Source organism: Lentzea tibetensis, from assembly GCF_007845675.1.
GTDB classification, from domain to species: domain Bacteria; phylum Actinomycetota; class Actinomycetes; order Mycobacteriales; family Pseudonocardiaceae; genus Lentzea; species Lentzea tibetensis.
This window is the reverse complement of sequence record NZ_VOBR01000010.1, coordinates 172,993-288,055: the sequence shown is the minus strand read 5'-3', so window position 1 is coordinate 288,055 and position 115,063 is coordinate 172,993. Positions and strand designations below refer to the sequence as shown.

Here is a 115,063-nt window from a genome sequence, read left to right as displayed (position 1 = left end):
CTGACGGAGCTGGCGCGGCGGTTGGACCTGGCCAAGTCCACGGTGGCCAACCTCTGTGCGGCGCTGGAGGCGTGTCGGATGGTGCGTCGGCTCGGTGGGCGGTGGGCCCTCGACCACAAGGTCGTCGAGTTGGGGCAGGGGTTCTTGGCGGGTACGTCGGTGGTCGACGAGTTCTTGAGGCATGCGGCGTGCATGCCGGTCGCGTCGAAGGAAACTGTGCTGCTGTCGGTGTTGGACGAACTGGACGTGGTGTACCTGGCCCGGCACAACGGGAAGCAGGACGTGCACCTCGCGTCCGATGTGGGCAAGCGGGTCCCCGCTGTCATGAGTGCGGCCGGGAAGGCGATGCTGGCCGGGACGCCCGCCGAGCGGTTGAAGGTGGAGCTCGGGGACAGGGAAGAGATTCGGCGGCAGGGGTATGCGGTCGACAACGAGGAGAGCACGGTCGGGGTCACCGCGTACGGGGTTGCTCTGGGTGGAGAACGTGGAGTGTGCGCGGCGGTGAGCGTGGCCATTCTCAGTGCGCGGGCCACGCCCGAGTTGAGGGAGCAGCTGGTCGGTGATCTGCGCAGGTTGGCGGCGCACCTCACCGCTGTTTCCGCGCATTGAGGAAATGTGCGTACTAGCAGAAGTTCTACACGTCCCCGTGGGCGGAAGCTTTCTCAACAGGAAAAAGCTTATGCTGCAAGAAGAAGTATACATCCGTCCATTGTGGAATGGAGTAGGGAACGTGGAGAGCACCGATTGGGAAACCGTGCTGGACCAGGCGGCCAGCGCCGCGCGGGAGTGGGCTGCTACCAAGCCCGCCGACCGCGCCGCGGTGCTGGACCACATCGCCTACACGCTCGAGCGCGACGCCGACGAGCTCATCGCGCTCGCCGGGTGGGAGTGCCGGCTGCCGTTCGACGGGCTGCGGCTCGATCTGCGGCGGTGCACGTTTCAGCTCCGGGAGTACGCGCGGCATCTGAGGGCCGGGCGGTTCCTCGGGGCCATGGTGGACCACGCCGACCCGAACTGGCCCGCTGGGCCGCGGCCCGACCTGCGGCGCATGCTGGTGCCGGTGGGGCCGGTCGCGGTGTTCGGGGCGTCGGCGTTTCCGTTCGCGTTCTCCGTCGCTGGTAGTGACACGGCCGCAGCGCTGGCCGCGGGGTGTCCCGTCGTGTTGAAAGCGCACCACACGCACCCCGAGTTGTCGGATCGCACGGCTGAGCTGGTCGTGCGGGCATTGGCCGAGCGGGGTGCGCCGGAAGGGGTTTTCGCGCTGGTGCACGGGGAGCGCAGTGGGCGCGACCTGGTCTTGGACCCGCGGATCAAGGCCGTGACGTTCATCGGGTCGGCCAAGGTGGGGCGCGAGCTGTACGCGTTGGCTACCGGGCGCGAGGAGCCGATTCCGTTCTACGGCGGCTTCGGCAGTGTGAACCCGGTGTTCGTCACGCGCATCGCGGCCGCGCGGCGCGGGGTTGAGATCGCGCGGCAGTTCGTCGAGGCGTACACGCACTCCGGTGGGCAGATCTGCACCAAGCCCGGTGTGTTCGTGGTGCCGTCGACATCGGTGCTCGCCGAGGCCGCCGCGCAGCAGGCGCGGGACACCAGGGTCGAGCCGCTGTTCAACACCCTCGTCGCCGAGCGCTACGAGGAAGGGCTGTGGGAGCTGCGCGACAAGCTCAAGCCGCTCGTCGACGGTGACGCGACGGCCGACGGGCACACGCCGACGTTGTTGCTCACCACGGCGAAAGACGTTCTCGCGCAACCGGAGGACGCGTTGAGCGAGTGCTTCGGGCCGGTCGCGGTGGTCGTGCACTACGACACCGACGAGGAGCTGCTCGCGCTCGCCAGGGCGCTCCCCGGCCAGCTGACGGCGACCGTGCAGGGTGAGAACGGCGACGCCGTCGTGCCCGAGCTGCTCGCCGAGCTCGCCGGGCGCGCGGGGCGGGTCGTCTGGAACCAGTGGCCCAACGACGTGTCCGTCACGCCCGCCATGCACCACGGCGGCCCGTACCCCGCGACGACCGCGCCGCACCACACGACGGTCGGGGTCGGTGCCATCGCGCGGTTCCAGCGGCCCGTCGTGTTCCAGGGGCTGCCGCGGCACCTGCTGCCCGACGTGCTCCGCGAGGAGAACCCCTTGGGCGTGCCGAGGCTCGAAGACCAGTGACCTCACCCGGCGCAGCGCGCCAGCTGCGCCGGGTCGGTCAGGAAGATGGCTTTGCGCTCGATGCTGATCCACCCGCGCTGCGCGAACTCGGCCAGGGTCTTGTTCACCGTGTCGCGCCGGGAACCGATGTACTGGCCCAGTTCCTCCTGGGTGAGGTCCTCGATCACGAGCACCGCGCCGCCGAACCGGCCTGCCAGCCGCAGCAACGCCTTCGCGAGGCGCGCGGGTGCGTCGACCTGCACCACGTCCATGCGCATCTGGAAGCGCTCCCGCTGCCTGCGCGCGAGCGTGGCGAGCAGGTGCTCGGTGATCTCCGGGCACATCACGAGCCACTTGTGCAGGTCCCGCAAGGAGATCCGGCCCGTGCGCACGTCGGTGACCGCGATCGTCGTCGTCGTGGCGGGGCCCGCGTCGAACAGCGTCGGCTCGGCCAGCACGTCGCCTGCCCCGTGGAAGTCCAGCAGCAGCTCCCTGCCGTCGGCGGACGTGCAGGTCGTCTTCGCCTTGCCGGATCTGATGACGTGCAGCACGTCGGTCCGGGTGCCGAGGCGGAGGATCGTGTCGCCCTTCGCGAACTCGACGGGTTCCAGTGCGCGGGTGAACTGGCTCCACACGCCGGGCCACATCTCGCGCATCGTTGCCGTTGCCGGACGGGGTGCCAGAAGCTGTTGAACCACTACCGACTCCGGTTGTTTCGTCGGGGTGAAGCGGATTCAACGACGACGTTAGGCGGGTGCCCACTTGCATTGCGCTCGAAAGAACTGGTCGTTCTTCCATGCGCCTACCTGCTGAAATGGGGCATGAACTCCTCCACTCCTGACTGCGCGGTTGCGCCGGGCGACCTGGTCGCCCAGCTGCGCGAGGAGTTGCGCCCCGTGTACCGGGAGGCGGCGCAGAACGTCCCGGGGTGGGAGGAGCGGGCCGTCTCGATCGCCACGCGCATCGGTGACCAGCTGGCGTCGCTGCGGATCACGCGGTCGAGCCTCGTGTCCGCGCTGCGCACCGTCGACCGGCTGCTCACGCAGGCCGTCGCGGTCAGCGTCGGCACCGCGCTGCAGGTCGCCGCCGTCGGCACGATCGTGGCGATGGAGGTGCTCAGCGGATTTCACGAGGGGCAGGGCATGCGCGACGAACGCGCGCTCGCGGAGGCACTGCTCGCGGGCCGTTCCGTACCGGCGGACGCGGGCGTCGCCGGGTCGGTCTTCTCGGTGATCTCGGTGCGCGCCAACGGTTCCTCACCATCCGATGTGGAGAACGCGTTCCGCGCGCAGGCCGGTGAGGTGGTGCCGAGCCTGTTCGGCACGGTGTCGTCCGCGACCGGCCACCTGCTGGTGCCGCTGGAGGAGGACGTCGCGGTGGCGCTGTGCGAACGCGTCCGCCACGAGCTGTTCGGCTCGGTGTGGCTGTGCGTGTCCGAACGCCCGGTCGGCGAGATCCCGCTGGCCTGCAAGGAGGTCGACGACCTGCTGGAGCTGGTGACGTCGCTCGGCCGCGCGCCGGGTGTGTACCGGATCACCGACGTGCTGTTCGAGTACGCCGCGGTCGCGACGCCGGAGGTGAGCGCCGAGCTCAGCCGCGTCGTCGCGCCGCTGCTCGCCAACCCGGTGCTCGTGGAGACGCTGACCGCGCTCGTGGAGGCGGACGGCAACCGCGCACTGGCCGTCAAACGGCTGTTCATCCACCGCAGCACGATCGACTACCGGTTGTGGCAGGTGGAGCAGCTGACCGGGTTGTCACCGGTCAACCCGCGCGACCTGGCGGTGCTCAGCACCGCTCTCGCGGTGAGTGGTCGCGCTTCCACGAACTGAGACGTCACGACAGCCCAACGTTAAGACCTACCCAAATCGCCTACACCGTCTCGACAGGTGCTTTGTAGGGTGCCTGGTGAGTCGATCGTGGAGGCTGGCCCTGTGACTTGTACCGAGGACATGTCGATGTCCCGGCCCATCGGCATTTCCGCAGGTGCCAAACCCCCGTTACCCGAGACGACAGCGGCTCGCGCGCTGCTCACGGGTGCCGAGGTCGCATCGGCGCCCGACCTGCCGCCCGCCTACGCCGTCGCCGCGTTCCGCTCGGCGACACCGAGCGGTGCCGCCGAGGTCGCGTCGCTGCTCAGGACCCGTGCCGGTGCGCTCTCGCTGCTGTCACCGCGCGGCGGGTACGTGCTGCTCCCGTGCCCAGTCAGCCGTCACGCGGGTGACATCGTGCGCGACCTGCACTCGCGGATCGGCGACGGCACCTGGATGGGCGTCTCGTGGGGGCGGCGGGCCGACCTGCCGCACGTCCGCGCGACCGCGGCCGACGTGGTGACCGTCGTGCTCGCCAGCGCGCGGGACGACGGCGTCTACGAGCTGCGCGACGTGCTGACCGACGTGGCCGTGCTGCGCCAGCCGTCCGTGTCCGCGCGGCTGGTCAGGATGATCCAGCCGGTGGTCGACCGGCCTCAGCTGCTGGAGGCGCTGCGCGCATTCCTCGACGAGGACGGCAACCGGGCGGGCGCGGCCAGGCGGCTGCTGATCCACCGCAGCACGCTGGACTACCGGCTGCGCGCGATCGAACGCCTCACCGGTGCCCGCCCGACGTCCCCGCTCGGTGTGCTCACCCTGGACGCCGCGCTGACCGCGCACGCACTGGTCCTGGCGCACCCGTTCCTCCCGCCCCTGTAGCTCCGGCGCGTCACCGGCCGGTCAGTGCTGCCTTGCGGCGCAGCAGTTCCGCGCGCCTGCGGCGTCCGGTGACCAGCAGGGCCAGCGCCGCGGTGACGAGCACCAGGCCGGTCGCTGACGCGGTGAGCACGGCGGTGGTGCCACCGCGTGTGGCCGCCACGAGCACCAGGCCCACCGCGGTCGCGCCGGAGAACGTCAGCGCGAGCACTCCCGCGATCACCCGGTCGCGGGCGAACAGCGGCACCCGCCGGGTGAGCGTCCACCCGGCGAAACCGGCCCAGCCGAGCCCGGCCGCGACGATTCCGCCGAACGCCACGTGCGTGCGCAACGGCAGCGAAGGCTCAGTGGCCCACAACGCTCCGACCAGCAGCGCGACCGTCAACCCGGCCAGCCCGACCGCCGCGTACCGCACCCGTCCGGCCAGCGACAGCCCGGCCAGCACCGCGTCCGCGGACAGCGTCGGCTCTTCGAACTCCTTCACCGCCCGTACCCCCTCTCCACCATCGCGTCGCGCAACATCCGGCGCGCGCGGAACAGCCGTGACTTGACGGTGCCCGCGGGCACCCCGACGACCTCGGCGCACTCCTGCAACGACAGGTCGTGCACGTGGAACAGCACCAGCACCTCCCGCTCGAGCAGCGGCAGGTCCGCGAGCCCGGCCAGCAGCTCCACCCGGTCCAGCGGGTCGTCGTGCTCCCCAACCGGCTCCGCGACGGGTTCCGCTCGCGTCGCGTACTGGGCGCGCAAGCGGTTGGCCAGTGTGCGGCGGGCGATCGTGAACAGCCAGGGCGCGAACTTCTCCGGCGTGCGCAGCTTCGGCAGCCCACGCAGCACGGCGACCCACGTCTCCTGGGTGAGCTCGTCCGCGGTCTCGGCGTCGCCCGCCATCCGGCGCGCGTAGTTCCAGAGCTGCGTGTGCCAGGTGCGCACCAGCTCGGCGAGCGCCTCGCGTTCGCCCAGCTGACACCGGACCACGAGCAATGCGGTGGGATCCACGTCACCTCCTCCTCGACATGAGAACAGTCGCCGCACGAGCCCGCGAGGTTCATGCTGGAGGTATGGAGCCTTGGGGTGATCAGCCGACGATTCGCTGGATCCTGGAGAACTGCCACACCTGGGCGATCGTCGGTCTCGCCGACAACCCCAGCCGCGCCGCGCACGGCGTCGCGCGGTTCCTGCAACGGCACGGCAAGCGCATCGTGCCCGTGCACCCGTCCGCGGAGACGGTGTGGGGCGAGCCCGGATACGCGAGCCTGAAGGAGATCCCGTTCGACGTGGACTGCGTGGACGTGTTCCGCCGCTCGTCCGAGGCGGGGGAGTTCGCCGACCAGGCCGTCGACATCGGCGCGAAGGCGGTGTGGTTCCAGCTCGACGTGATCGACGAGGCGGCGTACGAGCGGGCCACGGCGGCCGGCCTGCGGATGGTCATGAACCGCTGCCCCGCGATCGAGTGGGCCTGAAGCCGCATTTCGGGCCTTTCGGAGGCTGACCGCCGGTCGTACCTCTCTGTAGCGTCCTGATCACGGGCCCGAACCCTCCTCCGGTTCGGGCATCCCTGCCGATCAGGAGGTTTGTTCATGCTGCGCTTCATAGCCGCGGTGTCCGCCGCGGCACTCGCGTTCAGCGTCGCCCCAGCGGTCGCCGCACCGGTGGAAGGCGCTTACCTGGTGCGGTTCGACGGAACCCTCACCGACGCGCAACGACTGCAGTTGCGCGCACTGGGGGCGAAGATCGGCACCTTCGTGCCCGACGAGGGCTACGTGGTCCGCACGAAGAACACCGCTCAGCTGACCAAGCTGAGCTACGTCGACCGGGTCACCCCGTACGAGGCGTCCGTCGACGGGCCGATCATGCTCAGCGGCACCGGCTCGTTCCTGGTCACGCTCGTCGAGCAGGACGAGGCGGCCCAGCGCGCGGTCGCCCGCAAGATCACCGCGATCGGCGGCCGCGTCGAGACCATCTCGGCCAGCCGCGAGCACATCGCGGCCGTGCTGGACGCCGGTCAGGCTGCCAAGGTGGCGAAGATGGCCGAGGTGCTGGCCGTCGGCGCGGTCGCGGCACCCGAGACCGACATGGCGATCGCCCGCGAGGCGGGCGGCGCCAACTACATCGAGACGGTCGGCGGCTACCGCGGCCAGGGCGTGCGCGGTGAGGTCATGGACAGCGGCCTGCGCACCACGCACCAGGAGTACCGCGCCCGCCCGGCGATCATCCACAACGGCAACGGCGCGAGCACGTCGCACGGCACGTCCACGTACGGCGAGATCTTCGCGTCCGGCGTGAGCGGCGCGCACCGCGGCCTGCTGCCCGAGGCGCAGGGCATCTTCGGCGTCTACTCGCAGCCCGACCGCTACGCGCACACCAAGCAGCTCGTCGACGCCGCAGGGCCGTACCGCGCGGTGTTCCAGAGCAACAGCTGGGGCAGCGGCCTGACCACGTCGTACACGTCGGTGTCCGCCGAACTGGACCGGATCGTGTTCGACCACGACCTGTTGATCTGCCAGTCGCAGAGCAACGACGGCACGCGCAACTCGCGTCCGCAGGCCTGGTCGAAGAACGTGCTGTCGGTCGGCGGCCAGTACCACTTCAACACGTTGTCCCGCACCGACGACAAGTGGAACGGCGGAGCCAGCATCGGTCCCGCCGCTGACGGCCGCATCAAGCCGGACGTGTCGAACTACTACGACCGCATCGACACCGTCTCGTCCACTTCGGACACCTCGTACACCACCGGGTTCGGCGGCACGTCCGGCGCGACGCCGATCACGTGCGGCAACGCGGGCCTGCTGTTCCAGATGTGGGCGGACGGCGTGTTCGACGGCGCACCGGGCAAGAAGCGCGACGTGTTCGCGTCCCGCCCGCACGCCGCGACCGCGAAGGCGCTGCTGATCAACACCGCCGAGCAGTTCGCGTTCACCGGCACCGGGCACGACATGACCCGCACCCACCAGGGCTGGGGCACCGTGTCCCTGCGCGGCGCGTACGACGTGGCGAAGGCAGGCGGCTTCAAGCTGCCGATCCTGGTGAACGAGACGGACCTGCTCACCAACGGCCAGACCCGCCGCTACACGCTGACCTCCAACGGCAGCAAGCCGTTGAAGGCGACGCTGGCCTACACCGACCCGGCCGGTTCACCGACCGCGCCCGTGGCACGGGTCAACGACCTGACGTTGAAGGTCACCGCTCCGAACGGGACCGTCTACTACGGCAACAACGGTCTCGCCGCGGGCAACTGGTCCACTCCGGGCGGTGCGCCGAACACGGTGGACAACGTGGAGAACGTCCTCATCCAGGCACCGGCGGCGGGCACCTGGACGGTCGAGGTCATCGGCTCGCAGATCAACGTCGACGGCCACCGCGAGACCGCGGCCACAGACGCCGACTACGCGCTCGTGGTGCAGTAAGGGTTACTCGAAGCGTGCGGTGTCACCCGCGCCGACCCGGATGATCTCCGGCTCGCCCTGCGAGAAGTCGATCACCGTGGTCGGCGTGGTGCCGCACTCACCCGAGTCGATGACCGCGTCGAGCACGTGGTCGAGGCGTTCCTTGATCTCCCAGCCCTGGATCAGCGGCTCCTCCTCGTTCGGGAGGAGGAGCGTGCTGGTGAGCAGCGGCTCACCCATGGCCTCGAGCAGCGCCTGCGTGACCACGTGGTCCGGGATGCGCGCGCCGACCGTCTTCTTCTTGGGGTGCATCATGCGGCGCGGCACCTCCTTCGTCGCGGGCAGGATGAACGTGTAGTTGCCCGGCGTGGACGCCTTGATCGCCCGGAACACGTCGTTGTCGACGTGGACGAACTGGCCGAGCTGCGCGAAGTCCTGGCACATCAGGGTGAAGTGGTGCTTGTCGTCCAGCTTGCGGATCTCCCTGATGCGGTCGATGCCGTTCTTGTTGCCGAGACGGCAACCCAGTGCGTAGCAGGAGTCCGTGGGGTACGCGATCAGGCCGTCGTCCTGGAGGATCTTGACGGCCTGGTCGATCGCACGGCGCTGCGGGTTCACCGGGTGCACGTCGAGGTACTTCGCCATGCGGGGCAGCTTAGGCTGGTCAGCGCGGGGCCAGCATGTTGGCCGTCCTGAGCGCGTGGCCGTCGTCAACTAAGGTGTCAACCTAGCAATCCCGAAGTGCTTGGAGACCCGTAGCGATGCTCGACCGTGCCGTTGTCGACGCCCTGTTCCCCTCGGGCCTGCCCGAGCCCGAGCACTGGGAGAAGCAGTACCCGCCGCGGCAGCTGCCGGACGGTGCGAAGGTCACCCGCCTCGGCCCGTCCCCGACCGGCTTCCTGCACATCGGCGGCCTGTACGTGGGCATGATCGACCGCGACATCTCCACCCACTCGGGTGGCGCCTACCTGCTGCGCGTCGAGGACACGGACCAGGCGCGCGAGGTCGAGGGCGCGGTCGAGCAGTTCGGCAGGGCGTTCGCGTACTTCGGCATCCAGCCGGACGAGGAGGGCGAGCGGGGCGACTACGGGCCGTACTTCCAGTCGCAGCGCGAGGCCGTCTACCTCACCTACGTGCGCGAGCTGCTGCGTCAGGACAAGGCGTACCTGTGCTTCGCGACGAAGGACGAGCTCGCGGACATCACGGCACGTCAGCAGGCCACGAAGCTGCCGACCGGGTACTACGGGCGCTGGGCGATCTGGCGTGACAAGTCCGCCGAGGAGGTCCAGGCCAAGCTCGACGCCGGTGAGCCGTACGTCGTGCGCTTCCGCTCGCCGGGCAAGGCGGGGGAGCGGGTCGGCTTCGTCGACGCCATCCGCGGGCAGCTGGAGCACGAGGCCAACCGCAACGACGTCGTCGTTCTCAAGGCGTCGGACTCCGAGCTGCGGCTGCCCACGTACCACTTCGCGCACGCGGTCGACGACCACCTGATGCGGGTCAACCTCGTCATCCGCGGCGAGGAGTGGATCTCGTCGGTGCCGACGCACCTGCAGCTGTTCGACGCGCTCGGTTTCGAGCGGGTCGAGTACGCGCACATCGCGCCGCTGATGAAGCAGCAGGGCGGCTCGCGCCGCAAGCTGTCGAAGCGCAAGGACCCCGAGGCGTCCGTCGACTTCTACATCGAGGCCGGCTTCCCGGCGCCCGCCGTGCAGTACTACCTGCGCGGGCTCGCGAACGGCAGGCTCGCCGAGCTGCCGCTCGACGAGGCGCTGGCCACGCCGCTCAGCCTCGGCGACTGCGGTGTCGCCGGGCCGCTCGTCGACCTGGTCAAGCTGGAGGACATCGCGGCGGACTACGTGGCGAACCTGTCCGGTGAGGACATCCTCGCGCTGGTGCAGGAGTGGGCGGCCACGCACGACGCGACGCTGGTGGACGTGCTGACGGCCGAGCGGGACCTCGCGTTGCGCGCGCTGACCGTCGAGCGCGGCCCCGAGGTCGCGAACCCGCGCAAGGACCTGCGCAAGTGGTCGGACTTCCGGCCCGCGTACGGGTTCTTCTTCGCGCAGCTCTTCGAGCTCGTGGACAACGGCGACGAGCGGCTCGGTGGCGTCGACCCGAAGGTCGTGTCGGCGTTCGCGGCCGACTTCGCGGACAACTACGCCGACCTCGAGGACGGCGGTGAGTGGTTCAACCAGATCCGCGGGCTGCTCGAGAAGCACGGGTTCGCGCCGAACCCCAAGGAGTACAAGAAGAACCCGGACGCGTTCCACGGTTCGGTGCGCGAGGCCGCGCAGCTGATCCGCGTCGCGCTCACCGGGTCGACCAAGAGCCCCGACCTGCACGCCGTCGCCCGCACGCTCGGCCAGGACGAGGTGCTGCGCCGGGTCCGCTCCCTGGTCTGAGAACGTCAGGAGGGGCGGAGCGATCCGGCCCCTCCTGCTTCACTCGTGCGGCAGGTTCGCCGTCTGGATCACCGTGCGGGTGGTGGGAGTGCTGAGCACGCCGCGGCCCGGCGGGTAGGGCGCGGGCTGCAGGCCGCTCAGCGGTTCGGTGCCGCCGCCCGTGCCGCTCAGCATCAGCACGGACGTCTCGTCCGCGCGGAACGCGTTGAGGAACCGGTCCGGCTCGTGCACGTGCCTGCTCGCGACGACGACGTGCAGCCCGATCTGCTTGGCCTGCCCAATCAGCTCGACCAGTTCGGCGAGCGGGTTGTCGTGCGCCGGGACCAGGTCGTAGTCGTCGATCACCAGCCACAGCTGGGGACCGCTCCACTCGCCGTTCAGCCGCACGCGCAACGACTTCAGCACGTCGACCATGAAGTCCTTGAGCTGCTGGGGTTGCACGCCGTACGCGAGCAGGTGATCACCCCAGTTCGCGGACGTGTTGGACTTGCGGTAGTCGATGAGCATGAACAGCGCGTCCTTCGCCTCGCGTGAGGCGATGAGCCCGCGCAGGTACGTGCGGAGGACGGTGCTGCGGCCGGACTCGTAGTCGCCGAACACGAAGAAGTGCTGCGTGTCGCCCGCGAACACGGTCTGAAGCTCGCCTTCACCGACACCCAGCGGGATGCGTTCGTCCGGCTCACCGAGCGACGCGTACGCCACCGAGATCGGCAGCGGCCGCAGTTTCGCGGGTGCCTCGTGCTCCCACGACTCGATGCGGTGCGGAGCGGGGACCACGAACTGCCTGCCCTGGCCGTCGATGCCGTGACCGGGGCCCGCGTGGCGCACGTTCGGGTCGACGTACGACGTCGACGGGTCGGTGAGCGTCAGCTCCAGCCGGGTGCCGAACGCGCCGTGGAACTCCGGCGCCAGCTCGGACCAGCGGTTCGCGGAGACCACGACGTGCACGCCGAAGTCCGGGCCGCGGTTGACGAAGTCGATGACCTGCCAGCGCAGCGTGTCGTACACCGCGGTGCCGGTCCAGCTGTCGATCACGACCACCACGTCACCGGGCTGGTCGTCGACCACGCCGTTCGCGCGGACGTGCTCGCGGTACCCGGCGGCCGACGACACGCCCGCCGCCCGGAACGCCTTCTGCCGCGCCGTCAGCAGCTCGCCGAGCTGGTGGATCAGGTGCCACAGCAGGGAGTTGTCCGCCGACGACACCATCGCGCGGCAGTTCGGCACGTCCGCCAGCGCGTTCAGGCCGCCGCTCGCGAAGTCGACGCCGTAGACCTGGAGCTCGGCGGGGGAGTGCTGCCGCGCGAGTGACATCACGATGGTCTGGAGCACCGTCGTCTTGCCCGAGCCGTGCGCGCCGATCACCACCACGTGACCGTCCAAAGCGGACAGGTCGATCGTCATCGGCTCGTAGCGCCCGTTGTACGGGTCGTCGATCAACCCGATCGGCACGACCAGCGGTGCGTCGCCCGCGGGCAGCTCCGGCACCGGTGGCGCCTCGCGCAGCGGTGGCTTGACGAACTCCAGCGCGGGCACGCCCTGGCCGATCATCCGGGACACCGCGAGGTCCAGCAGCGTCGTGCCCTCGTGCGGCTGCGACACGAACGCGGGCCCGAACTCGGTGCCGCCCAGCGTCGCGGTGCCCGGTCCGGTGAGCGCGACGACGCGTTCCGCCCACGGCGGGGCGTCCGTCGAGCCTGCCGCGATGACGTGGATGCCCAGCTTGCGGCCGTGCTCGGCGTACATCCACAGCGCGTCCAGCCAGTCCTGCGGCAGGTAGTCGAACCCGTCGACCACGATGACCAGGTCCGCGCGCTGCTCACCGGAGGCGCGGCGGTTCAGCTCGCCGCGCAGCGCCTGCTGCAGCCGCGCCGAGCTGAAGAGGTTGTCGCGATCGACGCTGGTCAGCACGTGCGGCGCTGACGTGAGGCCGGCGAACGAGTGGTTGACGGTCCCGTCGACCAGCACGATGTTCAGGCCGGCGGGCGAGTGCGTGAGCATCAGGCCCAGCGCGGCCGCCCGCAGCAGTTCCGTTCGGCCCGTCCCTCGCTGTCCGTGCAGGTACAGCTGCGTTCCGTCGAGGTCGTGCACCACCGGCACGCCGGCCTGCGTCGCCCCGATCGGCACCTTCGACCTGCGCGCAGCGGGCAGCGCCTCCCAGAACGGCGCGGCGTCGAACGCGCCGGGCGCCTCGACTCCCACCAGCGCGAACAGGTTCACCTTCGGCATGTTCGTCCCCCTATTCCGAACAGATCAACTTAGTGCAGCGAGCTTTCCCGGTCCAAACTCGTGAGAGCGTTCCCATTGACTCCGTGTTAACGGGAAGTGAGGATCTGCGGCATGGGATGGAGACCCGTTCTCGCCGCATTGCTCGCGCTGACCGTGGTCAGCGGAACCGCCGCCGCAGCACCGGAGACCGCAGGCAGGCAGCCCGTCATCGGGGAGCCTGAGAAGGACAACGGTTGCGCGCGGATCGAGAAGAACCTGAAGCCGTTGTCGGACTGGCCGAAGGTGCGCAGCCAGGTTGAGCGCAACCCGTCCGACGAGCGGCGGATCGAGAAGATCCTCAAGGACATGACGCTGGCCGAGAAGATCGGCCAGATGACCCAGCCGGAGATCGCCGCGATCACGCCGGCCGAGGTGAAGCAGTACTTCATCGGGTCGGTGCTGAACGGCGGCGGCTCGTGGCCGGGCAGCGACAAGCACGCGACACCGCAGGCGTGGCTGGCGCTCGCGGACGCCTATTGGGACGCGTCCGTCGCCACCCGCACGAAGGTCCCGGTGATCTGGGGCATCGACGCGGTGCACGGCAACAACAACGTGTTCGGCGCGACGCTGTTCCCGCACAACATCGGGCTCGGCGCGGCGCACGACCCGTGCCTGGTGCGCGACATCGGCGCGTCGACCGCCGAGCAGATCCGCGCCACCGGGCAGGACTGGGCGTTCGCGCCGACGCTGGCCGTCGCCCGCGACGACCGGTGGGGCCGCACCTACGAGGGGTTCTCCGAGGACCCGCGGATCACCCGCGCGTACGGCTACGAGGCCGTGAAGGGCTTGCAGGACAACGCGCGCAGGCGCATCAGCTCCGACGGCGTGATCGCGACCGCCAAGCACTTCATCGGTGACGGCGGCACGACGAACGGGCGCGACCAGGGCGTCAACCCGGCCACGCCCGCCGAGATGATCAACGTGCACGGACAGGGTTATTACGGCGCACTGGCCGCTGGTGCGCAGACCGTGATGATCTCGTTCAACAGCTGGACGAACGACCAGGTCAAGGAAGGCAAGCTGCACGGGAGCAAGCTCGCGCAGACCGAGATCCTCAAGGGCAAGATGGGCTTCGACGGCCTGCTCGTCTCGGACTGGAACGGCATCGGCCAGGTCGATGGCTGCTCGAACGCGAGCTGCGCGCAGGCGATCAACGCCGGTCTCGACGTGATCATGGTGCCTGCCGACTGGAAGGCGTTCATCGCCAACACGACCGCGCAGGTCGAGAGCGGCCAGATCCCGATGTCGCGGATCGACGACGCGGTGACCCGCATCCTGCGCGTCAAGCTGCGCGCCGGTGTGCTCGACGGCAAGAAGCCGTCGCAGCGCGAGCACGCGGGTTCGCAGAAGGCCTTGCAGGACAAAGAGCTCGGCCGCGAGGCTGTGCGCGAGTCACTGGTGCTGCTGAAGAACAACAAGCGCGTGCTGCCGCTCGCCAAGCGCAGCAAGGTGCTCGTCGTCGGCAAGAGCGCGGACAGCATGCAGAACCAGACCGGCGGCTGGACGCTCACCTGGCAGGGCACCGGCAACACCAACGCCGACTTCCCCAACGGCACCACGGTTCTCGGTGGCCTGAAGGCAGCGCTCGGCGACGCCAACGTGGTCTTCAGCGAGACCGGTGACGTCGACCCGGCGGGCTTCGACGCGGTGATCGCGGTGATCGGCGAGACCCCGTACGCGGAGGGCGTCGGCGACCTGCGCCGCACGCTCGAGGCGGCGCGGCTCTACCCGAACGACCTGGCCGTGCTGGACAAGGTGTCCGGCAAGGGCACCCCGGTCGTCACCGTGTACATGAGCGGACGCCCGTTGCACGTCAACAAGGAGCTCAACCGCTCCGACGCGTTCGTCGCCGCGTGGCTGCCCGGCACCGAGGGCGGCGGCGTCGCCGACCTGCTGGTCCGCGGCCGGCACAACGGCTTCAGCGGCAAGCTCTCGTACTCGTGGCCGCGCAGCGCGTGCCAGATGCCGCTCAACCCCGGCCAGGAGGGCTACGACCCGCTGTTCAAGCCCGGCTACGGCCTGCGCGACTGGCAGACCGGCAACGTCGGCCAGCTCGACGAGACCGCGCCGCCGAGGTGCGACGACGGTGGCGGCGGCACGGCGACCGAGGACCTGGAGATCTTCAACCGCCAGGACATCGCGCCGTACCGCGGGTACATCGGCTCCCCGGAGAACTGGGGCGGCACCGAGATCGGCCCCGACGGCGCCGCGGCGCACGCCTCGATCAACGTCGTGCAGTCCGATGTGAACGTGCAGCAGGACGGCCTCAAGGTGACGTGGACCGGTTCGGCACCCGGCCAGGCCTACCTCCAGGATCCCGCCGGTGGCACGGATCTGCGCGGCTACCTGAACGCCGACGCCGCGCTGGTGTTCGACGTGATCGTCCACTCCGCACCCGCGAACCGGACCGTGATCAGCACGCACTGCGTGTGGCCGTGCGGGTCGGAGGTCAACGCGACCGAGCTGTTCCGCGGGTTGCCCGCCGGGGCGAAGGTCAAGGTCAAGATTCCGGTGTCGTGCTTCGCGGACGCTGGGCTGGACCTCGAGTCCGTGAACACGCCGTTCCTCGTCTACACCGACGGTGCGTTCCAGGCTTCCTTCGCGGATGTCCGGTGGGTGCCCAAGGCGGCTAAGGATCCTGACGCCAGAACATGTGCGTCTTTGGGCTAGTCGCTGGGGTGAGGGGCCGTACGACCGAGTCGGTTGTGCGGCCCCGCTTCCTCGAGACCGCTAACAAGGCGGCGTGAACGGGATTCCCGGGAAGTGCTCCTTCCACTCGAGCTCGTTGATCCCCGGCCGGGCGAGCCGGCACACGCGCTCAGCCGCACGGGCGACGTCGGTCTCCCACAGCCGCACGGACCGGTCGTTGCTGGCGCTCACCAGGGTGGTGCCGTCGGGCGTGAAGGTCACCGACGGCACGTCCAGACCGTGCCCGGAGTAGGTGGCGACCAGCCGCTCGACGGCGGGGTCGCTGATGTCCCACAACCGCACCAGGCGGTCGCCGTGCGAGGTGGCGAGCCTCCGCCCGTCCGGGCTGAACGACACGGAGTACGGCGGGTCGACGGACTTGCCGACGGTGCCCAGCAGGCGGTAGCCGTTGCGCATGTCGAGGAGTTCGACGCCGTGGTCGCCGCGCATCGTCACGAGGACCGAGCTGTCGCGGCTGATGCCGCCCGCCGGGACGAAACCGTTGCCGGGGAACGCCAGTGGACGGGGCTGGCGCGGGTTCGAGATGTCCCACAGCCGTGCGGGCTGTTCGCCGACGCTCGTCGCGAGGGTCCGGCCGTCGGGGCTGATGACGCCCGCCCACACCATTTCGGTGTAGCCGGGGAGCTCGGCCAGCGGCTGCGGTTTGGAGCGCTCCGAGACGTTCCACAGCTGCGCGGTGCGCAGGCCGGTCAGCACCAGGGTCCTGCCGTCCGGTGTGAACGCCACGGACATCACCTCGCCGGCGACGGGCGGTAGTGCGGTGAGGAAGGACGGCTTGCTCGGGTCCGTCACGTCCCACAGGCGCACGACGGCGTCGTCGCCGCCCGCGGCGAGGGTGCGGCTGTCCGGGCTGAACGCCACGGAGCGCACGAAGTTCGTCGACTCGGTCAGCGTCGCCAGCGGTTCGCGCGTGCGGTCCGGGGTGTTGCGCCACAGGCGCACGGTGCGGTCCCAGCTGCCGCTCGCGATGAGGTTGCCGTCCGGGCTCACCGCGACCGACGCCACCACGTCGCCGTGCCCGACCAGCGGCATCTCGCGGAGGTCCTGCAGGCGCACGAACTTCGTGCCCTCCGAGATCACGAGGGTCCCGCCGTCCGGGGTGTACGCGACCGTGTAGTTGCCGCCGGGCACGGTCGAGACGAGCTTGGTGTGCCACGGGTCGGTGACGTCCCACAGGCGCACCTCCGCACCCCCGTTGGACGCGAGCGTCCTGCCGTCCGGGGAGAAGGCGACGGACCAGGTCAGGCCGCGGTGGCCGGTGAGCACGTCGATCTGCTTCGGTGACTCGATGTCGGAGGTGTCCCAGAGCCGGACGGTGTGGTCCCAGCTCGCGGTGGCGACCACCCGGCCGTCCGGGCTGAACGCCGCTTCCCCACACGACGTTCTTGTGCCCCACCAGCGATCCGGCCCGCCGCGGGTGGGCCGGGTCGGTCAGGTCCACGATCACCGCGGTCGTGCCGCCACCGGCGACCAGCCTGGTGCCGTCGGCGTTGAACGACGTGTTCGTCACGCCGTCGGACAGGTCCGTGATCACGGACAGCTCCTGCGGCCTGGCCGGGTCGTCGAGCTTCAGCAGCCGCACGGTGTTGTTGTCGTAGGTGATGGCGGCGGTGCGGCCGTCCCTGCTCACCGCGATCGCGTTCGGCACCTTCGACGGGAACGAGATCTGCGGCAGCTCGCGCGGGGAGCCGGGATCGGTGATGTCCCACAGCCGCACGGAGTTCGCGCCGGCGACCGCGAGGGTGCGGCCGCCGTTGGCGAACGCGGCGCTCTTCTGCTCGTCGGGCAGCGTCGTCCGCAGCAGCTCGCGCGGCCGGTGCACGTCCGTGATGTCCCACAGGCTGATGTCGTGGTCCTTGCCCGCGGTCGCCATGGTCTTGCCGTCCGGGCTGAGTGCGAGCGTGAAGTCGTTGCGGTGCACCTCGGTCCGCGTCGCGTACGGCTCGGGCAGCGCGCTGAGGAGGTTGTCGCGGGTCTCGCTGTTGTCGACGAACCGGTTGGCGGCCAGGCTCAGCTGCAGCGACAACGACGGGTTCTGGGTGCGCAGCGCCGCCGCGTCGGACACGACCTTGCGCGCGATCGCGATGTTGCGCTCCCTGGTCGTCTGCCGCTCGGCCCTGATCGCGTAACCGATCGCCGTCACGGCCAGGAGCAGCAGCACGGTCAGCAGCGCGACGAGCTGGCGCAGCTTGCGGGCGCGCCTGCGGGTCGCCTCGTGCTCGGCGGCCTCGGCGGTGATGCTCGCGGTGAGGAACTCCTGCTCCCGCGCCGTCAACGAGTCCGGGTCGGCCCACTCGCGGGCGAGCGCGAGCCGCGCGCCCCGGTACAGCCCGCCGTCGTCGCGGTCCAGCGCCTCCCACGCGGCCGTCGCCTCGGTCAGCTGGTGGTGCACGCGCAGACCGTCGCGGTTGTCGTCCAGCCACCGGCGCAGCCGCGGCCAGCTGCGGATCAACGCCTCGTGCGTGAGGTCGACCGCGTTGTCGTCCAACGTCACCAGCCGCGCGGCGGCCAGCTGTTCCAGCACCGTCGCCGTCTGCGGGTCGTCGTCGAGCGTGCTCCGCGCGACCCGGCGCTTGGTGTCCTCGGTGCCGTCGCCGAGCGCGGTGAGCCGCAGCATGATCTTGCGCGCGACGGCCTGCTGCGCGAGGACGAGCGACGTGTAGACGTTCTCGGCGCTCTGCGCGATCGCGTGCCGCACCCCGCCGGTCTCCTCGTAGCCCTCCAGCGTCAGCCGGGTGCCCCGGCGGCGGCGCCACGTCTCCAGCAGCACGTGCGAGACCAGCGGCAACGCGGCCGGTTCGGCGGCGAGCGCCGAGACGAGCGCGCTCTCGACGGTGTACCCGTGGCGGATCGCCGGCTGCGTGATCGCCTCGTACAGCTCGTCCGAGCTCATCGCGCCGACGATGACCTGCGCCTCGTTGAGCGCGTCGACCAGCTCGGGGAACTGCCCGCAGTGCCCGTGGAAGTCCGACCGCACCCCGACGACGACGCGCGCCTCGGTGTGCAGCAGTGCGTGGATGAACGCCGCGCGCTCGTCCGCGTCGCGGCACAGGGTGAAGACCTCCTCGAACTGGTCGACGACGACCAGGTCGGCGCCGTCGGCCGAGCGCCACTCGGCCAGCGGGTGCGCACCGGGCGTGATCAGCTTCGTGACCCCGGAGGCGCGCGCGACCAGCCCGGCGCGCAGCACCGACGACTTGCCGGAACCGGACGCGCCGAACACGCCGACGAACCGGTTCTCGGCGACCTTCGCCTGCAGCCTGCGGACGAGCTTGTCGCGCCCGAAGAAGCGGTCGGCGTCGTCCGGCTGGAACGCGCCGAGCCCGACGTACGGCGAGGACTGTTCGGTCTCCGGGATGGTGACCTCCGCGGCCGCCGCCTGCCATCTTCGGCGCCAGTCCTCCTCGTCACCTCCGCAGGCGCGCACGTACGCGAGCGTCACGGCGAGCGTGGGCAGCCTGCGCCCGCCCGCGGCCTCGGCGAGCACCGTCACCGAGTAGTGCGCGCCGCGGCTCAGCTCCCGGTAGGTCGGTCGGCCCGCGTGCTCGCGGAGCTCCCTCAGCCCCGCCGCGAACGCGGGCAGTGCGCCGTCCTCGTGGTCGAGCGGTCGTTCCGGTCGCGGCATGCGTGTTCTCCCCTGGTTGTGCGCGGGGATTGTCCCGAGGTTGTTTGTCCGGCGTCCAGCGGGCGGGACCGGACAACGCGATTGCCCTAGGAAGTGGGTGCTGACCTGCTGAGGAGGGGACGATGAACGGCGACATCCGCGATTACCTGGTCGACGTCGCGGGCGACAAGAAGCCCGCCAAGACGTGACGGCATCGGCGGCCGCCGAAACGCCCCCTGCTGGCGTTCCGGCAGCCGCCGACACCTCTTTAACGTGCGCGAGCCGGGGTGGGGTTCAGAACGATCCGTGAATCCTTCGTCCACCAGCCCCGGCGCAGGCGTCGTCGAGTCCACCGGATACTGAACCGATGACGACGCGACAGCCACGCCTCGAGATCGAGTACTGCACGCAGTGCCGGTGGCTGATGCGCGCCGGGTGGACGGCGCAGGAGCTGCTGACGACGTTCAGCACCGAGCTCGGCGAGGTCGCGCTGATCCCCGGCACCGGTGGCGTCTTCGACGTCCGGGTCGAGGGCGAGATCGTCTGGTCGCGCAAGGAGCAGGACGGCTTCCCGGACCTCGCCGTGCTGAAGCAGCTGGTGAGGGACCGGATCGCGCCCGATCGCGACCTCGGCCACGTCGACCGCCGCTTGTCGCGCTGACAGCTTCTCCCTACCGCGGAAGGGTGTCCGCCCCGGCCGCACGGTGCTTGTATGGACCGCGAATGCCCCGCCGCCCGCCGCCGACGTTCGAGTCGAGGAGGGCACGCATGAGAATCCGCTCAGGTCTGGTGATCGCGACCGCGGTCGTCGTGGGCCTGTCGGTCGCACCGGGAGTCGCCGTCGGCGTCGAGCGCGACGTGTCGACGAACCTGGTCGTACCCTGGGACATCGCGTTCCTGCCGGACCGCTCGGCGCTGGTCACCGAGCGCAACTCGGCCCGCGTCCTGTCCGTCGCGAACGGCGCGACGCGCGAGGTGGCCCGCATTCCGGGTGTGTCGGCGCAGGGTGAAGGCGGTCTGCTGGGCATCGCCGTCTCACCGGACTACGCCACCGACCGGTACGTGTTCGTCTACTACACGTCCACTGCGGACAACAGGATCGCCAGGTTCCGCATCGGTGAGGTACCGCAGCCGATCGTGACCGGCATCCCGCGCGGCGGGCAGATCCACAACGGCGGTGGCCTGTCGTTCGGCCCGGACGGCCTGCTGTACGCGGGCACCGGAGACGCGGGCAACAGCGCGAACGCGCAGAACCCGCGCTCGCTGGGCGGCAAGATCCTGCGCATGACCAAGGAAGGCAGGCCGGCACCGAACAACCCGACGTCGTCGCTGGTCTACAGCCTGGGCCACCGCAACGTGCAGGGCCTCGCCTGGGACACCCAGGGCCGGATGTTCGCGGCCGAGCTGGGCCAGAACCGGCTCGACGAGCTGAACCGCATCCAGCGCGGCGGCAACTACGGCTGGCCGAACTGCGAGGGCCCGTGTGGCGACCCGAGGTTCGTCGACCCGCTGCTGACCTGGTCCACGGCGCAGGCCTCACCCAGTGGCCTGGCGTTCCACCGGGGCAGCCTCTACATGGCGGCACTGCGCGGGCAGCGGCTGTGGAAGATCCCGGTCAACGCCGACGGTGGCGTCGGCAGGCCGCAGGCGTTGTTCTCCGGCACCTACGGCCGGTTGCGCGCGGCGGCGTCCGCGCCGGACGGCACGCTGTGGTTCTCGACGTCGAACCGCGACGGTCGCGGCACGCCCCAGGCCGGTGACGACCGCATCGTCAGCACGACGAGCTGACTCGTTCGCCGCGGGGCGTCCGGCGGGCGCCCCGCGGCTCGGGGACTCAGTCGGGCACGTCCACGTCGACGCCACCGGTGACGTCCGCGGTCACCGCGCCGCCGGTCTGCGCGGCCAGCCACTCCTGGAACCCGGCCGCGTCCGGCACGTGCACGGTGAACGTCACCGACCAGCCGTAGGCCGTGTCCGCGACGACGTGCCCGGCCGCGTGCAGCGAGTGCTCCAGCCGCCCGGCGAGCGCGTGCGACGCGACGACGGACAGCGAGGCGAACCGGGTGCGCCGCAGCGTGCCCACCTCGTCGACGGCCTCGGACACCGCCCGCCCGTAGGCGCGCACGAGCCCGCCCGCGCCGAGCTTGGTACCGCCGTAGTACCGGGTGACGACCGCGACGACGTCGACGAGGTCGCGCCGCACCAGCACCTCCAGCATCGGCACACCCGCCGTGCCGGCGGGCTCGCCGTCGTCGCTGGAACGCTGCACGTCCGCGACGCGGAACGCGGTGCAGTTGTGCGTGGCCTGCCAGTGCGCCTTGCGCACACCGGCGATGAACTCGAGCGCCTCGGCCTCCGACGACACCCGCGCCAGCGCGCACAGGAACCGTGAACGCTGGATCTCGATCTCGTGCACGCCGCCGCGCGCGATCACCCTCACCCGTCGATTGTCCGCTTGGCGCGGCTGGGGGCCACCCGCGGTGGCTCGCCCGGCATCTTCGGGTAGACCGGCGGCCACGGCGCGTCCATCAACCCGGAGGCCAGGTCGGCGCGGGAGCGTGCCAGCAGCGGTTCCAGCGACTGCGGCGTGCGCGCCGTCCACGGGTCGCCCAGTTCGGCGAGCCGCGCGGGCACCGTCGCGATCGTCAGCGAGTCGGGGTCGACGGACGCCAGCTCGTCCCACGAGATCGGCGTGGAGACCTGCGCGCCCACCCTCGGGCGGGCGCACCAGGCGCCGAACACGGTCTTGTGGGGAGCGTTTTGATTGAAGTCGACGAACACGCGCGCGCCGCGTTCCTCCTTCCACCACTGCGCGGTGATCAGCTCGGGGTGGCGTCGCTCCAGCTCGCGCGCCAGCGCCACGGCCGCCGCGCGCACGGCGTAGCTGTCCCACAACGGTTCCAGCGCCACGTAGACGTGCAGTCCGCGCGACCCGGTCGTCTTGATCCACGACGAGATGCCCTCACCGGCCAGGAACTCGCGCGTGCGTGCCGCCGCCTCGGCGACCTGCGCGAACGTCACGCCGGGCGACGGGTCGAGGTCGACCCGCAGCTCGTCGGTGATCTCCGGCGCCGCCGCGCGGATCGGCCACACGTGGAACCCGAGGCAGCCCTGGTTCACCGCCCACAGGACGTGCGCGAGGTCCGCGGCCACCAGCGCGTCGCTGGTCGTGCCGTTCGGCGTGGACACGACGGTCGTCGTCAGCCACGGCGGCGCGGACTTCGGCACCCGCTTCTGGAAGAACGACTTGCCGGACGCGCCGTCGGGATAGCGCTCCATCAGCAGCGGACGCCCGCCCAACGTGGACAGCAGCGGCTCCGCGACGGCCTGGTAGTAGCGCACGAGGTCGAGCTTGGTCAGACCCTCCCGCGAGAAGAACACCTTCTCCGGGTGCGTGATCTCGACGCCCTCGACGATCACCGTCGGGTCTCCTCGCCGAACAACGCCGCCAGCTCGGCCGGAGGCACTTCCTCCAGCTGCTCGAACGTGCACGACGACGCCACCCGGTCCGGCCGGAACCGCACCAGCCGCGCGGTGTGCCGGAACCGGCCCGCCATCAGGTGCTCGTAGCGCACCTCGGCGACCAGCTCGGGCCGCAACAGCTCCATCGACAGCTCGCGCGTCGGGTTCCACCTGCTCTGCGCACCGGGACCGGCGTAGTCGGCCCACCGGGCCCACGGGTGCACGTCCAGCGCGCCCTCCTTCAGCGGCGCCAGCTCGCCGACGAGCTCGCGCCGGCGTTCGGCGGTGAAGCTGCTCGCGACCCCGACGTGCCGCAGCTCGCCGTCCTCCCCGTACAGCCCGAGCACCAGCGACCCGACCGACTCGCCGTCCTTGTGCACCCGGTACCCGGCGACGACGCAGTCCGCGGTGCGCTCGTGCTTCACCTTCCACATCACCCGCTTGTCCGGCGTGTACGGCAGGTCCGGCTGCTTCGCCACCACGCCGTCGAACCCGGCGCCCTCGAAGCGGGTGAACCAGTCCTGCGCGGTGTCCGGGTCGTCCGTCGCCGGCGTCAGGTAGCAGCCGGGCACCTCGGTCACGACCTGCTCCAGCAACGTCCGCCGCTCGCTGAACGGCTCGTCGACGAGCGCACGGTCACCGAGCGCCAGCAGGTCGAACGCCACGAAGCTCGCCGGCGTCTCGACCGCCAGCTTGTTCACCCGCGACGCGGCCGGGTGCAGGCGCAGCTGCAGCTTGTCGAAGCTCAGCCCGTCCGGGGTGACGAGGACGATCTCGCCGTCCACCACGCACCTCGGCGGCAGCGCCTCGCGCAGCAGCGCCGCGACCTCGGGGAAGTACCGGGTCAGCGGCCGGTCGTTGCGCGAGCCCAGCTCCAGCTCGTCGCCGTCGCGGAAGACGATGCAGCGGAAGCCGTCCCACTTCGGCTCGTACACCAGGCCAGGGGTGCGCGGAACCTCGTGCACGGCCTTGGCCAGCATCGGTTTCACCGGTGGCATCACGGGAAGGTCCACATCGGCACTGTAAGCCGGTACCGGCCGACTGGCTGGCCCACTCGTGAATCAGGCCGTCCTCAGCGCGAAGGACAGCTCCTCCAGCTCCCGCACGTCGGCGTCCAGCCCGTCACCGTCCGGAATGGCGACCGGCACCGGCAGGTGCACGGCGGCACTCCCGGACGCCTGAGCCCGCAGCGCGTCCTTCAACCGGTCGGCGACGGGCCGTTCGTCCTCCTGCGAGAAGTACGGGCTGACCCGCACCAGCCCGTCCCGGCACTCGATGACCCGCCGGTAGTACCGCCGGTGGACCCCGCGCAGGCTCAGCACGTCGCGCAGCGGGTGCACCGGGACGCGGGACAGCGCGTCCTCGGGGAACTGCCTGTTCAATGCGGTCCACAGTGGAGCGAGGCGGCGGTAGGAGCGGAGGTGTCTCGTCCAGACGCGGATCGCCGCGACCCGCATGAGCCCGGCCGGGTAGGCCATGCCGATCACGAAGAGCACGAGGCCGACCACGACCCCGACGGTGCCGAGTTGCAGCACGATGCGCGGGAACGGGGTTCCGGTCAGCCGGGACAGGTTGCCGCCGACGAACGTCACGTCGCCGTACACCAGCAGGGCGAGGCCGATCGACGCGATCAGCAGGCCGCGCCGCAGCCTGGGCTCGGCGTCGCGGGCGTAGCGCCTGGTCCACACGAACATCGTGGCGAACGAGTAACCCAGGTAGGAGTTCGCGGCCGCGTAGAAGAACGTGATGCCGGGAACGCCGACCGGGCCGCCGCCGAACGACTTCGGCACCTGGGCCGCGGCCACCCGCAGCGAGTCCGGCAGCGACCAGACCGACACGGCCATCACCGCGATCGCGATCGCGAGCGGGATCGTCTGCAGCAGTGCGTGCCTGGTGGCCGCCTTGTCGTCCAGCGCGGAGAACACGAAGAAGAGGACCGCGCAGAACGTGCCGATCACCAGTGCGGAGTACTGGACCAGCTGGCACTGCATCGGATCCAGGCCGAGGAACCACACGCCGTCGCCCGCCGCGCGGCTGAACGGGTAGCCGAGCGTCCAGGCCGTGATCATGGCGGTGATGGCGCGCACGCGCGCGTCCTGGGGCCGCCGCACGGTGAGCCAGAGCATGAACGCCAGCACCGACATGAACAGGACGCCCGCCGACTCCAGGAAGTACGTCACAGCCAGCCCAGCCGATCCGCGAGTGCCGCCGCGATCCGCCTCGCGGGTCCGTCCGACGCCCTCGGCGCGACCTTGTCCAGCACCGACGCCCACTCCAGGATGATCGTCGCCACGGTCTCCGCCTCGCGTTCGTGGTCGTTGTCGTACGACGTGCGGCGCAACGCCCTGCGCACCGCGTCCGGTTCGAGATCCGGGTACAGCGAGGCGAGCAGCTGGTCGTCGTTCTCGTCGCTGGTGTGGCCCGCGATGATGTGGCCGAGCTCGTGCAGGATGATGTGGTTCTGGTGTGAGCGCGTGGTTTCCTGCTGGTACAGGATGTAGTCGGCGTTGCCGGTGCTGATCCACACGCCGAACGGGCCGGGCACCGGGATCGGGTGCGCCATCAGCCTGATCGGCTTGCCGCGCTGCTCACCGACCTTGCGGCACAGCTCCGCGACGTCCAGCGGTGGCTGGATGTCCAGCTCGTTCAGCAGGCGACGGCACTGCTTGCGCAGCTCACGTTCCTTCGCCACGTTCCGCCTTTTCCTGTCGGTAGACGACGTCGAGCAGCTCCATGACGAGCCTGCGGCGGTCGGGCGACAGCTCGCCCGCGCGCATCGCCATCAGCTGCGCCTCGCTGCCCTTGGTGAGCTCGTTGAGCCGAACCTGCTCGGAGCGCAGGCGTTCCAGCTGCTCGTTGACGCGGTCGGTGACGGTGTCGTCGAAGAAGTAGCTCACCGGCACGCCGAAGAACCCGGCCAGAGCCTGGAGGTGCTTGAACGTCGGGTTGTCCTTCTTCGCCTTGCGCAGCTGCCAGATGTAACTCTGCGAGATGGTCACGCCGGTGTCCGCGATGGCCACGGCGACCTGCTCGTTGCTGTACTCCTGACCCGATCTGGACGTGTGGAGGGCGAAGAGCTGGTTGAGCTTGTCGGCCAGGCTCCGTTCAGCCATCGCGCCTCCAGTCGCGTTCCGTGAGGTTTTCCACTCACGGAAAGGGCCATTCGGGTGACGGCATTTTCGCCAGTTGAAACCCCGTCAGGTGCCAATTTAGACTCCGAACGTGAACGGTTCAACTGTAGTCGGCTTCTCACCGAAGGACTGCAGACATGGCGTTGGCTGAGCGGCAGAGCGAGTTCCACAGGTCCGTGGTCGAGGTCGTCTACCGGACCATGGATCTGCTCGCGCGGTCCGCCTCACCGTCGGAGGCTTATGAGCTGCGCGAGGAACTGCGCGCGGCGCTCCCGTGGTGGCGCGGTCTGCTGCGAGTGCACGAGCCCAACGGCGCGCACAGATGCCGTTCCTGCCGAACCTGGTACGGGCGCAGCAGACCGTGGCCGTGCCCGGTGTGGCGGGACGCGACGCAGACGCTGAACAACCTCAACGACCTGTACGGGTTCCTGCCGAACGTCAGCGGCGGCGAGGGAACTGTGCCGCAGCAGCACGTCCGGCAGGAACGGGTCACCGTCCAGGTCCGGGATCAGGCCAGCCTGAAGGACTGAGCCGCACCACCGTCGCACGTGCGCTGCTCCAGCTGGACGCCGTCGGCGTTCCCCGGCGCGGTCAGGCACTTCCCGCTGTGCCTGCTCACGATCCGCTGGTACCCGCCTGCGACGGGTTCGAGCCGCCACTGCTGGTTGGCGCCACCGCCGTAGGTCCACAGGTGGATCACGGCACCGTCCGAAGTGGACACGTTGCTGACGTCGAGCACCTTCGTCAGGTCGTTGCGCGTCGCGACCTTGCTGTAGCCGTCGCTGGTCGGCGACACCTGGAACTGCTGCGCCGCGGTGCTGTTGCACGTGTACTGCTGCACCGCGGTGCCGTTGGCCGTGCCCGCCGCGCGCACGTCGACGCACTTGCCGCCCTGCGTGGTGATCGTCTTCGTCTCGATCGGACTGCCTCCGCCGCCGAGCCAGAGCAGCCCGTCGATCAGGAACCGGTTCTGGGTCTCGGACGCGAACGTGGACGACCGCGGCAGGTTGTTCGGGTAGTCCATCGCGTTGTGGCCGAAGTTGGCGTACAGCATCTTGTAGTTCTTGTTCGTCCACATGATCGGGTGGTAGCCGCCGCGCCACGTCTGGTTCGGGTCCGTGCCGAGCGGGTACGCGGCGACGCTCGCCAGCACCTGGATGTTCGGGTTCTGCCGCAGGTCGTTGCTCCAGCCGTACCACTCGCTGACCGACGACGTGTAGCGCTCCGGCAGCCGCACCGTCGACGGGTGCGTGCGGTTCTCCACCCGCAGCTCGGCGGTCGTGGGCTCCCAGGTGTTGTTGACGAAGTTCCCGGTACCGAGGAACTGGTTGTGGTACCACGGCCACTCGCCCGCGTTCTGGGTGAACGCGCTGACGTGGAACCCGAGCCACCCGCCGCCGTTGTTCATGTACTGCTGGAACCCGTTGCGCTGCGCGGTGTTCTGCGGGTGGTCGTCGAGGAAGATCAGCACCTGGTACTGGCTGATGTCAGCGGCGTTCGTCAGCCGGTTCCAGTTGGTCGTGGACTCGTAGGTGAAGCCGTTCTCGGAGGCGGCCCGCCCGAACCACGGGTTCGCCTCCTTGACGAAGCTGATGTGCGCGGGGTCCCAGGTTCCGTTGTAGAACGCCAGAACCTTGAACCCGGCCTGTGGTGAGACCAGTACCGACGCGAGCAAAGCCAGTGCTGCCAACAGTTTCACGGGCAGAACCCTTCTGTGCAGGGTGCGCCCGAGATCAGGTTATTGGAGGCCGCCGCGGAACTGGTACCGGGACGTTCACAGAATTCGGCGGCGGGACAGGTGAATCCCGATCAGCATGGCGGCGAACGCGAGCACCGCGACGCCGATGGACAGCGGCAGCCGGAGGCTGTTGGACGTGCCCGCGGTCTTGGCCGTCGCACCGATGATCACGTCCGTGCACGAGTAGTACGTGTCGACCGTGTCCGAGTTCTGCCACACCGTGTAGATGAGGTGCCGACCGCTCTTGTCCTGCGGCAGCTTCAGGTCGAACGTGTACGCCCCGTTCACCAGCTTGGGGTCCTTGACGACCTGGAACTCGTCGAGGCCCTCCCACTTCAGCGGCTTCGTCGGGTCGTAGCCGTCCTTCGTGACGAAGAACCGGAACGTGCCGCGGTGCGGGATCGTCGAGACGTACCGGAACTGGTTCTTGAGCTGCGTCGTCGGCCAGTCCTCGCGCGGCTGGTCGAGCCCCTGGTAGGCGGGGATGCCCGCGCTGCACAGCTTGCCGTCCGGGATCAGCTGCCGGTCGCGCCCGGCGATGTTGGGCCTGCGGATGTTGTCCCACTGCTTCGCGGGCAGTCCCCACGCGGCGGCCGCCTTGCAGGCGTCCGTCGCCGACGACGGCTGGTCGGGTGCGCACAGGTAGGCCCTGCTGGGCGGGTTGGACGGCGCTCCGTGCGCCTGCGCGGTGGCTGCCGTCGCAAGGATGATCAGAAAGCACGCGACGAACAGCCGCATTTCAGACACCTCCCAGGTCTCCTGTAGGGGTACGGCTGCGACGGTCCGCTCGTTCAGTGGAGAATCACTCCCCATGTTCGAAGATGAGGTGGCTGCCGCGGCCGCCCGGCTGGCCGGCGTGGCCCGAACGACCCCGCTCGAAGTGAACCAGCGCCTGTCCGAGGCGACCGGGGCCCGAGTGTGGCTCAAGCGCGAAGACCTGCAGGTCGGGCGCTCGTACAAGCTCCGAGGCGCCTACAACCTGCTCTCCCAGGTGGAGGCGTCGGCGGGCGCCGTGTGCGCCTCGGCCGGCAACCACGGTCAGGGCATGGCGTACGCGTGCCGCCGCCTCGGCGTCCACGGCCGCGTGCACGTGCCGTCCACGACGCCCCGGCAGAAGCGCGAGCGCATCGCCGCACTCGGCCGCGACATGGTCGAGCTCGTCGTCGACGGCGACACCTACGACGACGCGGCCGCACTCGCCGCCGAGCACGCCGCGTCGACCGGCGCCACCCTCGTGCCCGCGTTCGACGACCCGCGCACCATCGCTGGTCAGGGCACGGTCGGGCTGGAGATCGTGCACCAGCTCGGCGGCGCGCCGGACGTGGTGATCGTGCCCGTCGGCGGCGGTGGCCTGCTGGCCGGTGTCGGCACGTGGTTCGCGTCCCGCTTCCCGTCCGTGCGGCTGATCGGCGTCGAGCCCGCCGGTGCCGCCTCGATGATCGCGGCCGTCAACGCGGGCTCACCGGTGGTGCTGCCGGAGGTGGACACGTTCGTCGACGGCGCGGCCGTGCGCCGGGCCGGCGAGGTGACGTTCCCGATGGTGCGCGACTGCGGCGCCTCGCTGGTCACCGTGCCCGAGGGCCAGGTCTGCACCGAGATGCTCGACCTCTACCAGGTGGACGGCGTGATCGCCGAGCCCGCGGGCGCGCTGGCGTCCGCCGCGCTGCTGTCCGAGATCGTCGTCGCACCGGACTCGACCGTGGTGTGCCTGCTGTCCGGTGGCAACAACGACGTGTCGCGCTACGCGGAGGTCGTCGAGCGCTCGCTCGTGCACCGCGGATTGAAGCACTACTTCCTCGTGGAGTTCCCGCAGGAGCCCGGGGCGCTGCGGCGGTTCCTCGACGACGTGCTCGGCGCGGACGACGACATCGTGCTGTTCGAGTACATCAAGCGGGACAACCGGGAGACCGGCGCCGCGCTGGTCGGCATCGAGATCGGCAGGCGCGAGGACTACGACGCGCTGTGGGGCCGGATGAAGTCGTCGCCGCTGAAGATCCAGCTGGTCGCGCCCGGCACGACGGCGTACCGGTTCCTGATCTGACGCACGGGAAAGCCGCCCCGCGACCGCGGAGCGGCTTCCCTGCCCGAGCACCTGAAGGCGGACCCCCAGTGGTTCCTCAGTGAGCTGACTGCGCACGAGGGCGAGGTGCAGTCAGTCCACTGAGGACCGTGGAGGGATCAGGGCTGGGGAGGCGGAGGACACGTCTTCCACGCGAAGTGGTACGTGGTTTCGACGGACCCGTCGGTGGAGTCCATCGAGATGAAGCTGGTGGTCTTCTTGGGGTCCGAGGTCCCCGCGTTGACCCGCAGCTCCGCGTTGATGTTGAAGTTCCGCTTCTCCCCGCACGGGTGGTAGACGATGGAGGCGACCTCGACCGTGTCGGTCGCCTGCCAGTCGTCGCTCATCGAGCCCTTCCAGTTGTGTTGGGTGTACTCGGTCTGCGACATGCCCTGGAAGTAGTAGTTGGCCCTCTCGAGAGCCGTCGCACCCTTTTCCAGGTGGGCGAAGCCGCGGTAGTCGGTCGACGCGATGCCGTAGGTGAAGCCCGACGGAGCGTTGATCCGCAGGTTCAGCTGGCAGTTCTTGCGGAAGTCAGTGGGTTTCGCTCCCACGCCCACTTGGGCCATGAATTCGCTGTAGGTAACGGTGAACGCCTTGTTGTCCGGAGACACTGCGACGGCTGCGGTTCCTGCTCTGCAGCCCGTACCGTTGACCGTAACCACGTCGATGGTGAAGTGATCCGGCGGGGGAGTGGTGCCTGGAGCTCCGCCCGGAGGAATGATGATGGTCGACATGGCGAAAGCCGCAGCAGCCACGGTATTGAGCATGAGGCACCTTTCCGACTCGTTCTGAAATGGTCGGCGGCGGTATTAAGCGAGAAATTGTCGGGGCGTCAGCACCGCTTCCAGGAGAAGTGGTACTTGGTGCTCACGCTGCTGTCGGTCGAGTCCATCGTCATGAAGCTCGTGGCGTTCTTGGAACCACCGGTGTTGACCCGGAGCTCGGTGTTGATGTTCAGGTTCCTGCGCTCACCGCACGGTGCGTACACGATGGCGGAGACCTCGGACTTGTCCGTGGCCTGCCAGTTGTCGCTGTGCGGGCCGTAGAAGTTGTGCGTCCGGCTCGCTGTCTGCGACGAACCCGAGAAGTAGTAGTTGCCCTTCTCTGTTCCTGTCGCGCCGTGCTGCAGGTGGGCGAACCCTCTGTAGTCGGCCTGGGCGATGCCGTACGTGAAGCCCTGCGGGTAGCTCACTCTGATGTTGAGCTGGCAGTTCTTCCGGAAGTCGGTGGGGCTCGTCCCGGCGCCCGCTTGGGCGAGGTAGTCGCTGTAGGTCACCGTGAAGGCGGTGCGATCGTCGGCGGACGCAACAGCGGCCGTTCCGGCCGGGCAACCCGAGCCGTTCACGGTCACCACGTCGATCGTGATGTAGTCCGGAACGTCGTCGGAAGCCTCGACACTGTTCGAAGGAATGATTGACGCCAGGGCAAGGGCGGCAGCCGCCACCGTATTCAGCATGGCAAGCCTTTCTCTCCGTGTTGGTACACGGCGACGGGAATCAGACGATATCGTAAGGGGTCTTGACGAAGGGCCGCCAAATGGGTGACTTGCTATGTTTCGTAACTAATTCAAGAGGGCGCGACGAATTGGCCGAACGTTACAACAGTCACGGCTCAACCATGGTCGGTTATCACTCGGAGGATTGACCTGACGATTACCTGACGATCCGTTGCGCTAGGCCGTTCGAGTGAAGGGGGCCTGACAGGCAACAAAGTTTCCAGTAGGCAGGTGGGTGCGCCGCCGCCCAGACGCCGCCCTGACGACGAGGGGTTTCATGCAGAACTCGAGGCGCACGCTGTCCATCGCCGCGGCCATGCTGGTCGGGATCTCCGTGTTCACGCCGGGTGCTCAAGCCGAGGGGTGGAGCTTCACGAAGAAGATCGTGCTGGACACGTCGGCCGCCGGCGCGAACGTGGCCGGTGACGTGAAGGCGTTCCCGGTGCCGGTGCAGCTCGACGCGACGAACTTCGACTTCTCCCAGGCCAAGCCGGACGGCAGCGACATCCGCTTCACCGACGCGGCCGGTCAGCAGTTGCCGTACGAGATCGAGAAGTGGGACGCGAAGGCCAAGCAGGCGGCCATCTGGGTCAAAACGGACGTGAAGGGCAACAGCGCAGCTCAGTCCATCAACCTGTTGCACGGCAACCCGGACGCGAAGAGCGAGAGCGACGGCAGCAAGGTGTTCGCCAAGGCGGACGGCTGGGTCACCGCGCACCACCTCGCCGAGTCCGGTGGCGGTCAGTACAAGGACTCGACCGGCAACGGCGCGCACGGCAAGGGCGTCAACATCGCCGGACCGGCCACCGCGCCGGGCCGCGTCGGGCAGGCGCTGAGCCTCAACCGCGCCAAGTCCGAGTACGTCCTGCTGGACGGCAGCGACAAGTCTCCGCTGTTCAACCCGTTGCCCGCCAAGGGGACGTTCTCCATCTGGTCCAACGCGAAGACCCATCCGGCCGCGTACATCGCGATGTTCTCGAAGGGGGAGACGGGCTTCCGGATCCACTACTTCGGCGACGGCCCGCAGACCGAGCCGTGCATCGACGTCGCGAACTACGACTGGTGCCCGCTGCCGGACGGCGCGTTCACCAAGGTGGACAACAACAAGTGGTACCACTTCACTTTCGTGCTCGACAAGCCGAACGCGTACTACTACATCAACGGCAAGCTCGAGGTCACGAAGAAGGACACCAACGCCTGGAAGACCGCGGGCGCGGAGCCGGTGACGATCGGCAACAACGAGAAGACGCCGGGCAGCAACTCCCGCAAGCGTTCCTTCGACGGAATGCTCGACGAAGCGCGCATTCTGAACGCCCCGAAGGACAAGAACTGGGCCAAGCTCGACTTCGAGAGCCAGAAGCAGGGCGGCACTTTCGTGAAGGTGTCCAAGCGATAGTGATGTAGCACTCATCACGGCATGAGCGGGGTCGTCGGCGCGTTGAAGCCGATGACCCCGCTCGGACAAGGAGTGCACGATGGCCGCACCGGCGACCCTCACCGTTTACTCGACCGTGTGGTGCGGATACTGCCGCATCCTCAAGAACCAGCTCGACCGCGAGGGCATCTCCTACGTCGAGGTCGACGTCGACGAGATCCCGAACGCGGCCGACTTCGTGATGAGCGTGAACGGCGGGAACCGCACGGTGCCGACGGTGCACTTCCCGAACGGCGCGGCGCTGACGAACCCGTCGCTCGCTCAGGTCAAGGAGCAGCTGGCGGCCTAGCGGCGGCGATCTCCTCGACGATCGACTCACGGCCTGCCCACGGCCCCGACTCGCGGGGCCAGGGCACGGCGATGTCGGTGAACCCGAGCTCGCCCGCCCGGCCGACGAAGTCGAGGAAGCACTCCACGCTCGACAGCGAGTAGACCGGCGCCTGGTCGGACTGCAGGATCCGCCGCACGCCGGGTGCCTCGAAGCGCGAGCTGATCGCGGCCACCGAGTCCCACCACGCGTCGAGGTCCTCGATGCCCATCTCCCCGGTCGTGACCCACCCGGCGCCGTACCGCGCCGCGAGGTCCATCGCCCCCGGACCGTTCGCCGCGATCACGAACGGAAGCCGCGGCCGCTGCACGCACCCCGGCACGTTCCGCGCGCCGACGGCCTCGTAGTAGGAACCGCGCCACGTCACGTCGTTCTCGCGCAGCAGCAGATCGAGCAGCTCGACGAACTCGGCGAACCGCTTCCCGCGGTTCGCGACCTGTTCGCGTTCGCCGAACACGCGGTAGTCGTAGCCCCGGCTGCCCGATCCCAGACCCGCGGTGAACCGGCCGCCGGAGATGTCGTCCAGCGACGTCAGGTCGCGCATGAACGTGATCGGGTGCCGGAAGTTCGGTGTGGACACCAGGGTGCCGAGCCGGATCGCCGACGTCACCTCCGCGGCCACCGCCAGCGTCGGCACGGCCCCGTACCAGGGCGTGTCGAGCAGCGTGCCCACGCCGAGGTGGTCGAACGTCCAGGCGTCGTCGAACCCCAGCTCTTCCGCGGCCCGCCAGCGCGCACGCGCCTCAGGCCAGCGGTACTCGGGCAGAATGGTGATTCCAACACGCATGCGGTTCATTCGAACAGCATGCGTGTTGGAAGTCAACCGAGCATCAGCAGTACAGGTTGCCGCCCGGCGCGACGCCGAGGAGCGATGTGAACTGCTGGTACTTCGACACCCGGCTCTGGACTTGACCGGGGTTGCCGCCGTTGCACTCGAGCGACCCGTTGATCGACCGGATCGTCTCACCGAAGCCGCGCTGGCCGACCATCGCGTCGTGCGGCGTCATCGTGCCCGGACCGCGTTGCGTGTTCCAGTACCAAAGACCGGTCTTCCACGCGACCGCCGGGTCGTTCTGCACCAGCCACGGGTTCGTCAACAACGGCAGGCCGAGCGCGTCGCCCGCGGCCTTGTAGTTGAAGTTCCAGCTCAGCTGGATCGGACCGCGTCCGTAGTAGGCGGCCTGTCCCGCCGGGCACCCGTAGGACTGGCTCCAGTCGCAGTAGTGCGGGTAGTTGGCCTGGTTCTGCTCGACGACGTGCACGAGGCCGCCGGTCTCGTGGCTGACGTTCGCGAGGAACGCCGCCGCTTCCTGCTTCTTCACCGTGGCGCTGCCGGAGTTGGCGAAACCGGGGTACGCGCTCAGCGCGGCTGTGAGCCCGCTGTAGGTGTAGAAGCTGTTGCGGCCGGGGAACATCTGGTTGAACTGGGCCTCGCTCACCACGAAACCGCCGGGCGGGGTGGGGTCCCCGCCTCCGCCGCCGCAGTTGTACGGGTCCCAGAACCAGGTGCTGACCGTCGGGTCGTAACCGGGGTTGTCGTGCTCGGCGATGTAGTACGAGCCGTTGAAGCGCACGATGTTGCCGGTGTAGTACTGCTTTCCGGCGACCCAGTCGGTGTAGCTGCACGCGGGAGGCGGTGTGCCGCCGCCGCCGTCGCAGCTGGTCGGTTCCCAGAACCAGGTGCTGATCGTCGGGTCGTAGCCCGGGTTGTCGTGCTCGGCGATGTAGTAGAGCCCGTTGGTGTACTTCACGATGTTGCCCGTGTAGTACTGCGTGCCCGCTGTCCACGTGGTGTAGTTGCACGCCGCTGATGCCGGCGCCGCCGATACGACGATCACGAGCGCGCTCATGATCACTGATGCTGCGAGAGATGCGACGATGCGTCTCAATGACACGGGTGTTCACTCCTCTGACTCTGCGCGCCCAAGGATGTGAACACCGACCCAAACACTATTGGTCTGTACCAGTCAAGTGGTCTGGGCCAATTATGTCGGGAGGGGCGCCCCGCCGCCGGAACGCCCCTCCGCGATCAGCAGCTCAGGTTGGATCCGGCGGGGACACCGAGGATGCCGACGAACTGCTTGTACTTGTTCACCCGGCTCTGCACCTGGGCGGGGTTGCGGCCGTTGCACTCGAGCGACCCGTTGATCGACCGGATCGTCTCACCGAAGCCGCGCTGGTTGACCATCGCGTTGTGCGGGGTCATCGTGCCGGGGCCCTTCTGGGTGTTCCAGTACCAGAGCCCGGTCTTCCAGGAGACGGCCGCGTCGGTCTGCACCAGCTTCGGGTTCGTCAGCAGGGGCAGGCCGAGCGCGTCGCCCGCGGCCTTGTAGTTGAAGTTCCAGCTGAGCTGGATCGGTCCGCGACCGTAGTACGCGGCCTGCCCGGCCGGGCAGCCGTACGGCTGACTGCGGTCGCAGTAGTGCGGGTAGTTGGCCTGGTTCTGCTCCACGATGTGGACCAGCCCGCCGGTCTCGTGGTGGACGTTCGCGAGGAACGCCGCCGCTTCCTGCTTCTTCACCGTGGCGCTGCCGCTGTTGGTGAACGCGGGGTACGCGCTCAACGCGGCGGTCAGCCCCTTGTAGGTGTAGAAGCTGTTGCGGCTCGGGAACATCTTGTTGAACTGAGCCTCGGAAACGACGAACGGTGCCGCGTTCGCGGACGGGGTCACCACGGCCAGTGCGCTCATCAGTGCGGCGGCGAGTGTTGCGATCATGCGTGTTCTCGACAAGAGGAACACTCCTTCGTGCTGCGCGCCCGATGGACGTGACGAGATCACCAAAACACAAATGGTCTGGACCGGTCAACCATGTGGTCCAAACCATTAACCGTCAGTGCGGAACACCTTGTCGTCGTCCTTGCGGACGGTGCCCCCGTTGCCGTCGCGGTTGGTCGTGGTGATCCACAGCTTGCCGTCGGGGCCGGCCACCGCCGTGCGCAACCTGCCGTAGGTGCCCTTGAACACCGCGGTGGGCTTGCCGACCGAGCCGTTCGCGTTCAGCGGCACCTTCCACATCCGCTCACCGCGCAACGCCGCGACGTAGATGCTGTTCTTGTAGATCGCGACACCGCTCGGCGACGCCTGGTCGGTCGGCCAGGTCAGCAACGGCTTGGTGTACTTGGGGTTCGAGCACGGACCCTCGCACTCCGGCCAGCCGTAGTTCTTGCCGGACTCGATGCGGTTCAGCTCGTCCAGGTCCTGCTGGCCGAGCTCGGAGGCGTACATCCTCTTCTGCCCGTCCCACGCGAAGCCCTGCACGTTGCGGTGCCCGTAGCTGTAGACGAGGTTGCCGAACGGGTTGCCCGGCGCGGGTTTCCCGTCCTTCGTCATCCGCAGGATCTTGCCGCCCAGCGTCTTCGTGTCCTGTGCGTCGTCGCCGTTGGTCGCGTCACCGGTGCTCGCGTAGAGGAACCCGTCCGGCCCGAACGCGAGCCGACCGCCCACTTGAACCGATGCCAGCGGGATCCCGGTGACGAGCGGCTCAGGCGTGCCGCCGAGCTTCATCCGCGAGATCCGGTTGTCCTCGTCGGTCGAGTGGTAGACGTAGACGTACTTGTCGGTGTTGTAGTTCGGGGAAACCGCTATCCCGAGCAGGCCGCTCTCGCTGCCCGGTTCGACGGCCACCTTGCCGACCTGCGTGACCGTCGTGCCCTTGATGGACAGGATCCGGCCGGAGCGCTCGGTGACGAGTGCGGACTTGTCCGGCAGGAACGAGAGCCCCCACGGGACGTCGAGCTTCTTGGCGGCGGTCGCCACGGCCGCCCCCGCCGGTTGTGCGGCGGTCAGCACCAAAGCGGTGACCGTGACCGCGGCCCAGCACCAACGGACCTTCATGTGCCCTCCCATGTGCCGAAGAACGGCGGCGGGGCGGCAGAGGTCAGCCTAGGGGTGCTGGGCGGCGGCCGTCCACGGTCTAGGACCCGCTGCCGTACGGACGCGTGAGGATCTCCATTCCGTGGCCGCTGGGGTCGTCGAAGTACACACCCCTGCCGCCGTCGTTGCGGTTGATCTCCCCCGGCTGGTTGTGGAACGGGTCCGCCCAGTAGTCGAGCCCGCGCTCGGTGATGCGGCCGAAGATCTCGTCGAACTCCTGCTCGCTCACCAGGAACGCGTAGTGCTGCTGACCGAACTCGTGCGTGCCGGACAGGTAGTCGAGTGAGACGTCGTTCGACACCTGGACGACGTGGAACGGCCCGAACCGGGTCGGCTCGGGCAGCCCCAGAATCTCCACGATGAAGTTCGCGGCCTCTTCCTGATCCTTGGACCAGACGATGGTGTGGTTGAGTTCGATGGCCATGCGTCCAGCTTCACGCGCAGGTGAGAGGCCTGCAACCCTTTTGGCCGGCCCTAGTCCTTGATCGCGAAGATCGGCCACTTCGCGGTGTGGACGTCCTTGCGGGTCTCCTGGTGGATGGTGTTCGCGATGACGCTGATCCCGTTCCTGTTCTCCACGAAGTCCGCGTAGAACGTCGTGTCCGCGCCGGACGCGTAGGGCACCGTCAGGTCGAACTTCGTCGTGGCCGACCCGCCGGGCGTCCACAGCTTGGACACCAGCCGCTTCTTGTCCGCCGTCGCGTACACGAACTCCACGCCGTTGCCGACGACCGCGATGTCCTTGAACAGCGAGGTGGTCGAGTCGATCGTCGTGGACGTCCACGCGCCGTTCGAGAAGTGCGCGAGCACGATCTTGGCGCTGGTCTTGGTGTGCACGCCGTAGCCGAGCACGACGGAGCCGTCCGGCAGCTGCACCGTCACCGGGTTCTCCTCCGGCAGCGCCTTGCCCGACGGCAGGTCGGTCGGGTTCGTCGTGACGACGCGCGTCTGCGCCAGCTCGGCCGCGTCGACGCCCGCGCCGAGCGACGCGCCGCCGACCGTGCGCATGGTCGCGGTCGCGGTGTCGAAGTAGGCCGCGTAGATGTTCTTGCCGCCGCCGTTGTGGCCCTTCGGCCCGCCGTGCATCGACCACGTCAGGTGGACCTTGCCGGCCTTCTCCGTGACGCCGAACGCGTACACCTCGGAGTACTTGTCGCTCGTGCGGCCCGAGTCGATGATCGTCTTGGGCGCGGACCACGTCTTGCCCGAGTCCGTCGACTTGATGAACCGGTAGATCCGGTACGGGTGCGAGAGATCCGTGTTCTGGCTGTAGAACACGTGGATCGTGTTGCCGGTGACGATCGGCTCGGGATAGGTCGTCTTGTCCGAGCTGATCGTGCGCGCGCTCCACGTGCCGGTGATCGAGTGCGCGGTCGGCGCCTGGTACAGGTGCATCGACTTGCCGTGCGTGGCGCGGAAGACCACCAGCGTGCCGTCGGCGAGCTGGGTGAGCACCGGGTAGTCGTGGTAGGCGTTGCTGTGCGTCAGGTTCAGCGTCGCGACCTTCACCGCGGCGCTCCACGTGTTCGCGGTGTGGTCGAACGCCTTGACGTAGATGTCGTGCTTCGTGCCCGACCACGTCACGAACGTCTTCTTCGCGATCGCGTCGTACAGACCGGCGCCGTTGGTGCGCAGGCAGCCGTAGACAGATGTCGGGGTGACGGTGTCGACAGTCGCCGCGTTGGCGGGTGTGGCGCTGAAGACCAGTAGAAGCAACGCGGCAAGAAGTACGCGCATCGCCGACCTCCGGAGGTATCCGCGGCGGCGGCGTGCCCACAATACTGTGTCGATGCGGACACTGCTCGTAGCCGGACTGCTGACCGCCCTCGCCGTGCCCGCGCAGGCGGCGCAGCCGGAAGCTGATCCCATGGCGCTGGTGAACCCGTTCGTCGGGACGCAGAACTTCGGCAACACGTTTCCCGGCGCCGCCGTCCCGTTCGGAATGGTGCAGGTCAGCCCCGATACCGGCGGGCAGGGCGGCTACGACTACCTGCAGAACTCGATCTACGGCTTCAGCCAGACGCACCTGTCCGGCGTCGGCTGCGGCGTCATGGGCGAGCTGCCGATCATGCCGACAGCCGGGTCCGTTGACAACGTTGACATCAACGCCTACAAGTCGCCGTACTCGCACGACGACGAGGACGCCTCGCCCGGTTACTACCGCGTGGGCCTGCAGAAGTACGGGGTGAACGCCGAGCTCACGGCCACCAAGCGCACCAGCTGGCAGCGGTACGCGTTCCCGGCCGGTCAGGCGAACGTCCTGTTCAACACCGGGAAGTCCAACCAGACCGTGCTCGACTCGGAGATCCACGTCGTCGGCGACCGGACCGTCGAGGGACGGGTGCGCGCCGGCCGGTTCTGCGCCGGGCACGACGAGCACACCGTGTTCTTCAGCGCCACGTTCGACCGGCCGTTCAGCGCGTTCGGCTCGTGGCGGGGGAGCGTTCCCACACCCGGCTCGCGCGACGCGGCCGGCACCGGCGGCAACGGCGCGTGGGTGTCGTTCGACGCGGCGGTGGACAAAGACGTCGTGGTGAAACTGGGACTGTCCTACACCGGGGTCGAGGGCGCGCGGGCGAATCTGGCCGCTGAGGCACCGTCCTTCGACTTCGACGCCGTGGTGAAGCAGGCGCAGGACACGTGGCGCGCGCAGCTCGGCGCGATCAAGATCGCCGGTGGGGCGGCGGAGCGGCAGACCGCGTTCTACACCGCGCTGTACCACTCGGTGCTGCACCCGAACCTCGCCGGCGACGTCGACGGCAGGTACACCGGCTTCGACGGTGCCGTCCACCAGGCGGCGAGGTACACGCCGTACCAGAACTTCTCGCTGTGGGACACCTACCGCCCGCAGAACCAGCTGTTGCAGATGCTGGAACCGAAGGTGGCGCGCGACGTCGCGTTGTCGATCGTCGCGAGCGGACGGGACGGCGGCTGGCTGCCGCGCTGGGCGCTGGCGAACAGCGAGACCAACATCATGACCGGTGACCCGGTGACGCCGTTCCTCGTCGAAGCGTGGTCCAAGGGTCTGCTGCACGGCTACGAGCGCGAGACGTACGAGCTGCTGAAGAAGAACGCCACCGCCACGCCACCGGTGTCGTCGCCGTACAACGGGCGGTCGGGCGTGGCGTACTACTCCTCGCGCGGCTACCTCCCGTCCGGGCTGGAGCTGGGGAAGGACTGCGCGCACAAGGGCGGCGACAACGACTGCGTGCACCCGGCGTCCGCCACGCTGGAGTACGCGGCGGCGGACGCGTCGCTGGCGTTGATGGCGTCCCGGCTGGGTTTCCGGGACGACGCGCGCATGTTCGCTGACCGCGGCCAGTGGTACCGCAACCTGTGGGACACCTCGATCGGCCAGTTCCGGCCGCGCACCGCCGAGGGCACGTTCCTGTCGCCGTACAACCCGGTCGACGCGGCGCGGCAGTTCCACGAGGGCGGCGCGTACCAGTACCAGTGGCTGGTGCCGCAGGACCCGGCCGGGCTGGTGTCGCTGATGGGCGGGCGGCGCGCGGTCGAGCAGCGACTGGACTCGTTCTTCGTGCACGACAAGCTGCTGACCGATCCCGCGGGCACCGCGCGCAAGGACTGGATCACCGACCCGTACGACTACTACGGCAAGCCGACCTACAACCCGAACAACGAGCCCGACCTGCACGCGCCGTACCTGTACGCGTGGGCCGGTGCGCCGGCCAAGACGGCGACCGTCGTGCGTGCGGCGATGACGTTGTTCACCACCGGGCCGGACGGCATGACCGGCAACGACGACCTGGGCACGATGTCGGCCTGGTACGTGTTCTCGTCGCTCGGCCTGTACCCGACGACGGCCGGTTCGGACTTCTTCGTGCTGTCGTCGCCGCAGTTCTCGTCCGCGACCGTCCAGATCGGACGGTACGGCAAACAGGGCGGCACATTGACCGTGACTGCCTCCGGCGTCTCGGACTCCCGGCGGTACGTGCAGAAGGCCTGGTTCAACGGGCACGACGTGCGGAAGACGTGGCTGGACTGGTCGGCGTTCTCCCGAGGCGGGAAGCTGGCCTACTCGGTGGGTGACGCGCCGTCGTCGTGGGGGACCGGGCGCGGTGACGCGCCGCCGTCGGTCAACGACGGCCGCGAGGACCGCCGCAGGCACCTCGACGCGTCGCTGCGTCAGACCACGGCCGTGCTGCCGACCTCGGACGCAGCGCAGTCGGTGACGTTGCCGCTGGACGTGCTGGCGCAGACGCCGGGCGCGATGCCCGTGTCGGTCTCCGTGGCCGCACCGCCGTCGTGGACGGTCACCGGCGCGCAGCGGATGGTGATCACCTCGCGCACGCTGCCCACGCAGCGCACAGTTCCTTTGGTGGTCGGCGTTCCGGCCGGTGTCAAGCCGGGCAGGTATCCGATCGAGGTGACCGTGCGCGGCTCGGACGTGGTGACCCGCACGGCGACCGTCGAAGTGCGTCCGGCCGCGGTGTGCATCGCGTCCGCGTGCCCGGTCGACCTGACACCGGAACGCAACCACGACGGCACCGCCTCCGTGGACGCCCCGGCGTCCGGCGACTTCGACGGTGGCGGCTGGAGCTACGACGCGGCGTTGCTGCCACCGGCCGGATCCGTGGTGTGGGGCGGGGTCACGTACGCGACACCCGACCCCACCGGCACGACGCCGACCTTCGTCGAGGCGCGCGGGCAGGGAATGCTGTTGCCCGCCGGGAAGTTCGGCGCGCTGCACGTCGTCGGCTCGTCGCACAACGGGCCGGTCAGCACGGCGCTGACCATCTGGTACACCGACGGCACGTCGTTCGAGGTCCCGGTGACCGTCGCCGACTGGGCCGGTTCCGGCACCGGTGTGGTGCTGGAGATGCCGCACCGGATCAAGGCGGGCAAGGGCGTCGACGCGCCGCCCGTGCGGCTGTTCGGCGCGGCGATCCCGTTGGACAGCAGCAAGACCGTGCGCTCGATGACGTTGCCCAACGATCCCAGGGTGGAGCTCTACGCGATCACACTCGGGTGACCAGGTCTGTGACTACTTCTGCGATCACCTCGGCGCGTCGGATCTGCGGGCAGTGACCGCCGTCGATCTCGACCGGCTCGACGCCGAGCCGGTCGCTCAGCGCTGCCATCATGTTGCCCGCGCCCGAGTTGCCGACGATGACGGGTGCGGTGACGTCCACCTGCTGTGCGACGAAGCCCGAGCTTGCCGGGTGATCAGCTCGTCGCGGGTGCCTGTTCGCCGTCGGAGGACCACGCCGAGAGCGAACGGCTGCTCTCGAAACGCCGGTGTTCCCCCGAGATCGGGTCCACGAACTCGATCGTCTTCGCGAGCAGCTGGAGCGGTGCGCTGAAGTCGTCGAGCGGACGCTCGTGCAGCACCGGGTAGAAGTCGTCGTTGATGATCGGGATGTTCAGGCCGGCCATGTGCAGGCGGAGCTGGTGGGTGCGCCCGGTCAGCGGGTGCAGCCGGTAGCGGCCGAGCCCGTCGCGATGCTCCACGAGGGACACCTCGGTGACGGCGTTCGGTTCGCCCTCGACCTCCTGCGCCGTGATGACGCCTTTTTCCTTGATGATGCGGCTTTCGACCGTGCGGGGGAGCTCGAGGTCCGGGTCGTGCGGCGCGATCGCCTCGTACTCCTTGGAAACGACACGATCCTTGAACATAAGCTGGTACTTGCCGCGGATCTCCGGCCGGACCACGAAGATGATCAGCCCGGCGGTGACCCGGTCGAGCCGGTGCGCTGGCACGAGATCCGGGAGCTCCAGCTGCTTGCGGAGCCGGACCAGCGCGGTCTCGACGACGTGCTTGCCGCGCGGGATGGTCGCGAGGAAGTGCGGCTTGTCGACCACGAGCAGGTCGTCGTCGCGGTGCACGATCTCCACCTCGAACGGCACCGGCACCTCGTCCGGCAGGTCCCGGTGGAACCAGACGTACGACTCCGGCGCGTACGGCGCGTCGGGCTTGAGCGGCCCGTGCTGGTCGTAGATGCGCTCTTCGCGCATCAGCATCTCGATGCGTTCGGGCGCGACGCGCGGCAGCCGTTCGACGAGGTGATCCCTGATCGTGGCCCACGGCCCTTCGGGCAGCCGGAGCCGGGCGGGATCGAGCCCGTGCCGCTGCGGGAGGGGTGAGCTGGGACGACGTCGCACGGCCGGACGATACCGCCCGAAGTCTGGCGTGCCGCGCGTGCGGCTCCTCGCGCCGAACCTCTAGTGCGGGCCCCACCCGTGTTCGGGCCGTTTCCCACCTTCTGGCACAGCGGCTCCCACCATCCGGCTCATCTCGTGCTCAACCGTTCGGAAATCCTGACGACTAATGCTCGGAAACGTCCGCTTTACCGATGTGAAGGCGGAGGCGCACGCTGATCGCATGGCAGTCTTCCTGGTACTCGGCTCGGTCGTGTCCCTGCAGTTCGGGGCCGCTTTCGCAGCTCAGCTCTTCGGGCAGGTCGGCGCTCCCGGCGCCACCGCGCTGCGGCTCGGGCTGGCCGCGGTGCTGCTCGCGCTCGTGCAGCGGCCGAAGTTCAACCAGGGTTCGCTGGTGCTCGGCCTGACGCTGGCCGGCATGAACGGCACGTTCTACCTCGCGCTGGAACGCATCCCGCTGGGCGTCGCCGTGACGATCGAGTTCCTCGGCCCGCTGGGCGTCGCGATCGCGATGTCCCGCAGGCCGCGCGACTTCCTGTGGGCGTTGCTGGCGCTGGCCGGCGTGATCGTGCTGGGCGTCCGGGAGCAGGCGCAGCACCTCGACATGGTCGGCGTCGTGCTCGCGTTGATCGCGGCCGGGTTCTGGGCGTGCTACATCATCGCCGGCTCGCGGGTGGCGCACGAGGGCCAGGGCGGGCTCGTGGCGGCCAGCGCGGTCGCCGCCGCTCTGACGTTGCCCTACGGGTTGGCCAGTGGTGGCGTCGCCTTGTTCTCTCCCAACGTGTTGCTGCTGGGCGTGGTCGTGGCGCTGCTCGCCAGCGTCATCCCGTACAGCCTGGAGCTGCGGGCGCTGAAGACGTTGCCGCCCAAGACGTTCGGTGTGGCCTTGGCGTTGGAACCGGCCGCCGCGGCGTTGGCCGGTGCGTTGCTGCTGGGGCAGCACCTCAGCGGGGCTTCGCTGCTCGCGATCGGGCTGGTGATCACGGCGGGGATCGGGTCGGCGGTCACGGCGGCCCGGCCGACAGCGGTGGAGCCTGAGAGGCCCGTACCGCGGGACGCCGTCCCCGTTCTGCCCGTGCCGTAACGGGTCGCGGCGCCCGGCCGATGCCTCATCGAAGATCACGGATGAGGGGTGTCGATGAGTGAGCTCGAGCGGGAAATGCAGCGACAACGCGAAGAGGTCGCCGCTCGTGGCCGGCGCAACGAGGAGATGGAGCGAGAAGGTCGCGCGAACCTGCGGCAGTTCGCCGACCTGATGCGTACGAACCAGGTCGGCAGAACCACGTTGTACCAGTGCAAGACCGAGTTGGTGACGCCGCCGCCGGTGAAGCGCTTCCTGCGCAAGCCTGTTTCCCAGGAACGCGTCTTCGAAGACACCTTCACCCTGTTGGGTGCTGGCTGGACCGTCGTGTACGACGACTGGGAGAACCACGAGCTCTACCTCGTCATGGAGGATGGCGAGACCTACAGGTGCCGGCGCCCGAAGCCAGCGGTCCCCGGAAAGGCCTACAACGGCCCGTACGACCGTCCAGACCCGTCACACCTTCAGCTTCCCTACCTCGTGACCAACGGGCCGATGACAGGCACCACCGACTACTGGCGCTTCCTCGGTGACCTCGGCTTGGAACTGCTTGCGGGCGCCGCCCGCAAGCACATGGGCGAACGCAAGTGATCACGGTGTGGCCGAGAGCCGCAGCGCCTGACGGAACGCCCGCACCGCGGGATGCTGGCCCCGCCCGGCCCGTGCCGCGGTGAACAGTCTGCGCGACTGGGGTCCGCCGGGCGGGTCGTGCAGCGGCAGCGTGACGTCGCGGTCGTGCCAGATCAGCCGGGGGATCAGCGCGGCCGCCAGCCCGTGCTCGACGAACCGCAGCTTCACCAGCACGTCGGTCGACTCGAACCGGACGTCCGGCTCGAAGCCGTGGTTGCGGCACAGCGCGGTCGCCCACTTGCGCTGCGGGTAGCCCTCCGGCTCCATGATCCACGGCAGTTCGGCGATGGACGTGGTGTCCATTCCCGGTGGCACGGCAAGCTGAATCGGGTCGTGGAACAGCTCCGCGTATTCGAGTTGAGCGAATCTCGGTTCCGGTTGTCCCGGATACTCCTCGCTGAACACCAGGTCGAAGTCGCGCGCGATGAGAGCGGACAGCGCCACTTCCGGATCGGCGACCGTGAATTCGATGCGCAACGACGGGTGTTCGTCGCGCATGCGTGCGAGAGTCGCGGGGATGAGCGCCAGCGTCGCGGTCTGGAACGTCGCGACGCGCAACGTTCCGCTGATCTCGTGCAACGACGCGGCGATGTCCGCCTCGGCCTGCTCCAGCCTGGCCAGCACCGCCTCGGTGTGCGCGACGAGTATCTCGGCCTGCGGGGTCAGCTTCACCCTGCGCCCGACCGGTTCCAGCAGTCGGACGCCGACCTCCTGTTCCAGCTGGGACAGCTGCTGCGAGACCGACGACGGGCTGTACGACAACGCGGACGCGACAGCGGCGAGAGTGCCCCGGTGCTTGAGTTCCCGCAACAAACGCAGGCGATGAAGGTCGAACACCTGTCAAGTATCCGCTACGCTGTGAAAGCCGCCCCCTGAAAGCGCTTGCCAAAGCGCGTAGAGGAGGCTTTTTTCATGGCCAAACAACTCCGTGCTCTAACGGGGTTCGCGCTCGCCACCGGTCTGCTGCTCACGGCCCAACCCGCTCACGCACAGGTGGAAGCGGGCCCGTGGACCAGCGTCTCGCCGACGTTCAGCGTGCAGCAGCGCGGTTGCGGCAAGGTCAGCGACCTGACCTTCACGCTCACCTGCTCCACCGGCAGCGGTGACCAGCGCGCCGAGCGCCGTTACGCCACGTACACCGGTGGCACGCGGCAGTTCGAGGGCAGCTTCCGGATCACGAGTCTCGGCGGTTCCCGAGTCAGTCTCAAGCAGACGTTCAAGGACAACCCCGGTGCGGGCCCGTACTTCATGCTCGCCGTGGAGAAGGGCGGACGGCTCTACGCCGTGCACGGTGGCAACACCATCGCCACCGGCGCCACCGTCGGCACGACCGTGCGCGTGAACACCGTGCACGTCGTCGGCAGCACGCACCGCACGTACATCAACGGATCGCAGAAGCACAGCGTGTCGAGCTCCGGCGGCAGCTTCTACGACAAGTTCGGCGCGTACCGGACCGCCAGCGGCAAGGGACCGGCGACGGTCGAGTGGAGCAACATCCGGTTCTGGCGCAAGTGATCCGAGCACTACTGCTCGTGGTCCTGCTGTTCCTGACGGCCTGTGGGCAGGAACAGCAGGACCAAGCCGGAAACCAGCTCGAGTCCACTTTGACGTCCCCGACGGACGTCAAGCTGGAGTGGCGGCCTCAGGCGGGCGCCGCGGGCCAGATCGTCGAGTACTCGAACGAGAAGGACGGCCAGTACACGATCCTCGGTTTCGTCCCACCCGGACAGACGTCGTTCACGCACCCGGACCTGATCCCGGAGACGAACTTCTTCTACCGGGTCAGGCCGTACACAGGACCGGTGTCGGCGACGGTCGACGTCGCGCTGCCACCGGGCGACGAGGTGTCCGAAACGGACGGTCACGAGTGGGGTCCGCCCAAGGCGGACGGCAAGGGCACGCACTCGTCGTCCAGTCCGGACGCCGCACCGACCGGCCTGAAGGCCGAGGTCAAGCACGCGAACGGGATCCTGTTCACCTGGACGGACAACGCCTCCGACGAGCAGGGCTACCTGCTGGAGATCAAGCCGTCCGGTGCCACCGACTACCGGATCGCCGCGCAGCTCGACCCGAACGTCGTGTCGTTCGGGCTGATCACGCTGCCGGACGAGAAGCAGGCGACCTATCGGGTGCGGGCGTACCGGTTCGGAGATCCGTCGAACCTGGTGCACGAGACGACCGGGAAGTCGGTCTCGTAGCTCTTCGCCCGCACCACACGGCGGCGGCGAACAGTGATAACGACACGGCGTAGGACCACGCGGTGTTCTCGCTGACCCCGATGCTGGCGTTCACGACGGCGAGCAGCGCGAACACGCTGGTCAGCAGCCACCAGGGGCGGGCGGCCTGGTCAAGAGGCGAAGTCATGCCGCCGGGAGTACCCACTCCCGGCGGCATCTAATCGTCGTTGTTCTCGATTTCTTTCGTTTCACCCCTTCGGCGCATGAAGCCGAAGCCGGGGATGCCGAGGATGGCCTGCCGGACGTCGTTCGTGACCTCCAGCAGCTGGTGCACGTCCGGGCCGACCCGGTTGAGCGTCTCGAGTATCGGCAGGATGTCGGTGACCAGCCGGTCGGTGAGCGCGGGCAGCTCGTCGACCAGGCGGATGGCCGCCTCGATCTCGTGCGGCGACAGCTCCTCCACGAACCGCGTCGCGAGCGGGTGCGCGGTCTTCGCGACCGGCTCGTACAACGTGATCAGCTCGTTCGCGGTGCGGGCCGTCCCGTCCGCGATGTGCACGACGCGCGACGCGCCGTCCGCGACCTCACCCGCGGCGGCGGTGAGCGCGCGGACCTCGTCGACGGTCTTCTCCGCGTCGTCCACGATGTGCGCGGTGCGGTTGACCAGCTCGTCGGCGTTGGTGACGACCTTGTTCACGCGCTGCACGAGCGACTCGACCTCGTCCAGCAGCCCGGCGACGCGGCTGGGCACGGAGGCGACGGTGACGGCCGAATCGACGGCCCAGCTGACGGCGGACTTGGCCAGACCCAGCCCAGGGATCTCCATGCGTCCACTCTGCCCTATCTCAATACGCGTTTGTCGTAAGAGGCGATCCGGGAACCGTGCGGCGACCGAATTTGTCATAGGGCCGGGTTAGCATCCCCGCCGGGTGGAGGAGGTTCACGCATGCGGGTGCTCAGACGGTTGATCGGCAACGGGGGCAGGGAGTCGGCCAGCTTCGGCGCCGCTCTGCTCGGTGTCCTGCTGCTCGCGGGCGCCGCATTCGGCAACGGGATCGCGCGCACCTCGGTCGAGGTGTCCGACGGGCTCACCTGGCTCGGTGACGACCAGCGCGGCGAGGTCGTGCAGGTCAACCCCGCTTCGGGGAAGCCGCAGACCCGGTTGCAGATCAGCGGTGCCGACGCGCAGCTGGAGATCGCGCAGGAGGACGGCAGGCTGATCGTGCTCGACCGGCGCACCGGTCAGATCACGGTGATCGACCTGTCGACGCTGCTGGCGTCCGGCCGCCGTCAGGCGCCCGCCGGTCCGTCGTCGAAGGTGCTGGTCGCGAACGGCCACGTGTTCGTCGTCGACCGCGCCGCGGGCACCGTGCACACCGCCGACCCGGTGACGCTGGCAGACGTGGGCACCGCGTGGCAGGCCGGTCAGCCGCTCGCCGACGTCGTCGTGGACGACCGCGGCGTGGTGTGGCTCGTCGACCACGGCGGCACGCTGCGCGCACTCGAGTGGTCCGACGAGGAGGAGCGCTTCGTCGAGCGGTCGCACAAGCCCATCTCCGGGGCCGGTCCGCGCACGGTGCTCGTCCCGCACGACGCGGGCGTGACGCTGATCGGGCTGGACGCGGGTGTCGTGGTGCAGGACGGCACCGGTGCGGACCGCTCGGCCACCACGGTGTCGCTGTCGGGCGAGGTGATCGCAGCGCAGACGTCGCCGGACAACCTCGTGCCCGCGTCGGTGCCTTCCGCGGGAACCGTCGTGCTGGTCGTCGACGGCCAGGTCGTGCGCGTCGACGTGGATGCGCTGGGGTGCCCCAAGCCCGGCCGTCCGGCCGTGTTCAGGGACAAGGTGTACGTGCCGTGCCGCGGGTCAGGCAAGGTGATCGTGCTCGACCGCAGCGGCAAGCGCGGCGGTGACGACGTGCAGACGTCCGGCGGCGGCGACCCCGAGCTCGTGTTCGACGACGGCAGGCTGTTCGTGAACGTGCCCGGCTCGTCGACCGGCGTCCTGGTCGACGCGGACGGCAGCACCCGCACGCTGACCATCCGCAGCCCCGAGCTCCAGGTGACGAACCCGGACCGATCGCCGATCCCGTCGGTGCCCACGCCGCCGCCCCCGCGCCCGAACGAGCCGATCAAGCCGCCGCGCGGTGACACCCCGAGCTCCTCTGTTGGTGTGCCACCGCCTTCTTCGTCGGCTGCGCCTCCCGGTGCGCTGGCAGCACCTTCCGGCATCTCGATCAGGGAGAAGTCGCGGAACGCCTCGGCGTTGACGGTCACCGTCAGCTGGACGGCGCCCGCGGGAACCGTGGTGGGCTACGTCGTGACGGCGTCCGGCGCGTTCACCGGCGGGTCGGTGTCCTCCCAGGTGGCGGGGACGTCGACCGACCTGGCGTTGCCCTGCGGTGGCACCACGTTCTGCACCAACGGCCGGGTGGACGTTTCGGTCGCCGCGTCGTCGGGGTCGGCCACCGGACCGGCGGGTGTCGGGTCGTGGACCGTGACGGGTGGTGCGCCGGTCACGACGACGACCAAGCCGCCGGTCGTGCCGACCACGACCACTCCGCCTCCGGTCGTTCCCACCACCACGACGCCGCCTCCGGTGGTGCCGACGACGACCACACCGCCGCCGCCGCCTCCGCTGCCTCCGGCAGGCGCCGTGGTGATCACGTCGATCACCGGTGTGCAGACGTCGTACACGCGCAAGGTGAACATGGCGCCGCCAGCGGCGTGGGCGAACCACACCGGCCGGTGCGAGGTCGTGAACACCACGATGGGCACGTCGACGGCCATCGCGTGCAACGCGACGCTGGCGAACATCGACGTGGACTTCGGTTCGAACCGGATCGTGGTGCGCGCGTTCGGACCTTCGGGCCAGGTCGACTCGGCGGCCAAGACCGTCATGATGCGCGACCCGGACATGTGCGGCACCAAGCCGTGCCAGATCCCGCGCAGCATCGAGAGCAACACGGCACCGGCCGGCGTCGGCGGCCTCGGCCTGCTGGCGTGCGCGTACCTGTTGCGGATCCGTCGCAGAGAAGAGGAAGAGTGACGACCACGATGGGCGCCGCGATCGGCGAAGGCGACGTCGCGGCGTTCCGCGACCTGCACACGCGCCTGGGTGACGCGGTCGAGATCGCGGTGCGCGGCAAGCGCGACGTGATCGACCTGGTGCTGGTGGCGATGTTCGCGGGCGGCCACGTGCTGCTGGAAGACGTGCCGGGTACGGGAAAGACGACGTTGGCGCGTGCCGTGGCCGGTGCGCTGGGCGGTGTGTCGCGGCGTGTGCAGTTCACGCCGGACCTGCTGCCGTCCGACGTCACCGGCACCTCGGTGTACGACCCGCAGACCGGCCAGATCCGCTTCCGCCCCGGCCCGGTGTTCGCGAACATCGTGCTGGCGGACGAGATCAACCGCGCGGCGGCGAAGACCCAGTCCGCGATGCTCGAGGTGATGGAGGAGCGCACCGTCACCGTCGACGGCGTCGGCCACGCCGTCCCGGACCCGTTCCTGGTCGTGGCGACGCAGAACCCGATCGACCTGGACGGCACGTACCGCCTGCCCGAGGCGCAGCTCGACCGCTTCATGTTGCGCACGTCCATCGGCTATCCCTCGGTGGACGACGAGCTGGACGTCCTGCGTCCGGGTTCCGGCGCCGGGCGGATCAGCGCGGTGCAGACCGTGTCGTCGCCGCGCGAGGTGAGCGAGTACAGCCGCCGCCTGTCGCTGCTGCACGTGGCCGACCCGATCCTGCGCTACGTGAGCGCGCTGGGGGCGGCCACCCGCTCCGACTCGCGCCTGCGGCTCGGCGCGTCGACCCGAGGCCTGCGGACGCTGGTGCGCTGCGTGCAGGTGTACGCCGCCTCTCGCGGACGCCACTTCGCCGTGCCGGGTGACGTGCAGGACCTCGCTCTGCCCGTGCTGGCCCACCGCCTTGTGCTGACGCGCGAGGCCGTGCTGTCCGGCGTGACGACCGAGGAGGTCCTCGCGGACGTCGTGTCGGACGTAGCGGTCCCGAAGCCGGCATGAGACGCGCGCACTGCCCGGCCTCCGCTCGGCCGGTCGCGGCTGGGACAGGTGCTGCTCCGCGAGATCCTGCGGTGCGCGGGACTGCTCGGCGCGGGACTGATCTGTGCGGCGTCGTCCAGTCCGGCGCGGTTTTGTCAGGGGGCGCCGCTAGGCTCGGATTCGGGGGGTTCCCAGTCGTCGGCGTGAGTACGACGCAGTCCCGTTCCGAGCGTACCGACGACCCCCGACAGTTCCGGGGGCTGACGTGAGAGTCCGGCTGACTCTGCGCGGCACCGGATCGCTGGTGCTGGGCCTGGTCTTGGTCGCATTGGGCCTGTGGTGGCGCTATCCGGGCGTGGCGGGCCTCGGCCTCGGGCTGTGCGGCCTGGTGGTCGCGGCGCTGGTGTCGGTGCTGCGCGCCGCGCCGGTGGTCCCGACCCGCACGGTGCGTCCGCGCACCGTGCACCGCCTCGGCCGCTGCGCCGGACGTCTCGAGCTCGCGAGTTCGGGCACCCGCTGGCCGATCGCGCTGGACGCGACGGACCTGGTCGCCGGATCTCCGGTGGCGGTCGACGTTCCCGTGCTGGCGCCGGGGGAGCGGACGTCCGTCGAGTACCCGATCCCGACGGACGTGCGCGGTGTGCTGGACGTCGGCCCGCTCACGTTGCACCGCAAGGGTTTGGCCGGCCTCGCCGTGGCCCGCACCGTGCTGGGCGAGGTCGTGCGGGTGCGCGTCGTGCCGCGCGTCCTGCCGGTGCGCGGCCTCCCGTCCGGCGCCCGCCGGGGCCAGGTCGGCGCGGACGAACGCGTCGAACGCGGCGGCACGGACCTGGTCGGTCTGCGCGAGTACGTCCCCGGCGACGACCTGCGCCGCCTGCACTGGGCGACGTCGGCCCGCACCGGCACGCTGATGATCCGCGAGGACGCGGACCCGGCCCGCCCGCACCTCGCCGTGGTGCTGGACGACGCTTCCGCCCACTACCAGGACGCCGGCGCGTTCGAGCACGCCGTGGAGGTCGCCGCGTCGCTGGTGACGTCCGCGCTCGGCTCCGGCCACCCCGTCCGCCTGCTGACGACGTCGGGTTCGCTCGACCTGGAGAACACCGACTCGGACGTCGCACTGGCCGCGCTGGCCGACCTCAAGTCGGCCGATTCCTCCGCTGTCGCTTCGGTTCCCGTGCGCGACCTGGACGTGGTGTCGGTGGTGACGGGCGGTCGCGCCGAGCTGCCGCCGTTGCTGCTGGAGGCCTCGCGTGCCGCTGTCGGCGTGCTGCTGGCGATCGATGACGCGCGCTCGGTGTCGGCCGCCGGTTCCGTGCTGGTGCTGCGCGGCCCGCGCGCCGAGGACCTGCTCGACGAGTGGAACGCGGTGGTGGCCAGGTGAAACTTCTGTGGTCCGCACTCGTCCTGCTCGTCGCCGCACTGCACTTCGGCCGGGCGTGGGACGGCATGCTGGTCCTCTTCGGACTGTGCGTGCTGCTGGGGTTCGTCGCCGTGCTGTTGAAGCAGAAGATGCCCGCCGGTCTCGCGGTGCTGACGATGCTCATCCTCGGCTTCACCGGCGGCTTCTTCGCCGCGCGTGACGCCGTGCCCGGCCGGACCGATCCGACCCAGGTGCTGCTGGACACCGTGCCGCGCCTGCTCACCGCGGCCCGTCCGGCTCCGGCGACACCGGAGCTGCTGACACCGGGCCTGCTGCTGGTGTTCGGCGTGTCGGTGGTCGTGTCGGTTTCCGTTGCCCGCAAGGGAAACTCCCTCTTCGCTCCGGCCGTGGGCGCGGCGGTGCTGTACATGTCCGGCGCACTGCTGACCGCGGGCCGCATCGACCCGCACGGACTGGTCGCGTTGCTGCTGCTGGGTTTGCTCGCAGGAGGATGGCTTCTCCTGGAGCGGCGCGGCCCCGTCGCACCGCCCGTCGGTGTGGTTCTGGCGTGCCTCGCTCTGCTGGCGGTGGTGCTGCCTTCGGTGGACGCGTTCGAACCGCGCAAGCTGGTCCGCCCGCCGGTCACCGACGTGGAGATCGCGAACCCGTTGCCGCAGCTGGCTTCCTGGGCAGCCATGGGCGACACCGAACTGTTCCGCACCCGAGGCCCCGAGGTGCCGCTCCGCCTGGCGACCCTGTCGGACTACACGGGTGCGTCGTGGGAGGCCGCGTCGACCTACGGCCCGCTGGGCGTCGTCGCACCGCCGGACCTGCCGGTGGGCAACCGGCTCGACGAGACGTCGGTGGACGTCCAGATCGGTGCCCTGTCCGGCGAGTGGGTGCCCGCAGTGGGCAGGCCGCGGGCGGTGAGCCTGAGCGACGCCATGGTCGACCCGAACTCGGGCTCACTGGTGCTGGCGGACGGCGTCCGCACCGGCCTGCGCTACACCGTGCGCGGCGCACTCGAGACCCCGTCCGACGAGGAACTGGCCGTCGCTTCGGTGCCTGCCGACCCGTCGGTCCGCCGCTACCTGGCACTGCCGCGCCTGCCGTTCTCACTGGCCGAGTACGCGCGCCAGATCGTCGTGAACGCCCAGACCCCGTACGAGAAGGCCGTCGCGATCGAACAGGTGGTGCGCCTGGACCGCCGCCCCGACGCCGAAGCGCCTGTCGGCTCTTCCTACGCCCGCCTGGAGACCTTCCTGTTCGGCACCAACGGTGACGCGGGCGCCCAGGCGGGCACCGCGGAGCAGTTCGCCTCCGCCTATGCGGTGCTGGCCCGCGCGGTCGGCCTGCCGTCGCGCGTGGTGGTCGGCTTCCAGCCCGTGCCGGCCGACGCGTCCGGTGACCGCGTGGTCCGCGCCGCCGACGCGACCGCGTGGCCCGAGGTGTACTTCACCGGCTGGGGCTGGGTGCCGTTCGATCCGGTGTCGGGCAACGGAAGCGGCCCGAGCGCCGCCTCGAAGCGCGAGGTGCTGAACCGGCTCGCCTCCACCACCGCGAAGCCGCCGACCACCCAGGCTTCCCTGCCACCGCTCGCTTTGCCTTCCGTGGCCCCTCCGGTAGCCGCTCCTGTTGTCGCATCGGGTTTCAAGCCGTTGTGGTTCCTGGCTGTCCTGTTGGTGCCACTCCTGTTGTGGGGCTTGCGTTTCGGCCGTCGGCTGCGCCTGCGTTTCGGTGGTGCTCCTGGCGCGTGGTCGTACGTGCTCGACGTGCTTCTCTTGGCGGGGCGTTCGCCTTCGGTGCATCAGACAGCTCCGGACGTGGCGCGCGGGCTGGGCTCGGCCGCGGCGCGCCTGGCGGTGCTGGCCGACCGCGCAGCTTTCGCGCCGGATCCCGCACCCGTCGCCGACGCGTGGTCGTTGGCGCGGGAGACGCGCAAGGTCGTGCGGCGCACGGTTCCCTGGTACCGCAAGGTGTTCTGGTCGCTGGACCCGCGCCCACTGTGGCGCCGCTGATCAGTTCTTGACCGCGCACACCTTGGCGGACGAGCCGCGCTGCGTGGTCGGATCGTCGAGGCCGATGGCGAGGATCTGGAAGCACCGCTGCCGCTCACCGGCTTGCTCGATCGTGTGCTTGGTGCCGCCGGCGGCGACCGTCAGCAACGGGTCGGGCTTCGCGCCCGACACGTCCACGACCACGAACTGCGCCTTGCCGCCACTCGGGTCGGTCCACTCGAGCTCGATGGCGCCGCCGTCGAACTCGGCCCGCTTCAACACCGGCGCGAACCGCGGGTCGCTGCCCTGGGGCACGCTCGCGGTGGTCTCCGGTACCGCCAAAGTCGTGGTGGTGGTGGTCGTTGGTTGGGTCACCGGTGGCTGGTCTGGGCGGTTGAACGCCACACCCAGCACGATGCCGATCACCACGGTGGCCAGGGCCAGCAGGGTCAGCACCGGGCCGCGGCGCTTTCGGCGCGCTGGGACTCGGTCGGTTCGGGGCTCGGTGTCGACTGAGCTCACGCCTGACGTTGAGCTGAAACCCGAGGCCGCGCCTGGGCCTGCGGTTGGTGTTGGGCCGAAACTCGAACCCGCGCCTGGTGCTGGGCTGAAGCCTGACCCCGCGCCTGGTGTTGGGCCGAACCCGGACCCTGCGTCTGGCGCCGAGCCGAAACCCGAACCCGCGCTTGGCGCCGGGCCGAAACCCGAAGCAGGCGCGGACCCGGACAGACCCGAAGCCGGTGCGGAACCGGACGAACCCGGAACCGCTGGGGGAGGGGCAACCCCAGGCCCGATCGTCTCCACGACGACCGAGTTCTGCCGCCGAGTGAGGTCGTCGAGCTGCGCCAGCCAGGAGTCGTCCCGCTCCTCCTCCACCGCCTCGACGACGGCGGTGGGCTCCTCGGGCGTGGGCACGGGCCCGAACCCCGGCGCGGAAGTCGGCCCCTCAGGCACGACCTCGGCCCGCGAGCGGAACAGGAACGTGCTGTCCGGATCTACAGTGGACAAAGGACTGTTCAACGGCCCCGCCAAAGCCGAACGCACCGCGGCGCCATCCGCGAACCGGTCACCGCGGTCCTTCTGCAGGCACCGCGCGATCACGGCGGCCAAACCGGGCGGCACGTCGGCACGGGTCAGCGGCCGCGGCGATGACGAGCGGACCCGCCCGACGTACGACAGGAGGGTGTCCTCGTCGGGGTTGTCGGACGCGAACGGTGGCTTGCCCTCGAGCAGGGTGAACAGGGTCGAGCCGAGCGACCACAGGTCGTCGGACGCGGCAGGCCGGTCGCCGTCCAGCATCTGCGGGGCGGCGTGGCGGTAGCTGACCATCTCGAGTGACGCCGAGTGCTCGGCGTCGAAGCCGCGGGCGATGCCGAAGTCGGCCAGCACGTACGAGGTCGGCAGCAGCAGCACGTTCTGCGGCTTCACGTCGCGGTGCAGGATGCCCTGTGCGTGGGCGAAGGCCAGTGCGTCGGCCACGGCGGTGCCTGCGGCGACCACGTCGGCGACCGGCAGGGGACCGGTGGCCCGCAGGAGGTCGTGCAGCGAGCCGCGCTCGTAGTACTCCATGACGATGCACGGGCGGCCGTCGGGCAGGGTGCCGGTGTCCAGGACGGTGACGATGTGCGGGTGCTGGCGGCCCAGCTCCACGGTGATCGCCAGCTCGCGGCGGAAACGGGCGAGCGTGGCGGGATCGTCCCCGCAAGACAGCACCTTGACGGCCACGTCGCGGCCGAGGCCGTCCTGTCGTGCTCGGTAGATCGCCCCCTCTCCGCCGTGCGTGACCAACCGGAAGTCGCTGTAGCCCGGCAGGCGCACCGGTGCGGCCGGCTGGTCGCCGGGTTGCGGCGCCCAGGCCAGTAACTCGTCCTCCACATCCGGATATTAGCCGGGCCGGGAGATCCGGTTCGGGTTCGAGCGTGAACCTGTGGACAACTCGCCGGCCGCCTCCCCGCGCTTCCTTTTTGCGGGACGCACGAGGTTGCTTCCGGTGCCACGACAAGTCGCGTGAACGGGCCGTTGATCACACCAAAACGAAGCCGACCTGGGAAAACGTCCCGGCCATTCCCCTGAACCAGACGAAGCGGTACGTTCGGGACACCGCCGCAGGTAAAGAGTCTTTACAAACCTGCGCTAGGAGATCGAGATGCGTGTGATCCTCTCGGTGGTCCTCCTTCTCACGAGCCTGATCTGCACACCAGCCCAAGCCCAAGAGCCGGCAGGCCCCACGTGGGCGGGTGTGCGGTCGTCGCCGTACGGGCCCGGTGGCGGATTCCCGCAGCCGGGCACCTGGTCGGGCTACATGAACAAGATGAAGGGCTACTTCCCCGGTGCCACCGGCATCGGGCTGTGGAACGTCGGCGCGCTCAACGGGCGCGGCATGAAGGTCGAGTTCCCCAAGCCGGACAACCAGAGCTACCCGAACATCACCTTCCAGAGCTCGGACAAGCACGAGAAGTACCTGAAGCACTTCGACGACACCGGCATGAAGGTGTGGCTCAGCCTCGAACCCGGCTTCGCCAGCGTCGACCAGCTCGTCGACCTCGCGCTGAACCGCTACAAGCGCCACCCGAGCGTCCAGGGGATCCAGGTCGACGTCGAGTGGTACCAGGGCGTCTGCGAGGACTGCGGGCAGCCGGTACCGGATGACGTGGCCCAGCGGTGGGAGCAGAAGATCAAGGGGCACGACCAGAGGCTGAGCCTGATGCTCAAGCACTACGACCCCAAGTGGATGCCGCCCACCTACCGCGGTGACATCAGGTTCACCAACGACAGCCAGTTCTTCGAGACGCTGGAGGGGTTCGTCGCCGAGTTCAAGATCTGGGCGGACACGTTCTACCCGAGCCCGGTGCTCTACCAGTACGGCTACCAGTCGGACAAGAAGTGGTGGGGCAAGCTCGCCAAGCCCTACGCCAAGACCATCGGCGACGCCATGGCGCAGGTGACGCGGCAGACCACCTGGGGCACGGTCTGGGTCGACTTCTCACTCAAAGATCTCTAGAGCAGGCCGTTCTTGTAGTCCAGCAACGCGACCACCCGCGAGGGATCAGCCAGCAGGTCCGGCCACGAGTACACGAGCACACCGTCGGCTTCCGCGCTGCCTCGCAGAGCGGCGCGGAAGTCCTCGTCGGTGATCGAACGCTTCCGCCCGCCAGAAGCGTACGAAGGCTCCAGGTACTCGGCACCACCCTGCAAACAGGCCAGCAGGGTGCGTGAGGTCGAAGCCCGCGCCTCGGCGATCCGGTCGGCGACGTACGAGTACGGCGAGCGCCGCTGGATCTGGAAGTAGAACATCAGCTCGTAGTGGTCGATGTACGGGTCCAGGTCGGCGAACCGCTGGCCCAGCACCTCCTCGACGGCGTTCCCGAAGTCGCCGGAACCCAGGCCGAAACCGTTGAGCACCACCGTGATCGTCGGATCCACCTCGAGAGCGGCCGAACGCAACACCCCGGCAGCGGAAGCGATCAGCGAGCACTTCCACGAGGTCCAAGCATCCCGCAGCTCGTGGAGAATCGTGCGCACGTCACGGGTGTCGTGCCCCGTCTCCACCGCGAACCGGTCCAGGCAGCGAGCGCAGAAGCAGTACTCCGCAACCGACGAACGCGGGGTGTCGGGCATCCACAGCTCCCAGAACCCCGGAAACCTGATGAACGACAGGAAGATCCCGTCCGGCCGCAACGACGACACCACGGACGCGATGAGATCGGCCTTGCGCGCCAGGTAGGACTGGTCCGACGGGCACACGCCGACGTACCACCCGAACGGCTCGAACACCCGCCCGTGCTGGTCCACGGGCCGCAGGTCAGGACGTGAGGCGAACCCGGCGGGGTCGAAGAACACCGACGTCGACTGGAAGACGCGCACACCGCGCGACCCGAGCGCGTCGCGGAAAGCGCTGTCCGTGTACGAACCGGCGGGCGGCAACTGGGAGACGGCGCTACCGGGCAGCGGGTCGATCTGGTTCTGCACCAACGCCCAGTCGATGCCCTGGCGCACCATGGTGTCCGCGGCTTCGGCAACGCTCATCGAGGAACACCAGTCGTAGCCGTACGCCTTGACCCCCAGGAGTTTGCTCACCGGATCAGTCTTCAGTCTTGATCGTCACTTGGAAACCCAGCGCCTGGAGCATTCCGGTGAGCATCGACCGCGTGTTGTCCCGCGCGCGGTCGGTGAGCCCGGACTCGGTGGCCGCCCGCGCGATCCGTTCCTCGGCCGCCACGTAGAACCGGCCCTGGTCCGGTGTCTCGACGACCGCGTTGAGCCGGTCGACCAGACCGCGCTCCTGGCTGAACACGTAGCTGCGCTCGTGGTCGATGTTCGGCTTGTCCAGCCGCGCCGGAGGCAGCCGCACCTCGACGGACTTGCGGTCCGGCGACATCACCAGCCCGTCCTCGGCCAGCGACCCGAAGTCGACGTAGGCGTTGACCGACCCGGCGGCGACGAACAGCGTGCGCGAGCCTGCCAGCGCGGCGGGCACCCACTTCACGTCCTGCTCGATGTCCAGCACGACCTGGTAGTCACCCGCCGCCGCGTGGAACTGGCTGAGGTCGCGCAGCGCCTTCAGCACGGCTGGCTGGCTGCGGTCGACGGTCTCGGTGCCGAACTGGGGAAGTCCGACGGTCAGCTGCAAGGTCCCTGCGAGCAGAACCAGCACAGCGGTGAACACCAACGCGAGCTTGACCCAGCGCCGACTCATGTCGGCGGAATACCCTCGAACCTGAGTTCCGACACCCCGCTCGGAAGGAATCCGGCCCTCATCTGGTTGGCTTGGTACGAAGGCGAACGAAGTAGGAGGCATGGTGCACGATCCGGAGAACCTGTACGAGGTCGACTCCGAGGTCCCTGACCTGACCGGATCGGTGCTGCTGCATCACTTCGACGGGTTCATGGACGCCGGGGCGGCCGGGCGGCTGCTCGCCGAGCACCTGCTCGCGACGCACGAGCACCGGGTGATCGCCCGGTTCGACGTCGACGACCTCATCGACTACCGGTCCCGCAGGCCGCTGATGACCTACGCGACGGACCACTGGGAGGACTACGCGACGCCGCAGCTGGTGGTCCACCTGCTGCACGACACCGCGGGCACCCCGTTCCTGCTGATGACCGGCCCCGAGCCGGACCGGCAGTGGGAGCGGTTCGTGCTGGCGGTCCGGTCGCTGGTCGAACGGTGGGGCGTGCGCCTCACCGTCGGGTTCCACGGCGTGCCGATGGGCGTGCCGCACACGCGGCCGCTCAGCGTCATCGGGCACGCCACGCGCACCGAGCTGGTGGCCGAGTACCAGCCGTTCTTCAACCGGGTGCAGGTGCCGGGCAACATCGCCGGGCTGCTGGAGATGCGGCTCGGCGAGGCCGGCCAGGACGCGATGGGCTTCGCCGCGCAGGTGCCGCACTACCTGGCGCAGTCGAACTACCCGACGGCCGCGGTGACGCTGCTGGACGCGGTGTCGCGGGCGTCCGGGCTGTCGCTCACCGCGGACCCGCTGCTCACCGCCGCGCAGCGCACCGACGCCGAGATCCACCGGCAGGTCGCGGAGTCGGAGGAGGTCGCCCAGGTCGTCGAGGCGCTGGAGCGGCAGTACGACGCGTTCATCCAGACCGTCGGGACGGACATCCCGAGCGCCGACGAGCTGGGCGCCGAGTTCGAGCGGTTCCTCGCCGAGCAGCAGCGCCCGCCGGACCACCTCTGAAAGGTGCCCCATGGCCACCTGGGACGACGTGAGCCGCATCGCGACCGGCCTGCCGGACGTGACGGAGCAGGACGGCAAGTGGGCGGTCAGGAAGAAGTCGCTCGCCTGGGAACGCCCGCTGCGCAAGTCCGACCTGAAGGCGCTCGGGCTGACCGAGCAGGGCGGGCCGGTGCTCGGCCTCTGGGTGCCCGACCTGGGCGCCAAGGAGGCCGCGCTCGCCGAGATCACGGGCTGCTTCACCACGCCGCACTTCGACGGCTACCCGGCGGTGCTGGTGTGGCTGGACGAGATCGCGGTCGGTGACCTGGAGGAGCTGATCATCGAGGCCTGGCTGCACCGCGCGCCGAAGCGGCTGGCTCAGGAGTACCTGACGAACCGGTAGTGCAGGCCGGTCTTCGACTCCAGCCACTCGGACTCGGACTCGACCGGCCGTGAGACAGCGGGCGCGAAGGTGTCGCCCTCGAAGGACTCCTTCAGCTCGGTGACGACGACGGTGTCCGCGAACGGCAGTGCCGCCTCGTACACGGCCGCGCCGCCGATCACCCAGACGTCGCCGGTCACCGACGCCAGCGCCTCGTCCAGCGACGAGAACGCGTCAGCGCCCTCGAACAGGCGCTTCTGCCGGGTCAGCACGATGTTGCGGCGGTCAGGCAGCGGGCGGAAACGAGAAGGCAGCGAGTCCCACGTGCGGCGGCCCATGATCACCGTCGTGCCGCTCGTCAGCGCGCGGAAGTGCTTCATGTCCTCCGGCAGGTGCCACGGCATCGCGCCGTCGCGGCCGATGACGCCGTTCGCGGACTGCGCCCAAATCAGGCCGATCACACCGCCACCGGAGCCTTGATCGCCGGGTGGTGCCGGTAGCCCTCGACCGAGAAGTCCTCGTAGGAGTAGTCGAACAGCGTGGCGGCCTGACGCAGCCTCAGCTGGGGGAACTCGTACGCCGAGCGGCTCAGCTGCTCGCGCACCTGCTCCTGGTGGTTGTCGTAGACGTGGCAGTCGCCGCCGGTCCAGATGAAGTCGCCGACCTCGAGCCCGACCTGCTGGGCGATCATGTGCGTCAGCAGCGCGTACGACGCGATGTTGAACGGCACGCCGAGGAACAGGTCCGCGCTGCGCTGGTACAGCTGGCACGACAGCCGCCCGTCGGCGACGTAGAACTGGAAGAACGCGTGGCACGGCGGCAGCGCCATCTGCGCGATCTCGCCGACGTTCCACGCGGACACGATGATCCGCCGCGAGTCCGGGTTGGTGCGCAACGCGTGCAGCACCTCGCTGATCTGGTCGACGTGCCCGCCGTCGGGGGTGGGCCACGACCGCCACTGCACCCCGTACACCGGGCCGAGCTCACCGGACGGCGACGCCCACTCGTCCCAGATCGTCACGCCCTGGTCCCGCAGCCACTTCACGTTGCTCTCGCCGCGCAGGAACCACAGCAGCTCGTACGCGATCGACTTGAAGTGCACCTTCTTGGTCGTGATCAGCGGAAAACCGTCGGACAACCGGTAGCGCAGCTGGTGGCCGAAGATCGACCGCGTCCCGGTCCCGGTGCGGTCCTCCTTGCGCGTACCCGTGTCCAGCACGTGGCGGAGCAGGTCTTCGTACTGCGTGTCCGGCATGCCCGCGAGCCTAGCTCCACTGGTTCCAACGGGTGACATCCGCGACGTCGCGTCGCTTCGCCACGCCGAAACTGCCGGTCGGATGACCGAGCGGCACCATCGCCGCGACCTCGTAGCCGTCCGGTACGCCGAGCAGTTCGAGCACCTCCGCGTGGTGCGCCCGGATCACCGTGGTCAGCGTCGTCCCGAGGCCCAGCGTCCTGGCGGCCAGGCAGAAGTTCTGCACCGCCGGGTACACCGACGCGGTCAGCGGGCCGATGTCGACGGCGTTGCCCGGCCGGTCGGCGGGCATGAGGAAGAACACCAGCACCGGCACGTCCGCCAGGTGGTCCGCGAGGTGCCGCGCTGACGCCTTGATCCGCGTCCACGTCGCGTCCGTGCTCGTGTCGACGCGCGAGCCCGTGTACGTGTCGTAGGACTTGCGGTAGTACTCGCCGATCTCGCGGCGCAGGTCCGGATCGGTGACGACCAGGTACCTCGTCACCTGGCGGTTGCCACCCGACGGCGCCTGCTGGGCCGCGCGCAGGCACGTCCAGATGTCCTCGTCGGAGACGGGGACGGTGGTGAACCTGCGGATCGCCCGCGTCGTCATGATCGCGTCGAGTGCGTCCATCAGAACCTTCCCAGGATCAGGATCAGAATCGGGCCGTGTCGGGTCCGAAGCCGAACCGGACCTTGGCATAGGTCTCGAACAGCCGGCGCGACACGATGGTGTGCTGCGCCGCGACGGCCGCGTCGCGCAGGCAGCGCTGCAGCCCGGACGACGCGAACACCGCGCTGCCGCCGCCGAGCGCGAACGCCGTTCTGGTGACCTCGGTGGCCTCCGCCGCCGCGTGCGAGCATGCCAGCCGCAGCCTGCCGCGGGGCTCGGCCGGCACTTGCTGTCCCGAAACCGCGAGCTCCCAGCAGCGTTCCAGCTCCTCGCGCAGGAACGCCCGCGCCGACGACAGCCTGGCCTCGGCCAGCGCGACGTCGATCTGCGCGCCGGTTTGTTCGGCGAGGCGGGTGGTCGTGTGCTGAGGGGTCTTCGCGAGCGCGAGCGCCTCGATCTCGTCGACGGCACGGCGGGCGATGCCGAGTCCGACCGACGCGACGCCGACGGCGAGGAAACCGAAGTACGGGAAGGCGGGGATGGGGCCGTCGATGCCCGGCGCGTCGGTGGCGGGCCAGACGGCGCGATGACCGGGGACGAACACGTCGGAGACGGAGAACTCGTGCGAACCCGTCGCGCACAGCCCCGCCGCGTCCCACGTGTCGTGTATCTCGACCTCCGAGCGCCGGTAGACCGCCATCCGGGGGCCGTCGGGGGTGAGCGCGCTGCCGATGATCCACTGGCTGTGCGGCGTCGCGCTGCCCCAGCCCCAGCGGCCGCTGATCACGTAGCCGTCGGGCGCGACCTCGCCGCGGCCGACCGGCGCCGCCGTGCCCGCGATGACCGCACGGGGGTCGGCGAACACCTCGTCCGCGCCCTCCGCGCGCAGGTACCACGCGAGCGCCGCGGAGATGCAGGTCGTCATGACGGTCCACCCGGTGGAACCGTCCGCACGGGACAGTTCCTGGATCGTCCGGCTCCACTCCGGCAGGCCCATCTCCGCGCCGCCGTAGCGCTTCGGGCTGACCAGCCGGTGCAGCCCGCCGTCCACGATCGCGGCGACGACCGGCTCGGTGAGCGCGCGGCGTGCTTCGGCCTCGGGGGCTTCGGCGCGGATGAGGGCGATGAGGTCGGTCACGCGCTGATCATGCTCGGAAGTTCACCGCCCTGAAAGCACCCTCACGAGTGGTGCGAGCTCCGGCAGCGCCGCCGCCTCGTCCAGCGCCTCGCCGAGCACGGCGTCGTGCGTCGGACGCGCCCGCGCGAGCAGGTCGTCGCCCTTGTCGGTGACCTCGGTGTAGATGCCGCGCCGGTCGGTCGGGCACAGGTAGCGCTGCAGCAGTCCCCGGTCTTCCAGTCGCGTGACCAGGCGCGTCGTCGCCGACTGGCTCAGCACCACGGCGGCCGCGAGCTGGTTCATCCGAAGGTGGAAGCCGTCCTGGCGGTTGAGCACGTCGAGAACGGTGTACTCGCTGACGGACAGCTCGTGCTCCCGCTGCAGCGCCTTCTCCAGGCGGTCCTCGATGCGGGCGTGCAGCGCGGCGAGCGTCCGCCACCCCTGGGCACGTGCCTGCACGGCGTCGTCGTCCAGTGACATGGCCAACTCCTAATAGACAGCGTCTGCAACTATTGCATACGCTGGTTATCGTCTTAGGCAAGTCTAGCGGGGAGAGAGATGAACAGCGGACCTGAACGCCGCCTCAGGGGGGTCACGTACTTCGCCGGGCTGTCCGGCCGCACAGCCCTCGTCACCGGGTCCACGTCCGGCATCGGCTTCGCCACCGCGCAGGCACTCGCCGAGGCGGGCGCGACGGTCATCGTGAACGGCCGCTCGCAGGACCGCGTCGACGAGGCCGTCGCCAAGATCGCCGGCGACGTCCGCGGTGTCGCCGCCGACGTGTCCACCGCCGAAGGAGTGGCGGCACTGGTCGCCGCCGAGCCCGACGTCGACGTGCTGGTCAACAACCTGGGGATCTTCGAGGCCGCACCGGTCTTCGAGATCCCCGACACCGAGTGGCTGCGGTTCTTCGAGACCAACGTGATGTCCGGCGTGCGGTTGTCCACGCACCACGCGCCGCGGATGGTCGAGCGCGGCTGGGGCCGGGTGATCTTCGTGTCCAGCGAGTCCGCGGTGTTCGTGCCGACCGAGATGGTGCACTACGGCATGACGAAGACCGCGCAGCTGTCCGTCGCGCGCGGCATGGCCCAGGCGGTCGCGGGCACCGGCGTCACGGTCAACTCCGTGCTGCCCGGCTCGACCTTGACGCCCGGCGTCGAGGAGTTCATCCGCGACCGCGTCGGCGACGGCGGCGAGGCCGAGTTCGTCCGCACCGAACGCCCGACCCTGTTGCTGGGCAGGCTGATCCGCCCGCAGGAGGTCGCGAACCTCATCACCTACGTGTCGTCCGACCTCGCGTCCGCGACCACCGGCGCGGCGCTGCGCGTCGACGGCGGCACCGCACCCACGCTCATCCCCTGAGAGGTATTTCCCTTGAACAGCATCACCCTGAACAACGGCGTCACCATGCCCCAGCTCGGCTTCGGCGTCTGGCAGGTGCCGGACGACGAGTCGGCGAAGGCGGTCGCGACGGCCATCGAGTACGGCTACCGCAGCATCGACACCGCCGCGATCTACGGCAACGAGCGCGGCGTCGGCGAGGCGATCGCGGCGTCCGGCGCCGACGACCTGTTCGTCACCACCAAGCTGTGGAACGCCGACCAGGGCTACGACTCGACGCTCCGCGCGTTCGACGAGTCGCTCAACAAGCTCAAGCTCGACGTGCTCGACCTGTACCTGATCCACTGGCCGACGCCCGCGCGCGACCTCTACGTCGACACCTGGCGCGCGTTCGCGAAGCTGCTCGAAGACGGCCGGGTGCGCGCGATCGGCGTGTCCAACTTCCAGCCCGCGCACCTGGAGCGGGTCATCGACCTCGGCGTCACCCCCGCGATCAACCTCGGGTCTTGTGATGGCTGCACCCGTACCTGCAGCAGGCCGAGCTCCGCGCGTTCCACGAGCGGCACGGCATCCGCACCGAGGCGTGGAGCCCGCTCGGCCAGGGCGGCGAGCTGCTCAGCGACCCCGTGGTCACCGAGCTCGCCGCGCGCCACGGCCGCACGCCCGCGCAGATCGTGCTGCGCTGGCACCTGCAGCTCGGCAACGTCGTGATCCCGAAGTCCGTGACGCCGTCCCGCATCAGGGAGAACATCGCGGTCTTCGACTTCACCCTCACCGACGCCGACGTAGCCGCACTGTCCACCCTGGACCGCAACGGCCGCATCGGCCCCGACCCGGACGAGTTCAACCAGGCCTGACCGGGGTCAGGCGCGCATCACGGTCGCGATCGGGATGCGCGCCGCCCGGACGGCCGGGATCAGGCCACCCAGGATGCCGGCGACGAGACCCGCGATCACCCCTGCCACGCCTGCCTGCCAGGGGAACTCGATGCCCTGCAGCGACGGGTACTTGCCTCCGATGATCTGCGAGCCGACCTTCAGGCCGACCACGCCGACGCCGATCGCGGCACCGGCCGTCAGCAGGCCGGTCAGCAACGTCTCGGACAGCACGATGCCCGCCAGCAGCATCCGCGACGTGCCGACCGCACGCCGCAGCGCGAACTCCTCGACCCGTTCACCGACGGTCGCCAGACCGACGTTGAGGATGCCCGCGACACCGATCAGCAGCACCAGCGCGGCCATCCCGAGGAAGATCCACCGCATGATCGCGAGCTCCTCCAGCATGCGAGCCCGCGAGTTGATCACGTTCGACTGGAGTTGTTCCGCCTTCAGGCCGGTGCCTGCGAGCTTGGCCTTCAGCGTCTGCTCGAGGTCGTCGGTGCCGGGGGACATCATCAGCTGCAGGCCGCCGCCACCGCGGTACGGGTCGGCGGCCTGGGCGGTGCCGCTGGGCAACCACGACCGCAGCTCGTCGATCCGGATGTACGCGGTGGGCTCGTAGCCGCCGTCGTCGATCACGCCGACGATCTGCGGCGTCATGTGCGCGGTGGCGCCCTGGACCGACATCTCGGCGGGCACCTGGTACATCCGGAAACCCTTGGCCGCCTCGCGGTTCAGCACGATCCTCGGCGCGAGCGACGGCGCGGAGCCGAAGTCCAGCCACTGACCGGTCACCGGCCGGAACGGGCGGAACGACCGCACGTCACCGGTCAGCGCCTGCATCCGCACCTCGATCGCCTGGCCCGCCGGCTTCTCCGGCCCCTTCTGCTCCATCGGGTAGCAGCCGCGCTCGTCGCACCACATGTCGCCACCACGCGGCCCGCGGCCGGCGTTCTCGAACGACATCCCGCCCTCGTTCACCGGGCGCACACCGGGTTCGCCGATGATCGCGTTCATGCCCAGTGACGCCACCGCGTCGGTGCGGCCGCGCATCGCGTCCTCGATGATCGACGCGCCGGTGTCCGGCACGTACATCACGCGCGTGCCGTCCTTGCCCTGCTGCAGCTCGACGTCGCTGAGCATCGCGCGCTGGGCGATCTCCGCGCCCGCCTGCACGGTGACGACCGCGAGCACACCCATGAACAGGCTGATCATGGACAGGAACGTGCGCAGCTTGCGGGCCCTGATGCCCTGGCCGCCGATGATCACGGCGGAGCGCAGCCTGCCTGACAGTATTGAATTTCTTGGCGCCATCATCCGAGCCGCCCGTCGTGCAGGGACAGCACGCTGCCCATCTTGGCCGCGTGGTCGTGGTCGTGCGTCACCAGCACGAGCCCGCAGCCGCGGTGGGTCGCCTTCAGCAGCACGTCCACCACGAGGTTGCCGGTCTCGGTGTCGAGCGCACCGGTCGGCTCGTCGGCCAGCAGCACGCGCGGCTGCCGCACCAGTGCGCGGGCGATGGCGACGCGTTGCTGCTCACCGCCGGACAGCCGTGGTGGCTTGTGCTTCGCCAGGTGCGCGATGCCGACCTGGTCCAGCGCCTCCATCACCTGCGTCTTGCGCTTGCGTCGCGGCAGCCAGCCCTGGCCGTTGACCAGCGCCATGGCCACGTTCTGCGCGGCCGAGAGGTGCTTGAGCAGGAAGAACCGCTGGAACACGAACCCGAACTCGGCGCTGCGCAACGCGGCCGCCTTGCGCTCGGGCAGCTTCGTGATGTCCCGCTCGCCGAGCAGGTACTGGCCGCCGTCCGCGCGGTCGAACAGCCCGATGAGCGACAGCAGCGTGCTCTTGCCGGAACCCGAACGGCCGAGGATCGCGATGCTCTGTCCGCTGTGGACGGTCAGGTTCACGCCGTCGAGGATCGTGCGCGGCTCGTCCTGCCCCTTCAACGTCTTCGTGATGCCGGACAAGCGGATGAGCGGTGTCTGGATCGGTGGTGCGGCAATCGGTGCGGCAGACATGGGGATCGTCATCACGGTCCCGTCGGCTTCACGCCGTCCTGGTTCTGCTGCGGGCCGTCCGGCAGGTTCGGGCCGGGGACGGCCAGCTCCTCGTCGCCGTTGAGCCCCGACTTCACCTCGACGACCTTGCCGTCGGTGAGGCCGAGCACGACGTCGGTGGTCGTGCGCGTGCCGTTCTTCAGCACGTCGACCTTGCCCTTGCCCTGCGTGCCGGCGACGGCCTCGACCGGCACGACCAGTGCGTTCGCGGCCTTGCCCGTCACCAGCTCCAGCGTCGCGGCCGCACCGTTGATCAGCTTCACGTCGGCGGGCGCCGTGCACACGACGCGCAGGCCGGTCGGCTCGGTCGGCTTCGGCTGCTCCTGCTGCTGCGTCGGCGGACCGGGCTGCTTCGGCTGGTCCGTGCCGGGCTTGGGCTCGGTCGGCGTCGGCACCTCGGGAACGGTGCCCGCGGGCAGCGCGGCGATCGTGCCGAGCACGGCGCACGGGAACGGGCCGGGCCCGTTCTTGATCTGCGCCTGCACCTCGGCCAGCGCGTCGGTGATCTTGTACGCCTGGTCGCCCGCGACGTCCGCGACGATGCCGTAGGCACCGTGCTTCGCGGAATAGATCGGCATGCCCGCCGACACCGTCGCCTTGTCGTCGACGAGCCGCGCGCCGGGCACCGCGCCCGCGGGCACCTCGACGTACGTCGGCGTGCCGTTCGCCCAGATCGTCGCGACGCGCGTCGGCTTGGTCGGTGTGCCGGAAGGCGCTTTCACGTCGAAGAACCGCACCTGGCCCGCGATCGGCGCGACCAGCCCGAACATCGGGTTCATCGTCACCTTGCCGGTGAGGCTCATCTTGTTCGTGAGGTCCTGCCGCGAGGGCTTCACCGTGGTCATGGTCGTGCCGCGCGGCGCGAGGTCGGGATTGGTCTCCCCAGGCCCCGACGCGCTGCACGCCGTCGCGGCCATCGCCGCGAGCGCGCACAGCAGCGCGAGATGTTTGCTGCTCACCGGGAAAACCCCCAATGTCTTTTCAACCGGTCCGGTCAACCTACAGGTAATGACTCCTGTGGGTGGATCAAGGTTGCTTCGGGTAGCCCCCGAGGATGACCAGGTACGGCATTCACGCTTCACACGAGCAGATCCATCCGTCGGTATTGCTCGCGACCGTGCGCCGCGCCGAGGAAGCCGGGTTCCGGTGCGCCATGTCCTCGGACCACTTCTCGCCGTGGAGCTCCCGGCAGGGCCAGTCCGGCTACGCGTGGTCGTGGCTCGGCGCCGCGCTGGAGGCGACCTCGCTGCCGTTCGGCGTGGTCACCGCACCGGGGCAGCGCTACCACCCGGCGATCACCGCGCAGGCCATCGGCACCCTCGCCGCGATGTACCCAGGCCGGTTCTGGGCCGCGCTCGGCACCGGCGAGGCGAGCAACGAGCACATCACCGGGGGAGGCTGGCCGCGCAAGGACGTCCGGGCGCGCAGGCTGCGCGAGTGCGTCGACGTCATCAAGGCGTTGCTGCGCGGCGAGGAGGTCAGCCACGACGGGCTGGTGACGGTCGACCGGGCCCGGCTGTGGACGTTGCCCGACGAGCCGCCACCGCTGGTGGGCGCCGCGGTGAGCCCCGAGACCGCGGGCTGGTGCGCGGAGTGGGCCGACGGTCTCGTCACCGTCAACGCGCCGCCCGCCCAGCTGCGCCGGGTGACCGACGCGTACCGCGACGCCGGCGGCCGCGGGCCGCTGCACCTGCAGGTGCACCTGAGCTGGGCGCACGACGACGAGACGGCCGGGCGGATCGCGCACGAGCAGTGGCGCGGCAACGTGTTCCCGCCACCGGTGTGCTGGGACCTCGAGCTGCCGCAGCACTTCGACGTCATCGCCGAGCAGGTGTCGCCGGAGCAGGTCGTGAAGGTCGTCAACGTGTCGTCGGACCTGGGGCAGCACACGGCGTGGCTGCACGAGTTCGCCGAGCTCGGCTTCGACGAGATCAACCTGCACCACGTCGGTCAGGAACAGGACGAGTTCGTCGACGCGTTCGGCGAACACGTGCTGCCGCAGCTGAAGGGCGCATCGTGAAACGGACCCGCACCTCCGACCTGTGGTGGAAGACCGCCCTCATCTACTGCCTCGACGTGGAGACGTTCTGCGCCAACGGGTTCGCCGGTCTGGCGCAGAAGGTCGACTACCTCTCCTCGCTCGGCGTCACGTGCGTCTGGCTGATGCCGTACTACCCGTCGCCGGACCGCGACGACGGCTACGACATCACCGACTTCCAGGCCGTCGACCACCGGCTGGGCACGCTCGGCGACTTCGTCGAGTTCGTGCGCACCGCACGCGAGCGGGGCATCCGCGTCATCGCCGACCTCGTCGTCAACCACACGTCGGACCAGCACCCGTGGTTCGTCGAAGCGCGTTCCAGCAGGGACAACCCGTACCGGGACTGGTACGTGTGGCGCGACGAGCCGCCTGCCGACGCCGCCGAGGGCGTGGTGTTCCCCGACAAGGAGAAGTCGGTGTGGGAGCACGACGCCAAGACCGACCAGTACTACCAGCACGTGTTCTACAAGCACCAGCCGGACCTGAACGTCGCCAACCCGGCGGTGCGCGACGAGATCGCCCGCACCATGGGCCTGTGGCTCGAGCTCGGCCTGTCCGGGTACCGCGTGGACGCCGTGCCCTTCCTGCTGGAGACCGAGTCGGCGGCGTTGCCCGACCCGCACGACTTCCTCGCGGACCTGCGCGCGTTCCTCTCCCGCCGGGCCGGATCGGCGGTGCTGCTGGGCGAGGTGAACCTGCCGTACGACCAGACGACGAGGTTCTTCGGCGATCCGGGGGACACCGGCGACGAGCTGACGATGTGCTTCGACTTCATCGGCATGCAGAAGATGTACCTCTCGCTGGCCCGTGAGGACGCCGGACCGCTGGCGGAGGCGTTGCGCGAACGCCCGTACCCGCCGAGGGACGCGCACTGGGCGACGTTCGTGCGCAACCACGACGAGCTGACGCTGGACAAGCTGAGCGAGCCGGAGCGCCAGGAGGTGTTCGCCGCGTTCGGGCCGTCGAAGGACATGCAGCTCTACGGACGCGGGCTGCGGCGGAGGCTGCCCGGGATGCTCGGCCACGACCTGCGGCGCATCAAGATGGTCTACAGCCTGCTGTTCTCGTTGCCCGGTACGCCTGTTCTCTTCTACGGCGAGGAGATCGGCATGGAGGAGGACCTCAGCCGCGAGGGCAGGCTGGCCGTGCGCACGCCGATGGAGTGGGACCGCGTCTCGGACGACAACGAGCTGCTGACCTGGATCAGGTTGCTGGCGCGCCGCTACCGCGAATGCCCCGAGTTCGCGTGGGGCACCTACGAGGTGCTGGACACCGGGGAGCCCGCGGTGCTCGCGCACCGCAGCACGGCCGACGGCGGGTGCGTCGTCGCCGTGCACAACCTCGGTTCCGGGGAGGTGGAGCTGCGGCTCGACGGGATGCGGGAGCCGCGCGACGTGCTGACAGGCGAGACCGAGCCGGTGTCGGCGGACGGTGTGGTGAGCCTGCGGCTGGGGCCTTACGAGTGCCGCTGGCTGCGGGTCGTCGGTGACGACTAGCGGCACGACTCCAACCACGCGAGGACGTCGGTGTCGCCGGTCTCCTCCAGCGCGCCGGTGACGTGCTCGACGAGCTCGCGGAGCAGTTTGGTCGCGGTGACCTGCTGTTCCCGCACGATGTGCACGGCCGCTCCGCCGAGTCCGTGCCGCGCGGCCGACCACAGCGCGGCCGCGCACACGTCGTCGCGGACCTGCGGTGCCTCCAGGCCGTCGGCCAGATCGGTGAGGGCGGTGCGGACGAGTGCCCGCGACAGCGCGGCCTGCACGACCGCGTCCTCGACCGCGGGCACGGCGTCCGCCGCGTGGATCTCGACCACGGGACCGTGCGAGGCCAGCCTGGCGAGCCAGAACGGCGCCTCGTCGACGAGCGTGCCGCACTCGGCCATCCGCTCGACGTGCTCGTCGTAGTCGGCCGCCGACGAGAACCACGGCGGCACACCCGAGCCGGGGAAGCGGGACCGCTGCACGGTGCGCCAGCTCGCGTAGCCGGTGTCGCGGCCCTCGTGGCACGGCGAGTTCGCGGACAGCGCCAGCAGCGTCGGCAGCCACGGCCGCAGGTGGTTGAGGACGGCGACCCCGGTCTCGCGGTCCGGCACGGCGACGTGCACCTGGCAGACGCACGCCTCGTGATCGGCCATCGCGCCCGCGTACGTGCGCAGCAGCTGCTGGAACCGTTCGCCGCGCCCCAGCAGCGGGTGCTCGGAGCTCCAGTAGGGCACGCCGAGCGACAGCACCCCGACCCCGACCGCCCGCGCGGCGTCCCGGACCCGGTGGCGCGCCGCGTCCATGGTCGCGCGCAGATCGCCGAGGCTCGTGCACGGCCCGGTCGTCGCGGTCACCTGCGTGGTGGCCAGCTCACCGCGGAACGAGGTCAGCCCGGTGTCGCGCAGCCGGGCCAGCACGGCACCGGCGCGCCCCGACGGCCGGCCGCTCGTGGGGTCCACGAGCAGGAACTCCTCGGCGACGCTGACGGGTTCAGGGGGTCGCACACCGACCAAGGTGCTCACCTCGCCCTCGAGTCGGGAGCGTCGAGGGGTACCCACCGCCGTCACCCTTCAAACCACCGAAGGCGGGAACGCGTGATCGCGTTCCCGCCTTCGGCCACCGGGTCGGTCAGAAAGCGGCCGTGAGGCACGCCAGCCGGTCGCCAGCGGTGCCGGCCTTGCCGTGCTCGGTGCTGGTGTGCGCGGCGTGCACGATGATCGCGTTCGCGTCGCCCTTGCGGAACTCCCACTTCACCGTCGCGGTGCCGGTCGCGGCACCCTTGTCGTCGGTGGTGAAGTCCAGCCAGATCTCGTTCTCCGTGTTCGCGAACTTCGGGTCGACCGACGGCGACACCGGGTCCTTGGTGTTCTGGTAGTGCGGACCCGCGTCCGCCGGCTTGGCACCGCACGGCTTGGTGTGCACGTGCGAGCCGTACTTGGTGTTCGGCAGCAGGCCGCTGACCGTCAGGTCCACCTTGGTCTGACCGCCATCGGACTTCGACGCCACCGCGAGCTTGGCACCGACCGGGATGCGCTTGGCGTCGTAGGTGATGCCCTTCGGCTGGTCGCCGGACGCGGCGGGCTCGGCGACCGCGGTCTCGGCGATCGGCACGACGGCGGCCGAGGTCGGCGCGGGCGCCGCCTGCTGCTCACCGGACGAGCAGGCGGCCAGTCCACCAGCGAGCAGGACGGTTCCCACGAGGACCGACACAGTCGTACGCATGCTTCTCCTTGGTCACGTGCCACTGGGCACTTCGGCGTTCCAGGTTCCCAGACACGGCACGTGCACGATCGGGCGATGGTTCACCCATGATCACTCCAAATGAGACGCGAGCGCCTCCCGGTAGGCCGATGTGGTCTGGTAGTCCGAATGCCGTTCGATGCGTCCCGAGCCGTTCGACTCGGGCGCCGGGCGGTCGCACGCGTTCGCCGCGTAGCCGTGCACGGGGAAGCCCAGGAAGTCCGTGCGCCGCCACAGGTTCGTCCAGGGGACCATTGTGGACAGACCGCCCTGCGAAGGTTCGGTGGCCGGCCAGCGCCACGGATCGGTCGACCACAGCCTGCCGCCGCGGGTGGGCGGTGTGCCGAGCACCCCGCCGCCCAGCAGCTCGGGGAAGATCCGCCCGAAGTACGGCCGCAGCTGGCTGCCGTAGGTGATCAGCCGCAGCCTCGGCAGGTCCCGCTCGGGCAGCGCGTAGATCGTCGCCGTCGCGAGCACCGAGCCGAGGCTGTGCGCGGAGAGCACCACGCGCCGGTCGGCGCCGCCGTCGAGCCACTCCCGCGTGCGCTGCACCAGCTCCGGCACGGCGCGCTCGGCGTAGCACGGCGGCGCGAACGGGTGGGCGGTGCGCGGCAGGAAGCAGATCAGGTCCCACACCAGGCCGAGCGGGCGGGTCGCCCGGCCGCCCGCGAACGCGGCGACGACCGCGCCGCCGGTGAGGACGGTGAACCACAGGCCGCGGTCGACGACCCACTCGGGCAGGTCGCGTCGTGCGGACAGCGCCGCGTCCACGGCCAGCGCGACCGCGAGGACGCTGAGGATCGACAGCAGCCCTACGGCCTTCTCGGCCCGGTGCGCCAGTGCGGCCAGGTGGCGTGCGCGCACGTTCTTCGACGGTCCCGGTTCGTCGTCCGCGCCGAGCAGCAGGGAGGGCTTGACCAACCGGGTGCCCACGAGCCCACCGAGCACGAGTGCGACGGCGACGAACGCGGCCAGCGCGACCGTGAACGAGCCGCTGAACCACGCGTACACCGGCGGAACGGTGGTGAGACCCAGCAACCAGTTGCCGGTCGCCACGACCGCGATGGTCGACAGCGTCATCGACGACGCCAGCGAGATCCCCAGCAGCACACCGGGTCCCATGCCGGACCACGCCTCCCACTCGCGCGTGTCGTCCTTGCGCGCGTGCCACATCAGCGTCGCCGTGGCGAGCACCGCGACCACCGGACCGGCCCAGTGCGAGTACCCCGCGACGAGCCCCGCCGCGACGAGGAGCCCGAGCAGCAGCGGGATCCGCCTCGGGTTGGCTCGCCACGCGTACGCCGACGCCACGATGCCGAGCAGGCACGCGAGCAGCACCGGCGGCAGCCACGTCGCGACGAGCAACCGGCCGGTGAACGCGGGCCGCACGACGAGCAGGGACACCGTCTCGGCGGCGAACACGGCCATCGCGAACCCCAGGAGGAGCCACGAGTCGCGCGGCCCGTGCGCCTCGGTCGCCACGTCCGGCGCGTCGCCGACCCGCCGCGACGCCAGCGCGCACGCCGCGAGCACCAGCGCCGCCGACACCACGGCGATCACCCGGAACTCCGGCGCGGCGGCCCAGGCGTCCACAGAGGACACCAGCGCGACGACGGCGAAACCGGCGGCGAGGTGCACGCGGGTGAGCTCGCGCAGCATCACGTCACCGCGCCACAGCCCGGGGTCGGCGAGCATCACGGGGCCGCGGTCGGTGCGCCCGGCCTCGGTGGTCTTCTGCTCGTACCGGACGCGCGAGCGGCGGGCGAGCAACCACAGCCCCAGCAACAACAACACGGGCCCGGCCGAGGAGATCGCCATGCGCGTCGCCACGTCCTGACCGCTGAACCAGCCGAACGCGCTCGGCAGCCGCGGGCACGCGTTCGCGGGCGCGCACTGGATCGCGAACAGGTCCAGCGTGATCTCGCACGCCGCCAGCACCAGCAGCACCGTCAGCCCCAACCCGAACAGCCGGGTCGTCGCCGCGCCGCTGCCGCAGCGCCAGTCGGGGCGTTTCGCGCCGGTGGGCAGTTTCCGGCTCCAGTAGGCGACGTTCGCCAGCCCGAACGGCAGCAGCAACGCCCACCCGATGCGGCACAACGCGTTCACGACCGGGTTGCCGCCGGGCAGGCTGACCGACGAGCGCGCCATGCCGCCCCACGAGTAGGCCTCCGTGAGCAGCTCCTCGTTCGGGGCCGTACCGGACCAGAAGCCGCCGAGGTCGTCACCGCGCGTCCGCTGGGTCTCCTCCTTCGGCAGGGCCAGCATCGCGTGCGGTGGTGTGTTGTTGACGCCGTGGATGCGCAATTCCAAGGCCCGTGGACTCATCGCGTTCCCCCTTGGTCTTACCAGGTAGTCGCGCATACGGAGCCACCAGTTAGCGGCCATTCGGGTGAAGTTTGTTGTATCCAGCGGTGTTCTGAGGCCTCTACTGGGAAAGGAGGCCCCGCGATGACCGCAACCATCAACCCCGTCCTGGCCGACTCCGTCGGACTCGCCGAGTTCCGCGCGACCGAGGGCACGCTGACGCTCGCCCAGCGCAAGCTCATCGTCGAGCAGGCGCTCGTGCTGATCGAGCAGAACTACGCGCACCTGCCGCTGAAGATCGCCATGCACGCGGTGAACCCGGTGCAGCGGCTGAGAGTTCTGCGCACCCGGCTGGAGCGCCTCACCGACGAGACCATGGAAGACGAGTGGCTCTTCCACCGCGAGATGTCGACCACCTTCCACTCGGTTCGCGACCTGCACACCAACTACCTGCTGCCCGCGCCGTTCGCGGGCAAGAGCGCGTTCCTGCCGTTCCAGTTCGAGAAGTGCCTCGTCGGCGGCAAGGAGAAGTACCTCGTGGCCCGCCTGGTCGACGGCTTCAAGGCGCCGGGGTTCGAGCCGGGCGCCGAGGTCACGCACTGGAACGGCACGCCCATCGACCGCGCCGTCGCGGTGAACGGCGCGCGGTTCGCGGGCAGCAACAGCGCGGCGAACCTGGCGCGCGGCCTCGAGTCGCTGACGTTGCGGCCGCTGGTCATCCAGCTGCCGCCGGACGAGGACTGGGTGACCGTCACCTACCGCGGTCTGGACGGCAAGAAGCACACGTTGCAGGAGGAGTGGAAGGTCGCGGCGAACCCGCCGCCGCTCACCGACCCGAACGAGCTCACGATGTCGTCGGCCGCGCAGGGCGTGGACATCGACTCGGACGAGAAGGGCCGCGCCAAGATCCTGCTGTACACACCGGTCGTGGCGGAGATGGAGGAAGGCGCCGAGCCGGTGGCCGTCGCCGACGCGGACGTGCCGACGACCATGCCGCGGGTGTTCCGGGCCCGCCCGGTGATCACGCCGCACGGCACGTTCGGGCACCTGCGGATCTTCACGTTCAGCGTCAACGACCCGGACGCGTTCCGCGACGAGTTCGTGCGCCTGGCGGCGTTGCTGCCCCAGAACGGTTTGATCGTCGACGTGCGCGGCAACGGCGGTGGGCACATCTTCGCGAGCGAGATGACGCTGCAGACCATGACACCGCGCCGGATCCAGCCCGAGCCCGTGCAGTTCCTCAGCACACCCCTGAACCTGAAGGTGTGCCAGCGGCACGCGAAGAACCCGACCAAGCAGCTCGACCTCGGCCCGTGGTTCCCGTCGCTCGACGAGTCGACCGAGACCGGCGCGACGTTCTCCTGCGCCCACTCGATCACGCCCGAGGAGGACGCGAACTCGGTGGGGCAGACCTACCACGGCCCGGTCGTCCTGGTCACCGACGCGCGCTGCTACTCGGCGACGGACATCTTCGCGGCGGGCTGGGCGGACCACGAGATCGGTCCGATCCTCGGCGTCGACGACAACACCGGAGCGGGCGGCGCGAACGTGTGGACGCACGGGCTGCTCGCCACGCTGATGAAGATCCCGGCGCCGGATCCGTTGTCCCCGTACAAGGAACTGCCCGCGAAGGCGAACATGCGGGTGTCGATCCGGCGCACGCTGCGCGTCGGCAAGCTGGCGGGCACACCGGTCGAGGACCTCGGCGTCCGGCCGACCGACGTGCACGAGATGACCGGCGACGACGTGCTGCACGGCAACGTCGACCTGCTGAACAAGGCGGGTGAGCTGCTCAAGGCGCTTCCCGTGCGGCGGCTGGGCGTCGCGTGGTCGGGCACCACGGCGTCGCTGGACACCGTGAACCTGGACCGGGTCGACCTGTACGTCGACGGCAGGCCAGTCGCGACCCAGGACGTGACCGACGGCGCGCACACCGTCGAGGTCCGGACCGGTCAAGAACTCCGCGTCGAGGGTTTCTCGAGCGGAAAGCTGGTGGCCGCGCGCAAGGTCACCGGCTGAGGTGGAGGGGAGCCCCCGCGCCGGGCTCCCCTTCGCTGCTGTTGGTCACAACCAGCCGCGGCGCATGGCTTGGACGCCTGCCTGGAAACGCGTCTGCGCGCCGCAGCGGTCCATCAGCTGCCGGACGCGGCGCTGCACGGTGCGCGGCGCGAGCCGGAGCTGACGCGCGATCGCCTCGTCGGTGAGCCCGGCCGCGAGCAGCGCCAGCAGGTGCGGGTCCACGTCTTCGACGGTCGCGTAGATGCCGCCGGGGCTGAACGGGATTCCCTTGTCCCAGTACAGCTCGAACGTCGACAGCAGCACGTCCAGCAGCGGCGACGGCCGGATCAGCAGCACTTTGTCGATCTTGCCGTCGGCCGCGATCGGCAGCACCGCCACGCGCGCGTCGATGACCGCGAGCTTGAACGGCAGGGTCGGCGTGACGCGGGCCCGTTCGCCGGACGCGACGAGCTCGACGATCTCCGCGACCCGGCCGGGCAGGTCGACCGATGACCGGTCGTACACGACCCGCCACTCCACGTCGCGGCTGCGCGTCTCGTCCTCCAGCGCCACGTGCTGCTCCTGCGGCGACAGGTACGGCGGCTGGTCGAGCACGCAGACCTCGCTGCGCGCGCCGGACAGCAGCGTGCGCCACAGGTCCAGCACCGCGTCGACCCCGGTGACGACCTCGACGACGCCGCTCTCCTCCCGGTCCTCGTCGCGGTTGCGCAGGTACAGCTCCATGAGCGGACCGGCCGCGGCGCGGGCCTTCTGGTGCTGCTCCTCGCGCGCCGCGATGAGCATCTCGACGGCGAGGTCCGGTGCGACCGCCTGCCACACGTCGCCCGCGCGCTGCTGCACGAGTCCGCGGTCGTGCAGCGCGGCCAGCGTCTCGGGCGCGAAACCGGACAACTCGTCGGTGGTGCGGCTGCCTCCCGTTACCAGGAGCTCGTAAACGGCGGACTGCTCGGCGGTGACGCCCAGGTGCTCGAACACCGCAACATTCTGGGCCATTCGGCTCAGCGGGCGTGGCGGGAACACGCAACTGTCGCGAAACTGCCGCGTTCAGCTCTGTTAATCACCGTTCACACCTGCCTACTTTCTGCGCACTTCCGCAGCCGGATCAGATCCCTGACGCCCTTGACGGCACCGCGGAGGCCCTGCGTGGAAGGACTGCTCCAGTGAACGCATTGCGACGCACGTGCCTGTGCGCCGCGGCTGTTTCCGCCGCCGTGCTCAGCGTGGTGTTACCCGCCACCGCTACGCCTTCTGGACAACCGGACGCGACCACCTCCGCGGCCCAGTCCGGTACCGCTCGCCCGTTCGAGCGGCTCATCGTCGGCTACAAGCCGGGGACCGCCGAGGCTTCGTCCGATTCCGCTGCCGCGGACGACGCCCGCGCGAAGGGCAAGACCCTGAACCGCCGCATGTCCACCGGCGCTGCGGTCGTCGACCTGGGTGGCAAGACCACCTCGGCCGACTCGGTGATCCAGGCGTTCAAGAACGACCCGGACGTCGCCTACGTCGAGCCGGACCTGCTGATGCAGCCGTTCGCCGACCCGAACGACACCGAGTACTCGCGCCAGTGGGACCTCTTCGAGGCCACCGCCGGCATGAACGTCCCTGGCGCGTGGAGCTCGTCGACCGGCACCGGCGTGACCGTCGCCGTCATCGACACCGGCTACGTCGCGCACTCCGACGTCGCGCCCAACGTGGTGGCGGGCTACGACTTCGTGTCCGACGCCGCGCGGGCTCGTGACGGCGGCGGCCGGGACGACAACCCGGCCGACGCGGGCGACTGGATGAAGCGCGGCGACTGCGGCACCGACCTGCTCGGCAACCCGATCCCGGCGCAGGACCAGGACTCGTCCTGGCACGGCACGCACGTCGCGGGCACGATCGCCGCGGCGACGAACAACTCCAAGGGCATCGCGGGCATCGCGTACAACGCGAAGATCCAGCCGCTGCGCGTGCTCGCGCAGTGCGGTGGCGCGACGTCCGACATCGCCGACGCCATCAACTGGGCGTCCGGCGGCACCGTGTCCGGTGTCCCGGCCAACGCCACCCCGGCGCGCGTGATCAACATGTCGCTGGGCGGTCAGGCGGCCTGCTCGTCCACCTACCAGAACGCCATCAACGCGGCCGTTTCGCGGGGTACGACCGTCGTCGTGGCAGCGGGCAACTCGAACGCGGACGTCGCGAACTTCACGCCTGCCAACTGCAACAACGTGATCACCGTCGCGGCGCTCGGCCGCGAGGGCAACAAGGCGTTCTACTCCAACTACGGCGCCAAGATCGACGTGGCGGCTCCCGGCGGCGAGACCCGCCGCGGCACCGACACGCCCGGCACCATCACGACGCCGCAGAACGGCATCTGGTCCACGCTGAACAACGGCGCGACCACGCCCGGTGCCGAGAACTACGAGCCCTACCAGGGCACCTCGATGGCCGCGCCGCACATCGCCGGTCTCGCCGCACTGGTCAAGGCCAAGGACGCGTCGCTCACGCCGGCCCAGATCGAGACGCTGATCAAGAACAACACGCGCCCGATCCCCGGCACCTGCAACAGCTGCGGCACCGGCCTGGCTGACGCCGCCAAGACCGTCGCGGCCGTGGGCACCACGCCGCCCGGTGGCGCGCTGGAGAACACCGCGGACGTGACGATCGTCGACCGCGGCACGGTGTCGTCGACCATCGCGGTCACCGCGTCCGGCAACGCCTCCGCCGCGCTGAAGGTCGGTGTGGACATCAAGCACACCTACCGCGGCGACCTGGTGATCGACCTCGTGGCGCCGGACGGCACCGCGTACCGGGTGAAGAACTCGTCCACTTCGGACTCGGCGGACGACGTGCTCGCCACGTACACCGTGAACGCCTCCTCGGAGGTCGCCGCGGGCACGTGGACCCTGCGGGTGCAGGACGTCTACTCCGGTGACACCGGGTACATCGACTCCTGGAACCTCACCCTCTAGGAACCTCACGCTGCCGAGCGTGATGTGAGGGGGCTGCCGCCGGCCTGCGACAGCGGCAGCTCCCTCGCTCCCACCACTTCGGCCCCGGCGAGTTCGCGCCCCAGCCCCGACGGGCGCGGACCCGCCGGGGCCGATTTTCTGTCGGTGCTCGGGCGTAACGTCGAACGCATGGCAACTTTGGTCACGTTTCACGCCCACCCGGACGACGAGTGCATCAACACCGGTGGCGTGATGCGCAAGGCGTACGAGGAGGGGCACCGGGTGGTGCTGGTGGTCGCCACGCGGGGTGAGGTCGGCGAGGTGCCGGACGGGTTCCTCGACGAGGGCGAAGAGCTGTGGGAACGCCGGGTCGTGGAGACCCAGAAGGCCGCTGACCTGCTCGGAGTCGCCCGCGTGGAGTACCTGGACTACCTCGACTCGGGGATGATGGGGGAGCCGACGAACTCGCGGGAGGGCTCGTTCTGGACCGCGCCCGTCGACGAGGCGGCCGAGAAGCTGGCCGCGATCCTGCGCGAGGAGAACGCGGCGGCGCTGACCGTCTACGACGACAACGGCGGATACGGGCACCCGGACCACATCCAGGTGCACCGGGTCGGCGTGCGCGCGGCCGAGCTGGCCGGGACGCCCGCCGTGTACCAGGCGACGATGGACCGCGACCGCATGCGCGAGGGCATCCTGCGCTACGCCGAGGAACACGGCGAGGAGGTGCCGGACGACGTCACGGAGTTCGGCAAGCCCGGCGCGGAGATCACGACGGCCGTGGACGTGACGGGGTTCCTCGGCCCGAAGCGCGCGGCGATGCGCGCACACGCCAGCCAGATCGGCGAGGAGTCGATGTTCCTCTCGATGCCCGACGAGGCGTTCACCTTCGCGTTCGGCACCGAATGCTTCATCCGCGTGGGGGCGGTGCCCACCGGCACGAGGGAGACCGAACTGCAGTTGTGAGCTCGTGCCGTGCGTTCCGGACACCCCGGCTCGTGCGCCCAACTGTCGCTGTGACACGCCGGAGGGGGCGTTCCGTTGGCTGGGAACGCCCCCTCCGGGTGCTGCTTCAGTTCAACTGCTGCAGTTCAACTGCGTCCTGCCGCAGATCGACTGCTGCAGATCAACTGCGTCAGGCGCGCTTGCGGCGCACGAGGATCAGCGCCGCAGCACCTGCGCCGACGAGGCCGAGTCCGGCCAGCAGCGTCCACGTGGTGGACGCGCCGGTCGCGGCGAGCGGGGGCTCGGCGCCGGCGGGGGGAGCGGGAACGGTCGTGCTCGGAGCAGTGGTCTCGGACGAGGGCACCGGGACACTGCTGCTGGTCTGCGACGGCGGAGTCGAGACCGTCTGAGGCGGCGTCTTGACGCACTTCTCGGTCTTGACCGTGTTCTTGTAGTCGTACTTGCTGCTGTCGTACGCCTTCACCACGATGGTGAACGTGTGCTCGACGTCGCCCGGCTTCTTGAAGGTCTTGGAGAACTTCTCGCCGAACTTCGCCTCCTCGAGCACCGTCTCCCCGTCCTTGACGAGGATCGTGTTCTGCTCCTTCGGGGCGTAGGCCTTGAAATTGACTGTCAGCACAGCCTCGTCCTTGACGCAGCTGGCCTTCACGTCCGGTGTGTGCGCACTCGCCGGGATGGCGAGCGCCAGGACGGTCAGGCCCGCGGTCGCCGCGACCGCGATGGCGCCGAGAACTCTGCCTGGCATAGGTGATCTCCTGCTCTGGTTGTCGCATGGCGGATCGAGCACAAAGAAACCGAATCACCCGTAAGGGTGAATCGGATCACGGCACGCTAGCAACGCTCAGGTTCCGGAAGGTCACCGTCTGGCAACACTCAGGTCGCGTTCTATGTATGTTGATCAGCGAGGTTCGTCCACTTGCGAACGTCATGATCGAATGCAAACAAACTTGAACCGCACGCTCGGAACAAACGTATGCGAGTAGCGGAACTCAGAACGGCCACGGTCGCATGTGGTCGATCAGGCCTATGGTTCCGGCCACCAGACGCATCTGGTCGACTCCGCGGATGTCGGCGTCCAGCAGTCGCGGTGAGCAGATCATCACCGCGACCGACTGCGCCCGTGAGATCGCGACGTTGAGGCGGTTCCGCGACAGCAGGAAGTCCAGCCCGCGCGGCAGGTCGACGGCGGACGACGAGGTCATGGTCATGATCACGACCGGTGCCTCCTGGCCCTGGAACCGGTCGACGGTGCCGACGCGCACGTCGCCGTACCCGGCCTTCTGCAGCCGTCGCCTGGTCACCCGCACCTGGAGGTTGTAGGGCGCCACGACGAGCACGTCGGCGTCGGTCAGTTCGCGAGTGACCGAACCGTCCGTCCACTCGCGACCCATCAGGGCGCGGACCGTGTCGACCACGGCGTCGGCCTCCTCGGCCGACGACGTGATGTTGTGCTCGTGGTCGACCTCGCGCAGGTAGATCCCCGAGTCGATGCCGGAGACGCCGCGCGTGGACGCGACGGGGTGCGAGTGCAGCAGGCCCTGGTACGACAGCTCGGACACCGGCCCGCACACGGCAGGGTGCATGCGTCTGGTCTCGTCCAGGAAGTAGCCGAGGTGCGGCGGGATGACGTCCGCGTCACCGAGCAGGTGCCCGAGCGCGGACGCGTCCGCACCGGCCGGGTGGGTGCCCTGCACGACCTGCGGCAGCTGCTGCGGATCACCCAGCAGGACCAGGTTGTGCGCGCAGGTCGACACGGCGACGGCGTCCGCCAGCGCGAACTGGCCGGCCTCGTCGATGATCAGCACGTCGAACGGCTCGGCGCGCAGGGTCGCGTTCGCGAACGTCCACGCGGTGCCGCCGACCAGGTGCCCGCCGGGGTGCTCGGCGCGCCAGCGGACCAGCGCGCCGTTGTCCTTCGGCTGTTCCCAGGCGCAGTCCTCGACGGCCTTTCCCTTGGGACGCTTGGCGATCGGGATGCCGGGGTCGACGCTGCCCAGCACGTTCTCGATGGCTTTGTGGCTGTTCGACGTGACGCCGACCGTCTTGCCCCGCGCGACCAGGTGCGTGATCAGCCTGCCCGCGAGGTAGGTCTTGCCCGCGCCGGGCGGTCCCTGCACGGCGAGCGTGCCGCCGTCGAGCTGGTCGACCGCCTTGATCACCGCCTGCACCAGGTCGTCGTCCTGAGGGAGCGCGCGCCTCGGCGGGGTGCGCAGCAGCAGGTCGATGCCGGGGTTCTGGGGGAGCAGCGGCAGCAGCGCGACCGCCTGTTCCGCCAGCTCCGCCACCGCCTCGTCCTTCGGCTGGGGGCGCACCGGCGGACCGGGCAGGACCGCGATCGGCAGTTCGGTGGTGGTCTCACCGGGCTTGACGCTCTCGGTCAGCACGAGCTCGCTCGGGCCGTCGTCGCTGACCTTCGCGGACCTGGTGACGTGACCGGGGTAGAGGAGGCGGATCTCCTCGCCGCTCGTGAACGGGTGCGGGCGGTCCGGGTCGCAGCGCAACGTCAGCGCGCGCTTGGTGGTCCTCGCCCGCCCGGTCGGCTCGACCCACTCGTCGGCCCGCACGGACAGCGGCACCGCGCACGCGCTGTCGGTCTCGAGATCGGACAGCGGCGCGTTGGCCTGTCGGAAGAAGTCCCACCACGCCGGGCTCGTCTCGCGGCGGTGGTAGCCGACGGACGCGGCGAGCAGGTCGTGGCCCGCGTCCATCAGCGGTTCGACCAGCGCGGCGATCTGCTCGGCGCGTTCCAGCGCCTTCTGCTTCGCCACCTCGTCCACCGCGACGTCGGGCACGACGACCACGGGCTCGATGCCTTGCTCGTCCCTGACCCGCAGCAGGAACCGGTACAGCTCCAGGGTGGACACGCAGTCGTACTCGTTGTAGTCCGCGATCTCGTCCAGCACGGCGGGATCGCGCGTCGTGAGGTAGTTCTCGTACGCCTCGATGCTCGACACGGCCGTCTTCACGTCACCCTCGCGCTGGGACGGCATGTACAGCGGTTCGAGGTACTTGATCGAGTACGACCGCTGCGACACGCGCAACGCCTTGCGCACCACCGCGTACAGGTCCACCAGCGCTCCCGCGCGCAGCAGGTCGTCCACTTCGGACTCACGCGTGCCGTGCACGGCCGCGAGGCGCTTCAACGCGCTCAGCTCGTACGGCGCGTAGTGGTAGATGTGCGCGCCGGGGTGCTCGGCGAGCCTGCCGACCGCGAGGTCGACGAACGACTCGAAAGCCTTCTTCTCCTCGGCGTGGTCGTGCGCCCAGAACGGCGTGAACACCCGGTCCGGCGTCAGCGCGCCGAACAGGTACTCCAGCCCGACGTACGGGTCGCCCTCCATGTCGAAGAAGACGTCGCCCTCGCTCGGCGCGGGCAGTTCGGCCAGCGCGTCCGGGCCGATGACCTCGTAGCTGATCTTGTTCGTGCGGTCCTGCTGGACCTGGAGCTTCGCCTGCGCGCGCAACGACTCGAAGCTGCTGGGGGAGAGGTTCTGCGGCCGCGTCTCGGCGACGGCCAGGTCGTCGATCGTCGCGATGCCCGCGGACACCAGCTTGCGCCGCTGGTCGGACCGCATGCCCGCGACCAGGGACAGATCGCGGCCGGTGTCGCGGCCGGTCGCGCAGTGCTGGGCGAACCGGCACGTCGCGCACGCCGGGCGCTCGTCGTCCCACAGCCGGTCCGGCAACCGGGCGGGCTTGGCCAGCCGCTCGTCGAGCCTGCGCCGCAGCCTGGTCAGCAGCGGGCGGAAGTCGTTGACCCGGTAGGTGTGCTGGGTGCCGTCGCCGAGCAGCAGGTGCATGTCCGGGCCCGCGTACTCGCCGAGCGCGCTCGCGTACGCGGTCAGCTGGAGCACGGCCGACGGGCTCGCCCGCCGCGCCAGCTTCGTGTCGTACGGCTCGAACCGGCCGTCGGCGCCCGCGATGAGGAAGTCCGCCCGGCCGTAGAAGCTGCCGTCGAAGAAGACGGCCTGGTAGACGGCCTGTGCGCCGCTGTTCAACGCGTCGAGCGTCTGCTTCGCGGCCGCCCGCAGCGCGTCGGGGTGCGGGGCGGGCTGCCCGATCTCGACGACGTCGTAGGTGGCCTTGAGCTGCTCGAGGACGTTCTGCTCGTGCTGGACGCCGTGCTTGGTCACCACCGCGTCCGGCCTGGAGCCCGGCCGGGGCGCGTCGGGAACGTTGCAGGCCAGCGCATGCGTGAGCGCGCTGCGGTGCTCGCACTCGAGCAGGTCGACGAGGTCCGTCGGGGAGACCACGAGGCCGTCGGAGCTCATGAGCATGCTCAGGTGCTTACACGATGAGCCCCGGCCGGCCGCGCATTGGGCCCGCACCGGGATGTCGCCGGGGGCGCACGACCTATTGTGTCGGGGTGCGGGGTGTGGGGGTGCTCGGTTCGGTCGAGGTGTGGCTCGACGGAGAGCGCCTGCCCATCGGGCCGCCGGTGCGGCGAGGTCTGCTGGCGATGCTCGCGCTCGACGCGGGTGAGGCCGTTCCGGTGGAGCGCCTGGCCGGCGCGCTGCGGGGCGACGCTGGGCCGGATGACGTGCACGAGCACGTCTCGCGGCTGCGCGAGGTGCTGGGGCCGGCCGGGTTCCCGATCAGCCGTCGCTCCGCGGGCTACGCGCTGGACGTCGACCCGTCCGTCGTGGACCTGCACGAGTTCCGCGCGCTGGTGCGCGCCGCGACCGCTCCCGAGGAACTGCGTGACGCGCTCCGGCTGTGGCGCGGGTCCGCTTTGTCCGGTGTCGGCGACTCGGAGGTGCTGTTGCGCATCGGCACCGATGTCGACGCGGAACGGCTGACCGTCGCGGAGAAGTGGGCGGCCGAGTCGCTGGACCTCGGTCGCCACCACGAGGTGCCCGACGAGCTGTCCGCCGTGGTCGCGGAGCACCCGTTGCGGGAGGAACTGGTCGCGCTGGAGGTGCTCGCGCTCCACCGCTGCGGGCGCCAGGCCGACGCGGTGCGCCGCTACGAGGAGACCCGCGCGCTGCTCGCGGACGAGCTGGGCATCGGCCCCGGTCCGCGGCTGCGGGCGCTGCACGAGCGCATCCTGCGCACCGATACTCCTTCGCCGGCAACGACTCCCGCCGAGCGGCCGGTGCGGCCGCGGGTGGCGCTGCCGTTCGACGTGCCGGACTTCACCGGCCGGACCGGCGAGCTGGCGCGGCTGGGTGCGGAGGCCGTCGTCGTCGTGGTCGACGGCATGGCGGGTGTCGGCAAGACCGCGCTGGCCGTGCACGCCGTGCACCGGCTGGGCGATCGCTACCCGGACGCGCGTGTGTTCGTCGACCTGCACGGGTTCACTCCCGGCCGTGGACCGGTGTCGCCGTTCGCCGCGCTGGACACGTTGCTGCGCGCGATCGGCGTGCCGCCCGCCGACGTGCCCGGCGAGCTCGACCAGCGGATCACCGCCTGGCGCGCCGAGATGGCCGCGCGCAGGGCGGTCGTGGTGCTCGACAACGCGGTGGACGCCGAGCAGGTCGTCCCCCTGCTGACCGGCGCGCCCGGCTGCCTGACCGTGGTCACGAGCAGGCGCAGGCTCGTCATCGACGGCGCCGCGCAGCTGTCGCTGGACGTGCTGACCGAGTCCGAGGCGCGCGACCTGGTCGCGGAGATCCTCGGCGCGCGGGCCGCGGAGGAGCCGGACGAGGTGGCGTCGCTCGTCGAGCTGTGCGGACGGCTGCCGCTCGCGCTGCGCATCGCAGCCGCCCGGCTCGCCCACCGTCCACGATGGACGGTCGGTGACCTGGTGGAGCGGCTCGGTGCCCAGCTGCGCAGGCTCGTGGAGCTCAAGGCGGGCGACCGGGACGTGCTGGCCGCGTTCGCGGTGTCGTACGACCACCTGACATCCGAGCAGCAGTCGATGTTCCGGCTGCTCGGGCAGCACCCCGGCGTCGACTTCGACCTCTACGCCGCGGCGGCGCTCGCCGGGACCGCGTTCCACGACGCGCGCGAAGTGCTGGAGGACCTGCTCGACCACCACCTGCTGGTGCGGCGCGTGCGCGACCGCTACTCGTTCCACGACCTGGTGCGCGAGTACGCCCGCTCGCTCGGGCCGGAGCCGGGTGTGCACCGGCTGCTCGACTACTACCTGCACGTCGCGCACCTCGCCGCCGACCTCGTGCAACCGGGCAGGGAGTCCATTCCGCCGGACGTCGACGACGTGCCGGGCGACGTGCCGCCGTTGCCCGACGACGTCACCGCGATGGCGTGGTTCACCGCCGAGCGGGAGAACCTGGTCGCGGCGTCCAGGTACGCCGCCGAGTCGGGGTCGGACCGGCACACCTGCGGGCTCCTGCGCGACATCGGGCACAGCCTGATCATCGGTGAGCACCTCGACGACCTCGTCGAGCTGCAGGAACCCGCGCTCGCGGCGGCCCGCAGGCTCGGCGACCGGGTGGCCGAGATGGCGTGCCTGCACAACATGACGGTGATCGGCTACAGCCGCTGCCGGTACCGGGAGGCGCAGGCGAACGCCCGGCTGGTGCTCGACGTCGCACGGGAGTTGGGTGACGTGCTGCGGGAGAGCACGACGCTCGCCGTGCTGGGCATGGTGGCGCACCGGCTCGGCCGGTTCGGCGACGCGCTGGAGCACTACCGCACAGCGCTGGCGATCCAGCAGCGCATCCACTCCCACCGGTTCGTCGCCATCGGCATCGCCAACGTCGGCAGGGTGCACCTGGCACTCGGCGATCCGGAGGCCGCGCGAGTCGAGCTGGAGACGGCGCTCGTGCGCAGCAGGGAGATCAACGAGCGCGGCGAGGAAGCATCCGTCCTCTGTGGACTGGGAGCGGCGTTCAGCAGGCTCGGTGACCACGACCGGGCGCTGGCGTTGCTGCACGAGGGCGTCGCGCTGGCCGAGTCGATCGGCAACACGCACTACGCGATGCGGGGGCTGATCAAGACCGCCGACGCCTTGCGCAGGGCCGGTGACCTGCCGCGTGCGCGTGACTTCGCGGGCCGTGCGTTCGCCGCGCTCGGCCACGGTGCGAGCCGCGATCACCTGAGCACCGCGCACAACGTGCTCGGTGCGATCGAACGCGCCGACGGCCGCCTCGACGAGGCCGTGGTGCAGCACCGGCGGGCGCTGGAGATCGCGTCCCGCATCGAGTACCGGATCGAGCAGGCGTGGGCGCTGGACAGCCTCGCCGACCTGCTCGACGGCGCCGTCGCACGCCGCCACCGGCGCCAGGCCGACGAGCTGTGCGCCGAGATGGGCGTCCTGCGCCTGCCGGGCTGACGTCCACGCCGTTTCTGTCTATGGTGGGCACGTGCCGCCGCCACGGACCACAGTGGAGGCAACATGTTCGCGCTCTCACTTGCGCTGGTGGCTGCTTTGGCGCCCGCGCCACCCGGCGTGTACTTCGAGAACGACGGCAAGCTCGCCGGCTGGGACTACCACTACACGCAGAAGCAGGGCACGATCCGCGACGTCACCTCGGTGAAGTACAAGGGCACCACGTCCATCGAGTCGAAGCAGACCTACATCGGCGAGACAGGTGGCTACCACTCGGAGACCATCGACCGCGGCGCCCAGTCCGTCGGCCAGGACCGCTACTACGGTCAGGCGGTCTTCCTGCCCGCGAACTGGCAGTTCCACAACCAGAACGTCACGTTCCAGCAGTGGTCGCCCGAGGACCCCGAAGGCCCGTGGCTGCTGATGTTCGTGCAGAACGACGAGATCCGCTACGGCGGCTCCGGCGGCATCTCCGGCACCGTCGGCAAGATCAAGCGCGGCGAGTGGATCCGCGTCGTCACCCGGTTCAAGCTGGAGAAGGACACCGGCAAGTTCGAGGTGTGGATCAACGGCGAGCGCAAGGTCTCGCGCACGCAGACCGTGCTCCCCAAGACGTCGAAGACGATGCGCTGGTCGTCCGGCATCTACGCCACCGCGTGGCGCAACGGCAAGCCCGCCGGGCAGAGCACGCTGTCGATCTTCCACGACCAGCACCGCATCGCGTCGAGCTACGCACTGGCGGAGCCCGCCAACTGGTGACCTACTTCGGGTCGGGGACCAGGTCGGGCGAGCGGGTCGACTGGGTGGGGATCGGCAGGTCGGCCGTCCTGGCCTCGATGGTGCGCAGCAGAGCGTCGCGGTAGTCGTCGGTGTGCTCGGCGGGCTCGAACGGCCTGGTCATCGACTCCACCAGCGCCGCGGCGGAGGCCAGGTCGGCGGTCCGCAGCTCGACGTCCCGTGCGACGAACGGGAACTCGGGCGGGCGGACCTCGTCCGGCCACAGCATCGTCTGCAGCACCAGCAGGTCGCCGCGGGCGCGCACCACGGCCAGCGTCGAGCGGGACCGCAGCACGATGTTCGCCACCGCGACCTTGCCGGACCTGGCGAGCGTCTCGCGCAGCACGATGTAGGGGCGCACGGCCGCGCCGTCCGGTTCGAGGTAGTAGCTGCGGCGCAGCAGGATCGGATCGACCTCGTCGTCCGGCACGAACTGCCGCACCTCGATCGCGTGGTCGGCGGCGGGTGGCAGTCCGGCGAAGTCCGCGTCCTCCATGACGACCATCCGGCCGTCGTCGAGCGGGTAGCCGCGTCCGATGTCCGGCGCGCTCAGCCGCTCACCGCACACCTCGCACACCTGGTGGTGCCGCACCCGGCCGCCGTCATCGCGGTGCACCAGGTGGAAGTGGACCCGGTGGTCCTCCGTCGCCGTGACCATCCGGACAGCGATTCTCGCGACGCCCAGCCACAGCGCCCCCCGCCACACAGTCTTCATGACATTGTTCGTACGCCGTGCAGGTCAGTGTCGCACCCATGTGTGACGAAACAACTCAGACGGGTGCGGCCGTGTGAGTGTTCGACACACGTGTGTCACCAGGGGGCGGGTGCGTAGTCCTTCAGGAAGCAGCCGAACACGTCCTCGCCCAGCTCGCCGCGCACGATCGGGTCGTAGACGCGGGCGGCGCCGTCGACCAGGTCCAGCGGCGCGTGGAAGCCCTCGTCGGCGAGCCGCATCTTGAGCGGGTGCGGGCGTTCGTCGGTGATCCAGCCGGTGTCGACGGCGGTCATCAGGATGCCGTCGGTCGTCAGCATCTCCTCGGCGCTGGTGCGGGTCAGCATGTTCAGCGCGGCCTTCGCCATGTTCGTGTGCGGGTGCCCCGAGCCCTTGTAGACGCGACTGAACTGGCCTTCCATCGCGGACACGTTCACCACGTACTTGCGGCGCGCCTTCGCCGCCGCCATGGCCGGTCGCAGCTTCGAGACCAGCAGGAACGGCGTCGTCATGTTGCACAGCTGCACCTCGAGCAGCTCGACCGGGTCGACCTCGTCCACCCGCTGCGTCCAGCTGTTCACGTCGTGCAGGTCCGGCACCAGACCGCCCGCGTCGATCTCCTTCGAGCCCGCCATCAACGCCAGCGTCGTCACCGCGTGCGCCTCGGGAACCGCCGTGCCGGGCAGCGCGAGCTGGCCGAGGCCGCCGAACGAGATCATCTCCGGCATCGGCCCGGACGGCAGCGGCGTCGACTCGGCCGCCGCGAGCGGGGCGTACGCGCCGGGGGAGCGGCGCACTGTCTGCGCCGCGTTGTTGATGAGGATGTCGAGCGGGCCCTGCTCGGCGACCGAGTCCGACAGCGCCAGCACCTGCGCCGGGTCGCGCAGGTCGATGCCGACGATCCGCAGCCGGTCGAGCCACTCCGGCGCGTCCGGCATCGACGCGAACCGGCGCGCGGCGTCCTTCGGGAAGCGGGTCGTGATGGTGGTGTGGGCACCGTCACGCAGCAGCCGCAGCGCGATGTACATGCCGATCTTCGCGCGGCCACCGGTGAGCAGCGCCCGCCGTCCGGAGAGGTCGGTGCGCGCGTCTCGTTTGGCGTGGTTGAACTTCGCGCACGCCGGGCACAGCTGGTGGTAGAACGCGTCGACCTCGACGTACCTCTTGCGGCACGTGTAACAGGAACGCGCACGCAGCAGCGTGCCCGCGGAGGCGCCGGGTGAGTTCGACACCAGTGGCAGGCCCTGGGTCTCGTCGTCGATGCGCTCCGGCGAGCCGGTGGCGGTGAGCGCGGTCACAGCGCGGTCGGCCTCGGTGACCGCCGCACGCCGTTCGGACTTGCGGAACTTCTTCGCGGCCTTGAAGATCCGCGCCGTCGCGAGGCGCACGCGGACCGCGTCCGGGTGTTCGGCAGGCAGCTCCTCGACCTCCGCCAGCACGCGCAGGCAGATGTCCAACTGTCCGGGGTCGATCGAGGTCATGGACCGATTTTACGTGCAGTGACGTGCTGGTTTTGACCGCGGGCCCCTTTGTCTCAGTTGATGTAGGAACCAGAGGACTGAACGGCTCTGGTTTCCCAGCATGATGGCCGTTATGGTGCGCCCCATGCCCAAAGCAGGCGGCCCAACGGTCAAACGGCTTGCCCAGCCGGACGCCGACATCCGGCCCCGCTCCCTCGGACTTCCCCGAGGCCGCACGGTGGTCGCGTTGTTCGGCACCACAGAGGACATTGGGACGGATCTCGCCGCGAACCTACTTCCAGTGCTGAGATCCGTCGTCGTCAGCGCGTCCCGGCACGACGCGGCGTTCGTCACGGAGGGCGCCGACCGCGGCGTCGTGCACCTCTTCGGCATGGCGCTCGAAGCGTGCGAGCTGCGCTGGCCGTTCAGCGTCGGCGTCGTGCCGTCGAGCAAGGTGGCGACGGAGGACGCGCCACCCGCGAACGGCGAGGTGAAACTCGAGTCCAATCACGACGTCGCCATCGTCGTGCCCGGTTCCGAGTGGACGGACGCGACACCGGTCTACTTCCGCACCGTGGACGCCATCCGCCGCAAGCGTCCCGTGGTCGCGGTACTGGTCGGCGGTGAGTCGATCGCCGAGACCTGCGTCGTCGACCACCTCGGCGGCGACAACCCGCTGCTCGTCATCGCGGGCACCACGGGACTCGCCGACCGCATCGCGACCGGCAACATCACCGGCGACCTCGCCGTGCTGGTCCGCAGCGGCAAGGTCCACGTCGTGCACGTCGACGAGGGCGCCGAGAAGATCGTCGGCGAGCTGGAACGGTTGCTGGGCAAGGACTCCCCGCGCACGCCCCCGCCACCCGTGTGGCCGCGGCTGCGCTTCAGGACCCCCGAGCAGCGCCCGCTCGTCGACCCCGGCTTCGTCGTCGCGTACCCGGCGCTGGCCGACGCGATCCACGACGCCAACCAGGTCGTCGCACCGGTGTTCCACGAGCTCGACGCCGAGGCCGAGCGCGAGCAGAACCGGTACCGGCTGCTCACCGTTCTCGCCATCGCGGGCGGGTTGGCGACCACCACGTTCGGCGCACTGCAGACGTGGCTGCGCGACACACCGTGGCCTGGCGTGCTCGTCGTCGCAGGCGGCGCTTTCGCCGCCGTCATCACGATCGTGGCTCGCAAACGCGAGTCACTCGACCGGTACCTCACCGCCCGCGCGCGTGCGGAGCGGTTGCGTGCCCTGTACTTCGCGCACCTCGCCGCTCCCGCTCCCGCTGATGACGAGGAGCGGCAGGACAACGTGCGCGACCTGGAGACTGCCGTGTCCGACCGCAGGCACGAGGTGGTGCGACCGTGAGCGAGCGCAAGGGGACCTCGGCGGAGGCCGCGCAGGACGCGGACGCCGCCGCTGGTGCGGAGGAGACGAGCGCGCCCAAGACTCGTGCCTCCGCTGCTAAGAGGGCTGTGGCCAAGGCGTTCGGCGCGAAGCCGGCGAGCAAGGAGGCCGCGGACCCCAAGGCCGCGGAGACCGAAGCGACTGAGGCTTCCGGCACCGAGACCTCGGATGCCGAGGTCTCGGACAGCAAGGCCGACGGCGCCGACAAGGCCGACGACGTCGAGGCCGAGTCCACGACTGCCGCGAGTGCTGCCGACACCAAGCCGGCGGCCAAGGCTGCCGAGAGCAAGTCCGCAAACAAGGCTGCCGACACCAAGCCCGCGGCCGCCGAAAGCAAGCCCGCGCAGACCAAGGCTGCTGACACCAAGTCCCCGGCCACCAGGGCCACCGCGGCCGCGACCAGTGCGGCTGAGGCCAAGACCGTCATCACCCGGCCGGTGTCCGGTGTTCGACGAGCCGGTGACACCTCGGCGACCAGCTCGGCTGCAGCCGAGTCCCGCGGGCCCGGCGCTGCTGAGACCGGCTCCCGCGGATCTGGCCCTGCTGGCGCTGGTTCTCGTGGATCTGGTGCCGCTGAGGCAGGCTCACGTGGGCCTGGCGCTGCTGAGGCCGGTTCCCGCGGAGCTGCTCCTGCCGAGGCCGGCTCACGTGCCTCTGAGGCTGGGACCAGTGGTCCTGGCGCCTCCGAGGCCGGCTCCCGCGGATCTGGCGCTGCTGAGGCCAGCTCTCGCGGAGTTGCTGCTGAGACCGGCTCCCGCGGAGCTGCTCCTGCCGAGCCAGCCTCCACTGGGGCGGGTCCGTCCGGCGCTGGCTCTCGCGGACCTGGCGCCCCCGGTACCCGCGCTCCCGCCGGCACCCCGGGATCCGCTCCCGTCGGGGCGGAGCTCCGCGGCCCAGGCCCGCACACCACCGGCGGCCACGCACCAGGCCCGAGGGCGACCGACCTCCGGACGCCCCCGCGCGGCATCCCCGCACCTGGTCAGCCCACCGCCCCGTACACGCCGCAGCACGCGGCCGGTCAGTCCCCCGGCCAGCACACGCCTCAGCACGCGGCCGGTCAGCACGCCGCAGGCCCGCACACGGGCGGCTTCCACGTGGCACCTCCGCACACCACCGCCCCGCCGGCACCCAGCAGGCAGGCACCGAGGCCCGCGGGAGGCACCAAGCAGCGGCAGGCCCAGTTCGTCCAGGCCTACCTGAGGCACCGCTTCCACGACCGTCTCGAGCACTTCGAGCGGGGCAGGTCGCGGTACGCGGCGGCGCGCACGTGGACGGTCGCGATGACGGCCACGCTGTTCATCAGCGCGGCCGCGTTCGGGGCGATCGGCATGGCCGACGGGCCGCGGCGTCCACTGTGGGCGTTCCTCGCCACGGCTTTCGCCGCGCTGGCAACGGCTGTGGCCGCCTACGAGTCGACGTTCGGGTTCCGCAGGCTCGCCCGCGAGTACTCGGCGACGGTCACCTCGTTGCAGAAGCTCGCGGCCGACGGCCCGACCCCGGAGGACGTGGACGACGAGCAGCTCGTCACGTTCGTCACCGAGGTCGAGACCGTCTTCCGCTACGGGCGCTAGTACCCGATGTTGCGCAACGCCGAGGGGCCCGACCTGTCCTGCAGCTGCTGCAGGTAGAGGCTCCTCGGCGTCACCGGGGTGTTGTGCGAGTCGAAGTCGCCGTTGCCCTCGCGGGACTTCGACTTCGTGCCGATGGACCAGTTCCGCGCGTGCGGCGGGCTGGCCAGCTTGTGCTTGTCGCCCGTGCAGTTGTAGAAGAGCTGGTAGGCGCCTGACCAGCCGTGGCCGCTGCCGTAGTTGCCGCGGTTGTAGGCGCCGAGGATCTGGTTGCCGTTGACGCTGCTGTGCACGACGTTGTCGAACAGGCCGCCGGTCGCCCACCGGTGGTGCGGCCCGAGCTCGGAGTGCGACTGCTCACCGCGGCTGTCGAGGAACACGTTCGGGCCGGGGGTGTTCGAGCCGGTCACGAAGTCGTGCCTGCCGGTGCTGGCGAGCGAGCGCATCACCAGCACGTGAGTGGCGTCACCCAGGTGGAACGGGTAGCGCAGGCCGCCGGTGATCCGCGACTTGTGGTCCAGCGACTTCGAGTCCTGCACCGTCACGTGCTTCGACTTGCCGGACGCGTAGAACGTGCCCTGGCTGAAGTACTGGGAGCTGACGTCGCGCACCCACGCGTTCGCCACGGCGGACAGCGAGATCATCTTGTCCGCGTGCTTCTCGTCGGTGGCCGACGAGAACGCCGACTCGGCCGCGATCTTCTCGACGCCGACGTTCTGGATGCGGCCCGCGAAGGTGTACCGGTAGACCGCGCCGCCGCCGAACTCGGACTGGATCGCCTCGACGACAGGGGAGTCGACGCTGATCTCGTTGCCGGACACGGCGGTCACGCGGCGCTCGTAGTGGATGGTGCGCGCGGCAGGCGTCCACGCCGTGCCGGACAGGCAAGTGACACCATCCACATCGGACGTGTCGTACGACGTACCCTTGGTGGAGCAGGAGTCCGTGCCCGTCGCGTCCACCCACTGCTGGTTCGGGGTGCGCACGACCACGACGTCGTCACCCGGCTTGAACCCGGACGCGTCGGACACCTTGATCCGGTGCGTGCCGACGGGCACGTAGCTCGCCGTGATGGCCTTGCGCGTCCCCGCCACCTCCTTGCGGTTGTCCACGCCGCTGAGGTTGATCAGGCTGCGCACCTTCGTGCCGGTCGCCTTGATCACCGTGCCGGTCTCGCCGCGCAGGACGACACCGCTCGTCCTGATCGTGACGGCGTCCGCCACCTCGTACACGCCCGTTTTCAGCAGCACCGCGCCGCGCAGTCCGGACGAGTCCGGCTGCAGCGCGCTCACCGCGTTGATCGCCTGCTGGATGCGGGCGCCGTCGTCGCCGCTCGCCGGGGTGACCGTCTGCCTGACAGGCGCCTCCGGCAGCGCGACGCCTCCGCCGCCGTATCCGGCGCGGGAGAAGTCGGGGATTCGGTCCCCGTTGGAATAGGGGACGTAGACGAGTTTGCCGTCCGGACCGAGATGTATGTACTTGCTCTCCGCGCTGACCGCGGTTCCGGTGGTCATCAGGAGTGTCGCCACCGCCAGCACAACCGCACGTTTCATGTCGCTCTCCAGCGAATGCCGTTGCGGCGGCTGGGGGTGAGGCTATCAGCCGGTCGGCGGAAGCGGGCGATGGAGTCCACTGTGGACGGCCGTCACGGGTTCGCTGAACCACGAAACAGGGGGTGCACTGCGCGTAGACGCGCGACTACCTAGTGCACTCAAGCTGGTGTTTCCCGTTTGCGCTTGTAATGATGACCGCATCCCCCGAGCGGAAGCAGGTAGGACATGACCTGGGCACGACCCGCTTTCTCCCCCGAAGCGGAAACCGGCAGGTTCGCCGAGGCACGCGCTCTCGAGAAGGTTCACACCGACATCCAGAACGGCAAGGCGGCCCGAACCGTCGCATGCCACTCATGGGACGCGCAGGACTGCGCTGACCTGCTGGAGATGCTCGGTCTGACGGCCGAGGAAGGCAAGACGGTCGAGCGAGTCTGACCAAGGCGGCGGTAGCGCCGGACGTAGCACTCCGGCGCCGCCGCGCCCCCAGTTCGAACCAGTTCTCCCAGCTCAGGCCGCTTTCAGGCCGCGTCGCTGGATCCACCACTCCGCCACGAGCAGGTTGACGACGAACGACAGCCAGTTCGCCGTGGCGAAGACGAGTTCACCCCCGATCGTGACCGCCAGCGTGAGCCCCCAGAGCCGTCCGGTGATGGCGGCGGCGGTCAGCGCGAAGTTGCGGATCATCCAGACCCGGTGTGCGCGGTAGTCGCGCGCACGGGCGGCCCGGAAGCCCTGCACGGCCGTGACGAACCACAGCACGCTCAGCAGCGACAACGGCGCGGACGCCGCGAGCCCGTTGAGCGAGAGGTTCGCCACCACGACGCCGAACACGGCCGAGGGCAGCACACCCGCGAACAGGTACAGCCTGCCGACCAGTCGGTGCACCCGCGGGTGGTTGTTGCGCAGCCACGGCCAGAACTGCGCCAGGCCGATCGCCACCGCGATCGTGGCGGTGAGGATGTGCGCCACGAGCAGGACGTGGTGCACCAGGCCCCGCGCGATCCCCTCGGTGCTGTCGAGGTCCGGCGGTAGGTACCTGACGGCGACGTAGGCCGTCATGGCGGCGCACAGCAGCCCCGCGACGGTCAGCCAGACGAAGTAGCCCCTCGATGTTCTTCGCGGTGTGCGCGTGCCCGCAGAGGGCTTGACGGCGGTGGTTGTCATGGGTGAGGACGTTGCCAGCCTGATCTCCGCTGATCGCTGGTGTCGTCCCCCGAACCGGCGGTGGGGTCAGCCCTACCCGCGAACGGCACCCACGCCCGCTGTCAAGAGGCCGATGCTGGAAGATGGACGCATGCGCGCCGTGGAGATCTCGGAGGAGCCGATCAGGCTCGGGCAGTTCCTGAAGCTCGCCGGCCTCGTCGAGGACGGCGTGCACGCCAAGGAGCTCATCGAGGACGGCGAGGTCCACGTGAACGGCCGCGTCGAGAACCGCAGGGGCGCTCAGCTGCGCGTCGGCGACGTCATCGTGGTCGGCGACCAGGAGGTCTCGGTGTCGATCCGCGGCTGAAAGTCGCGTGTGGACATTAGTCCGAACGGCGGTACGCGGATGCGTATTAGCTGATTGTTCGCTAGGGCCATAAGCCTCTGTTTGGTCCATTATGGTGGACCGCGCTGAGACAAACGGATGCGCTGTGTAACGGAGTCGTTCGTTTTTTCGATGCTAGTGGCATCGTGATTACCGTCCCAATTGGACGAACCCAAATCGTCTTGCCCGCACGGGTTTCCCTCCCAGTGGTCCACGTCGGCAGGACTTTTTTCCTTACCGCCTAACGGGCCGTGTAACGCCTGCGGGGAGTTCGGCGAATCCCTGGATGCAAGCCTCGGCCGGAGCGCGCGATCACCGGTCAAAGTCGTACCGAAAAAGGTCCCTCGGGGGCGACCTGCGTAGCAACACGTCCTGAATCTGCCGCTGGAACCGGGGAGATCACACGATGAGTGAGCAGGCGCGTTCCGTCCGCGCTACGAGCGTGATGCACACCACGCTCGACTTGTCAGAAGACAGACAGACCCATCCGCCGGTAGCGCGATGGGAAGTGCGCTACCGCCATGCCGTTATCGCCAGTGACGTTCTGTCCACTCTCTGTGTCGTACTCGCTGTCGGTGCGTTGATGAACCACCGGCACGCGTCGTTCGCTCCGTTCTCGATCGCCGTTCTCGATCTCGTCACCATCGCCGTTGTACTCGGTGCGCTCGCCATGGGCCGCGTGTGGAATCCCGTCGTCCTCGGTCAGGGCGCGGAGGAGTTTCGAAGACTCGGGCGGGGATTGTTCGCAGCCGTCGTCGCGCTCGGTCTGGGCGCGCTGGCAGTCGGCATCCCCGGCGCCCGTCTCTGGGTGTTCGTCGTCGTTCCCGTGATCGCTCTGGTCGCCTTTCCGTCGCGCTACCTGCTCCGCCGCCCGCTGCACCGCGCCCGCAACGAGGGCCGCTGCCTCCTCTCCGTACTCGCCGCAGGCAACCTCGACACCGTCCAAGACCTGATCAAACGCACGCGCCGCGCCCCGCACCTCGGGTGGCGGGTGGACGCGGTGTGCACCATCGACGGTCGAGGTACCGCGGGACCCGAAGTAGACGGAGTACCGGTCGTCGGCAGGCTGCGCGGACTGGCCGAACAGGTCAGGCGCGGTGGATACCGCGTCGTCGCGATCACCCCGGACGCCTACTGGACGCCCAGGCGCCTGCAGGAGCTCGCCTGGCACCTCGAGGGCACCGGGACCGAGATGGTCGTCTCTCCGGGCCTCATGGAGGTCGCTGGACCCCGCCTGCACGTCAGCGCCGTGCTCGGCATGCCGCTGCTGCGCGTCAGCGAACCCGCGTTCACCGGCTTCCGCCGCGTCATCAAGGGCGCGGTCGACCGGGTCGGCGCCGCGTTCCTGCTGATCGTGCTCGCACCGTTCATGCTCGGCGTCGCCGCGTTCGTCATGATCGACAGCCGCGGGCCGGTGTTCTACCGCCAGCGCAGGGTCGGCAAGGACGGCGCGCCGTTCACGATCATCAAGTTCCGCACCATGGTCACCAACGCCGACCGGCTGCGCTCCCAGCTCGCGAACCTGAACGAGGGCGCCGGCCTGCTGTTCAAGATGCGCAGGGACCCGCGCATCACCAAGGTCGGCGCGTTCCTGCGGCGCTACTCGGTCGACGAGCTGCCCCAGCTGTTCAACGTGCTCGGCGGCTCCATGTCGCTCGTCGGCCCGCGGCCACCGCTGCCCGAGGAGAGCGCGAAGTACGGACCGGATGTCCGGCGCAGGCTGCTCGTCAAGCCGGGCCTCACCGGCCTGTGGCAGGTCAGCGGCCGCAGCGACCTCCCGTGGGAGGAAGCCGTCCGGCTCGACCTGCGCTACGTCGAGGACTGGTCGCTCGCGCTCGACGCAGTGATCTTGTGGAAGACCTTCCGCGCCGTGTTCGGCGGTCAGGGGGCCTACTGATGGAGAACCAAGTGGTGGGAATCGCGGTTGTCGGCGCCGGTTACTGGGGCCCCAACCTGGTCCGCAACGCCCAGGCGACGCCGGGACTGCACCTCAAGTACCTGTGCGACCTCGACGTGGACCGCGCCGAGCGCGTGCTCGGTGAGTACTCGACCGTCCGCGCCACGCCGTCGCTCGACGACGTGCTCGCCGACCCCGAGGTGCAGGCCGTCGCCATCGCCACCCCGGCGGCGACGCACCTGACGGTCGCGATGGCCGCGCTGGAGGCGGGCAAGCACGTGCTGGTGGAGAAGCCGCTCGCGGCGAACTTCACCGACGGCCGCAAGCTCGTCGACGCCGCGGACAGCCGCGGCCTGACGCTGATGCTCGACCACACGTTCTGCTACACGCCCGCCGTGCAGCACCTGCGGTCGCTGGTGCGCGGCGGCGAGATCGGCGAGGTCCAGTTCATCGACTCGGTGCGCATCAACCTCGGCTTGGTGCAGCCGGACGTCGACGTGCTGTGGGACCTGGCCCCGCACGACCTGTCGATCTTCGAGGCGATCCTGCCGGACCACGTGGTGCCGGTGGAGGTCGCCGCGCACGGCTCCGACCCGATCGGCGCCGGGCAGGCGTGCGTCGCGCACCTGACCGTGCGGCTGTCCAACGACGCCATCTCGCACGTGCACGTGAACTGGCTGTCGCCCACCAAGATCCGCACGATGGTGATCGGCGGCTCGGCGCGGACGGTCGTGTGGGACGACCTGAACCCGTCGCAGCGCCTGTCGGTCTACGACCGCGGCGTCGACCTCGGTCGCGAGCAGAAGATCATCTCCTACCGCAGCGGCGACATGGTCGCGCCTGCATTGCCCGAGCGCGAGGCGCTGCGCGGTGTCATGGCCGAGTTCGCCGCGTCGATCACCGAGGGCCGCCCGCCGCTCACCGACGGCCGCGCCGGACTGCGCGTGCTCGCCGTGCTGGAGGCGGCCTCGGAGAGCCTGGCCAACGGCGGTGCGTTCGTTCCCGTTCAACGAGTGGAAAGCAGGGTTTCATGACGATCGCCGGTCAGCGCGCGTTGGTCACCGGAGGAGCAGGCACGATCGGCTCCGCCGTGGTGGACCAGCTGGTCGACGCCGGAGCGGCCGAGGTGGTCGTGCTGGACAACTTCGTCCGCGGCCGCCGGGAGAACCTCGCGGACGCGGTGGCACGCGGTAACGTCACGATCGTCGACGGCGACATCAACGACCGCTCGCTGGTCGCGTCGCTGACCGAGGGCCAGGACCTCGTCTTCCACCTCGCGGCCATCCGCATCACGCAGTGCGCCGAGGAACCCCGGCTCGCGCTGGAGTGCTTGGTGGACGGCACGTTCACCGTGCTGGAGGCGGCGGCGCAGGCCGGCGTCAAGAAGGTCATCGCGTCGTCGTCGGCGTCGGTGTACGGCCTCGCGGAGTCGTTCCCCACCAACGAACGGCACCACCCGTACAACAACGACACCTTCTACGGCGCCGCGAAGGCGTTCAACGAGGGCGTGCTGCGCAGCTTCAAGGCGATGTACGACCTGGACTACGTGGCGCTGCGGTACTTCAACGTCTACGGCCCGCGGATGGACGTCCACGGCCTGTACACCGAGGTGCTCATCCGCTGGATGGAGCGCATCGCGAAGGGCGAGTCGCCGCTGATCTTCGGTGACGGTGCGCAGACGATGGACTTCGTGCACGTGCACGACATCGCGCGCGCCAACATCCTGGCGGCCAAGGCGAACGTCACGGACACCGTCTACAACATCGCCTCCGCGCAGGAGACGTCGCTGAAGGACCTCGCGCTGGCGCTGCTCGGCGCGATGGACTCGGACCTGCCGCTGGAGCACGGGCCGGACCGCAAGGTCAACGGCGTCACCCGGCGCTTGGCCGACATCAGCCTGGCCGCGCGTGATCTGGGCTGGAAGCCGGAGATCGGCCTGTCGGAAGGACTCCGCGGCCTCGTCGCGTGGTGGCGCGGACAGGTGGCCGGATGATCCCCGTCATGCGGCCTCTCCTCGGTGAGGAGGAGGCTTCCGCCGCCGCAGAAGCCGTCCGGTCCGGCTGGGTCGCCCAGGGACCGCGCGTCGCTTCGTTCGAAGAGGCGTTCGCCGTGCGAGTGGGAGCCTCGCACGGCGTCGCCGTGTCGTCCTGCACGACCGCGCTGCACCTGGCCGTGCACCTGCTCGACATCGGTCCCGGCGACGAGGTCGTCGTGCCGTCGCTGTCGTTCATCGCGACCGCCAACGCCGTGCGGTACACCGGCGCCACGCCGGTGTTCGCGGACGTCGACGCCACCGGCAACCTGACGGCCGCCACCGTCGAGCGGGTGCTCACCGCGCGCACGCGTGCCGTGATGGTGGTGCACCAGGCCGGTGTGCCCGCCGACGTGGCCGAGCTGCGGGCGTTGTGCGAGCCGCGCGGCATCCCGGTGATCGAGGACGCGGCGTGCGCCGCCGGTTCGACCTACCGCGGTGCGCCGGTCGGCTCGGGCGCGCTGATGGCCGCCTGGTCGTTCCACCCGCGCAAGCTGCTCACCACCGGCGAGGGCGGCATGCTCACCACCGATGATCCCGAGTGGACGGTGCGTGCCAAGCGCTTGCGGGAGCACGGGATGAGCGTCAGCGCCGCTGATCGGCACAGCGGTGGAAGCGCGGTCGTCGAGCAGTACCTGGAGACCGCGTTCAACTACCGGATGACCGACATCCAGGCCGCCGTCGGACTCGTCCAACTGTCCAAACTGGACCTGATCGTGGCGCGCCGCCGCGAGCTGGCCGCCCGGTACCACGAGCTGCTGCCGGACGTCACGACCGTGCGCGACCCCGCGCACGGGACGACGAACTACCAGTCGTTCTGGGTGTGGCTGCCCGAGGGCGCGCCGGACCGCACCGACGTGCTCGCCGGTCTCGCCGCCCGCGGCGTGTCCGCGCGGCGCGGGATCATGGCGTCGCACCTGGAACCCGCGTACGCCGGGCACCCCCACGGGCCGCTGCCGATGACGGAGGCCTTCACGCAACGCACCCTGATCCTCCCGCTGTTCCACGACATGACGAACGCGGAGCAGGAGCAGGTCGCCTCGTCGCTGAACGAGGTGCTGGCCGGGGTGGGGGTGACATCGCCGTGACGCGGGCGCCACTGCTGCTCGTCGGCGCCGGTGGCCTCGCCCGTGAAGTGCTCGCGGCGATCAGGCTCGGCGACCGCTGGGACCCCGTCGGACTGCTCGACGACCGCCCGTCGCTGGCGGGTTCGGTGATCGACCGCGTTCCGGTGCTCGGTGGCACGGACCTCGTGCACGAGCACCCGAACGCGAAGGTCGTCGTGTGCGTCGCGAACGCGCACCGGCCCACCGGCAGGCGCGAGGTCGTGCGCAAGCTCGGTCTGCCCGCCTCGCGGTACGGCACGGTCGTGCACCCGCACGCCTCGGTGGCGCACGGCGTCGTGCTCGGCGAGGGCACTGTGCTGCTGGCCGGCGTGGTGATCACCGCGCCGCAGGAGGTCGGCGCGCACGTGCTCGCCATGCCGCACGTGCTGCTCACGCACGACGACTCGGTCGGTGACTTCGTGACCCTGGCCGGTCGCGCCACGCTCGCCGGAGCGGTCCGCGTGGAGGACTCCGCGTATCTGGGGTCGGCCTGCGCAGTCCGAGAAGGTGTGACGATCGGTGCGGAAGCCGTGATCGGCATGGGAGCCGTCGTGCTCGACGACGTCCCCGCCGGAGAAACCTGGGTCGGCCTGCCGGCCCGCAAGCTCGTCTCAGCCGCGGTTCCGCGGCTGGAGGCTCTGTGACGGAGCCGAGGAACCCCGCCGCGTCTGGAGGCTTTGTGAACATCCCCATCCCGCTCGTCGACCTCGCCGCGCAGCACGCGCAGGTGGCCGGTGAGGTCGCCGAGGGCTGGGCAGCCGTGCTGGAGCGGACCGCCTTCGTCGGCGGCCCGCAGGTCGCCGCGTTCGAGTCGGAGTTCGCTGAGTACGTCGGTGTGCCGCACTGCGTCGGCGTCGGCAACGGCACCGACGCGATCGAGCTCGCGCTGCGGGCGCTCGGCATCGGCCCCGGCGACGAGTGCGTCCTGCCGGCCAACACCTTCATCGCCACGGCCGAGGCCGTGGTGCGGGCGGGTGCGACGCCGGTGCTCGTGGACTGCGTCGAGGACACCGGGCTCATCGACGTGGCGGCGCTGGAAGGCGTCGTCACCGAGCGGACCGCCGCGATCATCCCCGTGCACCTGTACGGGCAGGCCGCGCAGGTCGAGCTGATCCGCCCGATCGCCGACCGGGCTCGCGCGATGATCGTCGAGGACGCCGCGCAGTCGCAGGGCGCGCGCCGCAACGGACGCACCACCGGATCGCTCGGTGACATCGCGGCAACGAGCTTCTACCCCGGCAAGAACCTCGGCGCGTACGGCGACGGCGGCGCGGTCATGACGGCCGACGCGCACCTCGCCGAGCGGGTGCGGCTGCTGGGCCAGCACGGCTCGCCGAGCAAGTACGTGCACACCGAGATCGGGTTCAACAGCAGGCTCGACACGCTGCAGGCCGTGGTGCTGTCGGCGAAGCTGCGCAGGCTCGAGGCGTGGAACGACGCGCGCCGCCTGGCCGCCCAGCGCTACGGCAAGCTGCTCCACGAGGTTCCCGGCGTCACGCTGCCGGTGGTCGCCGACGGCAACGAACCGGTGTGGCACCTCTACGTCGTGCGGGTGTCCGATCGGGACGCGGTGCTCGAGCGGTTGCACGAGAAGAAGATCGGCGCGGGTGTGCACTACCCGTTCCCGCTCCACCTGACCAAGGCGTTCGAGCACCTGGGTGCGTGCGGTGACTTCCCGGTCGCCGAGCGGACGGCGGGCGAGATCCTGTCGCTGCCGCTGTTCCCGGAGATCACGCCGGACCAGCAGGAGCGGGTTGTCGAAGCACTCGTCGAGGCGGTGAACGCATGAGCGTCTTCGTGCACCCGAAGGGTCTGTGCGAGAGCGACCAGGTCGGCGACGGCACGCGGGTGTGGGCGTTCGCGCACGTGCTGCCCGGCGCGCGGATCGGCCGCGACTGCAACATCTGCGACGGCGCGTTCGTCGAGGACGGCGCGGTGCTCGGCGACCGGGTCACCGTGAAGAACGGCACGCTGGTCTTCTCCGGAGTGACGTGCGAGGACGAGGTGTTCCTCGGCCCGAACATGCTCTTCACGAACGACCTACGCCCCCGTGCGGCGATTCGCAAGGGGCCGGAAGCCCTTTTGTCCACAACGGTTCGGCGTGGCGCCACGCTGGGTGCCGGAGCGGTTGTGGTGTGTGGTGTCGAGATCGGTGAGCACGCCTTCGTGGCGGCGGGAGCGGTGGTCACCAAGGACGTTCCCGCACACTCCTTTGTGGCCGGAAACCCGGCCCGTCACAAGGGCTGGGCGTGCGTCTGCGGCGAGAAGCTGACCGACGAGCTGTCCTGTCCGGATTGTGCCGCGGAATACGAACCGTCACCTGACGGTCGCGGTCTGCGCGCGTCGGCGAAGGAATCGGTTGCACAGCGCTGAACCGACCACCACCTGCAGTGAAAACCCTTGGGATACACCAAATCGAGTAACGATGCGAGGTGTATGGCCGAAAATAGAACAACCTACTTTATGGCCCCCGTGGAGGCTCGTGATGGACAGACCGCTGCACAACTTTCGTGTAGCCAGAAGGGTCTGGACCGCCGCACTCGTGAGTGCGCTGGTCGCGACGTTCGTCGTGGTGATGGCAGGCAGTGCCAGCGCCGGTCCGTGCGATCCACCGAACAACATCATCGTCTGCGAGAACTCGCAGGTGGGTACGCCCAAGGATGAGTGGTGGGTCGAGTCGCCCTACGGCGACATCGAGGGTTTCGCGACGGCGACGAGCGTGCAGCCGGGGGAGCAGCTCAACTTCAAGATCAAGACGCCGAGCAACGCCTACCACGTCGAGATCCTGCGGCTCGGGTACTACGCGAACGGCGAGGGTGCTCGCCGCATCACGTCGCTGAACCCGATCGTGTCGCTGCCGCAGACCCAGCCGATGTGCGACCAGCAGCTGACCGGTTCGACCGCGACCGGTCTCGTCGACTGCGGCAAGTGGGCCGTCTCGGCGCGCTGGAACGTGCCGTCGACCGCGGTTCCCGGCTTCTACATCGCGAACTTCATCCGCGACGACAACGAGGCGGGCGCGAGCCAGTACCCGTTCGTCGTGCGCAATGACGCGTCCCACTCGGACATCGTCGTGCAGACCTCGGACCAGACCTGGCAGGCCTACAACAAGTACGGCGACCGGCCGAACGTCAACGAGTTCAACCTCTACGAGGGTGGGTTCGCGGGCTCGTCCGACGGCCGCGCGTACAAGGTGAGCTACAACCGCCCGTACCGCAACGGTGGCACCGCGAACTTCCTCAACGCGGAGTACCCGCTCGTGCGCTGGCTGGAGAAGAACGGCTACGACGTCAGCTACCTGTCCGGTGTGGACGTCACCCGCAACCCGGCTCTGGTGCGCAACCACAAGGTCTACGTCTCGTCCGGTCACGACGAGTACGTCAACGCGGCGCAGCGCACCGGCATCGAGCAGGCGCGTGCCGTCGGCGTCAACATGATGTTCATGTCGGGCAACGAGTGGTTCTGGAAGACCCGCTTCGAGCCCAGCATCGACGGGTCGAACACCGCGTACCGGACCATGGCCTGCTACAAGGAGACAAAGGCCAACGCGAAGATCGACCCGAGTCCGGAGTGGACCGGCACGTGGCGCGACCCGCGCTTCTCGCCGCCGAGCGACGCCGGTCGCCCGGAGAACGCCATCACCGGCACCCTGTTCATGGTCAACGGCTACCGCGCGGACGCGATGCAGGTGCCGCCGTCCTACGGGCGCATGAGGTTCTGGCGCAACACGCCGCTCGCGACCGCGTCGACCACGACGACGCTGCCGACCGGCACGCTGGGGTACGAGTGGAACAGCGATCCGGACAACAACTTCCGGCCCGCGGGCGCGGTCCCGCTGTCGGACACGACGGTGACGGTCGACGACGGGCAGCTGCTGCTCGACAACGGCCACTTCTACGGCGGTGGCCCGGCCAACCACAAGATGGTGCTCTACCGCGACCAGACCAGCCGCGCGCTGGTGTGGGGCGCGGGAACCGTGCAGTGGTCGTGGGGCCTCGACGGTGACCACCTCTACCCGTACGGCGCGCCGACGACCACGCCGACGAGCCAGCCGATGCAGCAGGCGACCGTGAACCTGCTGGCGGACATGAGCGTGCAACCGCAGAACCTGCGCGCACCGCTCACGCTCGCCACCAAGAGCACGGACATCATCGGTCCCAACGTCGTGGTGACGTCGCCCGCCGCGAACTCCACGGTTCCGGCCGGAACCCAGCACACGATCTCCGGTACGGCGACCGACGTCGGCGGTGGCCGCATCGGCGCGGTCGAGGTGTCGGTGGACGGTGGCACGACCTGGCGTCGCGCGACCGGCACGGACACGTGGAACTACGCCTGGACGCCCACGAACCTCGGTCCCGCCTCCATCAAGGTTCGTGCGTCCGACGACAACGCCAACCTGAGCTCGACGGTCACGGTGAACGTCACCGTCGGCGCGCAGCAGTGCCCGTGCACCGTGTTCGGCAGCCAGACGCCGACCACTGTGGACTCCGGCGACACGTCGGCCATCGAGCTCGGCATGAAGTTCAAGACCTCGGTGAACGCCAACGTGACCGGCGTGCGGTTCTACAAGTCGGCCGCCAACACCGGTACCCACACGGGTTCGCTGTGGAACTCGGCCGGGCAGCGGATCGCCACCGGCACGTTCGGCAGCGGCACCGCGTCGGGCTGGCAGACGCTGACGTTCTCGCAGCCGGTCGGGATCAGGGCCGGGCAGACCTACATCGCGTCGTACACCACGACGACGGGTCATTACGCCTTCACGGCCGCCTACTTCAACGGCAAGGGCGCGGGTGTCGTGCCGATCACGGCGCCGTCGGCCGAGTCGTCCAGTGGCAACGGTGTGTTCCGCTACGGATCCGGGTTCCCGGACTCGACGTTCAACGGCGGCAACTACTGGGTCGACGCGGTGATCACCACGGAAGGCGCGGACAACTCGCCGCCGACGGTCAGCTCGACGAACCCGCCGACGGGCGGCACTGGTGCCTACACCGACCAGGACGTCACGACGACGTTCTCGGAGCCGATCGACCCGTCGAGCGTGACGTTCACGCTCACCTCGGGCTCGACCTCGGTGCCCGGCACGACCAGCACCAACGACAACGTCGTGCGGTTCACGCCCACGAACCTGCTGCTGCCCAACACGAGCTACACCGCCACGGTCAACGCGACCGACGGCTACGGCAACGTGCTGGCGCAGCCCAGGGTGTGGAGCTTCACGACCGGTGCCGGTCCGGCGCCGTGCCCGTGCACGATCTTCGGGCAGGCGACGCCGAACAGCTCGGACACCAACGACCCCAGTGACGTCGAGCTGGGCGTGAAGTTCACCAGCTCCACCAACGCCGTGGTGACCGGCGTCCGCTACTACAAGTCGGCGGCCAACTCCGGCACCCACACGGGTTCGCTGTGGTCGACCAACGGAACGCGGCTCGCGTACGGCACGTTCGTCAACGAGACGGCGACGGGCTGGCAGACGCTGACGTTCAGCGAAGGCGTCCAGATCCAGGCCGGCAAGACGTACGTCGTGTCCTACCGGACGCCGACCGGCCACTACGCGGCCGACGGCGGGTACTTCGCGACCAAGGGCGCGGGCCGCGGTGTCGTGACGGCACCGAGCTCGATCGCCGCGAACGGCCAGGGCGTCTACCAGTACGGCGGCGGTTACCCCGCCAGCTCGTACAACGACACCAACTACTGGGTCGACGCGGTCGTCGCGACCGACGGTGCCGACGTGACGCCGCCGAGCGTCACCAACCGCACCCCGGCCGCCAACGCCACCGGCGTCCCGACCGGGACCGGCATCACCGCGACGTTCAGCGAACCCGTTGACGCCGAGTCGGTCAGCATCACGGTCAACGGTGGCGGCACCGTCGCCGGCGCCAGCCAGGTCGCGCCGGACGGCAGGTCGGTGAGCTTCGCGCCGAACGCGGACCTCGCGGGCAACACGACCTACTCGGTCACCGTCAACGCGACGGACCTGCAGGGCAACACGATGTTCACGCCGCACACCTGGTCGTTCACCACCGGAGCATCGGGCGCCTGCCCGTGCACGCTCTTCCGGGCCGTGGACACGCCTGCCGTGACGGCGACGGACTCGCCGGTGGAGCTCGGCATGCGGATCACGCCGTCGCAGAACGGTTCGATCACGGGTGTCCGGTTCTACAAGACCGCGAACGACCCCGGCACCCACACGGGCTCGCTGTGGTCGGCGACCGGTCAGCTGCTGGCGACCGGGACGTTCACCAACGAGACGTCGAGCGGGTGGCAGACGCTGACGTTCAGCTCGCCCGTCGCGGTGACCGCGGCGACGTCCTACGTGGTGTCGTTCCACACCGCGGCAGGCCGGTACGGCTACACGTCGCAGTACTTCAGCACCAGCAAGACCAGAGGGCCGCTCACCGCGCCCGCCACCACCGAGAGCGCGCCGAACGGCGTCTACCGGTACGGCGGAGGCGGAACCATGCCGAGCGACAACGGCGGAGGAACCAACTACTGGGTCGACGCCGTGTTCACGAACTAGGGGAGGGTGTAGGCAGTGTCTTCAGTTGACGTGGTGATCCCGTGCTACAGATACGGCGCGGTGTTGCCAACGGCGGTGCGCAGTGTTCTCGACCAGCCGGGCGTGAACGTCCGGGTGCTGGTGATCGACGACGCCTCCGGTGACGGAAGTGCCGACGTCGCCAGGGAGCTCGCCGCGGCGGACAGCCGCGTCGAGGTCTGGGAGCACGACACCAACAAAGGTCACATCGCCACGTACAACGAAGGCCTGCTCGGCTGGGCGTCCGCGGACTACTGCGCGTTGCTGTCCGCGGACGACGCCCTCACGCCCGGTGCGCTGAAGCGGGCGGCTGACGTGATGGACGCCCACCCCTCGGTGGGGTTCGTCTACGGTCGCCCGCTGCACTGGGACGGCAGCGACCCGCTGCCCGCGGCCCGCACCGAGTCGCAGGGCTCGATCGTCTACAAGGGACGGTCCTGGCTGCGGCGCCGGTTCGAGCTCGGTGACGGCTGCATCACCTCGCCCGAGGTGCTCGTGCGCACGTCGTTGCAGCAGAAGATCGGTGGCTACGACCCGGCGTTGCCGCACACCGGGGACATCGAGATGTGGATGCGGTTCGCGCTGCACGCCGACGTGGGCTACCTGCGCGGCGTCGACCAGGCGTACTACCGCGTGCACGGCAACAACATGTCGGTGAACTACTACTCGGCTTCCGGTGTCCGCGACCTCCAGCAGCGCCTCGCCGCCTACGAGGCGCTGCTGGACAGGGCCAACGGCCAGCTGCCGGAGAAAGCCGCTCTGGAGAAGGAGGTGCGGCGCGTCCTCGCGAAGGACGCGTTGCGCCGGGCCGGTCGCGCCTACGACCGGGGCCGTTCGTCGGACGAGCCGATCGACGAGCTGGTCACCTTCGCCGAGAAGGCCTACGCCGAGGCTGACCGGCTGCCCGAATGGCACACACTTCGTCTCAGACAACGCCTCGGGGTGCGCGCTTCCAGAGCGCTCAGCCCACTGGTCCTCACCGCGCCGGCTCGCCGGCTGCGGCAGATGTACCGGTTGAGGCAGTGGAAGCGTGCGGGGGTCTGACCGTCGCCTGCCGTCGCTGACCGGACTGCGCTTCGCCGCCGCACTGGCAGTGTTCGGCTTCCACCTCAACGCACTCGGTCTGTTCTCCGGAGGTCCCGCCGAACCCGTGATGGGCCTGCTGTTCGGTCCGGGTGCCATCGGCGTGAGCTTCTTCTTCGTGCTGTCCGGATTCGTGCTCACCTGGTCCGCCCGGCCGGGTGAGTCCTCGCGCGCGATCTGGCGGCGACGAGCGGCGAAGATCTACCCGAACCACGTCGTCGCGTGGTTCGTCGCGCTGCTGGGCCTCGCCCTGCTCGGCACGCATTCCATGTCAACGTTGACAGTCGTGCTCGGCGCGCTGTTGTTGCAGGCGTGGGTTCCCGTGCAGGACGTCTACTTCGGCGTCAACACACCGGCGTGGTCGTTGTCCTGCGAGGCGGCGTTCTACCTGGCGTTCCCGTTGCTGTTGTTGCTCATCAACCGGATCAGGCCCGCGCGGTTGTGGTGGGCGGCAGGCGCGCTGGTGCTCGGCGTGCTGCTGGTGCCTCTCGTCGCCATGCCGTTCTCCGCGCCCGTGGAGTACTGGCTCGTGTACATCTGCCCGGCCGCGCGGGTGCTCGAGTTCGCGCTGGGCATGGTGCTGGCGCGGATCGTGATCGAGGAGCGCTGGATCGGCGTGCGGCTGCTGCCCGCGTGCGGGCTGTTCCTGGTGGCGTACTTCGCTTCCGCGTACCTGCCCGGCACGTTCGGGTACGTCGCGGCGACGATCGTGCCGCTGGCGCTGCTGATCCCGGCAGCGGCCGTCGCGGACGTGACGGGCACGCGCTCGCCGTGGCGCTCGCGGCTGTGGGTGTGGCTCGGTGAGGTGTCGTTCGCGTTCTACCTCGTGCACCACTTCGTGATCCGGACGATCGCGGAGGCGCTGGAGGAGCTGAACGCGCCCGAGTTCCCCGCCGTCGCGGGGGCGGTGGTGATGTTCGCGGTGTCGCTCGGGGCGGCGTGGCTGCTGTTCCGGTTCGTGGAGAAGCCGTGCTACCGCCTGTTGACGCGGAGGCGTCAGGTCCAGGCGGTGTAGTAGCTGTCCTCGTTGACGAGGTAGCGGACGGTGGGCTGCGGCACGTGCTCGGTCACGTGCCGCTTGGCCAGCCGGTGCACGAACTCCCAGTCCTCCTTGGGCAGCGTGCTCCTGGTGCGCGGCAACCTGCTGAAGAGCACGTCGGGGGAGCGGCGCACGACGAGCGAGTTCGCGTCGACGTACGGGGTGCCGTCGCGGAAGGTGATCCGGTCGAAGTCCTCGGTCAGCACGTCGAGGACCGAGCCGTCGGCGCGGCGGCGTTCCACCGCGGTGTAGACGACGTCCGCGCCGCGGGCGAGGCCGGCCAGCGCCAGCTCGAGGTGGTCCGCGCGCCACGTGTTGTCGTCGTCGAGGAACGCGATGAAGCGCGAGCTGGTGAGCCGGATGCCGACGTTGCGCACCAGGCCGAGCACGGCGGTGTTGCGCGACAGGCTGACCGCGTCCAGGCGCGGGTCGTCCGGCAGGGACGGCAGTCCGGCGCCGTCGTCCACCACGACCACGACCTGGTCGGTGACCGTCTGCGCGAGCGCGGACTCGACGGAGTCGACGAGCAGCCGCGGCCGCTTGTAGGTCGGGATGACGGTGGCCACGAGAGCGTCGGGACGGGTGGGGCCGAGCCGTGCCACCTCGTCGTCCTCGAAGCGGCGCAACGCACCCACGTGCCTGCCGAGCTGAACCGTGTTCTTGGCCTCGTGCATCGGCCACAGCCCGAACGAGTCCCGCAGCGCCTTGCGCGCCGTCGCCGAGAGCTTGTTGCGGTTCATGAGGATCTCCCGGGGAGCAGGGTGCGCATCGGGTACACGACGGGCAGGTAGACGGCCACGGCGACGAGGCCGCCGACGGCCAGCCGGGCGAAGGAGCCTTCGACGAGCTGGAAGACGAGGATCGAGGACAGCGCGACCAGCACGCCGCCGATCGCGGGACGGCGACAGGCGAGCATCGTCGACCACAACCGGATGCCCTTGCGGCTCAAGACGATGACGAACGCGGGCAGCACGACCAGCGCGGCCACGGCCAGCAAGGCGATCGACGCGCCGCGGATGCCGTCCACCTTGGTGCCGATGTACAACGTGGGCAGCATCGCGCCGAGCCACAGCGCCTGGAGTCCCAGCAGGACGCGGTTGCCGTCCAGCGCGACCAGCAGGTCGTAGCCGATGAACAGCACGACCCGCAGCAGGCCGAGCAGGGCCAGGATCTGCAACGCCTGGGCGGCGGGCGTCCACTTCTCGCCGTAGACGAACGAGAGCATCGGTTCCGCGTAGCAGGCGAGCAGGGCGCACACCGGGATCGTGGCGGCCATCAGCAACCCGACGCCGCGCGCGAGCGACTCCTCGAGCTGCCTGCGGTCGTGCAGCAGCCGGGAGAAGCCCGCCAGGGACACCCGGCGCGCCGCCTCGGAGAACACCTGCAGCGGCAGGCTGGACTGGTTGAACGCCATCAGGTACAGGCCGAGCGTGACCTCGTCGGTCAGCGCGCCGACGGCGATCTTGTCCAGGTTGGTCACCGACAGCACGAGCAGGCTGGACCCGGCCAGCGGCAGCCCGAACTTCACCAGGTCGCGCGCGATCACCGGATCCCAGCCCGGCCGGACGCGCACCGGGCACAGCAGCAGGTAGATCGTCACCGACACGACGTTGCCGGCGATCTGGCCGACCGCGAAGCTCATCGCTCCCCAGCCCTGCGTGGCCAGCGTGATCGTGATCGTCGTGCTGACCGCGAACGAGCTCAGGTCCGTGAAGAACCGGCGCAGCTGCAGGAACTCGCGGTTCAGGATCGTCGCGGGCACGACGGCGAGTCCGTCGAGCACGACGGCGAGGCACAGCACCCGCAGCACGCCGACGGCCGACGGGCTGCCCATCGCCTCGCAGAACGCGGGCGCCGCGAACCACACCACGGTGTACATCGCGGTGCTGGTGCCGAGCGCGATGGTCATGGCGGTCGGCGCGAACTCGCGCACGTCGCGTTCCCACCGCACCAGCGCGAGGCTGACGCCGAGCTCGTTGAACGCCTGGAGCAGCGTCATCGCGACCAGCGCGACGGCGAACACGCCGTAGTCGGCGGGGGAGAGGATCCGGGCGAGGACGATGCCGGAGACCAGCACTCCCAGGCGCAGCACGACGTTGTTCAGCAGGCTCCACAAGGCGCCTCTGCCGACCTTGCTGCCGATGGAGCCGGCCGTCATGCGAGCACCCCTCTGATCTGGTTCTCCTCGCGCACGGCGCGCAGGAGCGCACCGGCGCAACCCATGAGGAGGAAGGCGAACCCGGTCGCCACCGAGAAGGCGAGCAGGTCGAACGTCGCGGCGGAGATCGCCGGGACGGAGAGGCAGGCGGCCAGCGTGATGCCGAGGTCGCGCGTCTGCGGGTCGTTCGACGTCAGCCGGGCGCGCATCGCCGCGTACCCGGCCGCGAGGAACAGGAAGACGAGCGTGGCGAGACCGACCAGGCCGGCCATGACGATCGTGCCGAGGTACTGGTTGTCCAGGTAGCCGTACTTGGTCGGCAGGTACGTGCCCATGCCTCTGCCGAGCCACAGGTGCTGCGCGATCTCCGCTCCCGCCCGGTCGATCGCCCTGGTGCGGCTGCCGATCGACGGGTCGACGGAGATGTTGGTGAACAGCGCGATGAGCGTGCCGACGAGACCGGGCACGAGGAACCGCAGCGCCACCACGAACACGCCGCACGCCACGACGGCGCGCCAGCGGCGGCCCCTCGGCATGTGCGGGATGAGGATCAGCGCGGCGATCGTCAGCCCCAGCACGGCTGAGCGGGACAGCGACTGCATCGCGGCGACCGAGAGGATGCCCAGGCAGAACCACCAGCGCCACTGCGGGCCGCCGTAGTCCTTGGCGCGGAACGCGTAGTGCAGCGCCAGCGGCACGGCCATCGAGCACACGACACCGAACTCGATGGGGTGCTCCGCGGTGCCGGCCGGGCGGCGGAAGTTCGAGCGGTCCAGCACGAACGAGATGTCACCCGCGAGCCGCAGTCCGGGGAGCATCAGGTACTTGGTCAGGTCGAAGCCGATCGCGAACTGGAAGATGCCGACGATCGCCATGAACGTGGCGCCGCCGACGAGCACCTTCAGCACCCGGTCGATCCGCTTCAGCCCGCGCACGCCGTCGCACACGGCGATGCCGACGCAGACGAACGCCATCAGCGTGATGAACGTGCGGTCGGTCGCCTTCAGCTCGTCCTGCGGCAGGTAGCTGTACGTGGAGTAGCCGTACGTCGCCACCTGTGACAGCGCGAAGAGGAACATGGACGTGCGCACCGCGCTGCGTCCTTTGGCGACACCGAGGTTGTCGACCATCTGCGCGCAGAACCACAGCACGCCCAGCACGAGGCCGACGAGCATCGCCGGGGTCAGCGCGAGCGGCAGCTTGGCGAAGATCAGCCTGGCCGGGATCAATGTCATCGACAGCGCGAAGAAGCAGGCCAGTGTGGCGCCGTCGACGCGGGACGTGGGGCGGGCGCCGAGCATGTTCGTCGGGGGCGGGAGCACACCCCGCGAGGAGGTCGGCTGCACGGCGGTGCTCACCCCGGATGCTTGGACCCGGTCGCGGCGGGCTTCATCCGCATCGTCGGCTCAGCCCAGTTCGCCGCTTCTCCGTTGGTGGCGGGTTCGGAGTCCTTGTCCTTGTTCTTCTTCGCCTCGGCGTCCTGCTTGCGCCTGCGGGCGATCGACCAGCTCTCCAGGCCGTACGCGGCGGTGAGCATCGCGGCGAACCCGAGCACGAACGCGGCGCCCGCGGCGCGCAGCTTGCCGCCGCGCTGCGGTTCGGCCTCCGTCGGCTGCACGACCGTCTCCACCTTGATGAACGTGCCCGGCGGCGCCTGGAGCGCTGTCTGCCGGTCCGAGAGGTCCTTCTGCACGCGTTCCAGCACGCGCTGCACGGTGCCCCGTGCGCTCTCCTCGGACGTGCTCTCCGCGACCACGTTGATGAACGGACCGCCGATCTCGGCACCGCTGATGACGTACGTGGTGTCCTCGCCGTCCGCACCCAGCTCCTTCTCGACACCGGGGGTGCTGAGGCTCTGGATGATGATCGCGGCGGACACGCCGAGGCTCATGTCGAACGCGAGAAAGGGGTTCGTGAGCCCGCGCTGCTTGGTCGCCTCGCTGGTCGCGCCCTGCGCGGGCGAGGTGAGCACGACTGTTCCGGTGGACTCCCAGCGCATCGGCACAGCGGCGTACGCGCCGACCGCCAGACCCAGTGTCACAACGAAGACCGGCACCGCCACGTACCAACGCCGCAGCAGGACCAGAATCGTCTTCCACAAATCCATCCGCGTCCCAACCGTGACGGC

General features: G+C 69.7%; 101 protein-coding genes and 3 pseudogenes (1 of these 104 cut by a window edge). 51 read left to right on the top strand and 53 right to left on the bottom strand.

Annotated elements, in window-relative coordinates; translation table 11 throughout:
- Together FKR81_RS18475 and FKR81_RS18470 are read left to right on the top strand one after the other, a co-directional pair.
- Nucleotides 1–609, top strand: partial view of an IclR family transcriptional regulator gene (locus FKR81_RS18475; protein WP_146353302.1) — the 3' portion only. Its footprint begins 105 nt before the window's first position; 609 of the gene's 714 nt are visible here — the last part of the coding sequence; the start codon falls outside the window, past its left edge; the stop codon is at nt 607–609.
- A gap of 121 nt (nt 610–730) precedes the next feature.
- Nucleotides 731–2,155: an aldehyde dehydrogenase family protein gene (locus FKR81_RS18470; RefSeq protein ID WP_235921626.1), complete on the top strand. Its 1,425-nt coding sequence runs from the start codon at nt 731–733 to the stop codon at nt 2,153–2,155.
- A gap of 2 nt (nt 2,156–2,157) precedes the next feature.
- Here FKR81_RS18470 and FKR81_RS18465 read toward each other — a convergent pair whose 3' ends face one another.
- A complete protein-coding gene (locus tag FKR81_RS18465) occupies nt 2,158–2,790 on the bottom strand; it encodes a Crp/Fnr family transcriptional regulator (protein ID WP_146353300.1) in 633 nt (210 codons plus the stop codon).
- Between the two features lie 165 nt (nt 2,791–2,955).
- Between FKR81_RS18465 and FKR81_RS18460 the strand changes: the two genes are divergently transcribed.
- Nucleotides 2,956–3,963 carry a PucR family transcriptional regulator gene (locus FKR81_RS18460; RefSeq protein ID WP_146353299.1) on the top strand — a complete coding sequence of 336 codons (1,008 nt, stop codon included), beginning with the start codon at nt 2,956–2,958 and terminating at the stop codon, nt 3,961–3,963.
- Between the two features lie 126 nt (nt 3,964–4,089).
- Nucleotides 4,090–4,821 (top strand): PucR family transcriptional regulator, encoded by a 732-nt coding sequence (locus tag FKR81_RS18455; RefSeq protein WP_146353298.1) that lies wholly within the window; start codon nt 4,090–4,092, stop codon nt 4,819–4,821.
- A 10-nt stretch (nt 4,822–4,831) separates the two neighbouring features.
- Here the strand turns inward: FKR81_RS18455 and FKR81_RS18450 are convergent, their stop codons facing one another.
- A complete protein-coding gene (locus FKR81_RS18450; RefSeq protein WP_146353297.1) occupies nt 4,832–5,302 on the bottom strand; it encodes a transmembrane transport protein in 471 nt (156 codons plus the stop codon).
- A complete protein-coding gene (locus FKR81_RS18445; protein WP_146353296.1) occupies nt 5,299–5,817 on the bottom strand; it encodes an RNA polymerase sigma factor in 519 nt (172 codons plus the stop codon). The genes FKR81_RS18450 and FKR81_RS18445 overlap by 4 nt, the downstream gene beginning before the upstream one ends.
- Nucleotides 5,818–5,879: 62 nt before the next feature.
- Here FKR81_RS18445 and FKR81_RS18440 point away from each other — a divergent pair, with 62 nt between their 5' ends.
- Both FKR81_RS18440 and FKR81_RS18435 read left to right on the top strand, forming a co-directional pair.
- Complete coding sequence (locus tag FKR81_RS18440; RefSeq protein ID WP_146353295.1) at nt 5,880–6,281, top strand: CoA-binding protein; 402 nt, start codon at nt 5,880–5,882, stop codon at nt 6,279–6,281.
- Nucleotides 6,282–6,398: 117 nt separating this feature from the next.
- Nucleotides 6,399–8,225 (top strand): S8 family serine peptidase, encoded by a 1,827-nt coding sequence (locus tag FKR81_RS18435; protein ID WP_146353294.1) that lies wholly within the window; start codon nt 6,399–6,401, stop codon nt 8,223–8,225.
- Nucleotides 8,226–8,228: 3 nt separating this feature from the next.
- On the opposite strand, the gene FKR81_RS18430 is transcribed toward FKR81_RS18435, so the two are convergent.
- Entirely contained in the window at nt 8,229–8,849 is a 621-nt protein-coding gene (locus tag FKR81_RS18430) for an L-threonylcarbamoyladenylate synthase (RefSeq protein WP_146353293.1), read from the bottom strand.
- A 116-nt stretch (nt 8,850–8,965) separates the two neighbouring features.
- On the opposite strand from FKR81_RS18430, the gene FKR81_RS18425 reads away from it, so the two are divergent.
- Nucleotides 8,966–10,606 (top strand): glutamate--tRNA ligase, encoded by a 1,641-nt coding sequence (locus FKR81_RS18425; RefSeq protein WP_146353292.1) that lies wholly within the window; start codon nt 8,966–8,968, stop codon nt 10,604–10,606.
- A gap of 39 nt (nt 10,607–10,645) precedes the next feature.
- On the opposite strand, the gene eccCb is transcribed toward FKR81_RS18425, so the two are convergent.
- Nucleotides 10,646–12,835, bottom strand: a complete 2,190-nt coding sequence (gene eccCb, locus FKR81_RS18420) for a type VII secretion protein EccCb (protein ID WP_146353291.1) — start codon at nt 12,833–12,835, stop codon at nt 10,646–10,648.
- A gap of 111 nt (nt 12,836–12,946) precedes the next feature.
- On the opposite strand from eccCb, the gene FKR81_RS18415 reads away from it, so the two are divergent.
- Nucleotides 12,947–15,544 carry a glycoside hydrolase family 3 protein gene (locus tag FKR81_RS18415; RefSeq protein WP_146353290.1) on the top strand — a complete coding sequence of 866 codons (2,598 nt, stop codon included), beginning with the start codon at nt 12,947–12,949 and terminating at the stop codon, nt 15,542–15,544.
- A gap of 60 nt (nt 15,545–15,604) precedes the next feature.
- On the opposite strand, the gene FKR81_RS46000 is transcribed toward FKR81_RS18415, so the two are convergent.
- Together FKR81_RS46000 and FKR81_RS45995 are read right to left on the bottom strand one after the other, a co-directional pair.
- A complete protein-coding gene (locus FKR81_RS46000; protein WP_407936531.1) occupies nt 15,605–16,615 on the bottom strand; it encodes a WD40 repeat domain-containing protein in 1,011 nt (336 codons plus the stop codon).
- Between the two features lie 147 nt (nt 16,616–16,762).
- Nucleotides 16,763–16,942: pseudogene (locus tag FKR81_RS45995) on the bottom strand (WD40 repeat domain-containing protein); the annotation flags it as partial.
- Between the two features lie 26 nt (nt 16,943–16,968).
- On the opposite strand from FKR81_RS45995, the gene FKR81_RS18405 reads away from it, so the two are divergent.
- Complete coding sequence (locus tag FKR81_RS18405; RefSeq protein WP_146353288.1) at nt 16,969–17,181, top strand: hypothetical protein; 213 nt, start codon at nt 16,969–16,971, stop codon at nt 17,179–17,181.
- 266 nt (nt 17,182–17,447) lie between these two features.
- Here FKR81_RS18405 and FKR81_RS45990 read toward each other — a convergent pair.
- Nucleotides 17,448–19,208 (bottom strand): annotated as a pseudogene (locus FKR81_RS45990) (nSTAND1 domain-containing NTPase); the annotation flags it as partial.
- Nucleotides 19,209–19,554: 346 nt separating this feature from the next.
- Between FKR81_RS45990 and FKR81_RS18385 the strand changes: the two are divergent.
- Together FKR81_RS18385 and FKR81_RS18380 are read left to right on the top strand one after the other, a co-directional pair.
- Entirely contained in the window at nt 19,555–19,848 is a 294-nt protein-coding gene (locus FKR81_RS18385) for a SelT/SelW/SelH family protein (RefSeq protein WP_146353284.1), read from the top strand.
- 107 nt (nt 19,849–19,955) lie between these two features.
- On the top strand, nt 19,956–20,975 hold the full coding sequence (locus tag FKR81_RS18380) for a PQQ-dependent sugar dehydrogenase (RefSeq protein WP_146353283.1): 1,020 nt from the start codon (nt 19,956–19,958) through the stop codon (nt 20,973–20,975).
- A gap of 46 nt (nt 20,976–21,021) precedes the next feature.
- On the opposite strand, the gene FKR81_RS18375 is transcribed toward FKR81_RS18380, so the two are convergent.
- From FKR81_RS18375 to FKR81_RS18350, 6 genes are read right to left on the bottom strand one after another with little or no spacing between them, the layout of a single operon-like run.
- The gene (locus FKR81_RS18375) at nt 21,022–21,627 is read right to left on the bottom strand and encodes an IMPACT family protein (RefSeq protein WP_146353282.1); all 606 of its coding nucleotides are present in this window, start codon (nt 21,625–21,627) and stop codon (nt 21,022–21,024) included.
- Nucleotides 21,624–22,607 (bottom strand): non-homologous end-joining DNA ligase, encoded by a 984-nt coding sequence (gene ligD, locus FKR81_RS18370; RefSeq protein WP_146353281.1) that lies wholly within the window; start codon nt 22,605–22,607, stop codon nt 21,624–21,626. Before ligD ends, FKR81_RS18375 begins: the two co-directional genes overlap by 4 nt.
- The gene (locus FKR81_RS18365; RefSeq protein WP_146353280.1) at nt 22,604–23,662 is read right to left on the bottom strand and encodes an ATP-dependent DNA ligase; all 1,059 of its coding nucleotides are present in this window, start codon (nt 23,660–23,662) and stop codon (nt 22,604–22,606) included. Before FKR81_RS18365 ends, ligD begins: the two co-directional genes overlap by 4 nt.
- Nucleotides 23,663–23,710: 48 nt before the next feature.
- Nucleotides 23,711–24,829: an MAB_1171c family putative transporter gene (locus FKR81_RS18360; protein ID WP_146353279.1), complete on the bottom strand. Its 1,119-nt coding sequence runs from the start codon at nt 24,827–24,829 to the stop codon at nt 23,711–23,713.
- On the bottom strand, nt 24,826–25,341 hold the full coding sequence (locus tag FKR81_RS18355; protein ID WP_146353278.1) for an ImmA/IrrE family metallo-endopeptidase: 516 nt from the start codon (nt 25,339–25,341) through the stop codon (nt 24,826–24,828). The genes FKR81_RS18360 and FKR81_RS18355 overlap by 4 nt, the downstream gene beginning before the upstream one ends.
- Nucleotides 25,325–25,762 carry a helix-turn-helix domain-containing protein gene (locus FKR81_RS18350; protein ID WP_146353277.1) on the bottom strand — a complete coding sequence of 146 codons (438 nt, stop codon included), beginning with the start codon at nt 25,760–25,762 and terminating at the stop codon, nt 25,325–25,327. The genes FKR81_RS18355 and FKR81_RS18350 overlap by 17 nt, the downstream gene beginning before the upstream one ends.
- Nucleotides 25,763–25,917: 155 nt before the next feature.
- Between FKR81_RS18350 and FKR81_RS18345 the strand changes: the two genes are divergently transcribed.
- Nucleotides 25,918–26,310, top strand: a complete 393-nt coding sequence (locus FKR81_RS18345; protein ID WP_146353276.1) for a hypothetical protein — start codon at nt 25,918–25,920, stop codon at nt 26,308–26,310.
- Here FKR81_RS18345 and FKR81_RS18340 read toward each other — a convergent pair.
- Nucleotides 26,289–27,479, bottom strand: a complete 1,191-nt coding sequence (locus FKR81_RS18340) for a ThuA domain-containing protein (protein ID WP_235921625.1) — start codon at nt 27,477–27,479, stop codon at nt 26,289–26,291. The two genes, FKR81_RS18345 and FKR81_RS18340, sit on opposite strands and share 22 nt — an antisense overlap.
- Nucleotides 27,480–27,554: 75 nt before the next feature.
- Complete coding sequence (locus FKR81_RS18335; protein WP_146353274.1) at nt 27,555–28,256, bottom strand: lytic polysaccharide monooxygenase auxiliary activity family 9 protein; 702 nt, start codon at nt 28,254–28,256, stop codon at nt 27,555–27,557.
- Nucleotides 28,257–28,329: 73 nt separating this feature from the next.
- Here FKR81_RS18335 and ilvA point away from each other — a divergent pair, with 73 nt between their 5' ends.
- Complete coding sequence (gene ilvA, locus FKR81_RS18330; RefSeq protein WP_146353273.1) at nt 28,330–29,559, top strand: threonine ammonia-lyase IlvA; 1,230 nt, start codon at nt 28,330–28,332, stop codon at nt 29,557–29,559.
- Between the two features lie 137 nt (nt 29,560–29,696).
- Here the strand turns inward: ilvA and FKR81_RS18325 are convergent, their stop codons facing one another.
- Together FKR81_RS18325 and FKR81_RS18320 are read right to left on the bottom strand one after the other, a co-directional pair.
- Nucleotides 29,697–30,347, bottom strand: a complete 651-nt coding sequence (locus FKR81_RS18325; RefSeq protein ID WP_146353272.1) for a DUF4360 domain-containing protein — start codon at nt 30,345–30,347, stop codon at nt 29,697–29,699.
- A gap of 65 nt (nt 30,348–30,412) precedes the next feature.
- Entirely contained in the window at nt 30,413–31,036 is a 624-nt protein-coding gene (locus FKR81_RS18320; RefSeq protein ID WP_146353271.1) for a DUF4360 domain-containing protein, read from the bottom strand.
- Nucleotides 31,037–31,352: 316 nt separating this feature from the next.
- On the opposite strand from FKR81_RS18320, the gene FKR81_RS18315 reads away from it, so the two are divergent.
- Together FKR81_RS18315 and FKR81_RS18310 are read left to right on the top strand one after the other, a co-directional pair.
- Complete coding sequence (locus FKR81_RS18315; RefSeq protein WP_146353270.1) at nt 31,353–32,471, top strand: DUF2341 domain-containing protein; 1,119 nt, start codon at nt 31,353–31,355, stop codon at nt 32,469–32,471.
- 79 nt (nt 32,472–32,550) lie between these two features.
- Entirely contained in the window at nt 32,551–32,799 is a 249-nt protein-coding gene (locus tag FKR81_RS18310) for a mycoredoxin (protein WP_146353269.1), read from the top strand.
- Here FKR81_RS18310 and FKR81_RS18305 read toward each other — a convergent pair.
- The 6 genes from FKR81_RS18305 to FKR81_RS18280 all read right to left on the bottom strand — a co-directional run bounded on the left by FKR81_RS18305 (nt 32,777) and on the right by FKR81_RS18280 (nt 38,449).
- Nucleotides 32,777–33,625, bottom strand: coding sequence for an LLM class flavin-dependent oxidoreductase (locus FKR81_RS18305; protein WP_146353268.1), 849 nt, complete (start codon nt 33,623–33,625; stop codon nt 32,777–32,779). The genes FKR81_RS18310 and FKR81_RS18305 overlap by 23 nt on opposite strands.
- 43 nt (nt 33,626–33,668) lie before the next feature.
- Nucleotides 33,669–34,688 carry a chitinase gene (locus tag FKR81_RS18300; RefSeq protein WP_146353267.1) on the bottom strand — a complete coding sequence of 340 codons (1,020 nt, stop codon included), beginning with the start codon at nt 34,686–34,688 and terminating at the stop codon, nt 33,669–33,671.
- A gap of 179 nt (nt 34,689–34,867) precedes the next feature.
- On the bottom strand, nt 34,868–35,527 hold the full coding sequence (locus FKR81_RS18295) for a chitinase (RefSeq protein WP_407936530.1): 660 nt from the start codon (nt 35,525–35,527) through the stop codon (nt 34,868–34,870).
- A gap of 135 nt (nt 35,528–35,662) precedes the next feature.
- On the bottom strand, nt 35,663–36,673 hold the full coding sequence (locus tag FKR81_RS18290) for a PQQ-dependent sugar dehydrogenase (protein WP_186763032.1): 1,011 nt from the start codon (nt 36,671–36,673) through the stop codon (nt 35,663–35,665).
- Between the two features lie 79 nt (nt 36,674–36,752).
- Nucleotides 36,753–37,136, bottom strand: a complete 384-nt coding sequence (locus FKR81_RS18285; protein ID WP_146353264.1) for a VOC family protein — start codon at nt 37,134–37,136, stop codon at nt 36,753–36,755.
- A gap of 50 nt (nt 37,137–37,186) precedes the next feature.
- Nucleotides 37,187–38,449, bottom strand: coding sequence for a BNR-4 repeat-containing protein (locus FKR81_RS18280; protein WP_186763031.1), 1,263 nt, complete (start codon nt 38,447–38,449; stop codon nt 37,187–37,189).
- A gap of 52 nt (nt 38,450–38,501) precedes the next feature.
- On the opposite strand from FKR81_RS18280, the gene FKR81_RS18275 reads away from it, so the two are divergent.
- Nucleotides 38,502–41,705, top strand: coding sequence for a GH92 family glycosyl hydrolase (locus tag FKR81_RS18275; RefSeq protein WP_146353262.1), 3,204 nt, complete (start codon nt 38,502–38,504; stop codon nt 41,703–41,705).
- Here FKR81_RS18275 and FKR81_RS43630 read toward each other — a convergent pair.
- Entirely contained in the window at nt 41,692–41,865 is a 174-nt protein-coding gene (locus FKR81_RS43630) for a hypothetical protein (RefSeq protein WP_186763030.1), read from the bottom strand. The genes FKR81_RS18275 and FKR81_RS43630 overlap by 14 nt on opposite strands.
- A 34-nt stretch (nt 41,866–41,899) precedes the next feature.
- Complete coding sequence (locus FKR81_RS18270; protein WP_146353261.1) at nt 41,900–42,835, bottom strand: pseudouridine synthase; 936 nt, start codon at nt 42,833–42,835, stop codon at nt 41,900–41,902.
- A 220-nt stretch (nt 42,836–43,055) separates the two neighbouring features.
- On the opposite strand from FKR81_RS18270, the gene FKR81_RS18265 reads away from it, so the two are divergent.
- Complete coding sequence (locus FKR81_RS18265) at nt 43,056–43,916, top strand: EamA family transporter (RefSeq protein ID WP_146353260.1); 861 nt, start codon at nt 43,056–43,058, stop codon at nt 43,914–43,916.
- A 54-nt stretch (nt 43,917–43,970) separates the two neighbouring features.
- The gene (locus FKR81_RS18260) at nt 43,971–44,504 is read left to right on the top strand and encodes a hypothetical protein (protein ID WP_146353259.1); all 534 of its coding nucleotides are present in this window, start codon (nt 43,971–43,973) and stop codon (nt 44,502–44,504) included.
- On the opposite strand, the gene FKR81_RS18255 is transcribed toward FKR81_RS18260, so the two are convergent.
- Nucleotides 44,505–45,380 carry a LysR family transcriptional regulator gene (locus FKR81_RS18255; protein ID WP_146353258.1) on the bottom strand — a complete coding sequence of 292 codons (876 nt, stop codon included), beginning with the start codon at nt 45,378–45,380 and terminating at the stop codon, nt 44,505–44,507.
- Nucleotides 45,381–45,455: 75 nt separating this feature from the next.
- Between FKR81_RS18255 and FKR81_RS18250 the strand changes: the two genes are divergently transcribed.
- From FKR81_RS18250 to FKR81_RS43625, 3 genes are all read left to right on the top strand, one after another.
- Nucleotides 45,456–46,058 (top strand): polysaccharide lyase family 7 protein, encoded by a 603-nt coding sequence (locus FKR81_RS18250; RefSeq protein WP_146353257.1) that lies wholly within the window; start codon nt 45,456–45,458, stop codon nt 46,056–46,058.
- Nucleotides 46,055–46,741: a fibronectin type III domain-containing protein gene (locus tag FKR81_RS18245; RefSeq protein ID WP_222598311.1), complete on the top strand. Its 687-nt coding sequence runs from the start codon at nt 46,055–46,057 to the stop codon at nt 46,739–46,741. Before FKR81_RS18250 ends, FKR81_RS18245 begins: the two co-directional genes overlap by 4 nt.
- Nucleotides 46,742–46,803: 62 nt before the next feature.
- Nucleotides 46,804–46,941 carry a hypothetical protein gene (locus tag FKR81_RS43625; RefSeq protein WP_186763029.1) on the top strand — a complete coding sequence of 46 codons (138 nt, stop codon included), beginning with the start codon at nt 46,804–46,806 and terminating at the stop codon, nt 46,939–46,941.
- Here FKR81_RS43625 and FKR81_RS18240 read toward each other — a convergent pair.
- A complete protein-coding gene (locus FKR81_RS18240; RefSeq protein WP_146353256.1) occupies nt 46,938–47,546 on the bottom strand; it encodes a ribulose 1,5-bisphosphate carboxylase large subunit in 609 nt (202 codons plus the stop codon). The two genes, FKR81_RS43625 and FKR81_RS18240, sit on opposite strands and share 4 nt — an antisense overlap.
- A 120-nt stretch (nt 47,547–47,666) precedes the next feature.
- On the opposite strand from FKR81_RS18240, the gene FKR81_RS18235 reads away from it, so the two are divergent.
- From FKR81_RS18235 to FKR81_RS18220, 4 genes are all read left to right on the top strand, one after another.
- Entirely contained in the window at nt 47,667–49,769 is a 2,103-nt protein-coding gene (locus tag FKR81_RS18235; protein ID WP_146353255.1) for a YncE family protein, read from the top strand.
- Nucleotides 49,766–50,746 carry an AAA family ATPase gene (locus FKR81_RS18230; RefSeq protein ID WP_146353254.1) on the top strand — a complete coding sequence of 327 codons (981 nt, stop codon included), beginning with the start codon at nt 49,766–49,768 and terminating at the stop codon, nt 50,744–50,746. The genes FKR81_RS18235 and FKR81_RS18230 overlap by 4 nt, the downstream gene beginning before the upstream one ends.
- A gap of 244 nt (nt 50,747–50,990) precedes the next feature.
- Nucleotides 50,991–52,109, top strand: a complete 1,119-nt coding sequence (locus FKR81_RS18225) for a DUF58 domain-containing protein (protein ID WP_235921624.1) — start codon at nt 50,991–50,993, stop codon at nt 52,107–52,109.
- Nucleotides 52,106–54,106, top strand: coding sequence for a DUF3488 and transglutaminase-like domain-containing protein (locus FKR81_RS18220; RefSeq protein ID WP_146353253.1), 2,001 nt, complete (start codon nt 52,106–52,108; stop codon nt 54,104–54,106). Before FKR81_RS18225 ends, FKR81_RS18220 begins: the two co-directional genes overlap by 4 nt.
- On the opposite strand, the gene FKR81_RS18215 is transcribed toward FKR81_RS18220, so the two are convergent.
- Nucleotides 54,107–55,960, bottom strand: a complete 1,854-nt coding sequence (locus FKR81_RS18215) for a serine/threonine-protein kinase (RefSeq protein WP_146353252.1) — start codon at nt 55,958–55,960, stop codon at nt 54,107–54,109.
- Between the two features lie 271 nt (nt 55,961–56,231).
- Between FKR81_RS18215 and FKR81_RS18210 the strand changes: the two genes are divergently transcribed.
- Complete coding sequence (locus FKR81_RS18210) at nt 56,232–57,086, top strand: hypothetical protein (protein WP_146353251.1); 855 nt, start codon at nt 56,232–56,234, stop codon at nt 57,084–57,086.
- On the opposite strand, the gene FKR81_RS18205 is transcribed toward FKR81_RS18210, so the two are convergent.
- Both FKR81_RS18205 and FKR81_RS18200 read right to left on the bottom strand, forming a co-directional pair.
- Nucleotides 57,083–58,162 carry a hypothetical protein gene (locus FKR81_RS18205; RefSeq protein ID WP_146353250.1) on the bottom strand — a complete coding sequence of 360 codons (1,080 nt, stop codon included), beginning with the start codon at nt 58,160–58,162 and terminating at the stop codon, nt 57,083–57,085. The genes FKR81_RS18210 and FKR81_RS18205 overlap by 4 nt on opposite strands.
- Nucleotides 58,163–58,166: 4 nt before the next feature.
- A complete protein-coding gene (locus FKR81_RS18200; RefSeq protein WP_146353249.1) occupies nt 58,167–58,781 on the bottom strand; it encodes a DUF4230 domain-containing protein in 615 nt (204 codons plus the stop codon).
- 100 nt (nt 58,782–58,881) lie between these two features.
- Here FKR81_RS18200 and FKR81_RS18195 point away from each other — a divergent pair, with 100 nt between their 5' ends.
- Nucleotides 58,882–59,772 (top strand): proteasome assembly chaperone family protein, encoded by an 891-nt coding sequence (locus FKR81_RS18195; RefSeq protein WP_146353248.1) that lies wholly within the window; start codon nt 58,882–58,884, stop codon nt 59,770–59,772.
- Between the two features lie 10 nt (nt 59,773–59,782).
- Nucleotides 59,783–60,154 carry an MmcQ/YjbR family DNA-binding protein gene (locus FKR81_RS18190; protein ID WP_146353247.1) on the top strand — a complete coding sequence of 124 codons (372 nt, stop codon included), beginning with the start codon at nt 59,783–59,785 and terminating at the stop codon, nt 60,152–60,154.
- Here the strand turns inward: FKR81_RS18190 and FKR81_RS18185 are convergent.
- From FKR81_RS18185 to FKR81_RS18165, 5 genes are read right to left on the bottom strand one after another with little or no spacing between them, the layout of a single operon-like run.
- A complete protein-coding gene (locus FKR81_RS18185) occupies nt 60,130–60,594 on the bottom strand; it encodes a dihydrofolate reductase (RefSeq protein WP_146353246.1) in 465 nt (154 codons plus the stop codon). The genes FKR81_RS18190 and FKR81_RS18185 overlap by 25 nt on opposite strands.
- Nucleotides 60,591–61,388 carry a thymidylate synthase gene (locus FKR81_RS18180; protein WP_146353245.1) on the bottom strand — a complete coding sequence of 266 codons (798 nt, stop codon included), beginning with the start codon at nt 61,386–61,388 and terminating at the stop codon, nt 60,591–60,593. The genes FKR81_RS18185 and FKR81_RS18180 overlap by 4 nt, the downstream gene beginning before the upstream one ends.
- 10 nt (nt 61,389–61,398) lie before the next feature.
- A complete protein-coding gene (locus FKR81_RS18175; RefSeq protein ID WP_186763028.1) occupies nt 61,399–62,001 on the bottom strand; it encodes a nitroreductase family protein in 603 nt (200 codons plus the stop codon).
- A gap of 22 nt (nt 62,002–62,023) precedes the next feature.
- The gene (locus FKR81_RS18170; RefSeq protein WP_146353243.1) at nt 62,024–63,118 is read right to left on the bottom strand and encodes an acyl-CoA dehydrogenase family protein; all 1,095 of its coding nucleotides are present in this window, start codon (nt 63,116–63,118) and stop codon (nt 62,024–62,026) included.
- Nucleotides 63,119–63,139: 21 nt separating this feature from the next.
- Nucleotides 63,140–63,577, bottom strand: coding sequence for a MarR family winged helix-turn-helix transcriptional regulator (locus FKR81_RS18165; protein ID WP_146353242.1), 438 nt, complete (start codon nt 63,575–63,577; stop codon nt 63,140–63,142).
- Nucleotides 63,578–63,655: 78 nt separating this feature from the next.
- On the opposite strand from FKR81_RS18165, the gene FKR81_RS18160 reads away from it, so the two are divergent.
- Both FKR81_RS18160 and FKR81_RS18155 read left to right on the top strand, forming a co-directional pair.
- Nucleotides 63,656–64,459, top strand: a complete 804-nt coding sequence (locus FKR81_RS18160) for an SDR family NAD(P)-dependent oxidoreductase (protein ID WP_146353241.1) — start codon at nt 63,656–63,658, stop codon at nt 64,457–64,459.
- A gap of 45 nt (nt 64,460–64,504) precedes the next feature.
- Nucleotides 64,505–65,295, top strand: a pseudogene (locus FKR81_RS18155) (aldo/keto reductase).
- Nucleotides 65,296–65,301: 6 nt separating this feature from the next.
- Here the strand turns inward: FKR81_RS18155 and FKR81_RS18150 are convergent.
- From FKR81_RS18150 to FKR81_RS18140, 3 genes are read right to left on the bottom strand one after another with little or no spacing between them, the layout of a single operon-like run.
- Nucleotides 65,302–66,585, bottom strand: coding sequence for an ABC transporter permease (locus tag FKR81_RS18150; protein ID WP_235921623.1), 1,284 nt, complete (start codon nt 66,583–66,585; stop codon nt 65,302–65,304).
- Nucleotides 66,586–66,629: 44 nt separating this feature from the next.
- The gene (locus FKR81_RS18145; RefSeq protein WP_146353240.1) at nt 66,630–67,337 is read right to left on the bottom strand and encodes an ABC transporter ATP-binding protein; all 708 of its coding nucleotides are present in this window, start codon (nt 67,335–67,337) and stop codon (nt 66,630–66,632) included.
- 11 nt (nt 67,338–67,348) lie between these two features.
- Nucleotides 67,349–68,335 carry an efflux RND transporter periplasmic adaptor subunit gene (locus FKR81_RS18140; RefSeq protein WP_222598310.1) on the bottom strand — a complete coding sequence of 329 codons (987 nt, stop codon included), beginning with the start codon at nt 68,333–68,335 and terminating at the stop codon, nt 67,349–67,351.
- A gap of 95 nt (nt 68,336–68,430) precedes the next feature.
- Between FKR81_RS18140 and FKR81_RS18135 the strand changes: the two genes are divergently transcribed.
- Entirely contained in the window at nt 68,431–69,396 is a 966-nt protein-coding gene (locus tag FKR81_RS18135; protein ID WP_146353239.1) for a TIGR03885 family FMN-dependent LLM class oxidoreductase, read from the top strand.
- Nucleotides 69,393–70,913: an alpha-amylase family protein gene (locus tag FKR81_RS18130; RefSeq protein WP_146353238.1), complete on the top strand. Its 1,521-nt coding sequence runs from the start codon at nt 69,393–69,395 to the stop codon at nt 70,911–70,913. The genes FKR81_RS18135 and FKR81_RS18130 overlap by 4 nt, the downstream gene beginning before the upstream one ends.
- Here FKR81_RS18130 and FKR81_RS18125 read toward each other — a convergent pair.
- The 3 genes from FKR81_RS18125 to FKR81_RS18115 form a co-directional block, all read right to left on the bottom strand.
- A complete protein-coding gene (locus FKR81_RS18125) occupies nt 70,910–71,902 on the bottom strand; it encodes a carboxylate-amine ligase (RefSeq protein WP_186763027.1) in 993 nt (330 codons plus the stop codon). The two genes, FKR81_RS18130 and FKR81_RS18125, sit on opposite strands and share 4 nt — an antisense overlap.
- 124 nt (nt 71,903–72,026) lie before the next feature.
- Complete coding sequence (locus FKR81_RS18120) at nt 72,027–72,620, bottom strand: superoxide dismutase family protein (protein ID WP_146353236.1); 594 nt, start codon at nt 72,618–72,620, stop codon at nt 72,027–72,029.
- 90 nt (nt 72,621–72,710) lie between these two features.
- The gene (locus FKR81_RS18115) at nt 72,711–74,963 is read right to left on the bottom strand and encodes a hypothetical protein (RefSeq protein ID WP_146353235.1); all 2,253 of its coding nucleotides are present in this window, start codon (nt 74,961–74,963) and stop codon (nt 72,711–72,713) included.
- 123 nt (nt 74,964–75,086) lie between these two features.
- Between FKR81_RS18115 and FKR81_RS18110 the strand changes: the two genes are divergently transcribed.
- Entirely contained in the window at nt 75,087–76,961 is a 1,875-nt protein-coding gene (locus tag FKR81_RS18110) for a S41 family peptidase (RefSeq protein ID WP_146353234.1), read from the top strand.
- Between the two features lie 45 nt (nt 76,962–77,006).
- Here the strand turns inward: FKR81_RS18110 and FKR81_RS18105 are convergent, their stop codons facing one another.
- Nucleotides 77,007–77,936: a LuxR C-terminal-related transcriptional regulator gene (locus FKR81_RS18105; RefSeq protein ID WP_186763026.1), complete on the bottom strand. Its 930-nt coding sequence runs from the start codon at nt 77,934–77,936 to the stop codon at nt 77,007–77,009.
- A gap of 185 nt (nt 77,937–78,121) precedes the next feature.
- Between FKR81_RS18105 and FKR81_RS18100 the strand changes: the two genes are divergently transcribed.
- Both FKR81_RS18100 and FKR81_RS18095 read left to right on the top strand, forming a co-directional pair.
- Nucleotides 78,122–79,912: a S8 family peptidase gene (locus FKR81_RS18100; protein ID WP_222598309.1), complete on the top strand. Its 1,791-nt coding sequence runs from the start codon at nt 78,122–78,124 to the stop codon at nt 79,910–79,912.
- 168 nt (nt 79,913–80,080) lie between these two features.
- Complete coding sequence (locus tag FKR81_RS18095) at nt 80,081–80,857, top strand: PIG-L family deacetylase (RefSeq protein ID WP_146353232.1); 777 nt, start codon at nt 80,081–80,083, stop codon at nt 80,855–80,857.
- A 169-nt stretch (nt 80,858–81,026) separates the two neighbouring features.
- Here FKR81_RS18095 and FKR81_RS18090 read toward each other — a convergent pair whose 3' ends face one another.
- Nucleotides 81,027–81,602 (bottom strand): LPXTG cell wall anchor domain-containing protein, encoded by a 576-nt coding sequence (locus FKR81_RS18090; protein ID WP_146353231.1) that lies wholly within the window; start codon nt 81,600–81,602, stop codon nt 81,027–81,029.
- A 244-nt stretch (nt 81,603–81,846) separates the two neighbouring features.
- Nucleotides 81,847–85,110: a TM0106 family RecB-like putative nuclease gene (locus FKR81_RS18085; RefSeq protein ID WP_146353324.1), complete on the bottom strand. Its 3,264-nt coding sequence runs from the start codon at nt 85,108–85,110 to the stop codon at nt 81,847–81,849.
- A gap of 113 nt (nt 85,111–85,223) precedes the next feature.
- Here FKR81_RS18085 and FKR81_RS18080 point away from each other — a divergent pair, with 113 nt between their 5' ends.
- Both FKR81_RS18080 and FKR81_RS18075 read left to right on the top strand, forming a co-directional pair.
- Nucleotides 85,224–88,094 (top strand): AfsR/SARP family transcriptional regulator, encoded by a 2,871-nt coding sequence (locus FKR81_RS18080; protein WP_186763025.1) that lies wholly within the window; start codon nt 85,224–85,226, stop codon nt 88,092–88,094.
- 63 nt (nt 88,095–88,157) lie between these two features.
- A complete protein-coding gene (locus FKR81_RS18075; RefSeq protein WP_146353229.1) occupies nt 88,158–88,850 on the top strand; it encodes a heparin lyase I family protein in 693 nt (230 codons plus the stop codon).
- Nucleotide 88,851: 1 nt separating this feature from the next.
- On the opposite strand, the gene ku is transcribed toward FKR81_RS18075, so the two are convergent.
- Together ku and FKR81_RS18065 are read right to left on the bottom strand one after the other, a co-directional pair.
- Nucleotides 88,852–89,583, bottom strand: a complete 732-nt coding sequence (gene ku, locus FKR81_RS18070; protein ID WP_146353228.1) for a non-homologous end joining protein Ku — start codon at nt 89,581–89,583, stop codon at nt 88,852–88,854.
- Nucleotides 89,584–89,678: 95 nt separating this feature from the next.
- A complete protein-coding gene (locus FKR81_RS18065; RefSeq protein ID WP_146353227.1) occupies nt 89,679–91,061 on the bottom strand; it encodes an SDR family NAD(P)-dependent oxidoreductase in 1,383 nt (460 codons plus the stop codon).
- Between the two features lie 100 nt (nt 91,062–91,161).
- Here FKR81_RS18065 and FKR81_RS18060 point away from each other — a divergent pair, with 100 nt between their 5' ends.
- Together FKR81_RS18060 and FKR81_RS18055 are read left to right on the top strand one after the other, a co-directional pair.
- Nucleotides 91,162–92,397 (top strand): DUF4231 domain-containing protein, encoded by a 1,236-nt coding sequence (locus tag FKR81_RS18060; RefSeq protein ID WP_328593147.1) that lies wholly within the window; start codon nt 91,162–91,164, stop codon nt 92,395–92,397.
- Nucleotides 92,394–94,007, top strand: a complete 1,614-nt coding sequence (locus FKR81_RS18055; protein ID WP_146353225.1) for an SLATT domain-containing protein — start codon at nt 92,394–92,396, stop codon at nt 94,005–94,007. Before FKR81_RS18060 ends, FKR81_RS18055 begins: the two co-directional genes overlap by 4 nt.
- Here the strand turns inward: FKR81_RS18055 and FKR81_RS18050 are convergent.
- Nucleotides 94,004–95,557: a hypothetical protein gene (locus FKR81_RS18050; RefSeq protein WP_146353224.1), complete on the bottom strand. Its 1,554-nt coding sequence runs from the start codon at nt 95,555–95,557 to the stop codon at nt 94,004–94,006. The two genes, FKR81_RS18055 and FKR81_RS18050, sit on opposite strands and share 4 nt — an antisense overlap.
- Before the next feature lie 225 nt (nt 95,558–95,782).
- Here FKR81_RS18050 and FKR81_RS18045 point away from each other — a divergent pair, with 225 nt between their 5' ends.
- A complete protein-coding gene (locus FKR81_RS18045; protein WP_146353223.1) occupies nt 95,783–95,992 on the top strand; it encodes a hypothetical protein in 210 nt (69 codons plus the stop codon).
- Nucleotides 95,993–96,064: 72 nt separating this feature from the next.
- On the opposite strand, the gene FKR81_RS18040 is transcribed toward FKR81_RS18045, so the two are convergent.
- Complete coding sequence (locus FKR81_RS18040) at nt 96,065–96,721, bottom strand: DUF2306 domain-containing protein (protein WP_146353222.1); 657 nt, start codon at nt 96,719–96,721, stop codon at nt 96,065–96,067.
- Between the two features lie 130 nt (nt 96,722–96,851).
- Between FKR81_RS18040 and FKR81_RS18035 the strand changes: the two genes are divergently transcribed.
- The 11 genes from FKR81_RS18035 to FKR81_RS17985 all read left to right on the top strand — a co-directional run bounded on the left by FKR81_RS18035 (nt 96,852) and on the right by FKR81_RS17985 (nt 110,753).
- Entirely contained in the window at nt 96,852–97,067 is a 216-nt protein-coding gene (locus FKR81_RS18035; protein WP_146353221.1) for an RNA-binding S4 domain-containing protein, read from the top strand.
- A gap of 463 nt (nt 97,068–97,530) precedes the next feature.
- Nucleotides 97,531–98,982 carry a sugar transferase gene (locus tag FKR81_RS18030; protein ID WP_146353323.1) on the top strand — a complete coding sequence of 484 codons (1,452 nt, stop codon included), beginning with the start codon at nt 97,531–97,533 and terminating at the stop codon, nt 98,980–98,982.
- 14 nt (nt 98,983–98,996) lie between these two features.
- Nucleotides 98,997–100,016 carry a Gfo/Idh/MocA family protein gene (locus FKR81_RS18025; protein WP_235921622.1) on the top strand — a complete coding sequence of 340 codons (1,020 nt, stop codon included), beginning with the start codon at nt 98,997–98,999 and terminating at the stop codon, nt 100,014–100,016.
- Nucleotides 100,013–100,975, top strand: a complete 963-nt coding sequence (locus tag FKR81_RS18020) for an NAD-dependent epimerase/dehydratase family protein (RefSeq protein ID WP_146353219.1) — start codon at nt 100,013–100,015, stop codon at nt 100,973–100,975. Before FKR81_RS18025 ends, FKR81_RS18020 begins: the two co-directional genes overlap by 4 nt.
- An 8-nt stretch (nt 100,976–100,983) precedes the next feature.
- Nucleotides 100,984–102,102, top strand: coding sequence for a DegT/DnrJ/EryC1/StrS family aminotransferase (locus FKR81_RS18015; protein ID WP_146353218.1), 1,119 nt, complete (start codon nt 100,984–100,986; stop codon nt 102,100–102,102).
- Nucleotides 102,099–102,764, top strand: a complete 666-nt coding sequence (locus tag FKR81_RS18010) for an acetyltransferase (protein ID WP_146353217.1) — start codon at nt 102,099–102,101, stop codon at nt 102,762–102,764. The genes FKR81_RS18015 and FKR81_RS18010 overlap by 4 nt, the downstream gene beginning before the upstream one ends.
- Nucleotides 102,765–102,799: 35 nt before the next feature.
- On the top strand, nt 102,800–103,909 hold the full coding sequence (locus tag FKR81_RS18005; protein WP_146353216.1) for a DegT/DnrJ/EryC1/StrS family aminotransferase: 1,110 nt from the start codon (nt 102,800–102,802) through the stop codon (nt 103,907–103,909).
- The gene (locus tag FKR81_RS18000; RefSeq protein WP_146353215.1) at nt 103,906–104,493 is read left to right on the top strand and encodes an acyltransferase; all 588 of its coding nucleotides are present in this window, start codon (nt 103,906–103,908) and stop codon (nt 104,491–104,493) included. Before FKR81_RS18005 ends, FKR81_RS18000 begins: the two co-directional genes overlap by 4 nt.
- A gap of 169 nt (nt 104,494–104,662) precedes the next feature.
- Nucleotides 104,663–108,637 (top strand): DUF4082 domain-containing protein, encoded by a 3,975-nt coding sequence (locus FKR81_RS17995; protein ID WP_186763024.1) that lies wholly within the window; start codon nt 104,663–104,665, stop codon nt 108,635–108,637.
- A gap of 15 nt (nt 108,638–108,652) precedes the next feature.
- Complete coding sequence (locus FKR81_RS17990; protein WP_146353213.1) at nt 108,653–109,699, top strand: glycosyltransferase family 2 protein; 1,047 nt, start codon at nt 108,653–108,655, stop codon at nt 109,697–109,699.
- Nucleotides 109,686–110,753: an acyltransferase family protein gene (locus tag FKR81_RS17985; protein ID WP_146353212.1), complete on the top strand. Its 1,068-nt coding sequence runs from the start codon at nt 109,686–109,688 to the stop codon at nt 110,751–110,753. Before FKR81_RS17990 ends, FKR81_RS17985 begins: the two co-directional genes overlap by 14 nt.
- Here FKR81_RS17985 and FKR81_RS17980 read toward each other — a convergent pair.
- From FKR81_RS17980 to FKR81_RS17965, 4 genes are read right to left on the bottom strand one after another with little or no spacing between them, the layout of a single operon-like run.
- Entirely contained in the window at nt 110,735–111,517 is a 783-nt protein-coding gene (locus FKR81_RS17980; RefSeq protein WP_146353211.1) for a glycosyltransferase family 2 protein, read from the bottom strand. The genes FKR81_RS17985 and FKR81_RS17980 overlap by 19 nt on opposite strands.
- On the bottom strand, nt 111,514–112,935 hold the full coding sequence (locus tag FKR81_RS17975; RefSeq protein WP_146353210.1) for an oligosaccharide flippase family protein: 1,422 nt from the start codon (nt 112,933–112,935) through the stop codon (nt 111,514–111,516). Before FKR81_RS17975 ends, FKR81_RS17980 begins: the two co-directional genes overlap by 4 nt.
- Nucleotides 112,932–114,293 carry an O-antigen ligase family protein gene (locus FKR81_RS17970; RefSeq protein ID WP_235921621.1) on the bottom strand — a complete coding sequence of 454 codons (1,362 nt, stop codon included), beginning with the start codon at nt 114,291–114,293 and terminating at the stop codon, nt 112,932–112,934. Before FKR81_RS17970 ends, FKR81_RS17975 begins: the two co-directional genes overlap by 4 nt.
- Nucleotides 114,290–115,042, bottom strand: a complete 753-nt coding sequence (locus FKR81_RS17965) for a hypothetical protein (protein ID WP_146353209.1) — start codon at nt 115,040–115,042, stop codon at nt 114,290–114,292. The genes FKR81_RS17970 and FKR81_RS17965 overlap by 4 nt, the downstream gene beginning before the upstream one ends.
- Nucleotides 115,043–115,063: the final 21 nt, after the last annotated feature.

Coding starts and splice junctions, on each gene's coding strand:
- FKR81_RS18465 (WP_146353300.1), bottom strand. CDS start 2,790: ATGCGCGAGATGTGGCCCGGCGTGTGGAGCCAGTTCACCCGCGCACTG.
- FKR81_RS18460 (WP_146353299.1), top strand. CDS start 2,956: ATGAACTCCTCCACTCCTGACTGCGCGGTTGCGCCGGGCGACCTGGTC.
- FKR81_RS18455 (WP_146353298.1), top strand. CDS start 4,090: ATGTCCCGGCCCATCGGCATTTCCGCAGGTGCCAAACCCCCGTTACCC.
- FKR81_RS18440 (WP_146353295.1), top strand. CDS start 5,880: ATGGAGCCTTGGGGTGATCAGCCGACGATTCGCTGGATCCTGGAGAAC.
- FKR81_RS18435 (WP_146353294.1), top strand. CDS start 6,399: ATGCTGCGCTTCATAGCCGCGGTGTCCGCCGCGGCACTCGCGTTCAGC.
- FKR81_RS18430 (WP_146353293.1), bottom strand. CDS start 8,849: ATGGCGAAGTACCTCGACGTGCACCCGGTGAACCCGCAGCGCCGTGCG.
- FKR81_RS18425 (WP_146353292.1), top strand. CDS start 8,966: ATGCTCGACCGTGCCGTTGTCGACGCCCTGTTCCCCTCGGGCCTGCCC.
- eccCb (WP_146353291.1), bottom strand. CDS start 12,835: ATGCCGAAGGTGAACCTGTTCGCGCTGGTGGGAGTCGAGGCGCCCGGC.
- FKR81_RS18415 (WP_146353290.1), top strand. CDS start 12,947: ATGGGATGGAGACCCGTTCTCGCCGCATTGCTCGCGCTGACCGTGGTC.
- FKR81_RS46000 (WP_407936531.1), bottom strand. CDS start 16,615: ATGCCGCTGGTCGGGCACGGCGACGTGGTGGCGTCGGTCGCGGTGAGC.
- FKR81_RS18385 (WP_146353284.1), top strand. CDS start 19,555: ATGACGACGCGACAGCCACGCCTCGAGATCGAGTACTGCACGCAGTGC.
- FKR81_RS18380 (WP_146353283.1), top strand. CDS start 19,956: ATGAGAATCCGCTCAGGTCTGGTGATCGCGACCGCGGTCGTCGTGGGC.
- FKR81_RS18350 (WP_146353277.1), bottom strand. CDS start 25,762: ATGGCTGAACGGAGCCTGGCCGACAAGCTCAACCAGCTCTTCGCCCTC.
- FKR81_RS18345 (WP_146353276.1), top strand. CDS start 25,918: ATGGCGTTGGCTGAGCGGCAGAGCGAGTTCCACAGGTCCGTGGTCGAG.
- FKR81_RS18335 (WP_146353274.1), bottom strand. CDS start 28,256: ATGCGGCTGTTCGTCGCGTGCTTTCTGATCATCCTTGCGACGGCAGCC.
- ilvA (WP_146353273.1), top strand. CDS start 28,330: ATGTTCGAAGATGAGGTGGCTGCCGCGGCCGCCCGGCTGGCCGGCGTG.
- FKR81_RS18325 (WP_146353272.1), bottom strand. CDS start 30,347: ATGCTCAATACCGTGGCTGCTGCGGCTTTCGCCATGTCGACCATCATC.
- FKR81_RS18320 (WP_146353271.1), bottom strand. CDS start 31,036: ATGCTGAATACGGTGGCGGCTGCCGCCCTTGCCCTGGCGTCAATCATT.
- FKR81_RS18315 (WP_146353270.1), top strand. CDS start 31,353: ATGCAGAACTCGAGGCGCACGCTGTCCATCGCCGCGGCCATGCTGGTC.
- FKR81_RS18310 (WP_146353269.1), top strand. CDS start 32,551: ATGGCCGCACCGGCGACCCTCACCGTTTACTCGACCGTGTGGTGCGGA.
- FKR81_RS18305 (WP_146353268.1), bottom strand. CDS start 33,625: ATGCGTGTTGGAATCACCATTCTGCCCGAGTACCGCTGGCCTGAGGCG.
- FKR81_RS18300 (WP_146353267.1), bottom strand. CDS start 34,688: ATGAGCGCGCTCGTGATCGTCGTATCGGCGGCGCCGGCATCAGCGGCG.
- FKR81_RS18295 (WP_407936530.1), bottom strand. CDS start 35,527: ATGAGCGCACTGGCCGTGGTGACCCCGTCCGCGAACGCGGCACCGTTC.
- FKR81_RS18290 (WP_186763032.1), bottom strand. CDS start 36,673: ATGAAGGTCCGTTGGTGCTGGGCCGCGGTCACGGTCACCGCTTTGGTG.
- FKR81_RS18285 (WP_146353264.1), bottom strand. CDS start 37,136: ATGGCCATCGAACTCAACCACACCATCGTCTGGTCCAAGGATCAGGAA.
- FKR81_RS18280 (WP_186763031.1), bottom strand. CDS start 38,449: ATGCGCGTACTTCTTGCCGCGTTGCTTCTACTGGTCTTCAGCGCCACA.
- FKR81_RS18275 (WP_146353262.1), top strand. CDS start 38,502: ATGCGGACACTGCTCGTAGCCGGACTGCTGACCGCCCTCGCCGTGCCC.
- FKR81_RS18265 (WP_146353260.1), top strand. CDS start 43,056: ATGGCAGTCTTCCTGGTACTCGGCTCGGTCGTGTCCCTGCAGTTCGGG.
- FKR81_RS18260 (WP_146353259.1), top strand. CDS start 43,971: ATGAGTGAGCTCGAGCGGGAAATGCAGCGACAACGCGAAGAGGTCGCC.
- FKR81_RS18250 (WP_146353257.1), top strand. CDS start 45,456: ATGGCCAAACAACTCCGTGCTCTAACGGGGTTCGCGCTCGCCACCGGT.
- FKR81_RS18240 (WP_146353256.1), bottom strand. CDS start 47,546: ATGGAGATCCCTGGGCTGGGTCTGGCCAAGTCCGCCGTCAGCTGGGCC.
- FKR81_RS18235 (WP_146353255.1), top strand. CDS start 47,667: ATGCGGGTGCTCAGACGGTTGATCGGCAACGGGGGCAGGGAGTCGGCC.
- FKR81_RS18210 (WP_146353251.1), top strand. CDS start 56,232: ATGCGTGTGATCCTCTCGGTGGTCCTCCTTCTCACGAGCCTGATCTGC.
- FKR81_RS18200 (WP_146353249.1), bottom strand. CDS start 58,781: ATGAGTCGGCGCTGGGTCAAGCTCGCGTTGGTGTTCACCGCTGTGCTG.
- FKR81_RS18195 (WP_146353248.1), top strand. CDS start 58,882: ATGGTGCACGATCCGGAGAACCTGTACGAGGTCGACTCCGAGGTCCCT.
- FKR81_RS18190 (WP_146353247.1), top strand. CDS start 59,783: ATGGCCACCTGGGACGACGTGAGCCGCATCGCGACCGGCCTGCCGGAC.
- FKR81_RS18180 (WP_146353245.1), bottom strand. CDS start 61,388: ATGCCGGACACGCAGTACGAAGACCTGCTCCGCCACGTGCTGGACACG.
- FKR81_RS18175 (WP_186763028.1), bottom strand. CDS start 62,001: ATGGACGCACTCGACGCGATCATGACGACGCGGGCGATCCGCAGGTTC.
- FKR81_RS18165 (WP_146353242.1), bottom strand. CDS start 63,577: ATGTCACTGGACGACGACGCCGTGCAGGCACGTGCCCAGGGGTGGCGG.
- FKR81_RS18160 (WP_146353241.1), top strand. CDS start 63,656: ATGAACAGCGGACCTGAACGCCGCCTCAGGGGGGTCACGTACTTCGCC.
- FKR81_RS18145 (WP_146353240.1), bottom strand. CDS start 67,337: ATGTCTGCCGCACCGATTGCCGCACCACCGATCCAGACACCGCTCATC.
- FKR81_RS18135 (WP_146353239.1), top strand. CDS start 68,431: ATGACCAGGTACGGCATTCACGCTTCACACGAGCAGATCCATCCGTCG.
- FKR81_RS18120 (WP_146353236.1), bottom strand. CDS start 72,620: ATGCGTACGACTGTGTCGGTCCTCGTGGGAACCGTCCTGCTCGCTGGT.
- FKR81_RS18115 (WP_146353235.1), bottom strand. CDS start 74,963: ATGAGTCCACGGGCCTTGGAATTGCGCATCCACGGCGTCAACAACACA.
- FKR81_RS18110 (WP_146353234.1), top strand. CDS start 75,087: ATGACCGCAACCATCAACCCCGTCCTGGCCGACTCCGTCGGACTCGCC.
- FKR81_RS18095 (WP_146353232.1), top strand. CDS start 80,081: ATGGCAACTTTGGTCACGTTTCACGCCCACCCGGACGACGAGTGCATC.
- FKR81_RS18090 (WP_146353231.1), bottom strand. CDS start 81,602: ATGCCAGGCAGAGTTCTCGGCGCCATCGCGGTCGCGGCGACCGCGGGC.
- FKR81_RS18075 (WP_146353229.1), top strand. CDS start 88,158: ATGTTCGCGCTCTCACTTGCGCTGGTGGCTGCTTTGGCGCCCGCGCCA.
- ku (WP_146353228.1), bottom strand. CDS start 89,583: ATGAAGACTGTGTGGCGGGGGGCGCTGTGGCTGGGCGTCGCGAGAATC.
- FKR81_RS18065 (WP_146353227.1), bottom strand. CDS start 91,061: ATGACCTCGATCGACCCCGGACAGTTGGACATCTGCCTGCGCGTGCTG.
- FKR81_RS18060 (WP_328593147.1), top strand. CDS start 91,162: ATGATGGCCGTTATGGTGCGCCCCATGCCCAAAGCAGGCGGCCCAACG.
- FKR81_RS18050 (WP_146353224.1), bottom strand. CDS start 95,557: ATGAAACGTGCGGTTGTGCTGGCGGTGGCGACACTCCTGATGACCACC.
- FKR81_RS18045 (WP_146353223.1), top strand. CDS start 95,783: ATGACCTGGGCACGACCCGCTTTCTCCCCCGAAGCGGAAACCGGCAGG.
- FKR81_RS18040 (WP_146353222.1), bottom strand. CDS start 96,721: ATGACAACCACCGCCGTCAAGCCCTCTGCGGGCACGCGCACACCGCGA.
- FKR81_RS18035 (WP_146353221.1), top strand. CDS start 96,852: ATGCGCGCCGTGGAGATCTCGGAGGAGCCGATCAGGCTCGGGCAGTTC.
- FKR81_RS18030 (WP_146353323.1), top strand. CDS start 97,531: ATGCACACCACGCTCGACTTGTCAGAAGACAGACAGACCCATCCGCCG.
- FKR81_RS18020 (WP_146353219.1), top strand. CDS start 100,013: ATGACGATCGCCGGTCAGCGCGCGTTGGTCACCGGAGGAGCAGGCACG.
- FKR81_RS18015 (WP_146353218.1), top strand. CDS start 100,984: ATGCGGCCTCTCCTCGGTGAGGAGGAGGCTTCCGCCGCCGCAGAAGCC.
- FKR81_RS18000 (WP_146353215.1), top strand. CDS start 103,906: ATGAGCGTCTTCGTGCACCCGAAGGGTCTGTGCGAGAGCGACCAGGTC.
- FKR81_RS17980 (WP_146353211.1), bottom strand. CDS start 111,517: ATGAACCGCAACAAGCTCTCGGCGACGGCGCGCAAGGCGCTGCGGGAC.
- FKR81_RS17975 (WP_146353210.1), bottom strand. CDS start 112,935: ATGACGGCCGGCTCCATCGGCAGCAAGGTCGGCAGAGGCGCCTTGTGG.
- FKR81_RS17965 (WP_146353209.1), bottom strand. CDS start 115,042: ATGGATTTGTGGAAGACGATTCTGGTCCTGCTGCGGCGTTGGTACGTG.